Origin of the sequence: Gilliamella sp. Occ3-1, assembly GCF_001690655.1 — a bacterium.
Classification (GTDB): Bacteria; Pseudomonadota; Gammaproteobacteria; order Enterobacterales; family Orbaceae; genus Gilliamella; species Gilliamella apicola_P.
The window spans coordinates 1-97653 of record NZ_LZHQ01000015.1; the positions used below are offsets into that span (position 1 = coordinate 1).

Genomic DNA, 97653 nt, shown 5'->3' on the forward strand with positions numbered 1-97653 from the left:
GCCTTCGCCACCGGTATTCCTCCACATCTCTACGCATTTCACCGCTACACGTGGAATTCTACCTTCCTCTACAATACTCTAGTTAACCAGTTTTAAGTGCAATTCCTAGGTTGAGCCCAGGGCTTTCACACCTAACTTAATTATCCGCCTACATGCCCTTTACGCCCAGTCATTCCGATTAACGCTCGCACCCTCCGTATTACCGCGGCTGCTGGCACGGAGTTAGCCGGTGCTTCTTCTGTGATTAACGTCAATTAATGCACCTGTTAGATACATCACCTTCCTCATCACCGAAAGTACTTTACAACCCGAAGGCCTTCTTCATACACGCGGCATGGCTGCATCAGGGTTCCCCCCATTGTGCAATATTCCCCACTGCTGCCTCCCGTAGGAGTCTGGACCGTGTCTCAGTTCCAGTGTGGCTGGTCATCCTCTCAGACCAGCTAGAGATCGTCGCCTTGGTGAGCCTTTACCCCACCAACTAGCTAATCCCATATGGGTTCATCAAATGGCGCATGGCCCGTAGGTCCCACGCTTTGGTCTCTCAACTTTATGCGGTATTAGCAGTCGTTTCCAACTGTTGTCCCCCTCCATTCGGCAGATCCCCATACCTTACTCACCCGTCCGCCACTCGTCATCAAGTGCAAGCACTCATGTTACCGTTCGACTTGCATGTGTTAAGCCTGCCGCCAGCGTTCAATCTGAGCCATGATCAAACTCTTCAATTTAAAGTTTGATGCTCAATAACTGTCTCTGACATATTCAAATGAATCTTCAGTGTCACTTATCAAGACTTAATTTTTTAGTCCGTAGACTTTAATCTTTTGTCTCGCAAGTGCCCACACAGATTGTCTGTTTCTTCTTTTTAAAGAGCTGACAGCTTATATTCCTCATCAACTTTTCGTTGACTTAGTTCTCTGTCTCAAGGGTTGCGTATACTACTGACTTCACTTGTGAACGTCAACCCCTATTTTTAGATTTTTTTATTTTTTTGTATTGATTGGCTGCTTTTTACGCAAATTTAGGCGTTATAGGGTTATTTTTAGTTGTTTTGTCACATTAATTGCTTTATTAGTAGCCTCTTTAACTGTCGATGCTCTAGCTAACGCAACACCCATTCTTCTTGTTCCTTTTACTTCTGGTTTACCAAATAAACGTAAATCAGTTTGCGGTTCGCTTAATGCTTTATCAATATTAGCAAAAGTTATTTGTTTGGAGTTACCTTCTATTAATAAGACAGATGATGCACAGGCACCATATTGTTCTATAATTGGAATTGGCAATCCTAATATTGCCCTAGCATGTAATGCAAACTCAGATAGGTTTTGTGAAATTAATGTCACCATACCGGTATCATGGGGGCGAGGTGATACTTCACTAAACCATACTTGCTCCCCTTTAACAAATAATTCAACACCAAATACCCCTCGCCCACCTAATGCTTCTGTTATTTTAGTTGCAATATTTTTCGCTTGTTTCAATGCTTTTTCAGGCATCTGCTGAGGTTGCCAAGATTCTCGATAATCACCTTTTTCTTGACGATGGCCAATTGGTTCGCAGAATGAAACTCCGTTAATATGCCGAACAGTCAGCAAAGTAATCTCGTAATCAAAATCAACAAAACCTTCTATGATTACTTTACCCCCACCAGAGCGCCCTCCCTCTTGAGCATATATCCATGAAGATTTAATATCTGCTTCACTACGCAATAAAGATTGACCTTTACCCGAAGAGCTCATAACTGGCTTAACCAAACATGGAAAACCTATCTCTTTTACCATTTGTTCATATTCAAATTCGTTTTCGGCGAAACGATAAGATGAAGTGGGTAGTTTTAATTCTTCTGCAGCAAGACGGCGAATCCCCTCACGATTCATTGTTAATTGCGTTGCTTTTGCTGTTGGAATAACAGTAAATCCTTCTTTTTCCAACTCAACTAGTGTAGATGTGGCAATAGCTTCAATTTCTGGAACAATATAATCGGGATTTTCCATTTCAATGACTTTTCTTAGAGCATCCCCATCAAGCATATTAACAGTACGATACCGATGAGCTACTTGCATTGCTGGCGCATTAGCATAGCGATCAACTGCAATAACTTCACAGCCAAAACGTTGTAATTCAATCGCCACTTCTTTAGCTAACTCTCCTGCACCACAAAGTAATACTTTAGTTGCAGTCGGTGATAAAGGAGTACCTAATTTAGCCATAATTCCCTCATACACAGTTAATCGTTATATCTCAAAAAATAAAAAATCGGGAAAATTATCCCGATTTTCTAATCAATATTATGCTTGATAAGGATCACGTAAAATAATGGTTTCATTGCGATCCGGACCTGTTGAAATAATATCAATTGGTGTTTCGGTTAACTCTTTAATTCTTTTGATATAAGCTTTTGCTGCTTGTGGCAGTGCATCATAGCTTTTAATACCAAAAGTTGATTCGCTCCAACCTGGCATAGTTTCATAAACAGGTTTAACTAAGCTCCACTCTTCAGCGGCAGCTGGAGCATTTTTGATAATATCACCATTTGGTAATTGGTAACCGACACAAATTTTTACTTCTTTAAGCCCATCTAACACATCAAGTTTAGTTAAACAAAATCCTGAAACAGAATTAAGTTGTACCGCTTTACGCACAGCAACAGCATCAAGCCATCCAGTGCGACGACGACGACCAGTTGTTGCACCAAATTCATTACCTTGTTTGCAAAGATATTCACCAACTTCGTCAAATAGCTCGGTAGGGAATGGGCCTGCACCAACACGCGTAGAGTAAGCTTTAACAATACCTAACACATAGCCAACGTAACGTGGACCAAAACCAGATCCCGTTGCCACACCACCAGCAGTAGTATTAGAAGAAGTTACAAAAGGATAAGTACCATGATCGATATCAAGTAATGTACCTTGTGCACCTTCGAACATAATTCTTTCGCCTTTTCTTCGTGCATCTTCTAAAAGCGCAGGAATATCGGCAATCATAGCAACTAAAATATCAGCTATAGCTAATGTAGCATCTAAAACTTTTTGATAATCTACAGCTTCGGTTTTGTAATAATTGATTAATTGGAAATTATGATATTCCATCACATCTTTTAGTTTTTCAGCAAAAGCTTGACGATCACGTAAATCACCAACTCGAAGTCCACGGCGAGCAACTTTATCCTCATAAGCAGGACCAATACCACGCCCTGTTGTTCCAATAGCTTTATTGCCACGAGCTTTTTCTCGAGCTTGATCTAATGCAATATGGTAAGGCAAAATTAGAGGACATGATTCAGAGATAAGGAGTCTTTCCCTAACAGGAATACCACTATTTTCTAACTCTTTCATCTCTTTCATCAAAGCATCAGGACAAAGTACTACACCATTAGCAATAATGCTAATAACATCATTACGTAAAATTCCTGATGGAATTAAGTGTAATACTGTTTTTTCACCATTAATAACTAATGTATGACCTGCATTATGCCCGCCTTGATAACGAACAACATACTTTGCTTTTTCCGTGAGTAAATCAACAACTTTACCTTTGCCTTCATCACCCCATTGTGTACCTAGCACAACAACATTATTACTCATAAACTATTTACTCATTCAGCTAATTATTAGATTTTAATTTCATATATTTAAAAAATTCGCTTTCAGGACTAATAACTATAACATCATTTCCTATAAAGCTTCTTTCATAAGTTTTTAGCCTACGTATAAAGCTAAAAAACTCTATATCTTTACCAAAAGCATCGACATAAAGTTTGATTGCATTTGCATCACCCTCACCACGGATAGAGCGAGACTGACTTTCAGCTTCAGACAATATTTTGGTTACTTCTAGAATAGTCTCTGCTCGTATTTCATCAACTCTTTTAATACCTTGAACATGTTGATTTTGGACAACATTTTTTCGGTCTGTTTTCATTTTGCTATAAATAGAATTAAACATTTCTTGAGGAAAATTAACTTTCTTTAAGCGGACATCAATAATTTCAATACCGAACGACCTCATACTCGCTTGATTATCCTCTAAAGCTTTTTCATCTCTATTAACGTGCTTTTCAATCGAATCACTTTTAACCAATTCCTGAGATGTACTATTTAAAGCGTTCTTTACACGCGTCACTATAGAATTATGAGAGCTATTATTTGGATCATTAACAATATCAATGATATTTAATTTTTCAATTTCTGCTCTCAAACAGCCATTTAATCGAGCAATCAGCAAGTTATCAATACTATTACCACCAGCAATAGTTTCATAGTATCGATCAAAATCAACAATCTTCCATTGTACGAAATAATCAACAACTAAATCTTTATTTTCACGTGTTCTATATTCTTGTTCTTGACCGACATTATTAGAACTATTTGTTGTTTTGATTTTAGCATCAACAATTTTTACATTATCCATTCCTGGAAATTTAAAATGTAATCCAGGTTCAGATAATCCTATAATTTTATTAAACCGTAAAACTATTCCACGAGTACCTTCTTCAATAACATAAGCGCTAGAAAAAAATACACCAATCAAAATCAATACTATAGGAATCAATAATTTGCGCATGCTTTTCTCCTTATCTTCCCATAAACCGTGGAGTCCGCGTAGTCTCGCCAACTTTAATGGTGTTATTAGTGGTATTAGTGTTTTTGTTATTTTCTTTTAATAATTCCGGTATTGGTTGAGGCTGCTCTTTTACTGTTTCAGACGAGCTCAGCATATTAGAATTATATTCACTATTTTGGTTTGATAACGTCATTATTTGAGAATTTTTTTCACTCTTATTTTTTAATAGTGCTTCTAACGGTAACACCATCAAATTTCCACTTTTATCATTCACTATAATCTTATTGTTTTTGGTTAATACTCTTTCCATAGTTTCAATATATAAATGTTCTTTAGTAATTTCTGGTGCTACTTTATATTGTGGTAAGATTTTTTCAAAACTAGCCACATCACCAGCAGCTTCAAGTTCTACTCTAACCTTATAAGCATTAGCATCAGCTAAAATTCCTGCTGAACGTTCTTCTGCCTGCTGAATTTTCTTCACCTTATCAGCTTCAGCTTGTTTAATTTCTCGCTCACTATCGTCTTGAACATGAAGCGTATCATTGTAAGCGCCTTTCACTTCATCTGGTAGACGAGCAACTTGAAAATTCAAATTAATAACATTAATACCCATATCATAGGGACTAATGATATTGACTAACTCATCTTTAGTGCTACGTTCTAGAGCTGAACGTTCATCAGAGATTATCGCATCAATATTTGAACTTGCCACTACCGTTCTAAGGGCGCTATCGGCAGCTTGGCGCAAACTATCTTCTACATTAGTGACATTAAATAAATATTTTAAAGGATCGCTGACACTATATTGCACATTTATATCAACAAAAACCAAATTTTCACCAGCTGTAACAATAAGTCCCTTTTCGTTAAAATTTCGAATACCCTGTGTATCAACAATATACACTTTATCGATTAAAGTTGGCTTCCAATTTAGTCCTGGTTGAATGATTTCAGATTGAACTTGACCGAAGCGAGTAATTACACCACGTTGATTTTGGTTAATGGTATAAAATCCACTTCCTGCCCAAACTAGAACAAGTAAAGCAATTATAGATATGATAATTTTAGTTGTACTCATCGGCAATTTAATTCCAGAGGAACCATTATTATTACCGAAATTATTTTTTTTTAATAATTTTTTAACTTTATCAAATAAACCATCAGATGAATGATTAGTTGGCTTTTTTTTATTATTCCCCCATGGGTCGTTATCTTGTCCGTTATTGCCGGGCTGATTCCACGCCATATTGTATATGCTCCATTTGATAATTAGTTGTTATTTTGCTTATTGATCAAGTATAACAGATCTGGTTCTTGTTTACAGAGGCGATTCCATTCTATAGAGGGAATTCTCACATCTAGATGAAAACTACCATCCTCATTAATAAATTCATTTTCTACCGCATTTAACTGATATAAACGACTTCTTAATCTTGCTAAATAAGCAGGTAAGTTTAAGTGGCAAACTTGTATTTGCTTAGCTAGCCTTTCTTTTAAAGCGATAAATAATTGATCTAATCCTAAACTATTTTGCGCTGAAATCCAAACACGAATTGGTATACCGTTTTCATCTCTATCAATACTTGGTTGTTTGCCTTCTATCAAGTCGATTTTATTCATAACAAGTAATGTTGGAAGTTCGTGCGCATCAATTTCGTGCAAAACTTCATCAACAGCATGCATATTATCTAATAAATTAGGATCTGCTGCATCAACAACATGTAATAACAATGCAGCTTGTTGAGTTTCTAATAACGTTGCTTTAAAAGCCGCGATTAAATCATGTGGCAAATGGCGAATAAAACCAACCGTGTCAGCTAAAACAACTTCACCTACATCATCAACAATAATTCGACGAAGTGTTGGATCGAGTGTAGCAAATAACTGATTAGCAGCATATACATCAGCATTTGTTAACGCATTAAATAATGTTGATTTACCTGCATTCGTGTAGCCAACAAAAGAGACTGTTGATAGATCTGCTTTATTTCGTGATTGACGATTTTGATTTCGCTGTTTTTCAACTTTAGCAAGTCTTGATAAAATTAATTGAATCCGTTGACGAATCAACCTTCTATCAGTTTCTAATTGAGTTTCACCTGGACCACGTAAACCTATCCCACCTTTTTGACGTTCTAAATGCGTCCAACCTCTAACTAAACGAGTCGAAAGATGTTTTAACTGTGCTAACTCGACCTGTAATTTACCTTCATGTGTTCTGGCTCTTTGAGCAAAAATATCAAGAATCAATCCGGTTCTATCAACAACACGACATTTGCACAATTGCTCTAGATTACGTTCTTGGGAGGGAGTTAATGAATGATTTACTAAAATAACAGAAGCATTGAGCTGTTTAACTTTTTCTGCTATTTCTTGAGCCTTACCTTCACCTACAAAATATTTGGTTTGAGGTGCTTTTCTTGAGGTTGTTACAATATCGAGAATATCTATTTGAGCCGAAGAAACCAAAATTTCAAACTCTTTAAGATCCTCGATATTGCTCTCTTGAGGGAAAAATACATGGACTAATAAGGCAGATTCACCGCCTTTATATCTCTCAAACAATCAGATTCTCCACTGAAATTCAGCTTTCGCTTTCCTCTTCGGCTTGAGATACCAATCCAGAAATAGGTCTAGATGGTACGACTGTCGAGATGGCATGTTTATATACCATTTGGCTTACAGTATTTTTTAACAAAATCACAAATTGATCAAATGATTCAATTTGCCCTTGTAACTTAATACCATTAACTAAATAGATTGAGACAGGAATGTGCTCTCGACGAAGCAAATTTAAATAAGGATCTTGTAATGACTGCCCTTTTGACATGAGTTTATCCTTTAAAAAAATAATTATATTAAGATAAAATAAATACATTTATAAATAATTAATGTATTTTTACATACTATTTTCAGATACATCTTTAGTATCTACCAAAATAACACAAAAAGCGATTCTCTTGAACCAATCAACTATAATTAATGCACAAATAACTAAATTTTTAATAAATTTAAACTAAAAAGGTAAACAAAATACTAAATACTGACAATAATACACATAATTTTAACTACTAAAGAACTTATAATTGTATATTATTAGACCACTATAAAAATTATCGCTTAGAATACGTTTCGGAAAATTGTATCCATATTATCATTGTTTAACCATGTTATAGGTTGCTTCCAACCACGAAGCCATGTTATTTGTCGTTTAGCTAATTGACGAGTAGCGCAAATTCCTTTAAAAACCATTTCATCATAACTTGTATTGCCATTTAAATACTCCCACATTTGACGATATCCAACACAACGCATAGAAGGTAAATTTAAATGTAAATCCGATCGCTGCATAAGTGCTCTAACTTCATTTTCAAATCCTTGATCCAACATTTGTAAAAATCGTTGTTCAATACGTTCATGTAATTGCGACCTATCTTGCGGCATAATAGCAAATTGCATAACATCGTATGGTAATACTTGGCCACTTTCTTGTATAAGTTCAGTTAGACTTTTTCCTGAAATTAAATAAACCTCTAAAGCACGATTAAGCCGCTGAGGATCGTTAGGATGAATTCGTTCAGCTGAAATTGGATCGACTTTTTTTAGATCTTCGTAAATCGCTTGCCAACCTAATTTATTGGCTTTTTCCTCTATTTGCTCACGAATTTCTCTATTAGCAGCAGGAAGCGGTGAAAGTCCTTCAATTAAAGCCTTAAAATAGAGCATTGTCCCACCAACCAACAATGGAATTCGTCCTTTTTTTAGTGTTTTTTCAATTTCCACAATAGCATCATGTCTAAAATTAGCTGCCGAATAACTTTTTGCAGGATCACAAATATCAATCAATTTATGTGGATACTTTTGTTGCTCTTCTTTAGTCGGTTTTGCAGTACCAATGTCCATACCACGATAAATTAGAGCTGAATCGACACTAATAATATCAATAGGATAACGATCATAAAGCGCCATAGCAAATGCTGTTTTACCAGATGCTGTTGGCCCCATTAACGAAATAATTTTTGGTTTATTCATGATAAATCGATTGAGTTAAAGATTGCATGTCAATTGGGTATAAAAATGAATCTTGTTGTAACAGATTAATATCCACTTGTTCTAATTGAGCTAGTAACTGAATGGCTTTTACTACACTCCAGTTCATCGTAACACTATCATCATATTGATTAGCTAGCCAAGCCGCTATTTGTGTTGGATCTAAAACTTCATTTTTTGACTCAGAAATAAAAGCAATTAAAGCCGGCAATAATTGTTGCCAATTGATAGTGCGCAACATTTTAGGAACATTTTGCAAATACAACTTTGCTTTATCAACATAAAAATCAAAACCTAAAAAATTTAGCTGCGGCTGATAAGAAGAAAGAACTTGCTGCTCTTTATTATTAACTGAAATTGTTAATGGGATAAGCAATTTTTCAGAATCTTGTGACAATAATTTAATCGCAACGACTTTTTGCTGAGCAATAGGCAACTTCATCAACATTAATTTTTGTTGATTATCTTCATTTTTTTCAAGCAATGCAATATCAGGTTGAATAATAGTTAACACCCGTCCAAATGTCACTAATGATGAATTGTCAATCTGCTGTTGTAGTGATTGCAATGGTGAATATCGTTTAGGAAATAATGATTCAATAACCGCTTTTTGTGGTTCAGTTATTTCATTTTCTTCTACCGATAAAAATGGCTTTTTAGGCTCAAGTTGTGCAATATTTTGAGAAGGAGAGTCAACGCAAACTAACTGACCATACAACGCATTTTCTTTAGCATAATTACTAGGTTTTTGAGGTAATTGGTTACTAGCTTGATAAGGCTTAGAAATCGTCTTTTGATTAAATATATTTTCTCCAGCTGCTTGCCGATTAGGTGTTATTGTTACTTTTTCATCTATTGCAGATAAATCCGATTCAAGAGCCATAACTATAGCTTGATAAACGAAATCATGAACCAATCTTGCCCCATGAAAACGGACTTCATGTTTAGCAGGGTGAACATTAACATCAACTTGTTTTGGATCAATTTGTAAAAACACCACATAACTTTGCTGTTCATTCGCACGTCTTATATAGGCTTGTCGCAATGCATGATTAAGTAATTTATCTTTGATAACTCGACCATTAACATAAAAATATTGCAAATTACTAACTTCACTACTTGTTACCCAACCTTGAATGAACAAATCATCATGTTGCCAATCTAATTTGACTGCTTTTTGCATAAATACTCGTCCACATACCAATTCTACCCTTTTTTCAAGGGTAGATGAACGGTACTGCTTAACAAGTTTACCATTATGCTGCAAATTAAAAGTAACATCAGGACGTGCAAGCGCAATACGCCGAACAAATTCCTCAATATGCATAAATTCGGTTTTTTCTGTTTTTAAAAAACGGCGTCTTGCAGGAGTATTGTAAAACAAATCAAGTACTTCAACAGTCGAGCCAACAGGATGTGCAGCAGGTTTAATCACCGGTTCCATATCTCGCCCTTCAGCATAAACTTGCCAAGCTTCAGTTTGTTCTGCTGTGCGTGAAGTTAATGTCAATCTTGCAACTGAACTTATACTCGCCAGCGCCTCACCACGAAATCCAAGGCTAATAATAGAATCTAAATCATCTAACTTGCTGATTTTACTTGTCGCATGACGAGCAAGCGCCAGTGCTAATTCATCTTTAGCAATACCGCAACCATTATCTCTAATACGAATTAATTTACAGCCGCCTTGCTCAAGATCAATATCAATTTGACTACTGCCCGCATCAAGGCTATTTTCAACCAACTCTTTAATGACTGATGCTGGTCGTTCTACCACCTCACCAGCAGCAATTTGATTTGCTAATTGAGGAGAAAGAATATGAATTGCCATTAATGCTGTTCTCCAAACTTTGGATTTTGTTTAACGTAATTTTTTATACCTTGATAGATAGCTTTAGCAATCTTATTTTGATGAGCATTACTACTTAGTAAGCGTTCTTCACCTTCGTTAGAGATAAAACCAACTTCAACTAAAATTGATGGAATATCTGGTGAACGTAATACCCCTAAGCTTGCATGTTCTGGAGCAGATTTATGTAGCTTTGTTATCCCTTTCATTTCTTTTAATACTTGTTTTGCTAACTCATACCCCACTCGTTGAGAATAAGAAAATTGGAGATCTAATACAGCTTGACTTAAATGAGGATCATGATCATCACTAAGCGCATCACCCGCCCCGCCAAGTAATTGTGACTGTTTTTCATCTTGTTCAAGCCAACGACCAAGTTCTGTGTCAGCTCGCTTAGTTGACAATACCCAGATCGAGGCACCCGTTGCATTCCGATTTGGCGCAGCATCAGCGTGAATGGAAACTAACAAATTAGCTTTATTTTTTCTAGCTATTTCAGAACGTTGCGAAACAGAAATAAAATTATCACTGCTACGGGTTAATACCCCTTTAAAATTAGGATCTTTATTTAGTAACTTGGTAAGTTTTTTAGCAATAGAAAGAGTAACTGTTTTTTCATATAACTTATTTTTCCCTATTGCGCCGGAATCTTTACCACCATGCCCCGCATCAACGGCAATCACAACTTTAGCTGCATAGGCAGAACTACAAAGTATTAATAAGATAAAAAAAGTGAATAGTTTTTTCATTGTCTTTATATTGTTTATTTCAATTATGATAGATTAATAATCTCGTGACCTTTTTCGCTTATAGCCTGAACGCAAGCAGTACGTTCAAGCGCCAAATAAGTCAAATTAACTTCAAGATCAGCACTTGGCAAAATCCCATTTGCTTGCTGTGGCCACTCAATCAAACAAATTGATCGTGAAGAAAAATATTCACGAATCCCCATAAACTCTAACTCTTCTGGATCACAAAGCCTATATAAATCAAAATGATAAACTAAAAAATTAGCAAATTGGTAGGGTTCAACTAATGTATAAGTTGGACTTTTTACGTTACCTACATGACCTAATTGTTGCAAAAAACCACGACTAAAAGTTGTTTTACCTGCACCAAGATCGCCAATTAAATAGATAACAATTGTATCATCATGCTTGGACAAATAGTTTAAACATAGTTTGGCAAGTTTACTACCAAACAAAATCGTTTGTTGCTCATTGCTTAAAATAACTGGTTTCATGATGAATTCTTTGCTCAATAAATAGTTCTTATTATATACTAATAACATCAAAGATGTACTAACTAAAATGAGCTTGATTTTGTAAAAAAGTTTCAGGTAACTCTACGTTTCAGTATAAAAAGTGAAAATAATGCTACATACTATATCAACAGCAAACCAATCAGCCATAAATCTACAATTAATATCAGATCAAGATGTTGTATTGTTCTGGCAAAATGGCGTTATTCTGGCTATACAAAATAATCCATTATTAAATGATATTATAAAAAAAACTAAACACTGTTACGTCATCAACAGCGATATAGAAGCCCGAGGAATAAGCAAAATTATTGATTCAAGGCTTAAAATTATCAATATGCAACAAGTTGTTGAACTTACAACTAACCATTTTCCACAAATAAACTGGGAATGACCATAGGCATAATGCTAAAACTACCCAGTTTTATAAAAAGCATGAATCATGCAAATTTGCAAAACTTAAAACCTAAGTTTAATATAAATCTCAATTGTACTCAGCTCGTATTCAAATTTATGGCTAATTTATTAACGCTATCGGAAATCAATAATTATTTAAAAAATGGTGAAGTGATTGCTTACCCTACCGAGGCCGTTTTCGGTCTAGGGTGTGATCCTGATTGTGAATCAGCCGTATTAAAATTGTTACAACTAAAACAGCGTTCAGTAGATAAAGGCTTAATTTTAATTGCCAGCCATTACCAACAATTGATCCCCTATATAGATGAATTAGCTATTACCAATGAACAAAAACAGTTAGCATTTACTAACTGGCCCGGTCCTATTACTTGGATTTTTCCTAAAAATAAAAAAACACCTTATTTTTTGACCGGCAAATTCAACACTGTAGCAGTACGAGTCACCAATCACCCTTTAGCTCGTAAACTATGTGATCTTTATGGCAAACCGATAGTTTCAACCAGTGCTAATTTATCGAGTTATTCTCCTTGTAAAACAGCCATCGAAGTAGCCAAACAATTTGGCCAAAATTTTCCGATTTTAGCAGGCGAAACAGGTAATAGATTACAGCCATCTCAAATCAGAGATATTCAAACAGGTAACATTATTCGACAAGGATAGATATATGCAAAATTTATATATTGGTGTGATGTCGGGAACCAGCATGGATGGAATTGATATTGCTATAGTTAATATTACCGCAAAAAATGTCACATCAATAGCTAGTAGTTGCTACCCAATGCCCACCAACTTAAAACAGCAACTATTAACATTATGTGAAACAAAGCAAACCACATTACAAAATTTGGGTGAATTAGACCATCAACTTGGTGAATTATTTGCCGATAGTATTAATCAATTTTTAAAAGACAATAAAATTGATAAACAACAAATAAAAGCAATTGGTTGCCACGGACAAACTATTTACCATGCACCAAACGGTAAAAATCCATTCACCTTACAAATTGCCGATGCCAATATTATCGCAGCAAAAACAAGCATAACCACCATAGCTGATTTTCGTCGAAAAGATATGGCTTATGGCGGGCAAGGAGCACCACTGGTACCCGCTTTTCATAAAGCGGTGCTACAAGATCCACAAATTAATCGTGTAGTATTGAATATAGGAGGAATTAGTAACATTTCAGTATTAATTCCTAACCATACTGTTATTGGTTACGATACAGGTCCAGGAAACGTACTGCTTGATTGCTGGATAAATCAAAACCTAGGTAAAAGCTATGATAAAAATGGACTGTGGGCAAAAACAGGAAAAGTTAATCAAGACTTATTGAATAAATTATTTGATGAAGATTATTTCAAAATACCAGCACCTAAAAGTACAGGGAGAGAGTTATTTAATTTACCATGGTTACATAAAAAATTAATAGGGACGGATTTTAAAGCAGAAGATATTCAAGCAACGCTCGTTGAATTAACCTCTTTATCAATTGCAAATGAGATCAACAAATTATCTATATTAAAAAAATTACCTTGCGAGCTTTTAGTCTGTGGCGGAGGTGCTAAAAATCCACTTATTATGCAAAGATTATCAGCATTATTACCATCATGGTCAGTATTAACAACCGATACAAAAGGTATAAATGGGGACGATATGGAGGCAATAGCCTTTGCTTGGCTTGCTTATTGCCGAATCAACAATATTCCATCAAATATTCCAGAGGTAACTGGCGCAAGCCAAGCTGTGTGTTTGGGGGTTATTTATCAATAAAGTATCTAATCAAATAACCTTATTTACTTGTTAAAACTAATAATCTCTGAAATTTTTTCTGCAGATTTGTTCAACTCACTGATGTATCAGAAATAAACAGTCTAAGTAGTATATCCCCGTTAATTACAACCGCATTTTTTATGGCATAGTTCGTAAAATGTGGCTTTAAACAACTCTTTGTAATTGCAATATTAATCGTAATATTGTCAGTAATTGGTTATATAGGCGTATATTACTTTAATATGCCTAATGTTACTTCGTTCGTTATTGGTATAACCATTTGGTTTGGGTTAGAAACAGGTAGAATTTACTATATCCCTTGGCGTGTATATACCTTTTTGGCTGATATCGACGAAGTATTAACCGGAAGACGCCGTGAAGGTATTTATGCTGGGGCCATAACAATGGAGGGAAAATTAATACGTGCAACTATTGTATTCATTTTAGGTATTGTTCTTAAATTCTCAGATTTTGTATCAGGTATAAATACCGTACAACCGAAAGTGCGGTCACAGTAATTAACTCAGTCATAATTTTTGGAGTATGTAAAATGGCTGTTTTAGGAATATTTTTTACCTACCGAATGAAATTAAATAAAACAGCTCATGCTTAAATCATTCAAGAACTTGATTGCTTAAAAAATGGTCGCGAAAAAGAAAGAATAACATCTGAAATGATAATTTTATTAAAATAATCAAAAATTTATAAATATGGTAACTACTTTAGTAACAACAATGTAGGATTCAAACACCATTAATTGCTAATAAATAAAAATACATTATTACTAAGAGTTTTGGCGACTAAATTATAAAGAAAAATAACCGTCACCGATTTGGTTAAACGTTTTATGATCAGTCGTCTAATCTGTTGAAAAACACCTGCTAATTTATACTTATTGATTAAAATAATTTTCTGAATTTTATAATATTTTCTGATTATTCTACATATCCATTATAATTATTAATTTTATTTAACCTTTTAATTCTTTTTACGTTAATATTTACCTATTAAATAATAAATATTTAATCAAACTAACCTACAAACCATTAACAATGGTTAACATAGTTAACAACCTACAAATAAAGCTAGCAATCTTATACTATTTATGGTATAAAACGCGCGCTACATATCACATTATTTTTTGCAAAAGTAATGATGGATAAAAGCATTAAATTTAATGATTAATTAACGTTATAACACACACATATCATTACACTTTTCCGGGGTGCCTTTTACTTTATGTATAGGTCGGATAGAGCGGATATGTGGAGGCATAACCCCAACGTCAAAATGAGGAAATCATGACTACAGTATCAATGCGCGATATGTTACAAGCGGGTGTACACTTTGGACACCAAACTCGTTATTGGAACCCAAAAATGAAACCATTTATTTTTGGTGCACGCAATAAAGTTCATATTATCAATCTTGAAAAAACAGTACCGCTGTTCAACGAAGCATTAGCTGAATTAAACAAGATTGCCGCTCGTAAAGGTAAAATTTTATTTGTTGGTACAAAACGTGCAGCTAGCGAAGCAATTAAACAAGCTGCTGAAAGCTGTGGACAATACTACGTTAATCACCGTTGGTTAGGTGGTATGTTGACTAACTGGAAAACAGTACGTCAATCAATCAAACGTCTAAAAGATTTAGAAACACAAGCTAGTGATGGTACATTCGATAAATTAACCAAAAAAGAAGCACTAATGCGTGCTCGTGAAATGGCTAAATTAGAAAATAGTTTGGGTGGAATTAAAAATATGGGTGGCTTACCCGATGTGATCTTTGTTATTGGTGCAGACCACGAACATATCGCTATCAAAGAAGCTAACAATTTAGGTATTCCAGTCATTGCTATTGTTGATACTAACTCAGATCCTGATGGTATTGATTACATTGTTCCAGGTAATGATGATGCGATTCGTGCAATTCAATTATATGCAAATGCAGTTGCTGAAGCAGTACGTTCTGGTCGTGAACAAAACCAATCTCCAGTATCTGAAGAAAGCTTCGTAGAAGAAGCACCAGCAGCAGAGTAATAAACTCAAATATTTTCAGGGTCGATAATAATATCGACCCATTCTAATGAAAATCATCACAATGGTTAAATAGAGGATTAAAAAATGGCTGAAGTTACCGCTTCTATGGTAAAAGAACTGCGCGAAAGAACTGGCGCAGGTATGATGGAATGTAAAAAAGCATTAGTTGAAGCAAACGGTGATATCGAACTTGCAATTGACAACATGCGTAAATCAGGTCAAGCAAAAGCAGCTAAAAAAGCAGGTCGTGTTGCAGCTGAAGGTGTTATTATTTCTAAAATCTCTGCGGATAAAAAATTTGGTGTAATCTTAGAAGTAAACTGCGAAACAGACTTTGTTGCCAAAGATGCAGGATTCTTAGCATTTAGTGATAAAGTTGCAGAGGCGGCATTAACAGAGCGCATTAGCGATATCGCTGCACTACAAGCTAAATTTGAAGAAGAGCGCACAGCTTTAGTTGCTAAAATTGGTGAAAACATCGGTATTCGTCGTGTTGCTGAAATTGCTGGTGACGTAGTAGGTAGTTACCAACACGGTGCTCGTATTGGTGTATTAGTTGCTGCAAACGGTGCTGACGATGAATTAGTTAAACATATTGCAATGCACATTGCTGCAAGCAAACCAGAGTACGTTGATCCAAGTGACGTACCTGCTGATGTAGTTGAACATGAACGTAACATTCAAATTGATATCGCAATGCAATCAGGTAAACCGCGTGAAATAGCTGAAAAAATGGTTGAAGGTCGTATGCGTAAATTCACTGGTGAAGTATCACTAACTGGTCAACCATTTGTAATGGAACCTTCAAAAACTGTTGGCGATTTATTAAAAGAAAAGAGCGCAGCAGTTGCTTCATTCATTCGTTTTGAAGTGGGTGAAGGTATTGAAAAAGTCGAAGTCGACTTCGCAGCAGAAGTTGCAGCAATATCGAAACAATCTTAATTGTTTTATAAAACCGCCGTTAAGGCGGTTTTGTTTATCTACAAAATATTTTAAAATTACTGCTAGATAGGAGCCATAGCTCCTTATTTTATTAAATAACGAAACAGTGAGACATCATATGGTAACCCCTTTTTATAAACGTATTCTTCTTAAACTCAGTGGTGAAGCACTACAAGGTGACGAAGGTTTTGGTATTGATGCAACCGTTCTTGATCGTATGGCTCAAGAAATAAAAGAGCTTATTGAAATGAATGTTGAAGTTGCTGTTGTTATTGGGGGTGGTAATCTATTTCGTGGCGCAGGGCTTGCTAAAGCGGGAATGAACCGAGTAGTTGGTGATCACATGGGCATGCTTGCAACTGTCATGAATGGACTTGCGATGCGAGATGCATTGCACCGAATAGAAGTAAACGCTCGCTTAATGTCAGCCATTCCATTAAATGGCGTATGCGATGACTATCGTTGGACCGAAGCAATTAGCTTGCTTCGTCATGGTAAAGTCGTTATCCTTTCTGCAGGAACAGGTAATCCTTTTTTCACAACCGATTCAGCAGCATGCTTACGAGGTATTGAAATTGGTGCAGATGTTGTTTTAAAAGCGACCAAAGTAGATGGTGTTTTCTCTGCCGATCCTGTTAAAGATCCAACAGCAACACTTTATAAAACACTAAGCTATGAAAAAGTGCTTACAGATGAGCTTAAAGTAATGGATTTAGCAGCATTCACATTAGCAAGGGATCATAATCTACCAATTTGTGTCTTTAATATGAATAAACCTGGAGCGTTGCGTCGTGTTATATTAGGCGAACAAGAAGGAACATTAATTAATAACAAAGCAAATGTAACCAGTTAATCATCTTTATTTTAAATAAGGCTTTTATTATGTTAAACGAGATTCAAAAAGAAGCGCAAACGCGCATGGAAAAAAGTATTGATGCGTTTCAAAATCATATTTCTAAAGTAAGAACGGGGCGCGCATCACCAAGCTTATTAGATGGTATTATGGTTGAATATTATGGTAGTCCAACACCATTACGCCAACTAGCTAACATCGTTGCTGAAGATGCAAGAACGCTAGCGATTACTGTATTTGACAAATCACTTACACCACTAATTGAAAAAGCAATCTTAACATCAGATTTAGGACTTAACCCAGCATCAGCAGGTACTGTTATTCGCGTACCACTTCCACCATTAACCGAAGAACGCCGTCGAGACTTAACCAAAATTGTTCGTAACGAAGCAGAACAAGGCCGAGTATCGATCCGTAATATTCGCCGTGATGCCAACGACCAAATCAAAACATTACTAAAAGATAAAGAAATATCTGAAGATGATGAACGTAAAGCACAAGATTTAATCCAAAAAACGACAGACGCCGCAATTAAAAAATTAGATACAGTGCTTGCCGATAAAGAAAAAGAACTAATGGAATTCTAATTTTCCCTCCCTTTTCTTAACAAGTGCTCTGCTTTACCAAACAGAGCGCTTTTCCTAAAAAAACAGTCTAATTTTCTTATCAATAACTGGCAAAAAATTATTATATAAAACAACAAACCATGCTTTTAAAGCATGTTTATCTATAAAATATAAGTATTTTACATGGTTAATTAAATTACCTATACTTTTTTAAACTTGCCATTTGAACTAGTTAAATAAAAGGTACTTTATGTAATGAAAACACCATTATCCTATCACACAGAAGAAAAAACCTCCCATTGGTCTGCTGTTTTTTCATTATTTATGGGGGTAACTAGTCTTATTTCAGCTGAATTTATTCCTATCAGTTTGTTAACACCTATTGCACAAACTTTGCATATTACTGAAGGAATGGCAGGGCAAACAGTTACCGCAGTTGGTATTTTTGCAGTTATTGCAAGCTTGATACTAGCACCACTAAAAATAAATAGACGCTTGGTACTATTAATTCTCTCGATGTTATTGGTGATAGCCAATATATTAGTCGCATTTACACCTAATTATATTATTTTATTAATAGGAAGAAGCATATTGGGGATATGTGTTGGTGGTTTTTGGTCTCTAGCATCAGCAGTAACACTACAACTTGTACCGATAAAAGATCTGCCTCGAGCATTAAGTATTATCTATGCTGGCGTTTCAGTAGCAACAATTATTTCACTACCATTAGCAAGCTATCTAGGTGATCTTATTGGTTGGCGAAAGATCTTTTTACTATCGACATTACTAGGTGTGATTGCTTTTATTTGGCAATTTATTACGTTACCTACTTTACCTGCACAGCAAGGTAATAGTTTTAAAAGCATGCTTTTTCTCTTAAAGCAATGCTGGATAACGGTAGGAATAGTAGCAACAATATTTAGTTATGGTGGATATCATGTTTTTTTTACTTATTTAAGACCATTTTTAGAGCATAATCTTGCCTTGCAAACAAATTCCATATCCACGATTTTACTTCTATTTGGAATAGCTAACTGCATTGGCACCGTTATTGCGGGTTTTGTTATGGGAAAACAATTTAAAATAACGATGATAGCAGTTCATTTTATTTTATTGATGCTTGCTATTACTTTAATGTTCAGCCATAAAAATATAACATTCAATATGCTACTAGTTATTGCTTGGGGATTGGTGTTTGGTTTTATTCCAGTAGGTTGGTCTACTTGGATTATACGTACACTTGCTGATAAAGCCGAAATGATGGGAGGATTATCTGTTGCTTCGATTCAATTTTCCATTGGGTTAGTAGCAGCAATGGGAGGTCTCATCTTTGATCATAAAGGGATACTAGGCATATTTTTTAGTGCTGCACTTATTTTTTTATTTGCCTTGATATTAATTCAACTCAGTTTTCAATTATTTACTCGTGTAACAGGACATCCTATTGCATAGAAATCTTTTTTCAATTTATTGATAATATTAAATAAAAGTTACTTATTAAAAGGATCACATCAATGAAAAAGGTTTTATTTTATTTCAAAGATAGTACTGCTTTAATCGTTTTTTTAAGTTTTTTAGGGTTATTTTTATCACCATCAGTAATGGGAGCCGATATGTCTAGCAATGCAAATAATTTTTATCAAAGTAATAATGTCACTATGCAAAAAGTTAGTTTTCTAAATCAATATAAAATGAGTGTGGTTGGAAATTTATTTATGCCTAAAACGCTTGATGCCAAAAACAAATATCCAGCAATTATTGTTGGACATCCAATGGGCGCAGTTAAAGAACAAAGTGCGAATTTATATGCTACTAAAATGGCTGAACAAGGCTTTATTGCATTAGCCATTGACCTATCTTTTTGGGGCGAAAGTGAGGGGCAGCCTCGTAATGTTGTATTACCCGATATGTATGCAGAAGATTTCAGCGCTGCAGTTGATTATTTAGGTACTCAAACTTTTGTGGATCGTAACAATATTGGCGTAATTGGTGTTTGTGGTAGTGGTAGTTTTGTTATTAGTGCCGCTAAAATTGATCCTCGTTTAAAAGCCATTGCGACGGTTAGTATGTACGATATGGGTTCAGCCAATCGCAATGCACTTCACCATTCGTTAACACTTGAACAGCGAAAACAGATCATAAAACAGGCGTCAGAACAACGTTATGTTGAATTTACCGGCGGTCAGACATTATATACAAGTGGCACGGTTAATAAGGGCCAACTTAGACCTGAAGATGGTCCTATTGCTCATGAATTTTATGATTTTTATCGTACGCCTCGTGGTGAATATACACCTGTAAGTTCAACGCCAGAACTAACGACTCACCCAACATTAACTAGTAATGTAAAATTTATGAACTTCTATCCATTTAACGATATTGAAACCATTTCACCACGACCAATATTATTTATCACAGGTGATCAGGCTCATTCTAAAGAGTTCAGTGAAGATGCTTATAACCGTGCGATAGAACCCAAGGAACTCTATTATGTGAAAGGAGCCGAGCATGTTGATCTTTATGATCGAATCGATTTAATCCCTTTTGATAAATTAACAATTTTTTTTAAAACGTATTTAAAATAACCATTAATTTTTAATGAAATGTTATCCGACCGCAAAGGGAGTATGAATTTATGATGCTTCCTTTCTTTTACTCATCATTATAAAATGATAGATGAATATCAAAAATGTTCTTTTAGCTGTTTTAAGAGCAGTTCAGCAGCTTTAGAAAATACATGATATTTTTTCCAAACAATATTTACATCTACTTTTAATTTTGGATATAAGGGTTTAAAACAAAGCGAATTATCGCCTGCTGTATTAATGAGTTTATCTAAACACAAGGCATATCCGATATGTTGTTCAACCATTAACGCTGCATTAAATATTAAGTTATATGTTGCAATAATATTTAGTTTTTCGTAGTTCCGTTTAAACCATTTTTCAATGCTATCACTAACATATTTTTGTTGGGATACAATCAGTGGTAATGACCATAAATCAGATGGAGAAATAACCTCAAGGTTTGCCAGCGCGCAATCTTTTCTCATTAATACCCCCCATGTATCTTGTTGAGGAAGGCACAATGATTCATATTTTGTTAGATGAGTTGGCTCAATTAACACACCAAAATCAAGTAATCCCTTATCAATACGTTCGGTGACATCATTTGCATTACCACTATAAATATGAATGCGGATGCGAGGGTAAACTTCTTGCATTGATTTGATAACATTTACCACTAACTTCATTGCATCGGTTTCACCACAACCAATATAAATATCACCACAAATACTTTCGTTTGGTGCTTGAAATTCTTCTACTGTTTTATGCACAAGTTCCAGTATTTCCTCCGCACGTTTACGTAATCGTATTCCTTCATCGGTCAAGGTAATTCGCCTACTACCGCGAATAAATAGGGTTTTGCCAAGTGTTTGTTCAAGTTCAATCAACTGACGAGATAAGGTGGGTTGAGTTAGATGTAAATAGTTAGCGGCAGAGGTAATACTTTCTTCTTTAGCAAGAGCAAGAAAATAACGTAAAATTTTAATATCTATCATTTTCCTTTCCCATCATTCTTGTTTAACAACTCTTCTTTTTTTATATTTAAAAGATTTTGTGTAAAAAATGAGGATGTTTATATCTCATTATTAACATAATATAAAAACTTCAGATGTTTTACCATAAATTGCTTAAGTTTTACTGAGAAAGCTCATCGGCATTAGAAGATTTAGTAGGATGTTAAATAAAACTTAATACACAGATGTACACTCCAAGGTTAATCATTCAAACATATTAAAAAATACTCAGAAAAATTTATTGATTTTATCTAAGTTTTTTTTGTTAACATTTAAAGAAAAACAAAACTCAATATCCGCCTATTTTTATCTGTACTATTTTTTACAATTACCCATAATGTTATTATAATAACATTATCACCTTATATCTGTTATTAAAATAACATTTTACACCTAACAAATTTATTAAATTAGACATCAAAACTAAAAAAATTAAGGATATCACTATGAATTATGCAAAGTATATCGATCATACTTTACTTGCGATGAACGCAACAAAAGACCAAATAACTAAACTCTGTGAAGAAGCTAAACAATATCATTTTTATTCAGTTTGTGTTAATTCAGGCTATGTTCCTTTAGTGGCTAGTTTACTAAAAGGTAGCGATGTAAAAGTGTGTTCAGTAGTTGGCTTTCCTTTAGGTGCAATGCTAACTAGCGCTAAAGCCTTTGAAACCGAAATGACGGTTAAAGCAGGTGCGCAAGAAATCGATATGGTTATCAATGTGGGTTGGTTAAAAAGCAATGATTGGGATGCGGTTAAACAAGATATTGAGGCGGTATTTAACGCTTGTGGCGCTGTGCCATTAAAAGTGATTTTAGAAACTTGTTTATTAACTAAAGACGAAATTGCTAAAGTCTGTGAAATTTGTAAGCAAATCGGTGTTGCTTTTGTTAAAACCTCGACTGGGTTTAGTGTATCTGGCGCAACGGTTGAGGATGTTAAGTTGATGCGTGATACCGTTGGCAATGAGATGGGCGTTAAGGCATCGGGTGGTATTCGTGATCGTCAAACGGCTGAAAAAATGGTTCAAGCGGGGGCTTCGCGTTTAGGGGCTAGTGCTGGTATTGCGATTGTTTCTGGTAATGTAACTTCGACCAGTGATTATTAATCAATGATATCAATTAATAAGCTACTTATGTAGCTTGTTATTATTGATTTATAGGATCAGCATGGAAACACAACCACAAAAAAGAGTGAATGATCTTATTCAACTTTTAAAAAAAACAGATAAGATTCATTTAAAAGAAGCCGCTAAGTTGTTGGCTGTTTCAGAAATGACCATTCGCCGAGATTTGAGCAATGTTGGTTGTTCCCTAAGTGTTTTGGGTGGCTATGTTGTTAGTGATGCTCGTCATCAAATTACCCCGTATTTTTTGTCAGACCAACAAGATAAACAGGTTTATGAAAAACAATATATTGCCAATATAGCTAGTAAATGCATTGTAGAAAACGATACCGTCTTTTTTGATTGCGGTACGACTATTCCTTTTATTATTGATGCCATTGATGATGAAATAACTTTTACTGCTATCTGTTATTCATTAAACGCATTTTTAGCATTACAAAATAAATCTAATTGTAAGACAATTTTATGTGGAGGTCATTATCAGGCTAATAATGCGATTTTTAGCGCTATTGGACAGCATAGTGGATTAAATTCGATTTGCCCAAATAAAGCATTTATTTCGGCCGCAGGGATTGATATTGAACAAGGTGCAACTTGTTATCATTTTGATGAACTTGATATGAAATTGCAGGCTATAAAAAAATCAGGTCAAAATATTTTGATTGCCGATCATACTAAATTTAATCAAGTTAAACCGGCTTTTATTGGTGAGTTAACTCTGTTTAATCAAATTATTACAGATAAAATGCCAACCAAGGAATTTATTAATTTTTTAGCTAATCATAATATAGATTTAATGTATTAATATGAAAAATATCACAATTTTAGGTTCGACAGGTTCAATTGGTTGCAGTACGCTAGCGGTTATTGCTCAAAATCCACATCTATTTAAAGCTTATGCTTTAGTAGGAGGTAATAATGTTGCCAAAATGACTGAGCAATGTCTGGCTTTTAAGCCTAAATACGTTGCCATGGCAACAGCGCAAGCTGAGATGGCATTAAGAGCAAATCTTGCCAATCTAAAATTGGATATTGAAGTGTTAAGTGGTGAACAAGCCATTTGCGAATTAACGCAGTTGTCCGAGGTCGATCAAGTGATGGCCGCAATCGTTGGAGCCGCAGGATTAAAACCAACTCTTGCTGCGATTAAAAAAGGTAAGCGTATTTTGTTGGCCAATAAAGAATCGCTAGTAACCTGTGGACATTTATTTATGCAAGCGGTTAAAGAGTATGGTGCTGAGTTGTTGCCGGTAGATAGCGAACATAACGCTATTTTTCAAAGTTTACCAACGACGGTACAGCATGATTTAGGTTTTGCTAACCTTGCTGAGCATGGTATTACTAAAATCGTGTTAACAGGTTCTGGCGGACCATTTCGTGATTGGGATTTAGCTAAACTGGCACATGTCACCCCCGAGCAAGCGGTTGCTCACCCTAATTGGTCGATGGGTAAAAAAATATCTGTTGATTCAGCAACGATGATGAATAAAGGGCTGGAATATATTGAAGCTCGTTGGCTATTTAATGCTAGTGCCAACGAAATGGAAATTATTATTCATCCGCAATCAATTATCCATTCAATGGTACGTTATCAAGATGGTAGTGTGATAGCTGAACTTGGTGTGCCTGATATGTGCACGCCAATTGCTTATGCCATGTCTTACCCCGATCGTGTTCCTTCAAGCGTACCACCTTTAGATTTTACGCAAATTTCGTCGTTAACATTTAAACAACCTGACTTTGACCGTTATCCATGTTTAAAATTGGCAATCGATGCCTTTAATCAAGGGCAAGCGGCTACCACGGCGCTCAATGCCGCCAATGAAGTTGCGGTTGAAGCATTTTTGCAACATAAAATTGGTTTTATGGATATAGCTAAAAATGTATCAAAAGTATTAGATCAATTGGCTTTCCCTGAGCCATCGACAATTGATGATGTTTTTATGATAGATCAATGGGCAAGATCACAATGCAGTCGGTGTTAAATGCTATTTTATTTTATAAACAGTAATTTAACTAAATAGTTAAGTTATTGAGTGGTAAAGGGCAGTCAATAACAATTATATTTTGAAACTATTGTGCTCAATCTTGCTGCCCTATTAGTAAGTTTTTACTATTTTTATTATGCCATTTGTTTTGCTGTTAATGTTGGATTATCGCTAATAAATGATTGTAAAAATGTACTATCAGGTAGTGCAGTTAATGCGCCTTTTTTGGTTGTAGCTAAGGCTCCACAAGCACTGGCAATGGTCATCATGCTTTCTAACATCAGTTTATCATCAGGCATGCCTGATGATGCAATACTGCTGAGTAATCCTGCGACAAAAGCATCACCTGCACCGGTTGTATCAACACTATTTACATGGTACGAATCAAACGAAAATGTTTTGCCTTGCCATAATACAATGCTGCCATCTTTACCTTTGGTAATTAATTTTAATGATGCTTCATAGTGTTGTTGTAGTTTATTTAATGCTTCACTCCAATCATTGCTTTGAGTTAACCAAAATAGTTCTTCGTCTGATAGTTTGAGGATATCAGCATCATGACAAAATTGGGTAATGGTGGTGCGCATTTCGTCTTTATTGACCCACATCTGTTCGCGCAAGTTAACATCAAAGCTGATTAGGCCATTTTTAGCGGTAAGCTGTTCAATCGCAATTTTAAGTGTTTGACGGCAGGTGTGGCCAACTAGCGCCAAAGAGCAAAAGTGTAAAATATCTTGGTTAAAATTAGGAATTGCTTGCTGAGATAAAAATTGATCAGCTGAAGGTGAAACCAAAAAAGTAAAACTACGTTCACCGTTTTTTCCTAAATCAACAACCACAGTACTTGTTCGATGATGTTCATCTTTTTCAAGGCTTTGACAATCAACGTTATATTGGCGGAATGTGGTTTCCATAAAATCACCAAAAGGGTCATTACCAACACGACCAATAAACGCTGAAGGCAACCCTAATTTTGCAACACCAATTGCAACATTTGCAGGTGCGCCACCAGCACATGCTTTATAATTCATATCACCAAATGGCAATAAATCAATAACGGCATCCCCAAGGGACCAAACTTTAGTATTATTCATTTTTTAACTCGATTATAGTTAGTTACTGCGGTAATCTAGTATAGTGACAGATTACTTGAGTTTTTTGAAATATGTCATCTTTTTACTTTTTAGTAAAGTCATTAATAGTTAATCTGTTGTTGAATTTATAATAGTCATTTTTTAAAAGTCCGCCATAGACTAAATCATTTGACAAAAAATTCATTGTTAACGTTAAAAATATGTGACTATCATCACATATTTTATCGCTAATTTCATTAACAGTTAACGTTAACAATTAAATTAAGATACTATTAAATAAAGGTATCTAATATTGGATAAAAAAGGGGTTTTTATGTCTACTGCTATTGATAAAGCCAATCTAGCTGTTAAAAATTTAGAAAAAGCAATGAATAAACAATATTATCCACATTTTCATTTAGCTCCACCAGCTGGTTGGATGAATGATCCTAACGGTTTGATTTATTTTAAAGGTCAATATCATGCCTTTTATCAGCATCATCCTTATGATGAAAATTGGGGACCAATGCATTGGGGACATGCTGTTAGTGATGATTTAATCACATGGCGAAGGTTGCCAATAGCTATTGCTCCCGATCAAGAATTTGATAAGTCAGGCTGTTTTTCTGGATCGGCCGTAGATAATAATGGTGAGTTATGCTTAATTTATACTGGTCATATATGGTTGAGTGGCCAAGGTTATGATGAACAGATTCGACAAAGCCAATGTCTTGCAACTAGTAAAGATGGCATTCATTTTGAAAAGCAAGGCACAGTACTTATACCCCAAGACGGAGTAATGCACTTTCGCGATCCTAAAGTGTGGCAACAAGATGGTAAATGGTGGATGGTTGTTGGTCAAAGAACGCCAAATAATGTTGGTCAAGTTTTACTATTTAGATCTGATGATTTAAATGAATGGCAATTGGATCATGTTGTAGTGAGTGATATCGATCCTGATGTTTATATGCTTGAATGCCCTGACTTTTTTCCACTTGGTGATAAATGGGTTTTGATGTTTTCACCACAAGGGTTGAAAGCAAAAGGTTATCAGTATCGTAATCAATTCCAATCAGGCTATATAGTAGGTAATTGGCAACCTGGGCAGCAATTTTCAATAGTTAAAACCTTTCAAGAAATGGATTTTGGACACGATTTTTATGCACCGCAATCATTTCTTGCCGCTGATGGACGTCGTATTATTTTTGCTTGGATGGATATGTGGCAGTCAGCCATGCCAAGCAAAAAAGATAAATGGGCAGGCGCATTTACACTTCCTCGTGAACTGATTTTAGATCAAGATAATAAAGTCAGAAATCGCCCAATAAAGGAACTTGAAGCATTGCGCGAAAAGCCAAAATCATTTGATGAAATAATGATCAATAGTGAGCTTAAAAATACCAATATTGAGTCAATTTGTTGTGAACTTTGTGTTGAATTTGATCTAAAAGAAAGTGATGCTGAGCGTTTTGGTTTGCAACTTGCTGCCACTGAAAATGGTAAACAAGCAACATTACTATATGTTGATTTACAATCTAATCGTATTGTTCTTGATCGTAGTTTATCTGGTCTTGAATTAACTGGTTATCGTAGCGTACCATTACCAGAGAGCCAAAAATTAACTTTACATGTGTATGTTGATGCTTCATCTGTAGAAGTATTTGTTAATGGTGATTTATATAGCCTTTCAAGCCGTATCTATCCAAAATTACCAGCAGAGCGAGTAGTTAATTTATTTGCTGAAAATGGTAGCGCCAAAATAACCAAAGTAGATAGCTGGCAGTTAAAATCTATTTATGCGTAATTGAAGATTGAATTGATCGCCATTTGGCGGTCAATTTAAGTAAGCTATAATGAATTCCTTTCTAAATAAGGTGATGCTACCTGTATTATCTGTTTTTGGTTTTTGTTATTAATTATATGTAAAGCTGCTTGTTCTCCAATCTCATAATGAGGCAATTGCACTGTTGTCAGGGGGGGATAAAATAGTTCTCCAGTACCTACCATGTTATCGTAACCTAATACAGCCACATCAGAAGGAATATGAAGCCCTTGACCAAGTAAATATTGATAAGCAACAAAAGCTATTCGATCATTACCACAAATTAATACATCAAAATCAGGTTTTTTATTACAATGCTGTTTGAGTATATCAACCGTCATCATATATTCTTGAGCAAGATCATCTGATAAAGTTGAGGTATGGTAACTAGTAATCTTATTTAAATTGTAACCCGCATCTAACCACGCTTGCTCAACAGCTTTACGTCTAGTTTTCCCTGCTAATGTGGTTTCTGATAAATAGATGCATAATGGTTTTTTATAGCCTTTCTTTATTACCTGTTGCATGGCTTGATATTGACCCAAATAGTCATTTGGAATGTAGCAAGCTAGTTGTTTTGAATCACTTATACAGTTGGCTAATACAACATTTTTATCTAATAACTTTTCAGGAAGTTCAACTTTTCTTAATCCCATCGTGGTATAGATAATACCGTTAGGGCGATATGATAGCAGGGTGTTTATTGCATGATCGGGATCTTTATCATCAAATAAATTAACTATAAAGGTATTCCAGCCATGATCTTGTGCAGTCTTTTCTATGGCTTGTAGTAATTCTACCGAAAATGGCGTCATTGCTGTTTCTAATGCCAAAACACCAATTGCTCTTGGTCCTGAATTATCACCACGAATCTTCCTTGCCGATAAGTCAGGTACGTAATTAAGGTGCTCAATAGCTTGTTTAACGCGTTTGTAAGTTTCTTTATTTAATTTTTCAGGGTTATTTATTGCGCGTGAAACCGTCATCAATGAAACAGATGCTAGCTTTGCAACATCCTTAAGTGAAGCCATAGTTAAATCCTTTTGTTTAACAAGATAAAAATGATTATCAGCCATTACTATGCATGATGATACCACAAATAGAAATGATAAAAAGTGTGAGGTAAGTAACATTTATGACAATTGGTTCTATCTATTTAGTATCAAATATGACAATAATGTTAACGTTAAACTTCATCGATTTTCAACAATATAAGAGTAATAAACATGAATATGATAAAAAATAGAAACTATTGGTTCTCGTCTGGTTACCTTATTACTTTTTATGCTGCGTGGTCGCTGTGGTGGTCTTTTTACGCAATTTGGCTAAAAAGTAAAATTGACTTATCCGGTGAGCAGTTAGGTATTGTTTATTCGGCTAATTCTGCCGCAGCCATGTTTTTCATGATTTTCTATGGCATTATCCAAGATAAATTACAAATAGGTAAAGCCGTAGTGACCTTCCAAAGTATTATCATGGTTCTTATTGGCCCTTTTTTAATTTATGTGTATGAACCTTTATTAAAAAATGATTTTATTTGGGGTGTTTGTATCGGTGCACCAGTTTTAAGTGCCAGCTTTATTTCGGGCAGTGCTTTGATTGACTCTTTTATTGAACGTATTAGTCGATTATTTGGCTTTGAATTTGGTCCTGCTCGTTTTTGGGGATCATTTGGTTATGCTGCTGCAACGTTTGTTGCGGGTATTTTATTTGGCATTGATCCTCATATTAACTTTTGGATGGCGTCGGGTGTTGCGGTTATCTTTTTCACCATTAATATGATATTTAAGCCAAAACAATATCAAGCATCACCAACTGAAAATAACGATACTACTTTAGTAGAAAAAACAACGACTATACCAACAATTGGCGAAATCTTATCGCTATTTGGTTTGCAAAAATTTTGGTTGTTTGTGTTGTTTGTTATTGGTACTTATAGTTTTTATACTATCTATGATCAACAGTTATTTCCTAATTTTTATACTGGTTTTTTTGAAAAACCAGAAGATGGCTATCAAGTTTACGGTTATTTAAATTCCTTCCAAGTCTTTTTAGAAGCAACTTGTATGATTATTGCTCCTTATTTTATTAACAAAATGGGAGCTAAAAAATCGCTATTAGTTGCTGCACTAGTTATGATTTGCCGAATTGCATTATCTGCAACGTTAGATAATATTTATCTGATATCATTCGTTAAGTTATTTCATGCAATTGAAATTCCATTATTTATTTTGGCGATGTTTAAATATATTGTAGGTAATTTTGATGCTCGGTTATCTGCTACACTTTATTTAGTTGGTTTTAATATTTCATCAAATCTTGGCGTTATTGGGTTGTCATGGTTTGTGGGTAAATTATTTGATAATACAGGATATGCGACAACATTTTATGTGCTCGCAGGTGTTGTTTTGATTACTTCGATAATAGCTATATTTACTTTAAGTGACGAAAAAAAAGCAAAACAACAATAATTTTAAATTAGCTCTAATAATTATAAAAATGGGGACATATTGTTTCCATTTTTCTTTTTATTGATGTCAAATCAATACAACCCTTGCTTCTAAGGAAAGTTTGCGAAACAATATTAGCAATTTAGATAATATGTATAGGGACTTGTAGTGAACGATGTAAAAGTAGTTGTTAAACCCGAGATGTTATGGCAAACCATTCGACAAGAAGCTTCTGAATTAGTTGAAAGCGAGCCGATGTTAGCTAGTTATTTCCATGCAACATTACTCAATCATGAAGATCTGGGGAGTGCTTTAAGCTATATTTTAGCTAATAAGCTTGTTTCTCAGGTTATGCCCGCTATTGAAATTCGTGAAATTGCCCGTCAGGCTTATCAAGCAGACCAAAATATTATTCAGTCAGCTATATGCGATATCATGGCTGTTTATATTCGCGATCCAGCCACTAATTACTATTCAACACCACTTCTTTATTACAAAGGATTTTTATCCTTGCAAGCTTATCGAATTGCACATTGGCTTTGGAAGCAAAATCGTAAGTCATTGGCTATTTTTTTACAAAGCCAAATTGCGATTGTATTTGGCGTTGATATTCACCCTGCGGCAAAAATTGGCTGTGGAGTAATGTTTGATCACGCAACAGGTATTGTTATTGGAGAAACAGTGGTAATTGAAAATGATGTTTCTATTTTACAATCGGTTACATTAGGCGGAACGGGTAAAGAAAATGGTGATCGCCATCCAAAAATTCGTGAAGGGGTGATGATAGGAGCTCATTCAACGATTTTAGGTAATATTGAAATAGGAAAAGGTGCTAAAATTGGAGCTGGCTCTGTTGTGTTAGATCCCGTACCTCAGCATACAACCGTTGCAGGTGTACCAGCCAAAGTGGTGGGTTGCCCTGATTGCGAAAAACCAGCTCTAAATATGGATCAAGATATTTAATTGTTATTAGATAATAAAAAACTCCGTTGATAAAACAGACGGAGTTTTTAATAATTGATTGGCTACTTATTGTTAAGATTTACATCCATTGTTGGATATGGAATATTAATATTATTTTCAGTTAATCCATTTTTGATATTTTCAAGCAGCTCACCTTTTACCGTGCCATAATTTTCGTTTAATGTCCAAACTAAAACATTAAAATTCATCGAGGACGCATCTAAAACATCTAATCGAATGGTAGGCTCTTTGGATGTTAATATATTATTCGTTTTATCAACTGCTTGCTTTAACACTTGATAGACTTTTTGAATATCTGAATCATAACCAACATTAACCACCAAATCTAAACGTCTTTCTGGTAAGCGAGTATAGTTGATAATATTAGCACTTACTACTTGGCTGTTAGGAATTATAACTAGTTCGTTGGTTGGTGTAACAATAGATGTTGAGAAAATTTGTATAGAATCAATAATACCTTGCTGACTATTGATTATTACCGTTTCACCGACTTTAAATGGGCGAAAAATAATTAAAATAACTCCAGCCGCAAAGTTAGATAGTGAACCTTGTAACGCTAAACCAACAGCTAAGCCAGCGGCACCAATCACTGCAACAATGGATGCTGTTTGAACTCCTAATTGACCTAAAACGGCAACCAATGTCATTACAATAGTTGCATAGTATGCTAATGCACTGACAAATTTAACAACAGTTGGATCAACGTGTCGATTTGATAATATTCTTTTTAATTGGTTGCTAATAAATCTAGCGATAGTTCTACCAATAACAAAAATTATAATGGCAAAGCAGAAATGAGCAATATAGCTAAATACAACTCCATCATATTTTTCGATAAATAAAAGAATATAATTGAAAAAACCTTCAAAATTCATATTATTATCCTCATTAATAGGTAATAGAAATTTCTGTTAAAGTGTTTTAGTACGAAATCGGCTAGACCAGTTGTTTAGTTAATAAAGTCCAACGTACCTCAAAATTAGTTGTTGGTAGATATTTAAAACCTGAACGAGAATAACGTGTCATCATACCTTCACAAAAAGCTAATAATTGACTAGATAAAATACGTTCATCAGTTATGAAAGCAACGCCTTCACGAATTTTTCGTTCACGTAAAACTTGTTTAATTTGAGTTTCAATCCGTTCAAACAGCTGGCTAATACGTTCTTGTAACTGCTCTTGTTCAAACATTAATGCGTGCCCAGTCATAATTCTGGTTAATCCTGGGTTCTTTTCAGAAAACCCTAATATCAAAGCAAGAATAAGTTGTAACCGAGTAAATGTATTTGGCTCTTCATGCATGATCACATTTATACGGGATAACAAGATATCTTCAATATAGACAATTAAACTTTCAAACATTTTTGTTTTACTCGGAAAATGTCGATATAAAGCTGCTTCAGAAACACCTACTGTTGCAGCTAATTTAGCCGTAGTTATTCTTTGAGTGCCTTCATTAGATTCAAGCATTTTTGCCAATGCTTGTAAGATATCTTCTTTGCGATTTCTATTTTTGCTACTCACGATCATTTTTTACCCGAATGTCCAAAACCACCTTCGCCTCGTGCTGATTCAACAAATTCATCAACAATGTTAAATTCGGCTTGTACAACCGGAACAATGATTAGTTGAGCAATTCGATCGCCTGCTTCAATCACAAAAGGAGTTTGGCTTCGATTCCAAACAGGAACAAATAGTTGTCCTTGATAATCTGAATCAATCAAACCCACCAAATTACCAAGTACAATACCATTTTTTGAACCAAGCCCTGAACGCGGTAACACTAATGCCGCTAAACTAGGATCAGCAATATGCATTGATAAACCAGTCGGCGTTAGGATAGTTTCTCCTGGTTTTATTTCGGTTGTTTTATCAAACATTGCTCTTAAATCAATGCCTGCAGATCCTTCAGTTGCATAAGTAGGTAGAGGAAATTCGTTACCTAAACGTTTGTCTAATACTTTTATATCAATTTTTCTTTTCATCATGACTCGCTTTATATCGTGTTATAACAGTTTGAAGTAACTGTGTTGCTAATTGATTTTTACTGCTTAATGGTAACGTTTGCTCACCATTTTGCCAATACAGTGTTAATGCATTTTGATCGGAATTAAAGCCAATGGTTTTATCAGAAACATCATTAGCACAAATTAAATCTAAGTTTTTTGCGGTTAATTTTTTTAGTGCATAAGCTTTAACATCATTAGTTTCAGCGGCAAATCCTACCACAAAAGGGCGATGTGTTTTTAGCGCTGCGACACTAGCTACGATATCGGGATTTTTAACTAATTCAATCACAAGTTCATCGTTATCGCCCGTTTTTTTAATTTTTTGTGTCGCAATTGTTTTAGCATGATAGTCGGCAACAGCGGCACAAGAAATAAAAATATTTGATTTTTTAGCGTGATTCATTGCTTCATCGTACATCTGTTTAGCGCTTTTAACGTCAATTCGGTTGACATTATTCGGCGTATGTAAATGAACTGGTCCACTAATTAATGTGACATTGGCACCCATTTGAGCAGCGGCGTTTGCAATTGCAAATCCCATTTTTCCTGAGCTGTAATTACTAATATAACGAACGGGATCGATTTCTTCGATTGTTGGTCCTGCCGTAATGGTAATTGATATATCTGAAAGCACTGAGGTTGATTTAAAATAGTGGGTTATTTCTTCAACAATAGTGAGCGGCTCAAGCATACGTCCTGGTCCAACATCACCGCAAGCTTGAAAACCACTGTCTGGACCTAAAATTAAGGTATTTCTTGACGCTAATACAGATAAATTATGTTGAGTTGCAGCGGCTTTATACATTTGTTGATTCATCGCCGGAGCAATAGCAATTGGCGAAGATGTTGCTAAACAAATTGTTGATAACAAATCATCGGCAATACCATTTGCCATTTTAGCAATAATATTGGCGGTTGCAGGCGCAATTAATACTAAATCTGCCCATTTGGCAAGTTCAATATGGCTCATAGAAAGCTCGGCCGATGGATCAAAGAGATCGCTAGAAACCTGATTGCCAGAAACAGCTTGAAGCGTCATTTTAGTGACAAAATGGCTAGCAGAATCAGTCAAAACAACACGCACTTGTGCGCCAGATTTTTTTAAATGGCGAACAAGATCAGGACATTTATAAGCGGCAATGCCGCCAGTAATTCCTAATAAGATACGTTTACCTGTTAGACTCATAAGCCAGCTTCCTTCCTACCAAAATGAAAGCGTTATATTACCACAATTAAGTTAGATAATAAGTAGCTCTTTCGCATTGGCTAATGTTGCGTCTGTAATTTTATCGCCGCCTAATAATCTCGCTAACTCGTTTAATCGCCCATTTTCGTTTAATTTTTGCATATCTGTAGTGGTTTTTTTACCATTAGTTTGTTTACTAACAAAATAGTGTTGATTAGCTTGTCCTGCAACTTGTGGTAAATGAGTAACGGTAATTACTTGAGTTGATTGTCCAAGCTGCCTTAATAGTTGCCCCACTTTTGCGGCAGTTGGACCGCTGATCCCAACATCGATTTCATCAAAGATTAAAGCTGGCGTATCCATTTTTTGCGCAGTTAAAACTTGAATTGCCAAAGCAATACGCGATAATTCCCCACCCGAAGCAACTTTAGCCAGAGGTTGGGGACTTTGTCCTACATTAGTACTAACTAAAAAAGTGACTTGATCAGCACCATCTTCATTTAATCGATTTTCGTCAAAAGAAATATCGATACTAAATTGTCCATTAGGCATAGATAATTCATGCATAATAGTGGTTACTTTTTTAGCTAATGTTTTGCTTATCGTTAACCTTTTTTGATGCAATTTTGTAGCAATTTCAACGGCGATTTGATGGTATTTATTAATATCATTTTTAAGTTGTTCACTTTGTTCATCTTGCTGATTAATTTGTTTAAATTCAGCTAACAAAGTTTGATGTAAATCTGGCAATTCTTCGGGCAAGACATGATGTTTACGCGCCAAAGCAATCTGTTTAGATAACCGCTGTTCTAGTTGCATGACTCGAGCAGGATCGAGTTCTAAACGTTCACTATAATGACGAAGCTCATCACTTGCTTCTTTAATTTGAATAGATGCCTCTTCCAACATGTTATAAACATTATTTAACGCTGGATCGAGCGAGGTTAGTTCTTGAACACTATTTTTCACACTGCTTAGTAAATTACTGACGTTATAGTCGTCTGCCTCGTCTAACAACATGACAGATTGCTGGCTTAGATTAATTAACTGTTCGCTATTAGATAACCGTTTGTACTCTTCATCAATTTGTTGAAACTCCCCTTCAATGGGCGAAAATTCATTAAGTTCTTTTAATTGATATTGCAAAAGTTGCATATGTGCATCACGCTCTTGCCTTGTTGTTTCGTATTGCTGGTAAGCCCGTGTTGCTTCTTTCCATTTCTTATAGGCTTGATGCATTTGAGCAAGTAGTGTTGGTTCATTCATATAATGATTTAACAACAACTGCTGATAATCACTGCGTAACAGGCGTTGATGCTCATGTTGCCCATGAATTTGAATCAACATTTGCCCCAAATCTTTTAATTGCGAAATAGGAACAGCTCGACCATTAATAAATGCTTTAGAACGCCCATCTTGATTAATCACTCGTCGCAAAATGCACTCATTGCCCTCATCAAGTTGATTTTCGCGTAACCAAGCAAAAGCCGCTGGCGTATCATCAAGCACAAAACAAGCCGAAATATCAACACGATCAGCCCCATGCCGAATAGATGAAGCATCAGAACGATTACCTAAACATAATCCCAATGCATCAATAGCAATCGACTTCCCTGCTCCTGTTTCCCCCGTAATAGCGGTCATCCCAGTAGTAAAGTCGACAAGAAGTTGATCTACAATAGCAAAATTATTAATAGTTAGTTGAGTTATCATAATAAATTAATACATAAGGCTAGTTATAATATTGGCAGTATAGCAGTAAAAATACTGTAAATAAATACAGGTTTGTGGTTTTTTGTTTTTTTGAGGGGGTTGTGTTGTAGATAAATGGTAAATAATTGACGGTTAATGGTAAAAAAACAATTTATGATTGAAAATTAAATCAATAGCTAATATTAAACCTTATAAAGGTTCTAATTTGATCAGCTAACTTACTATGATATATAAAGATATATTGAATAAATATTTAATATTAGTTTTTTTCTTCTTGGCGGCGTAACTCCTCAATGAGTAAATGTAAGTTTGAACTAGGATTAGTGCTTTTTCTATCTTTTGCTGTTTTCATAGATAGTTCTGCATTTCGTAATGCTATATCTAATTTACTTATAAGTCCAATAATAATTTTGCTGTTATTTTTTGTATATTTAGGCTCATATTTTTTAAAATCGCTTATTACACACTTAGCTCTACTTTTATGTGATTTACTATTATAAGGTTTATCGGTATAGACATAATGCAATAAAAACCAATATTCAATACAAGGATCGGATAAAAACAGTTTAAATTTTTTGTTCTGTAATTTTTAGTTTAGACTATTTATTTTATTTTTGGCTTGATTGTACGTTGGATGACTATCTCGATCAATAACACAAAAAACATGATCGTATTCATTATTTTCATTATATTTTTTATCTTCCTCATATTTTTGTTCAGCATAATTGATAATAGAAATAGGTGATGAGTCATTATCCTCAGGAATAATAATTTCATTTGTTACCCCTAATTTAAATTCATTTTTAATACCATTCAAATAAATTCGTTCAGTTTTTCCTTCACAAACAATCAGGATTCTCTTATTTATAGCGCGGATACTTTTTTTTCGTGCTAGTTCTTTTTTTGTCTTAGGTTTTCTTTTTGCCATTTATTAGTTTTCTTCTTTATCACTATACTCAAAAGATATATTAGGTACTGCTCTAAATCGGCCTGACAAATAAGCTTTTTCAAATTTCATATCTTTACGCATACGAAATTCTGCTAATGGATATAATTCACTTTCTTGTTTTTCATTTTTGTTAACAAACCAAACTTGATCTCGTCTTATTTCTGACAGCAATGAAACATCATGCGTTGTAAAAATAAGTTGAGCATTTGCTGTATTAATTTTAGAAGAATTAAACTGTTGAAGAATAAAATGCATAATTTGAGGATGTAAGCTACAATCTAATTCATCAATAAATATTACTCCGCCCTGTTTAAATGAACGTAAAAACATAGCTGATAACGAAAACATTCTTTGAGTTCCCTCTGATTCATCTTTTTCTAAATCGAAACAAACATTGTTTCCTGAATCAGTTTGATGTACTGTCAATATTTTATTGTTTTGGTCCCATGAAATTAACTCTTTCAATTCAGCGGGCATATCATCAGGGAAACTTATAGTTGATTTTCCTTTTTCTAAAGATGTAACTATCCCCTAAAATAGTACAGCAAAAAAGTAGAAAATTCTCTATGATAAAAGAAAAGGGGATTTAATTATGAAAAAAATGACTGAACATCAAATCGTCGCTATTTCAAAAGAAGCTAAAGCGGGTATTCCTGTCAAGGAACTGTGCCGTAAATAGGGCATGATAATTCAACTTTTTATAAATGGAGGGAAAAATACGGCGGAATGGAAACTTCGGATATCAAACGCTTAAAGGAGCTGGAGGCTGAAAACCGCAAGCTTAAGCAGATGTTTGCCGAACTGAGCATAAAATCCCAGCTTCAGGAAGAAATCATAAAAAAGCTTTAGTGCCAACAAAGGCACGTGAAACGTGGGCACAGCAATTACAACAAAATCATTCAGTTACTATTGCTATGAGTTGTGCCATTGTTGGCTTAAGCCGTTGTGCTTACTATTATCAACCTAAGTTACTGGATGATTCAGTGATTATTTCGGTGTTGAATGCTATCACAGACCGGCATTTACGCTGGGGCTTTCCTAAATGTTTTTATCGTATCAGAAAGCTCGGCTATAAATGGAATCATAAACGGGTATATCGGGTGTATTGTGAATTAAAGCTTAATCTCAGGATAAAGCGTAAACAGCGCATTCCTCCACGAAGCCCAGAAAGGCTATCAGCACCCAATAAACAAGGTGAATGTTTATGAGTGACAGTAGTCGTAATCAGCGTCGCTTTAGGACATTCAATGTGATAAATGACTTTAATCGTGAGGCGTTAGGTATTGATATTGCAGTAAGCTTACCAGCAGGAAGGATTACCCGTTACTTAGATAAACTGGCCGAATATCATGGGTATCCATTAAAAATACGGGTCGATAATGGGCCAGAATTTACCGGAAAAACCTTTATAAACTGGGCTAAATCACATGATATAACCATTGATTATATCCAGCCCGGTAGCCCTTATCAAAATGGCTATATTGAACGATTTAATCGTACCTATCGTACTGAAGTACTCGATTTATATCTTTTTAACAACTTAGCACAAGCAAGGAGAATAACCGAAGAATGGTTAACGATTTATAATACCGAAAGACCGCATGAGGCATTAAATAACATGACACCGATTGAGTATAAAACACTAAAACAGGCAGCATGATTTTCTACGTGAGTTGTGTACTAAGTCTGGGATATTTACACCACCAACCCCACTTATTCCTCTTTTATCCCAAATTACACAGGAGTATAATTTATACACCTATTATTATAATTATGGAAAACCCAGTATGTTTGGAAATAAAACAAATCGTCAAGTCATTATTTGGACAACAATCATTGGTGGTTTTATTAGTGCTTTAGTTAAGTGGGGATCCGAGGTTAATATGCCTCCTCGTGTCCCGGGTGAAATTTCGCCTCCAGCGGCACATATTGATGCATGGCTTGGTTGGTTAGGGATTGATTCTCATTCACTTGATTATATTTATCAAACAGCAACTGTTTCTGGTGCGGTAACGCTTTATCACTGGTTATTCAGTTTTGCTTTCGCCTTTGTTTATGTGGCTGGTGCATATTATTGCAACAAAATCCGACTATGGTATGGCGCAGTTTATGGCACGATTATTACTATCTCTATGCATGGTTTTTTAATTCCATTACTTGGATTTCGTCATCCTGCTTATGATGCCGAAGGTACTGTTGGTTGGTTATGGAATTTAAATGGCTATGAACTTTGGAGCGAAATTTTGGGTCATATCTATTGGGGCGTTTCAATTGAAATTTGTATGATTGCCGTTCTTGCTCATTTTTCAAGACCTATTCGTGGCGAGTGGCGTCAATAATTTAAGTTAAATCACTTAATACTAAATCCTACTATTTAACTATAGTGGGATTTTTTATTTTATCGGTTATAGTTAAAAACTATATTAACCAATAAAAAACTAGAATTATTCAATATCTGTTTTTTTTGTTATCTTCTTTATCACTAAAGAAAGTCGATAAAAAGGAAATAAAAATGAATACTGCTGTTATTGGATATCCTCGAGTTGGTAAGCTTCGTGAACTTAAATTTGCAACAGAAGCCTATTTTAAAGGTAATAAAACACAAGCTGAATTATTAAACGAAGCTAAAGCGCTACGAGCTGAGCATTTAAAACAACAAGCGGCTCAAAAAATTGCCTTTATTTCATCTAATGATTTTTCATTCTATGATGCGGTGTTAGATACAGCGTGTTTACTTAATGTTATTCCAAAACGTTACCAAGATTTAGGTTTACCTGAACTTGACCGTTATTTTGCGATGGCACGTGGTTATCAGGGTGAAAAAGGCGATGTGCGAGCACTCGCTATGAAAAAATGGTTTAACACCAATTACCACTATTTAGTACCTGAAATTGAAGATTCAGTACAAATTAAGTTAACAGGCACTAAACCTTTTGATGAATATCAAGAAGCGAAAGCGCTAGGTGTGCAAACCAAACCGGTTGTGGTTGGGCCGTTAACTTTTTTTAAATTAGCGCAGTATTTAGGTAAAAAACAGCTTGGTGATTTTAAAGCCGATATTATTAAAGCTTATCAAGAAATCATCCAAAAATTCACAACGCTTGGTGCTGAGTGGATCCAAATTGATGAACCCATTTTAGTCACTGACCTAAATAAAGACGATATCGCTTTATTTACCGAACTTTATCAAGCGATTTTATCGGTAAAAGGACAAACTAAGATTGTTTTACAAACTTATTTTGGTGATGTACGTGATTGTTATAAAGAACTTGTCGCTTTACCTTTTGATGGTATTGGTCTTGATTTTGTTGAAGGTAAACAATCATTAGCTTTACTTGAAAACAATGGTTTCCCTGCCGATAAAGTCTTATTTGCTGGTGTGGTAAATGGAAAAAATATCTGGAAAAACAATTACCAAAAAACCTTAGCATTACTTGGTAAAATCAAACAAAAAGCCGCAAATATTGTAATCAATACTTCTTGTTCATTACTGCATGTTCCTTATACATTGCAAAATGAGACCAAATTAACTATTCAACAACGTGCTTATTTTGCTTTTGCACAAGAAAAGCTACAAGAGCTTGCTGAACTTGGTCAATTATTTAAGGATGCAAACGCTGAAAATAATGCCGCTTATAAAGCTAACCAAACATTATTTACTCGTGAGCGTGAAGGCGCAAATCAAGCTGTACGCCAAAAAGTGGCCGCATTAAAAGATTCGGACTTTACTCGTTTACCTGAATTTTCAGTGCGTGAAGCAGCACAGAAAAAGGCCTTTAATTTGCCACTATTACCAACAACCACTATTGGATCATTCCCACAAACGCCTGATGTACGTTTAAATCGTGCTAAATTCAAAAAAGGTGAAATTTGCCTGAACGAATATACTGAGTTTAATCAACAAAAAATTGCGCAGTGTATTAAATTACAAGAAGAAATTGGCATTGATGTGTTGGTTCATGGTGAATTTGAACGTAATGACATGGTCGAATATTTTGGTGAAAGCTTAAATGGCTTTGTGTTTACTGAAAAAGCATGGGTGCAATCTTATGGTACTCGTTGCGTTAAGCCACCAATTGTTTGGGGTGATATTTCACGCTCAAAACCGATTACTGTTGCATATTCAAAATATGCACAAAGCCTGACAGACAAACCAGTTAAAGGTATGTTAACAGGACCTGTGACTATTCTAAATTGGTCGTTCCCACGAGAAGATATTTCTCAAAAAGAATCGGTATTCCAAATAGCATTAGCAATTGGTGATGAAGTATTAGATCTTGAAGCAGCGGGTATTAAGATCATTCAAATTGACGAAGCGGCATTAAAAGAAAAATTACCACTGCGTAAAGCAGATTGGAACAGTGAATACCTTGATTGGGCGATCCCTGCGTTTAGATTGGTACATAGCAAAGTGCAAGCAGATACGCAAATTCATACTCATATGTGTTATAGCGAATTTGCTGACATTATTAAAGATATTGATGCAATGGACGCTGATGTTATTTCGTTCGAGGCTTCTCGCTCTAATTTGCAGTTGATTGACGTACTTAATGCAAACAACTTCAAAACTGAAGTGGGACCAGGGGTTTATGACATCCATTCACCACGTGTACCACCAGTAGCCGAAATCAAAGCAACGATTGAAAAGTTACTAGCGAAGATTGATAACCAAAAATTGTGGATCAACCCAGATTGCGGTTTAAAAACTCGTGGCGAAAAAGAAGTGGTTGAAAGCTTACAACATTTAGTACAAGCCACTTTAGAAGTAAGAAAAACACTGAACTAAGTACTATTTTTACAAAGTCGTTGAGTTTTTTATTAACAAATCAGGCTTTGTTTAGCCTTACGTTTCCGCCGCCTATTTGGGCGGCGGAAGTGTCAATAAAGGAAATGAGTGACATAACCAATGGATGAAACAAATGAAAACAAATCTACTATTTAATAAAAAAACCGTATTCTCCTTTGAGGTTTTTCCCCCTAAAAAAACCTCACCTCTAGAAACAATTTATAGTACATTGCGTGAACTTGGTTATTTTAAACCTGATTTTATCAGTGTCACTTATGGTGCAGGTGGTAGCTTAAATGGTCAAACCACCATTGATATTGCCCACTCAGTCAAACACACTTATGGCATTGAAAGCGTCGCTCACTTGCCGGGGATCAATTTTGATAAAGCTGAAATGCAAAAAATCCTACACGATCTTAAATGTGCAGGAATTGATAATGTGCTCGCTTTGCGTGGTGACATTAGCCCGAATGTGCAACCTAAAGATGACTTTCGCTTTGCCAGCGAACTGGTGACATTCATTAAAGAAAACGGTGATTTTAACGTGATTGGTGCATGTTACCCAGAAGGACATCTTGAAGCAGCAACACTAAAACAAGATCTTATCCATTTAAAAGAAAAGGTCAATGCAGGTACCGATCAACTTATTTCACAGCTATTTTTTGATAATGACTATTTTTATACATTTTTAGATAAAGCTCGCGATATTGGCATTAATGTTCCAATAGAAGCAGGCATCATGCCAGTGACCAATAAAAACCAAATTGAGCGTATGGTATCGATGTGTGGGGTGAATTTACCTAAAAAATTCAAACAAATGATGGAAAAATACGAACACCATCCAGAAGCATTTCGTGATGCCGGTATTGCTTATGCAATTGATCAGATTGTTGATTTAGTTTCGCAAGATGTCGATGGCATTCACTTATACACCATGAACAATAGCTACATAGCAAGGCGCATTAGCGAAGCAGTATCAACATTGCTAGCAGTGCCAAAATCGCAATAGCGGTGGTATAAAAATAGTAATGGTATAAAGATAAAGTGTGATGTTTGGAGTACTGTGGAGTTGTTACGGACTAGCTAAAATTGGTTGCGGGGGCTGGATTTGAACCAACGACCTTCGGGTTATGAGCCCGACGAGCTACCAAGCTGCTCCACCCCGCGTCAAAGGAGTGGCTATATTATAGCATTAAAATAATAAAGCAATACCTATTTAGCTTAAACGCCACATTTTTAAACATTCTTGATTGAATATATATTATTTTCTTACATAAATAATAGTTACATGATATTTTTTGCTAGTTATTATGAATAAGATGATTATTTCTGCAATGAAAAGTTTAGTCATTGAATTTTTCATCTGCTCTTATTTTGAACGGATAGTTTTATTTTTATATTATTCCATTACAGTTAATTTATTTGCTTACTGTAAATAACACGAGAAATTTTGACATAATAGGTAGAGTTAGTTTTGAAGGGGATAAGATTGTTCTGTAAGCTAATACTTACAGAACAATGATAGTAAAAACTAGCTAAACAATTTATGGAATTGTAAGCTTATCCAATCCCAGATACTTCCAAAGAATCCTGTTTCTTCAACATTTTGTAAAGCGACAAGAGGTTGTTCGCTAATTACTTTACCATCTAATAGAAACTGCATTTTACCTACGGCAGTACCTTTTGTTATTGGTGCATAAATATAATCGTCAATTTTATATTCAACTTGTACATCAGCTGAGCGTCCTTTTGGTACAGTGATGTAAGACCCATTAATTGCACCTAGTTGAATTTTATTTTCATCTCCATACCAAATCGTTTTTGTCGCTAATGGCGTATCTGCTTTTACAGGATTTGCGGTTTCAAAAAAGCGGAATCCCCATACTAATAGTTTTTTGCTCTCTTCTTCACGGCCTTTATATGTTCGTCCACCTAGTACCGCTGAAATCAATCGGGTATTGCCATCAACCGCTGAAGCAACTAAGTTATAACCAGCAGCATTGGTATGCCCTGTTTTAATTCCATCAACGTTTAATGTGGTATCCCAAAGTAGTCCATTTCGATTAAGTTGTGGTTTTGATAAAGTATAGGTAAATTCTTTTTGTTTATAAATAGAATATTCTTCAGGTAAATCTCGAATCAATGCTTGCCCTAAAAAAGCCATATCTTTGGCTGTTGTATATTGCCCTGGTGCATCAAGCCCATGAACTGTTTCAAAATGAGTATGCGCTAATCCAATTTTTTTTGCATAATCATTCATTAGGTTAACAAAAGCCCCTTGGCTTCCTGCTACATGTTCTGCCATTGCAATACAAGCATCATTACCAGATTGGATGATAATACCTTTATTAAGATCAGAAACTGATACTGTTTTACCCACTTCTAAAAACATCAATGATGACCCTTTTAAAACAGGGTTACCCGTTGCCCATGCATCTTTACTTACTACAACCATATCATCATTTTTTATGCGTCCTGAGTGTAGTGCTTGACCAACCACATAGCTGGTCATCATTTTGGTTAGACTAGCAGGATCACGCTGTTGTTCAGCGTTATATTGCGCTAAAATTTCGCCCGATTTTGCATCGATTAATATATAAGATTCAGCATCTAGTTGCGGAATAGCTGGGATAGGAAAAGCCATTTCAGCCGATACTGATGAACAAAGTGCAAGCGCAAACAACGCAAAAGATAATTTAAATTTCTTTTTCATTTATTTCAATTCCGTTAAATATTTTTAGACAACATATATCGATGTGTGTGGATAGACATTATAATGCCAAAACTTGCCATTAATACGACTAAAGATGAGCCACCATAACTTATTAATGGTAATGGTACACCAACTACTGGTAAGATTCCACTAACCATGCCAATATTAATAAAAGCATAAATAAAAAATACTAAAATTAGTCCACCCGATAAAATTCGTCCAAATGTTGTTTGTGCTTGAGCTGCAATAATAAGTCCTCGCACAATCAAACATAAAAATAAAATTAATAAAATAATGGAACCAATAAAACCAAATTCTTCAGCTATGACTGAAAAGATAAAATCGGTGTGCCGCTCAGGTAAAAATTCAAGTTGCGATTGTGTGCCTTGAAGCCAGCCTTTACCCCATATACCGCCTGATCCAATTGCTGTTTTGGATTGAATAATATGATAACCAGCACCGCTTGGATCAAGCTCAGGATTGATCAGCATTAATACTCTTTTTTGCTGATAATCGTGCATTAAAAAGAACCACATAATTGGTAAAAATATAGCAATTAAAATTAATGCAATAAGAATATAGCGCCAATTAATGCCTGCTAAAAAAATAATAAAAATTCCTGACATAATAATCAATATTGCTGTGCCAAGATCCGGTTGCATAGCAACAAGTAATGTCGGTACTCCAATTATACCAAGTGTTTGTAATGTTGTTTTTAATGGCGGTGGGCATCCATCACGATGAATAAATTTTGCAACCATTAATGGCACGGCTATTTTGGCTATTTCAGAAGGTTGGAATCGTAAAATACCTAAATCTAACCAGCGCTGTGCACCTTTACTAGTATAACCAAAAATATCAACTAATAATAAAATAATAATACAAGCGATATATAGATATGGTGCCAATTTTTCATAGGTTCTAGGTGAAAACTGAGCCAGTAAAATCATTACAGCAAAGCCAAGTAAAATTTGTATTACTCGCTTTTGCATCATATCAATATTTTGTCCACTTGCACTCCACAGTATATAAAGACTATAACCAAGTAATAAAGTAATAAATAAAAAAAACAGAGGATCAATATGTATTTTTTGCCAAAAAGATTTTTTACTACTATTCATTATTAGTCTTCAGCTCCTGTATTTGGTGATGGTTCATCTAGCTCTGTTGAGTTATTGCCAAGAAGATAAAAATCCAATATTTTACGAGCGACTGCACCACCGTTCGAACTACCACCACCGCCATTTTCTAAAACAATGGCTAAAGCAATTTTTGGTTTATCGTAAGGAGCATAGGCTATAAATAATGCGTGATCACGTAAATGCTCAGGGATCTTATGAGCGTTATAAACTTCATCTTGCTTTAAACCATAAACTTGTGCAGTCCCTGATTTGCCAGCAGCTTGATATTTTGCATCAGTATAAAGCTTACGTGCTGTTCCTCGAGATCCAAACATAACACGGCGCATACCTTCTTTAGCTACATTCCAATAAGTTGATTTAACATTAACTAAACTATTATCCTCTAAATATTTTTCAGGCTTAACCAAGGGTTGAAGTTCATTTGAATTTAAAATATCGCTCTTTTTGTATAATAGAAAATGTGGAGTATAAGTTTTACCATTATTAATCAAAGTTGTTAATGCTTTTGCCATTTGAATAGGCGTTGCAGTCCAATATCCTTGACCGATACCAACTGGAATAGTATCGCCCTGTAACCAAGACTTTTTATGGCGTTTTATTTTCCATTCACGACTAGGCATAACAGCTCGTGTTTCTTCGTTTGGCGAAATATCTATACCTGTTCGTTGACCATAACCAAATTTAGTCATCCACGAATTTAAGCGGTCAATTCCCATATCATAAGCAACTTGATAAAAGTAGGTATCAACTGATTCTTCAATCGCTCTTAATATATCAACTCGACCGTGCCCCCATTTTAACCAATCACGATAACGCCGTTCAGTACCAGGTAATTGCCACCAACCAGGATCATTAACCACGCTTTTTGGGGTGATCACTCCTTCACTTAAGGCCGCAATGGAAATAAAAGGCTTAACAGTCGAAGCTGGTGGATAAGCTCCTAGTAAAGCTCGATTGAAAAGTGGCTTACTAGGATCTTTGAGTAATTCTCTATATTTAGTACTCGATATGCCACCAACAAAAGAGTTAGAATCATAACTTGGGCTAGAAACTAAGGCTAAAATTTCACCATTGTTAGGATCGATAGCTACCACAGCCGCTTTACGTCCAGCCAGTAATTGTTCTATATAAAGCTGTAATTTTAAATTAATAGATAAATAGATATCCTCACCCGCTTGTGGTGGATGTTGATTTAGTTGGCGTACAATTCTACCTCGGCTGTTAACTTCAACTTTTTCATAACCTGGAGTTCCGTGTAATACATCTTCGTAATACTTTTCTATCCCCATTTTTCCAATATTAAAAGTTGCCACATAATCGCTAGTTTTATTTTCATCTGCTAAACGCTGCTTATCTTGACTATTAATTTTAGAAATGTAGCCAAGAATATGCGTCAATGATGATCCATAAGGATAATAACGATGCTGTATACCAACAATGGAAACAAACGGAAAACGATGTTGATCCACAACGAAACGAGCTATTTGTTTTTCGGTCAAATCATCTTTTAGCGGTACTGGACGATGGGCTTTATAATTGCGTCGCTCTTTTTGAAAAGTTTCAATATCTTCATCGGTCAAATCAACAATTTTTTTTAATTCGTCAAATTGTTTATTAAGATTTTTAGTTTTATCTGGAATGATATTTAATTGATAAGTAATATTGTTAATCGCTAATGGCATACCATTACGATCATAAATCATACCTCGATTAGGTGAAATAGGAATAATTTCAATACGATTATCATTGGATTTCGTACTGTAATAACTATAATTCAAAATCTGTAAACCAGCTAAGTTTACAATCAACACGATAATTAAAATAATAATTGCAATAAAAGAAAACAGCGCTCGGCGCAAAAACAAGCTTGCTTCTGCAGAATGATCTCGAATTCTAGTTTTCTTTCTTTTACTTGAAATAGAGATAATATTCCTCCTCTACATACTTTTTTCTATATGCTGCAACTTATATTCCTGTTCATCCCATTTTTCATAAGCATTAACAATTCTTGCAACTACTGGATGACGCACGACATCTTCACTATTAAAAAAATTAAAACTAATTTCTTCAACTTGGCTTAATACTTCTATAGCATGACGTAATCCAGATTTTTGATTACGCGGTAAATCAATTTGAGTAATATCACCTGTTATTACCGCTTTTGAATTAAAACCAATTCGAGTTAAAAACATTTTCATTTGTTCAATCGTTGTATTTTGGCTTTCATCAAGAATAATAAATGCATCATTTAATGTTCGTCCACGCATATAGGCAAGTGGCGCCACTTCAATTACACTTTTTTCAATCAGTTTTTCTACTTTTTCAAAACCTAACATTTCAAATAAAGCATCATAAAGTGGACGTAAGTAAGGATCCACTTTTTGGCTTAAATTACCTGGTAAAAAGCCAAGTTTTTCACCAGCTTCGACTGCTGGTCGAGTTAGTACAATACGACGAATCTGTTGCTTTTCCAACGCATCAACTGCAGCTGCTACCGCTAAATAAGTTTTACCTGTTCCAGCAGGACCAATACCAAAAGAAATATCGTAATCCAAAACATGAGCAATATATTGTGCTTGATTCGTCGTTCGGGGTTTGATAATGCCTCGTTTAGTTTTAATTGCTACTAACTTTCCACCTTGGTGCTTGATATAAGCAGGTAAGTGTTCACTTACTTTTTCAAGTACACCTGTTTCTTTGATTGCTAAATGAATTTGCTCAGGTTCAATATCAATTATTTTATTTTTGATTTTGGTTTGTTTATAAAGAGATTGCAAAATATCAATAGCAGATCGAACAAAAATATCATCTCCGGTTATTGAAAATAAATTACTCCGTTGATTAATTTCAATACCTAGTCGACACTCTAGCTTTTTTATATTATCATTATAAGGACCACAAAGACTATTAAGCCGTTGATTATCGGCTGGTTCAAGCATGGTTTCTTGTGTTGTAATATTCAAATGTAAGCCCTCAAATAATTATTTTAACTCTTTTAAGGTTGATAAATCCCAACTCCTAAATCATTTTCTTTTCGTGTACGTGAAATAATGGATATTGGAGATTCACTCACACGTAACTTCATTTCATCTTCGGTTCTAACGACTTTACCGCGCAATGAATTTGGATAAACATCGGTAATTTCAACATCAACAAATTTACCAATCATTTCAGGACGACCTTCAAAGTTAACAATTCGATTATTTTCAGTTCGACCAGTTAATTCCATAAGGTCTTTTTTGGATGGACCTTCAACCAAAATACGTTGCACGGTATTTAACATACGGCGGCTAAATTGCATGGCTTGTTGATTAATTCGTTCTTGAAGTATGTAAAGTCGTTGTTTTTTATCTTCTTCAGAAACATTATCTTCCATTTCAGCAGCAGGAGTACCTGGACGTGCTGAATAAACAAAGCTGTAACTCAAATCAAAATTGACATCAACAATTAGCTTCATTGTTTGCTCAAAATCTTCTTGAGTTTCACCGGGGAAACCAACAATAAAATCAGAGCTAATTTGGATATCTGGGCGTACTTTACGTAGTTTTCGAATAATTGATTTATATTCAAGCGCAGTATGCGTACGTTTCATTAAGTTTAATACGCGATCTGAGCCACTTTGTACTGGCAAATGTAAAAAATTTACTAGTTCTGGTGTGTCACGATAAACATCAATAATATCATCAGTAAATTCTATTGGATGGCTAGTTGTAAAACGAATGCGATCTATACCATCAATGGCTGCAACTAAACGTAATAACTCTGCGAAGGAACAAATATCACCATCGAATGTTGGTCCACGATATGCATTTACATTTTGACCTAATAGGTTGACTTCACGTACACCTTGCTCGGCAAGTTGAGCTATTTCATAGATGACATCATCACAAGGTCGACTAACTTCTTCACCTCGGGTATAAGGAACTACACAATAAGTACAATATTTATTACATCCTTCCATAATCGAAACAAACGCAGTTGGGCCTTCGCTACGAGGCTCTGGTAGGCGATCAAATTTTTCAATTTCAGGAAAACTTACATCAACCACATGATTGCCTTTACCACTTTTAACTTGCTCAATCATTTCTGGTAAGCGGTGAAAGGTTTGAGGTCCAAAAATAATATCCACAAATGGCGCTCGTTTACGAATATGGGCACCTTCTTGCGAAGCAACACAACCTCCCACACCAATAATGATATCTGGATTATTTTTTTTAAGGTTCTTCCAACGTCCTAATTGATGAAAGACTTTTTCTTGGGCTTTTTCTCGAATAGAGCAAGTATTGAGTAATAAAATATCAGCTTCTTCAGCATTATCTATTAATGTTAAACCATGGGTGGATTCAAGGAGATCTGCCATTTTTGTTGAGTCATACTCATTCATTTGGCAGCCCCAAGTTTTGATATGTAATTTTTTGCTCATCAATAACTCAGTTATATTTAATTGTTAAAATGAAAACGGGTTTAAATCCGTGATTTTAGCGTACTATATTGTAATCCTTTGTGATTGTAGGGTCTAGAATAAAATAAAAAAATCAAAACAAAGCTTATTTTTAACATTTAAAGACAATCTTTTTTATAATAAAAATTGGTGGATAATTAAAAAAATTTATTTATCAATAATAACAGACAATTATGATAATCATTCTTTTTTAAAGTCCTTTCTTTTTATGCTATTATTTGCGACTAATTTTGATAATAAATAAAGTATTTAATATATGAAAAAAACATTTAGCCCAACAAAACGCCTATTAGTTAAAGGTATTATTGCTACATGTTTATTATCCTTTACTCGAGTTGGTTTTGCAGCAACCAAAGCACAAATTGTTGCTGTACGAGTTTGGCCTTCATCTACCTATACACGAATCACTTTGGAATCAAATATTAAACTCAACTATAAAAGCGCTTCGTTATTTAATCCGAATAGAATAGTGATTGACATTGATAATCTCAATTTAAATCCAACTTTAAAAACAATATCATCAAAAGTTTTAAGTCATGATCCTTATATTAAGTCGATACAAGTTTTGCAAATAGATTCTAAAATTGTAAGAATTATGATTGAATTAAAACAAAATGTTAATCCTAATACTTTTACTCTATCACCAATTGCAGAATTTAAACATCGTTTAGTGATGGATCTTTATCCTTACAGAACAACTTCAACAAGTGATGATGATCCTTTACTTGTACTATTAGAAGAATATAAAACCGGTGATCTTAGTAAAAAACAAGCAGAGATCAAAACCCAGACTAATAAAAAGAAAAATGCACCAATTATTGTCGTACTCGATCCTGGTCACGGTGGCGAAGATCCGGGAGCTATTGGCTATAATAGAACACGCGAAAAAGATATCGTTTTGCAAATAGCGCGTCGAACTTATAATTTACTTAAGAAAGAGGCAAATATTAAAGTTTATATGACTCGTAATGAAGATGTCTTTATTCCATTAAAAGTCCGCGTAGCTAAAGCACGATCGTTGCGTGCTGATCTTTTTATTTCTATTCATGCTGATGCCTTTACTAACCGTTCTGTTGGTGGGTCATCTGTTTTTGCTTTATCAACACGTGGAGCAAGTAGTTCAGCTGCTAGTTATTTAGCTCAAACTCAAAATGAAGCAGATCAAATAGGCGGTGTTAGCCGCAGTGGCGATAAATATTTAGATAATACTATTTTAGATTTGGTTCAAAAAACAACGTTAAATAATGGTGTGTTACTTGGTAATGCTATTTTGAATCGAATGAAAAAAATAAATAAGTTACATAAACAATCACTTGAAAAAGCTGGTTTTGCGGTGTTAAAAGCACCCGATATTCCATCGGTTTTGGTTGAAACAGCCTTTATTAGTAATATTACCGAAGAAAAAAAATTAAAGACTGCTTCGTTCCAAAATCAAGTATCTAAATCAATTATTGATGGTATTAAAGATTATCTGAAAAGGCGAAAAAATTAAATTTGTAAAAAGTTTAATAAAATCATTTAATTAATCACAAAAATTATTGAATAATAATTAAACACCTTTCAGCATCTAACCCAGGTATAATCAATTTTATATTTTGTTTAAGCGTAAAACCATCTGTAATAGGATCTATGTCACTTCCTTTTAGAGCATAAAAAGCTCCTTGTTCATTAGGAAGATGTTTACACCAACTAAGCATGTCTTGCAATGAAGCAAATGCTCGGCTAATAACTCCATCAAACTTTTTATCATTATATTCTTCTATTCGGCTTTGTATTGGGTTTATATTAGTTAGCTTTAATTCAAACTGTACTTGTTTTAAAAATCGAATACGCTTACCTAAACTATCCACCAAATCAAATTGTTTATCTGGGTTAATAATTGCTAGTGGAACGCCTGGTAAACCAGGACCGGTTCCAACATCAATAAAAGTTTTGCCAGTTAAATAGGGCGATACAACTAAACTATCCATGATATGTTTGATTAACATTTCATTAGGATCTCGTACAGCTGTTAAGTTGTAAGTCTTATTCCATTTGTTGAGAATTTCAACATAATGGATCAATTGATCTATTTGTGATTCTGAGATCAAAAGATCCGTTTGATCTATTAGATTAATGAGTTTCTTTTTTAACATAATTTTTCTTTTTTAAATAAACTAGCAACATTGAAATCGCAGCAGGAGTAATTCCTGATATACGCGAAGCTTGTCCTATTGAAACAGGTTTATGTTGTTTTAATTTAGCCACAACTTCGTTCGATAAACCCGATATTTCAGCATAATCAATATGCTCAGGAATAAGCGTTTCTTCATTGCGTTTTTGACGTTCAATTTCTTCTATTTGCAGTTTTATATATCCATCATATTTAACCTGAATTTCAACCTGTTCCGCAGCCTGTGCGTCAGACAATCCAGGCGCAAATAATGAAAGCGATTTCAATGTGTTATAACTCATTTCAGGTCGCTTAAGTAACTCTTCTCCATTGGCTTCTTTAGTCAAATTAGCACTTAACACGGCATTTACTTCGTCAATGCTTTCAATATGAGGATGTACCCATATATCACGTAATCTTGCTCTTTCTTGTTCAATAGCTTCAAATTTTTCGTTAAAACGTTGCCAGCGATAATCATCAACCATGCCTAGCTTGCGACCAATCTCAGTTAAGCGAATATCAGCATTGTCTTCACGTAACATTAAACGATATTCTGCACGCGAGGTAAACATGCGATAAGGTTCGTTAGTGCCAAGAGTACAAAGATCATCAACTAACACCCCTAAATAAGCTTGATCACGGGTTGGATACCATAGATCTTGATCATATACAAAACGTGCTGCATTTAAACCAGCAAGCATTCCTTGAGCTGCGGCTTCTTCATAACCAGTTGTACCATTGATCTGTCCTGCTAAAAATAGACCTTTGATAACTTTACTTTCAAGTGTTGGCTTAAGATCCCTTGGATCAAAATAATCATATTCGATCGCATAACCTGGTCTGACAATATTAGCATTTTCTAATCCTTTCATACTGCGTACAAATGCTAATTGTGTATCGAATGGTAAACTTGTTGAGATCCCATTTGGATATATTTCGTTGCTATCTAATCCTTCAGGCTCTAAATAGATCTGATGAGAATTACGATCCGCAAAACGCATAATTTTGTCTTCAATTGATGGACAATATCTTGGGCCAACTCCTTCTATTACACCAGTGTACATAGGACTACGATCTAAGCTATTTCGAATGATCTCGTGTGTTGTTTCGTTAGTACTTGTTATATAGCAAGGAATTTGTTTAGGATGTTCGCTTGTATTACCTAAAAATGAGAATACAGGAACAGGATCATCACCATATTGTGTGCCTAATTTTGAAAAATCAATTGTTCTAGCATCAATTCGTGGTGGGGTACCGGTTTTTAATCGTCCCATTCTAAATGGATATTGATGAAGTGATTTTGATAAACTGATCGAGGCTGGATCTCCTGTTCGTCCACCACTATAATTATTAAGTCCTATATGGATCTTCCCATCTAAAAAGGTACCTGTTGTTAACACAACAGCTTTAGCTTTAAAGGATACTCCCATTTGGGTTTTTACACCTATGATCTGATCGTTTTCGATGATCACATCTTCAACAGATTGCTGAAATAGCATTAAGTTTTCTTGGTTTTCAAGTGTTTTTCGTATCACTTTGCAATATAGTGATCTATCTGCTTGTGCTCTTGTAGCCCTTACTGCTGATCCTTTACTACTATTTAAGATCCTAAATTGGATCCCAGCATGATCAATAGCTCTTGCCATTAAACCACCCATTGCATCGATTTCTTTTACCAAGTGGCCTTTACCTATTCCACCAATGGCGGGATTACAAGACATTTGTCCTAATGTATTGATATTATGGGTTAAAAATAGTGTTTTTCGCCCCATTCTTGCTGATGCCATTGCTGCTTCTGTTCCTGCATGACCGCCACCAACGATGATGACATCAAAAAGATCTGGATAAAACATAAAAAACCTCATATTTATTTTGTGTACAGATGATCGCTAATTTAGATCGGGAGATTTGGTTTATTTAGGGTTGGAGATTTTACTCATCTTTTCGGTTACGTCAAATGATCTATTTCGATCGTGATTTAAATAAAATAAGATCTTTTATATGATCTTTTTGTTTTTATTATTATTAGATCGGATCTTTTTTGTTGATAAATCTTTTTTATAATTATTTTATAGGATCTTATCGATCGGTTTATTCTGTTAATTGATCGGATCTTTTTTTGTTTAAACTTGTGTTTAACTATTCTTTTTATCCACAAGTGTTTTCTATTTTGAAGTTGTTAATGCGATCATAACAGCTTGTTATCCTAATTTTTAACAGATTTATCCACAAAAATTAAGTTTGATTGCTTGAATTTTAACTTTTTATTGTTCTTATTTTAAACAGAATGTTTTGATCATTTTGTTGTTTTTTGTTTTATTTTTGAATTAGCAGTTATCTATTTGTCTTTTTATATAAAAGTGATTGATTTTTATAAAAGCAAATTTATACTTAATATGATTTTATTTGTATTGTGAGGTTACTTTATTACTCTTTCACAGCTACCTTTGCCTTTTCCGTTATCTAATAATGAAACTTTTGATAGTTTTTATGTAGGTAATAATCGGTTATTGTTTGATTCGTTGCAAACCTTATTAGGTAAAGAGGGTTTTAATGTCTTTTATATATGGGCGGCTAGCGTTGCAGGCCGAACTCACCTTTTACATGCGTCAAGCCAAAATAAATTAGCTAGTTATATACCATTAAAACAGCATTATCATTTGGTACCTGAAATTTTACAGGGATTAGAAAATTATGATTTAGTCTGTTTAGATGATATTGATGCAATAGCTGGTCATAGAGATTGGGAAGAGGCTATTTTCGATTTATTTAATCGTTTGACAGAAAAAAATGTGAGTAAGTTATTGATAACTGCAAATGCTCCACCTAAACAAATTTCTTTTATATTGCCTGATTTAGTTTCTAGGTTGTCTTGGGGGCAGGTTTATCAATTAAAAGAACTTAGCGATGATGACAAGCTTAAAGCTCTGCAATTGAGAGCGCAATTAAGTGGGTTTGAACTATCAACAGATGTTGGGTTATTTTTATTAAAACGTGTTAATCGTGATATGCGTACATTGTTTTCTTTATTAGAAAAGTTTGAAGTAGCAACGTTAGCACAACAACGAAAGTTAACTATTCCTTTTATTAAAAATATTTTGGATTTGTAATATGAGTCATAAACCTGAAGCTATTGTTTTTTTTGATTTAGATGGGACACTATTTAATAGCCAAATTGATGTATTGTCTAGCTCCCTTGAAGCTATAGAGAAATTAAAACAAAATAATATTATTCCAATGATTGCAACCGGTCGAACACCTTGTGAAGTTGTTGATTTAATGCAAAAAACTAAAATTGATTCAATTATTGGTATGAATGGGCAAGTTGTTTTGTACAAAGGCGAAAAGGTTTTTACTAATAATATTGATAAAGATGTGATAACAAGGATATATCAGTATTCTAAGCAGGAAACGAATATTCCTTTATCTTTTTATAATGATGAAATGATGTGTATATCAGAGTATAGTCAACCAGCCGAGAAGTTTTATCATTATCTTAAGCAACCAGTTCCTTCCGTTGATGATCAGGTTTATTTAAAATCACCTATTCAGATGCTTTTATTACTTTGTGAAACTGGAGAGGATCTTTATCGAGATATTTTTCCTGAGCTAACCTTTATTCGTAATACCCCTTACTGTGTTGATGTTTTTAATCATGGTGGCTCTAAAGGTTATGGTATTACTCAGTTATTACAAAATAAAGAGTTCACTGATGTGCCAACTTATGCATTTGGTGATGGTATGAATGATTTTGAAATGTTTCTAACCGTTGATCATCCTATTGCTATGGGTAATGCAGTTGATGAATTAAAAGCAAAAGCTGAATTTGTTACAGATACTAATAATAATGATGGTATTGCTAAAGCATTACAAAAATTTGGATTGATCTAATGAGCCTCGGCTAAAAAGTAAAGAAAATTATACTTTTTAAAAAGGTTAATTTATCAGTATTTCGTGGTGGAATATGTTGTTTTATGTTTTAATTTGATATTTGACTTTAACTCATAATATATCAGATATATACTTTTATTATTTCATTAATAGCCGAGCTCTATTATGAGATGAAAGCATTTGGAAAAGGTTTTGCGTAAATGTCTTTTATTTATATTTCTTAATGTCAAAATAATGATTGAATTATCTAGTTATTTAGATTAATTATGGCTATCGTAATAGGATGAGTGTAGTTACACTACCAATGTTTTATCTAATTTTATAATTTTAGTTGTGTTTTTTTATATCAAAAATTTTTTATTTTTTTAATACCTGTCTAACTTTTCCTTCTCGTAAGGCTGATATAAAAATACCTAACGAGCTATATATTACTCCTAGTAAAAGTATCATAAATATATTTAGCCAGTTATCCGATAAGCTTAACCCCATTTGATTCACTCCTGCAATCATATTGGTTGCCCAAGTTGAAGGTAGAGAATAAGAAACACATTGTACCCATAATGGCATTGCATCAATAGGCCAAATGGTTCCTGAAAGATAGAAAACAGGTGTGGTTAAAAATGCTAATGTAAGATATATCATCTCAGTACGGCGTAAACATTCTGTTAGTAATTTGCTCAAACCTAGCGCCCCAAGTAATAGTGGAAATGTCATGATTAATATTTCGGGAATGCTAGCCAATTGCCGATAACCAAGTATCCAAGGCCATAAACCAAATAATACAATAGATAAAAATAACCAGATAGGTAATAACCCACATAAACTGCCAAAGACAACAATTTTAGGCGGTTTGCCTTGGGGTAGCGAATTTAGGGTGATATTAGTACGAGTTGAAGCAATTAAAAAAGAGTGTTGTAACAACATGACTAACAAACCTGGAAAGGTAATGGCGGCAAAACTGATTCCTGCATTATAAAGTGGTTCGGTTTGGCCTTTTATAGGTGATAAAATAATATTGATCTGTTTATCTGAAAATCCGTTATTACGCATTATTTTAATATTATATTCAGTCAATATCTGCTGATATATCCCTTTTATATCAACTTGAATTAAACCATTAGCTAAACGACTTGAAGCATCACCATATGCAGGTATTGTAACTTCTTCACCATTTATTAGGCGCTTTTCAAAATCTCTTGGAATTGTGATCACAGCAAAAAGTTTACGATTATTGATATCATCATAAGCCTGAAGAGAGCTTTCATAAATAATTGTATCAATTTTAGAACTTGTTTCTAATGAGCGAATTAAACCACGGCTTGTTGGAGTATGATCTTGATCAACAATTGCTATCGGTAAATTAGTGATAGTTCCATTAATATAAACAAGGCTCATTAATGATACTGACAATAGTAGCAATAACCACATTGGTCGTCCTAACAGATAAAAGAATATTCTTATAAATGAAGACCAAAATATTTTAATCATCTAAATTTATCCTCTTACTGTGAATGTAAACGCCTTACTAGACGCTTTCTAACTAACACGGTAATAATAATTGGATAGATCATTAAAATTCCGCATGTTTTTAACACCGACAAATAACTAGAATGACGCAAAAACAGATCGAACAGTTTATTTAGTGCATAAGTTAATGGTTCAAGCGAAGAGATAAATCTAGCAATCCATGGCATGGATAGTTCAGGTACAACAACACCAGAATAAGTTAATGCAAGTCCAACTAAAATACCTATATAAGTATAGGCATCAATAGGAGTTTTAGTAAAAGTGTATAGCAAAATACCAATGCTTTGTGCAGCAATAACATAGAAAAATACCACAATCATCATGGCAAAAGGAGAACCCGATACACGCGCATTAGAAAACAAAACGAGCATAGCAATTTCAAAAATAAGCAGCATGGTAAACCAAATTGTATAAGGCGCTAATTTCCCTAAAACAAAAGGATAGCTAGGACGAGTTCGCTTTGGCAACTGTGCTAGAATGTGAATTGTTGTGGTTACAACAAATAGCTGCAATAAATGCACTACTGCGGAAAATTGTTGGAAGTACATTGAGTTACCACTAGCATTAAATAAACCATCATAATTAAAGTTAACTTTTGCCAATGGGGGAACTGGTAAGCCAATACTGGTAGCCAAAGTGGTTCGATATTGGGTATTCATTGTTGCTATCAACCCAGAATAATCCATGATCGAATATAAGCCAGCACTATAGTATAACGCATTATAGTAAAGCATTGGTGTAGGTTGGCGACCCGATAATACATCCGCTTCAAAATTAGGTGGAATATAAAGTAGTGCATAAATTTTTGCTTTTTGCAGATCACGCTCAGCATCAAAAAGTTGGCTATCATAATTGATAAGATCTGCATGTGCTGCAGCATTAAGATTACGCACGAGTTCGCGTGATAAAGTACTCTTATCTTGATCAATATAACCTACTGGTAAATCATATAATACACCTCGATAAAAAATACTACTAATTAACACAAAAATAATTAGTGGCATAATCCACATTAACCAGTGAAAGGTAAATCGCCTAAAAATTTGTGGTATTTCGGCGTTAAACGCCTCTTTAAAACGATGCCAGAAATCTAACATTATTTGTCTAGCTTCCATAATGTGCTCATACCTGCACGTAAACCTTCAACAGGTTCAATAGGATAAAGTCTGACTTCAAAGGTTTTCAAATCAAAATCTCCTGTTGCTCTTGTTGCACGTTTAGTTGCATAATCGCCCATCGGTGCTATATAACTAATTTCGGCTTCAATCTCTTTGTGATTGAGTGCAGGTACTTCAAGTATAATATGATCGCCTTTGCGAATATTAGACATAATATCTTCACGCAAGTTAAATACAAAATAAGCTTGAGGTAGTTGAATCACTGTTAACAATGGGCTGTTAGCATTAAACAATTCGCCGACTTCAGCAGGAATAGAACCAATTTCACCTGCTACTTGCGCTTTAACTTGTAAATCATCATATTGTATTTGTAGCTGTTTAAGTTGCTCTTCGGCTTCTTCCAATTTGGCTGCATAAATTTCACGTTGCTCAATACGATCTCCATTTTTAGCTTGGTCTAAATTAGCTTGTGCTGATTGAACTTGTTGAAAAGCTGAATCGCGTGTTTTTAATGCGCTATCTAAGATAGATTGAGAAACATAACCTTTGGCCGAAATAGTTTTGTTACGCTCATATTCTTTGGAAGCATTATCATATGTTACCTTTGCTTGCTTAAGAATTGCTTCATAATAACGGATGCTTTCTTCACGAGTTCCATGCTCCGAAAGTGCTAATTGAGCTTTTGCTTGGTCTCGCGCAGCTTCAGCCGCTTTGACTTGAGCTAAAAGCTCAGGGCTATCGAGAGTAATAACAATATCACCAGGTTTAACGTCATCACCTCGATGAACATGAATAAATTGCACTCTACCTTTGGCTTTAGACGCAACGTTAACATTCGGTGCATCAACTTCACCTTGTAGGATAAACTGACTATTGTGTGAGCGAATTAAAATCGTCATTGATATTAAAATAACGATTAACGCAATAATAGTAAAAACTTTTTTGTTCATAAAACTTTGTATAGAGTGGTATTAAAGAGATAAGAAATAGAGAATTAAAATTATTATATACTTTGTAAAATAAGCATATGTAAAATTTACTCTCTCCCATTATACGAAAATTGCTTTATTTACACAGAGCATATCAATTTAATTTAAAAATGAATTAATATCAATACTAAGTTATTATAGTGGTAACTGATTTTTTATATTTATTTAAAATAAATTTTATTAATTATAAAATAATACTTTAATAGGTTTTATTTATAAGTGATATTAGTCAAAAGAAATAGATAAAAACCTACTTATTTAGTAAACTATTAAAAAATAAAAATTTAAGGTATTTAATATGGTTAAAATAATTATTATTGGTGGTGGCGCAGGAGGATTAGAATTAGCAACTGATCTTGGCGACAAATTAGGGAAGAATGATCAAGCCGAGGTTACACTAATAGATAAAAATACTTATCATATTTGGAAACCTTTATTACATGAAGTTGCTACCGGTATTCTAAATGAGCAAGCTGATAAAATTGATTATGCTGAACAAGGACAACAACACCATTTTCAATTTATTCAAGGCACGTTTACTAATCTTAATCGTGAAGAAAAGCATGTTATTATTGAGAATTCAAATAGTGAATCTATTTCTGTACCATATGATACATTAGTTGTGGCAATAGGAAGTACTTCAAACGATTTTGGCACACCAGGAGTTAAAGAACATTGTATCTTTTTAGATGACCAAAACGCTGCAATTCGTCTACGTGAAACACTGATTACAAAATTTGCTAGTTTTTGTTCAATTATTGATGAACATGAAACGACGATTGAAGATAAAATTCGTATTGCTATTGTTGGTGGTGGCGCAACAGGTGTTGAGTTAGCTTCTGAGTTACCTCATATGGTTGAAACATTTGGTAACTGTGGACGCAATAAAATGTGTTCTGATTTGCTTGATGTATCTATTATTGAAGCAACTGACCGTATTTTACCTGCTTTACCTGAAAAAACGGCATTAAATATTACCGATACCCTTCAAAAACGTGGTATTCATGTATTAACAAAAACCATGATAACCAAGGCGGAAAGTGACGGCTTTTATCCAAAGGAAGGCGATATTATTAGCGCTGATATTATGATTTGGACTGCAGGCGTAAAAGCGCCTGATTATTTAAAAGATATTGCGGGTTTAGAATCAAGCCGTTCGAATCAACTGGTGGTTAAACCAACATTACAAACAACGCGCGATGATAATATTTTTGTTATTGGTGACTGTGCTTATGCTATGCAAAACAGCGGGCGAGCCTCGCCAGCTACTGCACAAGCCGCACATCAAATGGCAAAAATATGTTATGAAAATATCAATAACATGTTAAATAATAAACCAATGAAATCATTTAATTATGTTGATAATGGAACGATTATTTCTCTGCATGATACAGCACAAGGTGTAGTTAAAATTGCAGGTAAACGCGAAATGAATGTTAAAGGATTTTTTGCTTTAAGTATTCATCGCCTGTTATACCGTATGCATCAAGCAAGTTTATTGGGTATTTTTAAAACAATTTGCTTTGCTAAAACTAGCAAAGAGATGTATAAAAATAAATTTGCATCTCTCTTTACCCATCAAGATTAATTTTTCTCTTTCTTCGATAGTTACTTATAAAAGTATTTCTATAAGTAACTATTTTTTATAATTCGCAACGTTATGAGTTTTTGTGGGTAACTTAATGCGTTTTATTATATGCCTATGCTGTCTTTAGTTAGCTTTCACTCGTATTGCTAGTTATAAACATCAAAATGGTGATATTATTTTCAATCCTTACAATCAAAACAAAGTCTAGTAGTTAAACAAGCTACAAACTATCCATATGTTTTTGAAACTACTAATAAAGTAGTTTATACGCTACTACATAGTTGGATTGCACGTGGTAAAAAATAAAAAGCTACATCATAAGACATTTAAAAAATTACAATTTATCCAATAACGAAATTGCTAAATTAAAGTAAGTCGCAAGTAGTTTGGAAAGAAAACCTTATGATATCTGGTTTGGTTGGGACAATCGTTATATCTATTGTTCTGAGCTAGTCTGGAAAATTTATGATAAGGCACTTAATTTGAAAATAGGTCAATTGCAAACTATCAATGATTTTAATCTTTCATCGCCTACAGTAAAACAAAAATTAAAAGAACGTTATGGCGACAATATTCCTTATCAAGAAACGGTTATTTCTCCCGTTGCTATTTTTAATTCGCCATTGCTAACAACCGTTGATAAAAAATGGTAAATTAAAGTCATGTTAAACGCTTAACGGGTGCAAAGCTTTTACGATACAAATGGTTAACACCATGCTGCTCAATTGCAGCTAAATGTGCTTTGGTTGGATAGCCTTTATGTTTAGCAAGACCGTATTGTGGATATAATTTATCAAGCTCAACCATTTCACGATCACGAGTAACTTTAGCTAGAATTGAAGCAGCACTAATTTCTGCAACCAACAAATCTCCTTTAATAACTGCTTGAGCTTGAATGCCAAAATCAGGACAACGGTTGCCATCGACTAATACAAAATTGGGTTTTATGGGTAATCCTGATACCGCCCGTTGCATAGCAAGCATGGTGGCATGTAATATATTTAATTTATCAATTTCATCAACCGATGCTCTTGCAATACACCAAGCTAATGCCTCTTGTTTAATAATATCAAATAGATGTTCTCGTTTTTTTTCGGTTAGTTTTTTAGAATCAGTTAAGCCTTTAATGGGCTTGTTAGGATCTAAAATAACTGCAGCGGTAACAACATCGCCACAAAGCGGACCTCGCCCAACTTCATCAACCCCTGCGATTAAGGTGGCATCTGGATAGATAAACTCTAGCAATGTGGCTCCTTTAATACATCGAGCACAGCTTTAGCAGCTTGTTCATCAGCATTACAACGAATTTGATTATGCAAAGATAAAAATGTCTGTTTTAGCTCTACATTATCACCTTCTAAAAAAGGGATAATGCGCTTAACAATATTTTCAGGAGTGCAATCTTGTTGTAATAATTCTGGTACAATCTCTTTACTCGCTAAAATATTCGGTAATGAAACATAAGGTGTTTTAATCAATTTTTTAGCAAGCCAAAAGGTAAATGGCTTCATTTTGTAGCCAACAACCATTGGACATTTAGCTAGCATGCATTCTAATGCCACAGTACCCGAAGCCAAGATTGACGCATTACTTGCAATCATTGCTTTGCGGGCATGACCATCTAATAACTTCATTTCAAGTTGGGGAGCAATGTCTGTTTTAATCTGCTCAAATTCTTGTCGTCTTTTTGCGTTAACTAAAGGTACTAAAATATGCAAATCTGGGTAGCGTTGGCGTAATAACAGTGCTGCTTTTAAAAAGGGCGCAGATAATAATGTTACTTCAGCATGACGGCTACCTGGCAATAAAGTTAAGCAACGACAATCTAGTGGAATACCTAATTGTTTGCGCATTGCTGTTTGATCTGGATTAAGTGGGATATCATCTGCCATTTTATGGCCAATAAAACGACAAGGAACATCAAACTTATCATAAAAGGCTTTTTCAAAAGGTAAAAAAGCTAAAATAAGATTAGTATTACGCTTAATTTTGAAAACGCGTTTTTGTTTCCAAGCCCAAACCGATGGACTCACATAATGGATTGTTTTAATGCCTGCTTGTTTTAGCTTACCTTCTAAAGAAAGATTAAAGTCAGGTGCGTCAATGCCAATAAATATATCAGGCTTAAGTGCAATTAAACGTCTAGTAATATCTTTGCGAATTGCTAAAATTCGGCGTAATCGCCCCAAAACTTCAACAATGCCCATCACTGATAACTCATCCATTTCATACCAAGCTTCACAGCCTTCGGCTTGCATTTTAGGACCTGCAATACCAACAAAATGAATATTAGGATGATGATGTTTGAGTGAACGAATTAGACCTGCTCCAAGAATGTCGCCAGAGGTTTCTCCAGCGACTAAAGCTACAGTTAATGGTTTATTGGTCATTAACGGATGATGCCACGCGTTGAACGGGCAAAAAAGTCAATAAATAATTGGATTTCAGGGTGTTGTTTGGCAATGGTTTCAATTTCAACTTTTGCCTCTTCCAACGTTAAGCCATTTCGATAAAGGATTTTATAACTACTGCGAATCGCCTGCAAAGCATCTTTGCTAAACCCTCTACGTTTTAAGCCTTCATAATTTACGCCATGGGGGGTTGCATGATTCCCTTGTGCAATAACATAAGGTGGAACATCCTGAGCAACACCTGAACAACCACCGACCATAACATGTGATCCGATCACACAAAATTGATGAACGGCTGTCATTCCACCAATAATTACATAATCATCTAATTGAACATGCCCACCTAAAGTGGCGTTATTTGCTAAAATACAGTGATCACCAATATGACAATCGTGTGCAACATGTGCATTAATCATCAATAAATTATCGCTACCAATACGCGTTAATTCACCACCTTGAACAGTGCCACGGTGAATAGTTACGCTTTCACGAATCATATTGCGATCGCCAATTTCAGTGCGTGTTGGCTCTCCACGGTATTTTAAATCTTGGTTTACCTCACCAATCGAGACAAATTGATAAATTTGATTATCTTTACCGATTTTTGTATGCCCATTGATGACAACATGTGATTTTAAAAAAGTCCCGTCACCAATTTCTACATTCTCACCAATAAAACAAAAAGGGCCGATTTTGACGTTATCGCCAATTTTTGCTCCCTTTTCAATCACTGAGCTTGGATGTATCTCCATTGCCATAGTTATTCCTTAATACTATTTTTAGGGAAATGCTAAAAAACAAGCAATTATTTACGAGCACACATCATTTCAGCTTCGCAAACTAACTTACCATCGACAGTTGCAACACCATGGAATAATGCAATACCACGGCGCTCTTTAATATATTCAACATCGAGCATAAGTTGGTCTCCCGGCACTACAGGGCGTTTAAAACGTGCTTTATCAATGGAAGCAAAATAATAAAGTTGACCTGGTGATAGCTCTTCAATACTTTTGAAAGCCAATATTCCTGTAGCTTGAGCCATTGCCTCTAAAATCAAAACTCCTGGGAAAATAGGTTTATTTGGAAAGTGCCCCTGAAAGAATGGCTCATTCACAGTAACATTTTTTATTGCTTTTAATGTTTTACCTTTTTCGTAACTAAGAACTCGGTCTACCATTAAAAATGGATAACGATGAGGTAACAGGCTGATGATTTCTTCAACATCAAGGGTATTAAGTTCGGTAGTCAAAATAGCTATCCTTATACATTATTTACTATAAATTTTTCACATTATAACTGAGGATACTGCTTTCACTCAAGGATGATTTAAATTGCGAAATATTACTTGCCTTAATATATTATCAATGTATTAATATAAAATTATAAAATAAAAGATTTGTAAACACTTATTATCTTATATCAAATCAGATATAATAACTAAAATAATCACATTAAAAGTTTATAACTTGGAGAGGTAGAATGAAATCATTGATAAAAATGACTTTAGTAAGCAGCGCAATTGTATTAGCATTAACTGGTTGTGATGATAAAAATTCATCAAATAAAATAACAATTTCAACTGATGCACAAAAAGAAGCCTATGCATTAGGTTCATCATTTGCAACATACATGAAGTCTAATTTAGAACAAAATGAAATTAAACCAGATCAGAAATATTTAATTAGTGGTTTTAATGAGACATTCCTTGATGCATCTCAACTTTCAAAAGATGAAGTTAAAACCATATTAGATGCGTTTGGTAAACGAATTCAAGAAGAAAGCAAAGCACGTTTTGAAAAAGAAAAAGCTGAAAATACAACATCTGGTGATAAATTCCGTACAGAATTTGCTAAACAAGATGGTGTAAAACAAACAAAATCAGGATTACTTTATCAAATCATTCAAGAAGGCTCAGACCGTCATCCAACAGCTCAAGATACGGTCATTGTTCATTATACAGGAACACTAATTGATGGACGTAAATTCGATAGTTCTTATGATCGTAGTGAACCAGCTACATTCCCTCTTAATGGTGTTATTAAAGGTTGGACTGAAGGGATTCAATTAATTGGTGTTGGCGGTAAAATCAAACTTGTTGTACCACCCGATTTAGCTTATGGTGACCAAAGTCTTCCTGGTCAAAAAGATACAGCGGGAATCCAACCTGCATCAACATTAGTTTTTGAAGTTGAATTGCTTGGTATTGATGGCGATAAAAATGATAAAACTCAAGAGATAGAACCAGCTCAAACTCAAGAACAAGAACAATCGGCTAACTAATTTGATTAATTCATTAAGTTATACTCTTGTTGTTATGGGTCCTGTTTATGGGACCCAATCTGCTTATTGTGCATATCAATTTGCACAAGTTTTACTATCGCATACTCCTCATACTATAAAAAATGTCTTTTTTTATTCTGATGGTGTTTATAATGGAAACGGTTATACTGATCCCGCTAATGATGAATTTGATTTAATCTCTGCATGGCAGGAATTAGCAAAAACATATCCTTTAACTTTAACTGTTTGTGTTGCTGCCGCTCAGAGGCGTGGCGTTATTAAAAATAATCTCGCGGATTATTTTCATTTAACTGGCCTTGGAGAACTAAGTGAATCAATTGCAACAACAGATCGAACTATTCAGTTTTAACTTAAGATACTGAAATGAAAAAATTAGCAATTATTATTAGCTCACCACCTCACGGAAATGCCAAAGGCCGAGAAGCTCTTGATATAGCATTGGCTACATCAGCTATTAACCATATTTCTGTTTTTTTTATTGATGATGGTGTATTCCATTTATTACCAGAACAACAACCCCATAAAATTTTAATGCGTGATTATATTGCAACTTTTAATATGCTTGAGCTTTATGATATTGATGATGTGTACGTATGTGAATCTTCACTCAAATCGAGAAATCTAATTCAAATACCTCATACTATTCCTAGTAAAGTCATTAATAATCAGTTATTAACTCAATTATTAACTCTTCAAGATGTAATTTTTCGGTTCTAATTCTAGACTAAAATACAACATATTACACCGCAATAATAGGCATTATACCTAAACAAAAATCGTTCAATAAGACTATTTGTTTTATTTGATTTTTCTGATTATTTATAAATACTACTAATAGTATTTTGTATATGATTAAATCAAATAAATAATCCACTCTATTTTTTCACTATACTTAAATAGGAGTGGATTATGGTTTAATTTGATTTAACTCTTATTTTAATTAACTAGCTTTTTCATTTGATCTGCAATCTTTTCTGCTTGCTGACCAACCACAATTTGTACCCCTGTTTTGCCTAATTTTATTACTGCCATTGCACCAAGTGCTTTAGTAGCTTGTTCATCAATAAGCTCCGAATCATTAACACCTAAACGCAAACGTGTAATACAAGAATCAATATTGGTTAGGTTTTCTTTACCTCCAACAACTGCTAAATATTGCTCTGCAAGTTTTGTTGTATCTGTATTTCCTTGCGTTGATTTTTCCGCTTCACTTTGGGTTGTTTCTACTTCATCTTCACGACCCGGTGTTTTAAGGTTGAATTTTACAATTACAAAACGGAATACTAAATAGTAGACCGCAAAGAATACTAAACCTTGAAAGATTAACATATACCAATGGACAGCAAGGGGATTAACTGATTGAAGTACCATATCAATCAGACCTGCACTAAAACCAAATCCACATATCCATTGCATTGCGGCTGCAATATAAAGTGAGATACCCGTTAAAACCGCATGTAAAAAATAAAGTACTGGCGCAACAAACATAAAGGCAAATTCTAGTGGTTCAGTAATACCAGTAAAAAATGCAGCAATAGAAGCCGCAAACATGATTGATGCAGTTTTATCTTTGTTGCTTTTTTTAGCCGTATGGTACATAGCTAGTGCGGCACCAGGCAGACCAAACATCATAACAGGGAAAAATCCAGCCTGATAACGTCCAGTAACACCTACAACGGCATTACCCGCATTAATAGAGGTTTGTCCACCTATGAAATAAGGAATATCGTTGATACCAGCCACGTCAAACCAGAATACTGAGTTTAAAGCATGATGTAAACCAACAGGAATTAATAGACGATTGAAGAACCCATAAATACCAGCACCCACTGAACCTAAATCTTTAATATATTTACCAAAAGCGACTAATGCATCATAAATAGATGGCCAGATAAAATATAAAACAGCAGAAACCAATAACATAACTATCGATACGATAATAGGTACTAGCCTTTTACCGCTAAAAAATGCTAATGCTTTATGTAATTCAGCCTGACTAAAACGATTGTAAAGCTCGGCTGAAATAATACCAACAAGAATACCAATAAATTGGTTGTTGATGCTATTAAATGCCGGCGGCACTAGTTTTTGCCAATCTTTAACGACCTCTGTGTCTATTCCCTGAAAGAAAGCAATAGATTTCGGTGATAATAAGGTAGTTATAATTAAAAAACCTACTAAACCAGAAAGTGCAGCTGCACCATCTTTATCTTTAGACATACCATAAGCCACACCAATAGCAAACAGTATTGGCATATTACTAAGAATCGCACTACCAGATGTCATTAAAAATTTAGCAACAATGCTAGCATCCCATTCCATAAGTCCAAACAAGTTTACATGACTAACCCACTCCATATGACTAATCCACTGACCAATCCCTAGTAATATTGCAGCAGCAGGTAGGACGGCCACTGGCACCATAAGCGAACGCCCAATACGTTGCATATAAGCTAAAATTCCCATAAGTTTAACCTCATATAGTTATTAGGGGTATATAATAAAAAGTAATAAAATTTTACATCTTTAAGTGATGATAATTAAGTATTATTATTCCACTTTATATTATTTATTTTACTTCACAAATTAATTGTTCTTTTTTTGTGATTCAAATCACCATTTTTTTTGATTAATTAGTTTAATATAGTAAAATAAAGACAACATATTTTATTTCAAGAAAAAAGTTTTTAATTATATCACAAGAGGTAACAGCACATGAGACTTATTCCCTTAGAAAATGCACAAGAAGTCGGTGCCTGGGTTGCACAGCGTATTGTTAATAAAATTAATGAGTTTAAGCCTACCGCAGATCGTCCATTTTTATTGGGGCTGCCAACAGGTAGTTCACCATTAGTTATGTATCAACAATTAATTAAACAATATAAAGCAGGTAACGTCAGCTTTAAACATGTTGTAACCTTTAATATGGATGAATATGTTGGTATTCCAGAAGAGCATCCACAAAGCTACCACACATTTATGTACGAAAACTTTTTCAATCATATTGATATTGATAAGAACAATATCCATATATTAAATGGTAATGCGCCAGATATTGAGCAAGAGTGCCGTCAATATGAAGCGAAGATCAAAGCTTACGGTAAAATTAATATCTTTGTTGGGGGGGTAGGTCAAGATGGACATATCGCTTTTAATGAACCGGGATCTTCACTTTGTTCACGTACACGCATCAAAACATTAACTGAAGATACACGCATTGCTAATTCTCGCTTTTTTGATAATGATGTGAATCAAGTACCAAAACATGCGTTAACCATTGGTGTTGCAACTTTAATGGATGCACAGGAAGTTATTTTATTAGTTTGTGGTCATAATAAAAGTTTAGCATTACAAGCTGGTGTTGAAGGGTCTGTTAATCACCTTTGGACTGTCACTGCACTACAAATGCATCCTGCATCAATTATTGTTTGTGATGAACCAAGTACTGATGATCTGAAAGTGAAAACACTAAAATATTTTAAACAAATGGAAGCTGATAATCTTAAAGTGACCGTTTTATAAAGGATAATTCAATGTATGCATTAACAAATTGCCGTTTTTATACAGGTTATGAGATCCTTGATAACCACGCTGTTATTATTGATGGTGATAAAATTACAAAAGTCTGTAAACAAAACGAATTACCTACAGATTTCAAAATTGAAAATTTACAAGGTGCACTTGTTGCACCTGGATTTATCGATATCCAAGTTAATGGTTGTGGTGGTGTGCAATTTAATGAAACGCTTGATGCACTGAGCGTTGAAACATTAGAAGCCATGCAGGCCACAAATCTTATTTCTGGCTGTACTAGCTATTTGCCTACATTAATTACATCAACTGATGAATTTATGATAAAGGCAGTTGAAGTGATGCGTGAATATTTGACCTTGCATCCTAACCAAGCACTAGGTTTACACCTTGAAGGTCCTTACATCAATCCTGAAAAGAAAGGCATTCATGACGAAAATATTATCCGCCAACCATCGCAAAAAATGATTGATTTTCTATGCGAAAATGCTGATGTGATTAAAATTATAACTTTAGCACCAGAAAAAGTTGAAAGTTATTTCATTAAACAATTGGTTAACGCAGGTATTCATGTATCTGTTGGGCATTCGAATGGTCACTACGATGATTGTCGTCGTGGATTTAACGATGGCATTCGTTTAGGTACCCACCTATTTAATGCCATGCCTTATATTTCTGGGCGCGAACCTGGCGTAGTTGGCGCAATTTATGATGAACCTGAAGTTTATGTAGGCATTATTGCTGATGGTCAACATGTCAGTTGGGCAAATATTCGCAATAGTCACAAAATAAAACAAAATCATTTAATTTTAGTTACTGATGCAATGTTACTTGCAGGTTCTAATTTAGAATCAGGCGTATTTGCAGGCAAAACCATTTATTATAAAGATGGCCGCTGTATTGATGAAAATGGCACACTTGGTGGTTCAGCATTAACTATGATTGATGCAATAAAAAATGCTGTTCAATATGTAGGTATTGCATTAGATGAAGCATTAAGAATGGCAACACTTTATCCTGCCAAAGCAATCGGAGTGGATAAAAATCTTGGTAGTATTAGTGAGGGTAAAATTGCGAACCTTGTTGTATTTAATCGTGACTTTACAATAATTAAAACTGTTGTTAATGGAGAAGTGAGTCGCTAGAATATCAGTTAATTAATGAAAAACATTGAGTAATATATGGAATTCAATTATCTGAACTTAGTTGGCAATGCTGAATTAATCAAACAGCTAAATTATGCAATGATTTACCGTTTGATTGTTCAGCAAGCACCTGTTTCTCGTATTCAATTGGCCGAAATCAGCCAATTAGCCCCTGCAAGCATTACCAAAATAACCCGTCAACTTCTTAAAAAAAAATTAATTAAAGAAGTTGATGCACAACAATCAACGGGGGGACGGCCTGCAGTTTCAATCGAAGCTAAGTTTGGGCATTACCAAGCAATTTCCGTACAATTAAGTCGATCCCACGTCACAATAGAGCTTTTTGATTTAGGGGCTAAATGCCTTACATCAAAAAGATGCTCACTTATCAATTTTACTCAACAACAAGTTCAAGAATATTTAATTGCATTGATTAAAGAATTTATTCAGGTAAACAGCAAAAAAATAAAATATTTAGTTGCAATATCTATTGTACTCCCTGGCTTGATTGACTCAGTTAATGGCATTGTCCGATACACTCCACATATTCAAGTAAAAGAGTGGGCTTTAGGCGAAATACTACAAAAGGAATTCAATGTATCTATTTTTCTAGGAAATGATATTCAAAGTCTAGCATTAGCCGAAAGTTATTTTGGTTCAACACAACATGTTGATGATTCTATTTTAATCCGAGTACATCGCGGGGTAGGCTCTGGTGTTATCGTTAATCAACAGTTGCTTACTAACCACAATCAAAGCGCTTGTGAAGTTGGGCACATTCAAGTAGATACATTAGGTGAACGTTGCCATTGTGGTAACTTCGGTTGCTTGGAAAACCGAGTTGTAAATAAAGCAATTGAATACCGAGCTAAACAGATGATTGAGCAAGGTTATATATCGAAGTTAACATTAGAACACTGTGATATATATCATATCTGTCAGTATGCTAATCAAGGCGATGAACTAGCTACTAAGTTAGTTAAGGATGCAGGTGAAAATCTTGGTAGAGCAGTTGCAATTATGGTTAACATCTTTAACCCACAGCGAATTGTGTTAGCAGGAGAACTTACCAAGTCGCCCGAAATACTATTAACTGCTGTTAATAGTGCATTAAATACTCAAAGCTTAGAGGGATTACGGAAAAACCTAACTATCACTTGTTCTTCCCTTAACGACAGCTCAGCAATTGGCGCATTTGCATTAGTGCAGCAAGCTTTATTTAATGGATCACTATTAGTGACGTTATTGAATGAAAAAGAACCATAATCTATTGTTATAAAAAACCCGATAAATCGGGTTTTTCTATTTTATTTCTAATTAGGCTAAAATGCGTAACATTCTACGTAATGGTTCAGCCGCACCCCATAATAATTGGTCACCAACCGTAAAAGCAGAAAGGTAATCTTTGCCCATATTCAATTTACGTAAGCGCCCAACAGGTGTTGTTAAAGTGCCTGTTACTGCTGCTGGGGTAAGTTCACGCATCGAAACATCACGATCATTCGGCACGACTTTTACCCAATCATTGTGTGCAGCAAGAAGCTTTTCAATTTCTGGCACACTAATATCTTTTTTCAATTTAATCGTAAACGATTGACTATGACAACGCAAAGCTCCAATACGAACACAAAGTCCATCAACAGGAATAATCTGACTTGTTCCCAAAATTTTATTGGTTTCGGCTTGCCCTTTCCACTCTTCTTTACTTTGTCCATTATCTAACGCTTTATCGATCCAAGGAATTAAACTTCCTGCTAATGGCACACCAAAATTATCAGTAGGTAAACTACCATCACGCATTTTTTGTGTCACTTTACGCTCAATATCCAAAATAGAGGAATGCGGATCTTGTAACTCTTTTGCTACTTCGGCATTTAGCATACCCATTTGAGTTAATAGCTCACGCATATGGCGAGCACCACCACCAGATGCCGCTTGATAAGTCGAAACAGAAACCCAATCTATAAGATTTTCAGCAAATAACCCACCTAATGACATTAACATCAAACTAACCGTACAGTTACCGCCTACAAAAGTTTTAATACCTCTATTTAAAGCAGCATGAATATTAGCTTTGTTTACAGGATCAAGAACAATAATTGCATCATCTTCCATGCGTAACGTTGAAGCTGCATCAATCCAATAACCCTGCCAACCTGTTGCACGTAATTTTGCGTAAATCTCTGAGGTATAATCACCACCTTGGCAAGTGACAATAATATCTAATGCCTTTAAAGCATCAATATTATTTGCGCTTTGTAATATACCTGTTTTTCCACCAAAAGTTGGGGCTGCTTGACCTGCTTGAGAAGTAGAAAAGAAAACAGGATTGATATAATCAAAATCATGCTCTTCAACCATACGTTGCATAAGCACAGAGCCCACCATTCCACGCCATCCGACAAAACCAACATTTTTCATAATTTATTTCCTATAAGTAGAGGTTATATAAAGAAATATTTTTATCTATTAAAACAAAATATCGCCATAAAACAAGTCCGATAAGAATTATTTTTGTAGGCAACGAATTGATAACGTGGTGTTATATGCGTTTATATTATTTTTGATTAGAATGAAAGTTTAAGTAAGCTAAACGTAGATATTTATTTCTGTTGTTTGTATTATTATAAACAAATATTATTGTGATAATTATTGTAAATACCCCATTTTTAGTACACAACTGACGTAGAAAATTCTCTATGATAAAAGTAAAAGAGGATTGACACATGAAAAAATAGCAGAGCACCAAATCGTATCGATATTAAAAGAAGCTGAATTTGTTATTCGCATTAAAGAACTTTGCCGTAAATATGGCATGGGCAACTCCACTTTTTATAAATGGCGAGAAAAATACGGCGGTATAGAAAGTTCAGATATCAAACACTTAGCAGCTTCAAGAAGAAATCATAAAAAAGCCGTAGTAACCACCAAGGAACGAAAAATATGGGCAAAAGAGCTATAAGCCACTAAATCAAACTTAGTTGACAAGAGCTGTGCTATTGTGAGATTAAATAGTTGTGCCTACTATTATCAACCTAAATTACCCGATGATTCAATGATTACTTTTATATAAGCGATATAGCTAAAAAACATATTCCCCTCAGAACCCCTGAAAAGTTATCGCGTCCTAATAAATAGGATAAATATTGGTCAATGGATTTTATGAGTGACAGTAGCCAAAAATCAACGCCGTTTTAAAAGATTCAACGTTATTGATGACTTGAATCGAGAAGCATTAGATATTAATATTGCGGTCAGTTTACCTGCCGATAGAGTGGTTCTCTATTTGGACAAGTTGGCTGAATGTTATGGGTATCCGTTAAAAATACGAGTCGATAATAGTTCAGAATTTACGGGGGGAAACGTTTATCAATTGGGCAAAATCACACGGTATCACCATTGATTATATTGGGCTTGGTAGCCCATATTAAAACGGTTATATTGAAAAATTTAACCGAACTTATTGAATCGAAGTGTTAGATTTATATCTTTTTAATAATCTAGAGCAAGCAAGGAGAGTATCTGAAGAATGGCTAACCATTTATAATACTTAAAGACTGCATAAGGCATTAAATAACATGATGCCCATTGAATATAACATCCTAAAAAAGTAGCATAATTCCCTACGTTAGTTTTATAATAAAAATTAGGTTTTTACAATGCCACTATAAATTGTATCAATCTTCAAGCACCAGTTAACTGTTTATAAGATAATAAAAAAGCTCACTCAACAAGCAGGCTTTTTATTGAAAATTGGTCGGCGAGAGAGGATTCGAACCTCCGACCCACTGGTCCCAAACCAGTTGCGCTACCAAGCTGCGCTACTCGCCGTTAGATATTTTTTCATTCTATAAAATGGGGTGGCTAATGGGATTCGAACCCACGACAACTGGAATCACAATCCAGGGCTCTACCAACTGAGCTATAGCCACCATATAAACAGGACGAAATATTACGCATAAAAAATAAAATTGTCCAGTATAATTTTTAAAAAATACGCCAATTGGTCACATATGAATCGATAATGGTATAAATTTAATGTATTTTCAATAAAACCATTTATATAATATGATGATATTCAGTATAAATACTGTCTTTGTACAAGTTAAATTAAGTAAACTTAGAAACTCACAAAATTTATTCTTACCAGATCACTTGTTGTTTCATTTTTTATCTCTATATTTTATTTATAAAGTATAAATTATATGAATAAAAAATTTAAAAATCATATAAATATTATTTTATTATATCTTATTGAGACTTGAATTATGTGATTGTATGATCAACGCTCAATTACTTATATTTTTAGGTTAAAATTTATGTTACATAGTATAAGTAACATAATTCTTTTCTACATTATTAAAATAGTAAATTAAAGCATCAGGAATAGTTCAAAATATGTAATATTTTAGTAAAATAGCCTGACTTTTTTTTAATTATTGCAATAATATAAATAACTATAATTGGATAACGATGGCGATTATGATAAATATTTTATTAATAGATGATGATATAGAATTATCACAAATGCTTAGCGAATATTTGACTAATGAAGGTTTTAATATCAAAAGTGTCTATTTAGGCAAAGATGGTATTGATGAAGCGCTATCAGGTAAATATCGTGCAACAATTTTAGACGTTATGTTACCAGATATTAATGGTATTGATGTCCTTAAAAGCATCCGTCAACAATGTAATATGCCTGTTATTATGTTAACTGCTAAAGGTGATAATATTGATCGCGTTTTGGGTTTGGAATTAGGTGCTGATGATTACATTCCAAAACCATGTTATCCGCGTGAGTTATTAGCAAGATTACGTGCAGTTTTGCGACGTTTTGATGAACGTTCGGTCGAAATGGTTGATGATAAAAAATACCATTTTAATGGTTTAATGTTAGATCTACCACAACGACTTTGTACTTGGAATGGACAAGTGATTGATCTGACATCAACCGAGTTTAATTTATTAGTTTTATTAGTAAAACATAGCGAGCGTGTAGTAACTAAAGAAGAATTATCTGAAATTGGGCTTGGGAGAGCAAGAGAACTTTACGATCGTAGTGTTGATGTTCATATTAGCAATATTCGCCAAAAATTACATCAAGTTGCACAAAATGATGTGACAATAGAAACGATTAGAGCTGTCGGTTATCGTATTCGTTAATGAATTAATAGGCTTGATATGAATCATCGATTATTTTGGAAAATACTCATCATGTTTGAGGTCATTTTTTGTCTTACCTTCGAATTGACTTGGATTGCGTTTTCTATTTATGTAGAAAATAAAAATCAAAGATTCCTCAATCATTTACCCACAAAAGTCGATATGATCGCTCAGCTATTACATGTGGCAGGTGAGGATGAAACACTTAATTTTATAGCACATTTACCCGAACGAGAGAGAAATTTGTTGTCAATAAAATTAGTTTCCCCTCTGAATGATCAAGTTAATATTTTAACCGATGAATTAGAAACACCTACATATGCTTATCAGCGTATGACAGTCGCCCCTGATGGAACTCTTTATTCTGTTTCATTTAAAGAGGATAAAGAGGATCATGTTAAAAAGGCATTGTTTAACATGCCATTGCCAATTGTATTAGTTGGCATATGCGTTGGACTTGTTTTTAGTCTTTTTCTAGCATGGAATTTAACTAGACCAATGAGATTATTAAGGCAAGGCTTTTTTAAGGTATCTCAAGGAGATCTTTCTGTCAGATTATTCAATAAACTAAAACCTAGACGTGACGAACTTAGTGAATTAGGAAAAGATTTTGATATGATGGTTGAGCAACTTAATATCTTGCTTTCTGATCGTCAGTCTCTCCTTCATGATGTTTCTCACGAACTTAGAACTCCTCTTGCTCGATTGCAGTTAGCAATTGGACTTGCTCAACAAAATAAACAAAATATTGATACATCTTTAGCTAGAATAGAGTTAGAGTCAGAACGTTTAGATCAGTTAATTGGAGAAATTCTAAATTATTCCCGTGCTGAAATGAATAATCGTACTGATGAATATTTTGATTTAAAAGACTTAATAAGTGTAGTAATCAATGATGCTAATTATGAAGCTAATCACCAGTTAATTGAAGTACATTTTACTTTATCATCTATTTCTCATCCAATTGTTAAAGGTAACTCAGAACAAATACGTCGTGCTGTTGAAAATATTATCCGCAATGCTATTCGTTTTTCAAAAGCTGAGCAAGCCGTAGAAGTTTCACTAAAAGAAACAGGTAAGTATTTACAAATTGAGGTTAAAGATCGAGGTCCTGGTGTTGAAGAAAATAAGTTATCCAGTATTTTTGAACCATTTGTCCGAATTCAGTCTCCACAATTAGGTAAAGGTTATGGTTTAGGACTAGCAATTGCTAGAAAGACTGTCATTATGCATAACGGTACTATCCAAGCAACTAATCGTGATGGTGGTGGTCTTGTTGTAACAATATGTTTGCCTTATTGGAGAAAACTTTAATAATAAAAATATATTAATAACAATCGGGATTAACAGTTAATACATACTCTTTAACAAGGCTTTCCAGACTGATTTTATCGTGCCCTATAAAACTTAAAGCTTTTATAATAACTTCTGGCTCACTTTTCAATATAGTTTTGTATTGGTCAATATATTGGCTAGCGATAGGTTTATATGACCAGTGCCATTCTTCAGGTTGATACCCACCTTTGCGTCCCTCATTAAAAGCTTGGCAAAATCCATATTTAGATAGATTTTTTTGAAGCCATTTATATAGAATGATGCCTTTTTTATCATCTTTAAAATATGTTGATGAAACACTGGTAATATCAATATCTGTTCCCCAATGATGTCTTGAGGTGCCAGGCATTGACGAAAATTTTAGAATTTTTTCAGCAATTTTTTCTGGATCATTTATTTTAGTTGATAAAGCATCCCATTTCCGTTGCCAAATACCGTTTTGGTAAGTGTAATTTCGCGTTGCGCTTACTATGATAAAAGGAATATCTGGGTGAACTTTTTGAAAGTCATTGTAGGCTTTTATAAGTTGTTCGGTTGGTTCTTTTTGTAGATACATTCCTTTTTTATTAACAGGTAGTATAGTCGAGTCTAAAGCGATGAAACCATTATCTTTTTTTTCGTCAAACTGTCCAATCAATTTATTTAATGTGATCTGTTGTGCCATGGTAAAATTAGGAAATAGAAGTAAAGATAAGTTTAAAGTCAATCCACCTATCTTTTTTAATATCGTTGATTTTTTCATCTTTCAAACATTGCCAATATTCTATTAGCCAGATTAAGTTAAAAACAGTATAATCCTTTTCCTAAAAAATGAAATAGCCACAATGTGTAAAAACGAGGCCTTATGTTAACAACATCTACATCTAATGCGTCTGAAAATTATTTAGACGCTGCCAATACAATGAATCTTAATAAAACTAATTCTATAAACGAAAGAATAAATTTACTAAACTTCACACGCCAACAATTAAGAGAGTTTTTTATATCACTTGGTGAAAAACCGTTTCGAGCTGATCAAGTAATGAAATGGATCTATCATTTTGGTATAGATAATTTCGATCAAATGACGGATATCAATAAAAAACTACGTGAACAACTAAAGACTTTAGCAGAAATTAAAGCTCCTAAGATTGCCATAGAACAGCGTTCTTCTGATGGCACAATAAAATGGGCACTTGATGTTGGTAATAACCAACTTATTGAGTCTGTTTATATTCCTGAACGTGATCGAGCAACATTATGTGTTTCATCACAAGTAGGTTGCGCATTAGAGTGTAAATTTTGTTCTACTGCTCAGCAAGGATTTAATCGTAATTTAACCGTTTCTGAAATTATTGGCCAAGTATGGCGTGCTTCAAATGCAATTGGAGTCACAGGAAAATTAGCAGATAGACCCATTACTAATGTAGTTATGATGGGTATGGGTGAGCCGCTACTGAATTTATCTAATGTTGCACCAGCTATGGAAATTATGTTAGATGATTTTGGCTATGGTTTATCAAAAAGGCGTGTAACTTTATCGACATCAGGGGTTGTTCCCGCTTTAGATAAGCTAGCCGGTATGATTGATGTGGCGCTAGCGATATCGCTTCATGCCCCTAATGATACTATTCGTAGTGAAATTATGCCAATTAACCAAAAGTACAATATGTCTATGCTACGTGATTCAATTTTGCGTTATCTTTCTTCTTCAAACGCAAATCACGGAAAAGTAACTATTGAATATGTATTACTTAATCAAATTAACGATGGCATTGAACATGCCCATGAGCTTGCTCAATTCTTAAAAAATGTACCTAGCAAAATTAATTTAATTCCTTGGAATCCGTTTCCTGGTGCGCCTTATTCAAGATGTTCAAATACTCGAATTGATCGCTTTATGAAAACATTAATGAGATATGGATTTACCGTAATAGTTCGTAAAACACGGGGGGATGATATCGACGCTGCTTGTGGCCAGTTAGCTGGTGAAGTTGTTGACCGCACTAAAAGAACTCTTTATAAAAAGCAGAACCTTATTAAGCAAACAGCATAAGGATAAATCTTTATAAAAAGGAGAGATAGATGAAGAAATTGTTAATTATATCTAGCTATTTTTTGATGATAGTATTAGCGGGTTGCCAAATGAAAACCAACAATGAATTTGATCCAGAAAAAGCCGCTTTGGCTAGGATGCGACTTGGATTAGGATATCTTGCTAAAGCAAATGAGTCAGAAGAAAATATTAAAGTAGCACATTATAATCTAAAATTAGCTGCACAATACTCTCCAAATAATCCCCAAGTTATGTTAGCCATGGCAATGTTTGATCAACATGTTGGTGAATACAACGAAGCAGAGATGATTTACAAACGTATTACTCTAATGCAACCAAGTAATGGATTATATCATGTCCATTATGGTTCTTTTTTATGTGGTCGAGATCGTTATCAAGAAGCAAAAAAACAATTTGAACAGAGTATTGAGTTCGATCGTCATCGTTGGAAAGCTGATGCTTATGAACAATATGGTTATTGTGCAATCCAAAATAATGATAAAAAAATAGCTGACTTAATGTTTAAGCAACTTTTTCAATATGATGCTAATCGTCGAGACAACGTTATAAAAACAGCTGAACTTTATAAAAACAAAGGTGATAAAAAAATAGCAAATTATCTATTTTCAGTAACAAATAAATAAATCATCAGCCATTATTATAATAGTAATAAATTTTTAATAATTATAAGCAAGAATATATGTCATGAATTTTTGGGCTATTTTATTATTAGCACTAGCAATGTCAACCGACGCTTTTGCTGTCGCCGTTTGTCGTGGGATTTCACTTAAATCAACACCAATTTTAGGCGCATTAAAAATTGGTATTCTATTTGGTGTTGTTGAGACTATTACCCCCTTGCTTGGTTGGTTAGTTGGTTATATTGCGTTGCAATATATTGAACAATGGGAGCATTGGGTTGTATTTATTGTCATGCTATTTTTAGGCATTAATATGATATATAACAGCCAGAAACAGTCAGATGGAAATTGCCGTGAATTAACATCATCAAAAAAATCTTTTCTAATGTTAATTTTCACAGCAATTTCAACCAGTATAGATGCATTTGCTGTTGGGATTGGACTAGCATTAGCAAACGTCAATATCTTTTTTGCTGCAACAATGATTGGGATAGCAACCTGTTTAATGGTTACTATTGGATTATTATTGGGTAATAAAATTGGCTGTTTAATTGGTAAACGGGCTGAGCTTTTGGGCGGGTTAGTACTTATTTCTATTGGAGTAATAACTCTTTATCAACATCTTTCTATTTAATGTTTCAAATAAAAATACTTTTTGTACTGTTAGGTTTCGAACGTTTTATTGATTGGTATATTTTATCCAAATTTAAATAACGCCCGAAACCAATCACTTTCCTTAATAAAGGTTATAGAGAACTAACTCTATCTTATCTCTCTTTAATTTTTATAAAATTCCATATCAAAACTGTGTGTATGCTGATTATAAATTGCTTTAAACACTCCTTGATCATGAGGATTCTGCAAAATATGATTAACAATAAATGGTCTAACATTGGTTTTTATATAACCTGGCAATCCTCGGGCACCACGAATGATATCATAATGATCGTGACAGAATGTACTGATACAAGAATCTTTTATTTCGATAGTGTAGCCACGATGACTATATGATTGATTTAATTTGTCAATTTCTCGACGAATAATCCGTTCAATAACTTCCATTGGTAGGCGTTTAAAATGAAGAATATTTTCACGTCCATTAAAACGATTAAGCATTTCTGAACGATAAGTATTATTCAGTTCATTTGTCGCTAATTCACATGCAGCATCGTCAGAAAGATTAGGATCCAAATAGTAAGATTGTCCAATATTTGAGGTCATAATAATCATGATATCAAAAAAAATCGACAGTTCGACCGACATTATCGGTTAATCGTCGGTCCGATAAGATCTGTAAAAAGATATTAAAGACATCAGGATGTGCTTTTTCAATCTCATCAAATAAATAGATTCCAACCGGTTTTGTTCTAACTAAGTTTGTTAAAATTCCCCCTGCTTCAAATCCTTCATATCCTGGAGGTGCACCAATTAATTTTGCAACAGCATGTTTTTATATATTCTGACATATCAAAGCGAACCAACGATTTTTCATCACCGTAAACATATTCCGCTAAAGCTTTGGCCATTTCAGTTCTACCTACACCAGATGGGCCTAAAAATAGGTAAGACATTGCAGGGCCTGATTCTTCAAGCGTGTCAACTTTAGCAACCTTCACCGAATTGGCGACATGTTTAACAATGTTATCTTGACCAAAAATTCGCGATAATAAATTTGCCTCCAAATTAATCATGTTTTCCACTTCATTCTCATCTAATTTGTTTGCTGATATACCTGAAACTTTGCTAAATTCAGCAATTACTTCTTGGCGATTTAGTCGCAAATCTTTATTGGCTAGCATCACCAATTTTTGATGTTGTTCATTATTTTGTACAATTTCTGCATCAATTTGTCGAATTTTTTCCTTTAATTTAGAAACTGCTAGTGAGTCAAAACCTCCAGCTGTTAACTGTGCAAATGTCTTTATAGTAACTGATTCTGAATTTTTATTATTGTCCTCTTCTTCTTGTAACTGGGTGATTTCATCTTGCAGTTTGAAGCGTAACGTTTCAGCATCACGTTGATATTGATATGTTTTGCTAATTTCAGACTTTAAATTCTGCCAATTTTGCTGCCATTGTTCAAGCTGCTGTCGCAAATCATGTTGTTCTGTTTCACTAGTAATTTTCTCGATCTTACCCATTAACTCAGCAATTTTTGGATGTTGTTTATGTGTAAGTTGACGATAACTAGCAAGTGCACGATCAAGTAATGAAATAGCACGTTGAGGCTGTGCCCAACCTAAATCTAAACTATCACGATATTTACAGGTTAAATGTATCGCTTCATCAATAGCATCTTTATCCACTTCAATTTTGTGGTATGCAGATAACTCCTTTGCAACAGTAGTAACAATGGAATTTAAATTATCCCCAGTAGATTCTTTGACATCGTAAAGAGTGTAAAGTTCAGGCATATTCGTGCTAGCCTTTAGCGCACTACTAAGTTTCTCATCACGAACTTCGAGGATAACTTGAAAATTATTTGATTTATCGGCGTTGTTAAGAGCATTTATAAAATGAGCATTACCTGTATTATGTGCTGTTTCTAAAAAATTAGCCGTATCAGTAATAATCAGCACTGACTCAGGAGTTTGCATTAGCTTTTTTAAAATACTTTGAAATTCATTATTTATCTTAGTACTATCGCCGCTAGAAAAAAGAGCATCACCATTTAACCAAAATAATTTTTTACAATCAAATCAAATGGTGTATCTGGGTTATTTTTAGCCGCCTATAAACCAAGGGTAAGCATTGAAACACCTCTGCGGGCCTGTCAACAAAAGAGAATTTGATGATTTTCGTATGAGAATAGACGATATTCTCTCTAAATCATATTCCCTTCCTACTAAAGTAAAATTAGGGTATTGCCCTAAATATTCACGCCCTCTAACTAAATACATTGTGCATTCCTTTGTTATAGTTTAAAGGGTGAACTAGTATGTGAGCTACCTTTTGGGGTTTCAAATTTTTCTGATAAAACATCACCTGTCACCGCAATAAATTCTCGTGTATCACTTTGAACATCTTTGGACATTTTTTCAATTTCTTCCAAATTTGCTCGCATTGTTTCTAGTGCCACACGGCTGATTTCAGTCGCTTCTTTTTGGGTATCACCAAATTCCGCTAAATTTTGTAGCATTGCTCTTGCACTTTCAACTTGTTTTTTGGTTGCTGCTTGCATATTACGAATTTTAATAGCTTCAGTTGTTAATTCACCATAGGTTTGCATAGTATCGACAGTTGCTGTGGATACAGTATCAATGTGTTCATCCAAATTACGGCGTGTTTCATCAAGCTTCATTGACTCTAACAAATTATCACCAACATCTTTATACTCAAGCTCTTGTCTACGTTCACGATGGACTTTCTCTACTTTTTTGGTCACTTCGTTCATAATGGCATAAATTTGTATCATATTGCCATTATCGTCACTAAGTCCTTCAAACTGTTTAACAATTTTTTCAAGATGATTACGAATTGCACCAAAACGCTCTTTACCTTGATTCACAAATTTTAATGCCGATTCAACCATATCAGCTTGACGTAATGTATGCTGTTCTGAAGTTAAATTTAGTAACTCTTTTAATTTCTCAACATCGATTGATTCAGAGCGTTGCTCGTGACGCTTTGTAATTTCTATCTGAATATCATCTAATTCTTTATTTTTATTTTTTATTTGTTGATTTAATTGAGCTATTTTTTCTTCATTTAGTCACAATTTTAGCTTTTGATGCAGCTTTAATTTTCCCTAGGTCAAAAAACTTTTTATCCTGTTGTAATAACTCTATTTCTTTTTTTAATTCAGATATTTTTTTTTCAATATTAACAATTTCACTTTGCACATTTGCTTTTTGCGTTACTTTTTTTCGTACCATTCTTGATCGGCTTTAATTTGAGCTAATGCATTTCGGGTTTCACCATTTTGGCGTAAGTTATATAAAGCATCGGTGAGTTCGGTAAGTGGTTTTATTTTTTTCGATAAAATCATTAAGGTCATTATTAAAGTCAGCATACACACGTTGTAATTCAGCAAATACTTCGGTATCAGTCATCTCAATACGATGTTTAGACATCTCTTTAGAAATTGATTGAAGATATTCTTTAAATCTATCAAATTTTTGAATTTTTTCCCGATCAATTTCCTTATTGCTTATTTATATATTCACTTATTATTTAATTACTTTAAATTCTATTTCAAATAAAAAATAAAGTTTAGATCAATAATTTGATCTTATAGAAAAGATAAATTTCATCTTTTCATCATGTTATTATCTATTTAACATCTGATTTTGACAAGTAAAACAGTCATCCAAAATTGGAGAATTAAAAAATAAATGATAATCATCGATTATAGAGCAAGCTTTTTGCTGGTATAACAAATTATTATTTATACTTTATTTAATCGATTAAAAATTTAAATTATTATTGGTATTTTTAATTAATTGTATATTTTTATTTTGCAGTTATTTGATAAAGAGAAAATATAACTAAAGAAAAAATCCATAAAAAAACCACTCGCATAAACGAGTGGTCTGTATTGATAAGATTATTTCGTACTGACGAAGAGAATTACATCATTCCGCCCATACCACCCATGCCACCCATACCACCAGCGGCACCTAAGTCAGCCTTATCATCTTTAGGTAAATCAGTTACCATACATTCAGTTGTAATCATAAGACCAGCAACAGATGCAGCATATTGTAATGCACTACGAGTTACTTTAGTTGGGTCTAAAATACCCATTGCAATCATATCGCCATATTCTTCAGTTGCGGCATTGTAACCATAGTTACCTTTACCACCTTTAACAGCATTAACAACAACAGATGCTTCTTCACCGCAGTTAGTAACGATTTGACGTAATGGAGCTTCCATCGCACGAAGTGCAACTTTGATACCAACGTTTTGATCTTCATTTGCACCCTTAAGTTCTGAAATAGTAGTTGCGGCACGAACAAGAGCAACACCACCACCGGCTACAACACCTTCTTCAACAGCTGCACGAGTTGCATGTAATGCGTCTTCAACACGGGCTTTTTTCTCTTTCATTTCAACTTCAGTTGCCGCACCAACTTTAATTACAGCAACACCACCAGCAAGTTTCGCAACGCGTTCTTGAAGTTTTTCTTTATCATAGTCAGAAGTTGATTCTTCGATTTGTTTACGAATTTGTTCAACGCGAGCATTGATTAATGACTCTTCACCAATACCATCAATGATAGTTGTGTTGTCTTTATTGATTACAACACGTTTTGCTTGACCTAAATCTTCAAGAGTTGTTTTTTCAAGTTCTAAACCAATTTCTTCTGAAATTACAGTACCCGCGGTTAAGATTGCAATATCTTGTAACATTGCTTTACGACGATCGCCAAAGCCAGGAGCTTTAACAGCTGCAACTTTAACAATGCCACGCATAGTATTCACAACTAATGTTGCAAGTGCTTCGCCTTCAACATCTTCTGCGATAATCAATAAAGATTTACCTGCTTTAGCTACAGCTTCAAGTAATGGTAATAATTCGCGGATGTTAGAGATTTTTTTATCGGCTAATAAAATATATGGGCTATCTAATTCTACAGTTGCAGTTTCAGGTTTATTGATAAAGTATGGTGATAGGTAACCACGATCAAACTGCATACCCTCAACAACATCAAGCTCATCTTGTAAACCAGTGCCATCTTCAACTGTAATAACACCTTCTTTACCTACTTTTTCCATTGCCTGAGCAATTAAAGTACCAACAGTTTCATCAGAGTTAGCTGAAATTGTACCTACTTGAGCAATGGCTTTAGAATCAGCACATGGTGCAGATAAATTTTTAAGCTCTTCAACAGCTGCAACAACTGCTTTATCAATACCACGTTTTAAATCCATTGGATTCATACCAGCAGCAACAGCTTTTAAACCTTCATTAACAATCGCTTGAGCAAGAACAGTTGCAGTAGTTGTACCATCACCTGCTGCATCATTTGCTTTAGATGCGACCTCTTTAACCATTTGCGCACCCATATTTTCGAATTTATCTTCTAATTCGATTTCACGAGCAACAGAAACACCATCTTTAGTAATGGTTGGTGCGCCAAAAGATTTATCTAATACTACATTACGTCCTTTTGGACCTAATGTTACTTTAACTGCATCGGCTAATACATTAACGCCTTTAAGCATTTTGGCGCGAGCGTCATTACCAAATTTCACATCTTTAGCTGCCATCTTCGTATTTCTCCTAAATTCTGTATATAAATTAAATTAGTTGTCAGTTATGCTTGTACAATCGCTAAAATATCGCTTTCAGATAAGATAAGCACTTCTTCATTATCGATTTTTTCTGTTTTAACGCCGTATCCTTCATTAAAAATTACGATATCTCCCACTTTAACATCTAGCGGCTGTACTTGACCATTTTCTAAAATGCGACCATTACCAACAGCTAAAACTTCTCCGCGAGTTGATTTACCTGCTGCCGAACCAGTTAAAACAATACCACCAGCTGATTTTGATTCTACTTCTTTACGTTTAATGATCACACGATCATGCAATGGACGAATTTTCATTAGTTATCTCCTAGCACTAATTTTTTAATTAAGATAATTATTAACAGAAATCATAGAATTATGATTTTTTAATGTAGTGCACAATATATGGGGATTATTTTAAATTCTTCAAGAGAACAAATTTAAAAAAAAGTCCAACTGATTATTTATTCATCATTCTTCTGTTTGAATTCACCTTCAATAATATCACCCTCTTGATAGTGCATTTGTGATGAAGAAAATTTTGATCTTATTGGTATTTTTCGAACAATAAATTCCACGATATGATTTTGTACATGGGGTATTAATAAGATTGCACCTAAAATATCAGTTAAAAACCCTGGAATAAGCAAGAAAAAACCGGCAAAAAGCAAAGCTACACTTCTAATTACTTCATTTTTATAGCTTTCATTGTTAGCTATTTTTTGTTGCATAATACTAAGGTTTTTCAAACCCCGAGTTTTAACTAACGAGAAACCAAGAATAGATGTTGCAATAATACAAATTAAAGCAAGAAAAATACCAATTGAATTGGCAACAGCTATGAAAAAGATGAGTTCAAAATAAACATAAATAAAAAAGATAATAAAACCAACAAATCGCATATATAATTCCTATAAGGATAAAAACATATTATTAGAAATTATTTTTTAATATGAAGATGATTAGCTATTTTTCAACCAAACAATATATATTTTAAAAAAATATTACAAAAGGGATTGACTGATAATCACAAATCGTGTTTAATGTGCATCCATTGTTGCCCGGATAGCTCAGTCGGTAGAGCAGGGGATTGAAAATCCCCGTGTCCGTGGTTCGATTCCGCGTCCGGGCACCAATCACCAAATTCTAAGACCTGCTTCTAGCAGGTTTACTCCTAAAGCCTTTCTTTTTGTTTCATCTACACTAATTATAATAGACTGCAAAAAATCAATTATTAAACAAAAAAATATTTATGTATTTTTTCATTATTTTCTTTAATATAGACTTTTTTGAATAAAAAGTGGCATTATCTTTGCAAATTTTATTTGTTGCATAGCACTTAACTACCATTATGTTCATGTTGAAAGCTATTTTCAACCAAAAGTCGTAATCTTAATTATGGTTCAATTTGCACCATATATGTGCAAGTGGTAGGAAAGTACTAATTTAAACAAAGTAAAAATTAATTGATATAAAAATCAAATTTAGAGTGTTTTTCTAAATCTATATTTAAAAAATATTAAAAATACGACATTCTTGCCTTTGTTTAAGTGTTACAAAATCGGTTTACAGTTAAATAATTGGAGTGATTTTATGAGTAATCTAAGGAAATATAAACATAAATTCTTATTGAGTGCAGGACTAATAACAATGCTTGCGAGTGCACAACTTCATGCTGCTGAAACATTGGTTTATTGTTCAGAGGCTTCGCCTGAAACATTTAATCCACAATTAGCAACAAGTGGTGTATCAATGGATGCAAGTGCAGTTCCTGTTTATAATCGTTTGGTAGAATTTAAATTAGGTACTACCGAAATTGAACCTTCTTTAGCCAAATCTTGGGATATCAGCCAAGATGGTTTAACCTATACTTTTCATTTACGCAATGATGTTAAGTGGCATAGCAATAAAGAATTCAAACCAACACGAAACCTAAATGCTGATGATGTTATTTTTACATTTATGCGACAAAAAGATAAAAATCATCCTTATAACAAAGTTTCTGGTGGACAATATGAATACTTTGAAAGTATGGGATTCCTAGATTTAATCAAAGAAATTAAAAAGATTGATGACCATACTGTTGTATTTGAATTAAACCATCCAGAAGCCCCTTTTTTAGCAGATTTAGCAATGTCATTTGCATCAATTTTATCAGCTGAATATGCTGATGCTATGCTTAAGAAAAAAACACCAGAAAAATTAGACTTAGTTCCTGTTGGTACAGGCCCATTTACTTTTGTACAATACCAAAAAGACTCCAGAATTCTTTATAAAGCAAATCCCGATTATTTTGGTCCAAAAGCCAAACTTGATCGCTTAGTGTTTTCTATTACACCAGATGCCGCAATTCGTTATGCTAAGTTACAAAAAGGCGAGTGTCATGCTATGCCATACCCAAATGTAGCCGATGTTGAACGAATGAAATCAGACAAAAATATTGTTGTTAAAGAAATGGCTGGCGTTAACATTGGCTATTTAGCCTACAATATGGATAAGCCGCCACTTAATAATTTAAAAGTCCGCCAAGCATTAAATATGGCCGTGAACAAAGATGCGATTATAAAAGCTGTTTTTCAAGGTGCAGCTGAACCAGCTAAAAACTTTATTCCTCCATCAATGTGGAGTTATAACGATGAAGTGAAAGATTATCCTTATGATCCAGCGCAAGCAAAAGAATTATTAAAATCAGCGGGATTAGAAAAAGGCTTTACTATCAATTTATGGGCAATGCCAGTACAACGTCCATATAACCCAAATGCACGCCGTATGGCCGAAATGATTCAAGCAGATTGGGCTAAAATTGGCGTAACAGCTAAAATTGTTAGTTATGAATGGGGAGAATATCTATCTCGTATTCGTGATGGTGAACATGATGCTGTATTAATGGGCTGGACTGGAGATAATGGCGACCCTGATAACTTTTATTCTGTCTTGATGAGCTGTGATGCGGTTAAAGCGGGTCCAAACTATTCACGCTGGTGTTACAAACCATTTGATGATTTATTGCAACAAGCACGTATTGAGTCAAATCACGAAAAAAGAGTTGAGCTATATAAACAAGCACAAGTTGAAATGCATAATCAAGCACCTGCATTGATGATTGCGCATTCAATGGTTTATATGCCATTACGCAAAGAAGTTAAAGGCTATATTATGGCGCCTCTGTCATTACATGACTTTAACCAAGTTACGCTTGAAAAATAGTGTTCCTAACGATTAACCACCAATGTGTGGTTAATCACTACGTTGGGTTTTGCTAAATTTAGAGCTATAAATCTATTTTTTAATAATAATAAAAATTTTATCTATTTTATAAACGATAGTTTAAAAGCAATATTTAAGAGCTACTACATGTTTCAATTTATTCTAAAGCGGTTAGGTGTACTTATTCCAACGTTTATTTGCATCACTCTGCTTACTTTTATTTTTGTTCACCTTATTCCGGGTGATCCCATTATGGTGCTTGCAGGAGAGCGAGGGTTAACCCCTGAACGCCATGCTGAATTAATGACTCAACTGGGTTTAGATAAACCACTGTATCAACAATATTTTCAATATATTATAAACATGCTTCATGGCGATTTAGGAACCTCTTTTAAAAGCCAAATTCCGGTATGGGATGAATTTGTACCCCGATTTAAAGCAACATTTGAACTTGGATTTTGTGCAATGTTGTTTGCTGTTAGTTTTGGAATCCCAATCGGTGTTCTTGCCGCAGTGAAACGTGGTTCAATATTTGATCACACAGCAATAGGACTATCTTTAACGGGTTACTCCATGCCAATTTTTTGGTGGGGGATGATGCTGATAATGTTAGTCTCAGTACACTTAAATTTAACCCCAGTATCTGGTCGTGTTAGTGACATGCTTTTCTTAGATGAAAGTAATCCTTTAACCGGATTTATGTTGATAGATACTTTATTATGGGGTGAAACAGAAGATTTTATCGATGCAGTTACTCACTTAATTTTACCTGCAATTGTGTTAGGAACCATTCCATTAGCAGTAATTGTCCGCATGACTCGTTCTTCTATGTTAGAAGTATTGAGTGAAGATTATATTCGAACAGCACGAGCTAAAGGCGTTAGTAGAATGCGAATCGTCCTTGTTCATGCATTGCGTAATGCAATGATCCCTGTTGTAACTGTTATCGGCTTACAAGTTGGTACAATGCTTGCCGGCGCCATATTGACCGAAACTGTCTTTTCATGGCCAGGAATTGGTCGTTGGTTAATTGAAGCGCTACAGCGTCGAGATTACCCCGTTGTACAAAGTGGCGTTTTAATTGTTGCGGTCATAATTATTTTAGTGAATTTATTAGTTGATATGTTGTACGGGGTTATTAACCCGCGTATTAGACATAAATAAGAGTGTTTTTACAGATGAATAAACAGGTTATTACTGAACCAACCAATACGCAAGACACCAGTTTAGCCGTACCTAAACCATTAACGCCTATGCGTGAGTTCTGGTTCTATTTTTCAAAAAATAAAGGTGCAGTCGTTGGACTAGTCTTTATTATTATTGTTGTATTACTAGCTATCTTTGCCAATTTTGTTGCACCACATTCCCCTTCTGAACAATTTAGAGATGCATTACTAACACCACCCGTTTGGATGAAAGATGGCAGTTGGCAATTTATTTTAGGAACTGATGATGTGGGACGAGATATCCTATCCAGACTCATTTATGGTGCCCGTTTATCCTTATTAGTCGGTTGCTTAGTAGTCATTATCTCATTGATTTTAGGGATTACATTAGGATTAATTGCTGGTTATGTAGGTGGTTTTTTAGACAATGTAATTATGCGTGCAGTGGATATCATGCTTGCATTACCAAGTTTACTACTTGCACTTGTATTAGTTGCAATATTTGGTCCATCAATTATTAACGCTTCAATAGCATTAGCTTTTGTTGCATTACCACATTATGTTCGCTTAACACGCGGAGCAACGATTGCTGAAATTAATAAAGATTATGTGATCGCCTCACGAGTTGCTGGGGCGGGACCCTTACGACAAATGTTTATCAACATCCTACCAAACTGCTTAGCACCATTAATTGTACAAGCTTCATTAGGATTTTCTAACGCAATTTTAGACATGGCTGCATTAGGTTTTTTAGGCATGGGCGCACAACCACCAACACCAGAATGGGGAACAATGCTTGCTGACGTATTGCAATTTGCACAATCAGCATGGTGGGTCGTTACCTTTCCTGGTTTAGTAATTTTAATGACAGTGTTAGCTTTCAACTTAATGGGAGATGGTTTGCGAGACGCACTTGATCCTAAATTGAAACAGTAATGGAGATACAGTCATGGCACTATTAGAAGTAAAAGAATTATCTGTTCAATTTGGTGGATTTAAAGCAGTAGATCACATTAGTTATGACGTTGAGCAAGGGCAAGTTGTTGGTATTGTTGGTGAATCAGGTTCAGGAAAATCAGTTAGTTTACTCGCCATAATGGGATTAATTGATTTTCCCGGTAAAGTCAATGCAAATGCATTACACTTTGATGGCAAAGATCTTCAACAAATCTCAACTAAAATGCGCCGTAAAATTGTAGGTGCAGATGTGGCAATGATCTTTCAAGATCCGATGACTAGCTTAAACCCATGTTTTACCATAGGTTACCAAATCATTGAAACATTAAAAATCCACCAAGGTGGCAGTAAAAAAGAGCTCAAAACAAGAGCGATTGAATTGCTTAAATTAGTAGGAATTCCTGATGCTGAAAATCGATTAAAGGTTTATCCGCACCAGTTATCTGGCGGAATGAGCCAACGAGTAATGATTGCAATAGCCATTGCATGCAATCCAAAACTCTTAATTGCTGATGAACCAACAACAGCACTAGATGTCACAATTCAAGGGCAAATTATTGAGTTATTACTTGAGTTGCAACGCAAAAATAATATGGCATTAATTCTTATTACTCATGACTTAGCGTTAGTTTCTGAGGCTGCACAAAAAATTATTGTAATGTATGCTGGACAGGTGGTTGAAATAGGAGATGCTGAAATTATCTTTAAAAAACCATTACACCCTTACACACAGGCACTATTACGCTCTCTCCCTGAATTTACTCAAGATAAAGAACGATTAGCATCATTATCAGGCGTTGTACCAGGAAAATATGATCGACCAACAGGCTGTTTACTCAACCCTCGTTGTCCTTATGCTACTGAACATTGTTATACCCAAGAACCAACACTAGTTAGCTATGGTGAAACTAGAAAAGTAAAATGTCATTATCCACTATCAAGCGAAGGGATACCACAATATGAACAATAACATGGAAAATAACGAATTACTGCTTGATGCCCGAAACTTGACAAAATATTATCATGTTAAAACGGGACTTTTTTCTGAAACCAAGCAAGTTAAAGCCGTTGACGGTGTATCTTTTACATTAGATAAAGCTAAAACACTTGCGATTGTCGGTGAATCAGGTTGTGGTAAATCCTCATTAGCAAGATTACTAACAATGATTGAAAAACCCACATCAGGAGAAATTTATTTTAAAAATCAGAATTTGTTGGATAATGATGAACAAGCTCAAAAATTGCGTCGCCAAAAGATCCAAATCGTTTTCCAGAATCCATACTCATCATTGAACCCCCGCAAAAAAATCGGTTCCATATTAGAAGAACCACTAATTATTAATACTGATCTAACAGCAAATGATCGTAAAGCAAAAGTACTATCAATGATGCAAAAAGTTGGATTAAAAGAAGAGTTTTATAACCGTTATCCCCATATGTTTTCCGGAGGACAACGTCAACGCATTGCTATCGCAAGAGGTTTAATGCTTGATCCCGAAATAGTAGTTGCTGATGAACCTGTTTCAGCATTAGACGTTTCTGTACGAGCACAAGTGCTAAATTTGATGATGGATCTACAGCAAGACCTAGGTTTATCTTATATTTTTATTTCTCATGACCTTTCCGTCGTTGAACACATTGCTGATGATGTAATGGTAATGTATTTGGGTTGTTGCGTTGAACAAGGACGAAAAGATGAAATCTATCGTAACCCTAAACATCCATATACTCAGGCATTATTATCAGCAACCCCAAGATTAAATCCTGATCTTAGGCGAGATAGAATTAAATTAGAAGGGGAATTACCAAGCCCTCTTAATCCACCTATGGGTTGTGCGTTTAATGCTCGATGCCGTTTAGCATTTTCACGTTGTACAACAGAACAACCACAGCTTATTAATTATAATGAACATAAAATTGCGTGTTTCTATATAGAGGACAATAATAAAGGTGACAGTTAATTCTGTCACTAAATTAGATACTAAAGCTATCCATTGCATTTTTCTTTTCTTAGAAGATAACAAATTGTCATATTAATAGTTTTGTGCTAGTTTCGTACTCATTATTAACTTACAACCGCGATAGCCCTAAGATTACTTATGTCCAATTCATCAGCTAAAAAAGTCGCTTTTGCCGCTTTTATTGGTACGACCATTGAATGGTATGATTTTTATATCTATGCCTTGGCATCAGTATTAATATTTGGTCAGCTTTTTTTTCCTGATGATAATCAATTTGTGCAAATCTTAGGATCTTTTGCCACCTTTGCCGTGGGATTTTTATCACGTCCTTTAGGAGCATTACTATTTGGTCATATTGGTGATCGTTTGGGGCGTAAAAAATCGTTAATTACTACGTTGGTTTTAATGGGGTGTGCCACCACCTGTGTTGGTTTATTACCCTCTTATCAACAAGCAGGCATTTTATCACCAATTTTATTGGTTACATTACGCATCTTACAAGGGATTGCGGTTGGTGGTGAATGGGGCGGTGCCGTGCTTATGACCAATGAACATGCCCCCAAAGGGTTGAAAAACTTCTTTTCCTCCTTTGCACAGTGGGGAAGCCCAGCAGGAAATATTTTAGCATTATTGGTCTTTTCTTATATTATCCGTTCACCTATAGCTGAGCTTATTAATAGTGGCTATTGGCGTATTCCATTTTTAGCCAGTTCTATTTTATTAATTATTGGCATTATTGCTAGAGTCACCTTAACTGAGTCACCTGTCTTTATCGAATCATGCAAAAAGCAAGCAAACTTAAAGCAAGAATCAACCCCGATTATTGAAGTTTTAAAAAAATCAACACCGCTATTAATTTTAAGCATTGGCGCTAATGTATTGTCATTTAGTGGAATATTTTCTAATACATTAATGATTGGCTATACCACTATTGCACTAGGTATTGAAGACAAGATAATTGTTGATGCCCTGTTTTGGATTGCGATTGTGCATTTTGTTGTGCAACCTTTTATTGCCTATTTTTCAGAAAAATACTCGGCAACACGATTTTTAATTTGTTCGGCAATCTTAGCAATGGGATCGGTATTTTTATTATTCCCAATCATTCAGATAGGCACAAAAAATAGCTTTATTATTGGTATTTCGCTCAACGTAATTTGCTACAGTGGCTTTTATGGCGTAATAGCGGGCTATTTAAGTCGAGTTTTTCCTACCAGAATACGTTACACAGGGTTATCTATCAGCTATCAAGGTTGCGCTGCCATTTTTGGTAGCCTAATTCCGATGATAGGGGCATATATTATTTATACTTACAAAACTTTTTGGATACCATTAGCCTTGTTTTATTGTTGTTTAGCATTGATATCTATTATCTGTATCTATCTCCTAAACCGCTATCATTACTATGACGAATAATAAGGCAAACATATGAAAACAGTATTATCAATTCAATCAAATGTTGTTTATGGTTATGCCGGTAACAAGGTATCGACATTAGCCATGCAGCTACAAGGTGTTGAAGTTATGCCGATCCATACCGTGCAATTATCCAGTAATACAGTTTATCCTCATTATGATGGCATAGTGCTTGGTACTAAACAAATCACACGAATAGTTAATAGTTTAGAAAAAATTGGGGTTTTAAAGTCTATTGACGCCATTATTTCGGGCTATATTGGTCTTGCTGAACAAGGCGAAGAAATCTTAGAAGCAGTCAACAAAATTAAATACTATAATCCTAATGCTATCTATGTTTGTGATCCTGTTATGGGGGGCGATATTAATAAAGGTAGTTCACTGCCACAAGGTATTATTGATTTCTTCACTAAGCAAGCGGTTAAACAAGCCGACTATATCACACCAAATTTATTAGAATTACAAATACTTTCTGATATCGAAATTAAAACATTTAACGATGTACTAAATGCAATAAAAACACTACAAAAACAGTCTATTAAAGCTATATTAGTAAAAAATTTGGTGCACGCTGGCAAAACAACCGACCTATTTGAAATGGTGTTAGCAACGCCAACCCAAAACTATCATCTTGCCCGCCCACTATATGACTTTCCACATCGTCCATTAGGTGTGGGTGATTTAATTTGTAGCTTGTTCACTGCGCATCTAATTAATGGACAATCCCAATTAATGGCATTTGAATTAGCCGCCAATGCCGCTAATCACGTACTGGAAATGACCAAACAAAAAGAGGCTCGAGAATTGGCAATTATTGATGCTCAAGCGTGGATTAAAAAGCCAGATTTGCGGTATCGGGGGATGGAATTGATGTTATAAAAGAATATCATTGTAAATACCCCAAACTTAGTACACAACTCACTGATCCTCGCCAAAAAACTGGACATAAGTCGCCTCTATGATATAAACAAAAATCATAGGAGACAAATATCTGGTCGAAAAATTTAGTATTGAATTCAAACAACAATCAGTGGATTATGCGTTATCTAATGCACACCTTTCTATCAGCGAACTTGCCAACCATCTAGGTGTGGGTAAATCAACCCTAGATAAATGGATTAGGCAACTTTCCCCGAATAAAACTAGCCGTCGAGAGTTAACCGCTGAGCAACAGCGGATTATGGCGTTAGAAAAAGAGATTAAAGAACAGAAAATGGCCAATGATATACTAAAAAAGGCGCATGTGCATATCATCAACAATCCAAGTCGATGAAGTACGCTTATATGAAAAATCATTTAACCTGCTATCCCGTTACTAGGATATGCTCATTACTTGGTGTCAGTTCATCGGGTTATAATGCTTGGTTAAAAAGAGCAAACAAATCAGCTAAACTCAGCGAGTATATCCAAAAAAGCAGTATTGGCAACATAAAACCCGTTTGGGTGCGCCAAGCCTGCTTCATGATGCAAGGGAAGCGGGCTATCAAGTTTCAGAAAGGACAGCTTGCCGTGTTTTGCAACAATGGGGATTACTTAGTTTAAGATTGCATAGTAAAGCCGCACGTAAATTCAAGTATAAAAACAGATATGGCTCATCGCAATATTGCGCCCAACAAGTTAGATAGGCAATTTAACATTGATAAGCCGAATACGACATGGGTAACCGATATTACTGGAAGGTTGGTTATATTTATCGGTGATTATCGATTTATATGGACGAAAAGTGATTGCTAGGCAAACCAGTCGCTACATAGACCGTCATTTAGTGTGTAATACATTAAAACAAGCCTTATTTCGGCGTCACCTTCCTAAAAATGTACTCATTCATAGTGACCAAGGAAGCCAATATTGCAGTGCTGATTTCAAGCAATTATTGTTACAATATGAACTAAGGCAAAGCATGAGTCGAAGAGGAAACTGCTTTGATAATGCGGTTATTGAAAGTTTTTTTCATACACTTGTAAATACCCCAAACTTAATACACAACTCACGTAGAAAATTAAGCTGCCTGTTTTAATGTTTTATATTCGATCGGCGTCATATTATTTAGTGCTTCATGAGGCCTTTCGGTGTTATAAATCGTTAACCATTCTTCGGTTATTCTCCTTGCTTGCGCTAGGTTGTTAAAAAGATATAAATCTAACACTTCAGTTCGATAAGTCCGATTAAATCGTTCAATGTAACCATTTTGATAAGGGCTACCGGGTTTGATGTAATCTATAGTTATACCATGTGTTTTTGCCCAATTAGTAAACGTGTTTCCGGTGAATTCTGGTCCATTATCGACTCGTATTTTTAATGGATACCCATTATATTCGGCCAGTTTATCTAAGTAACGGGTAATCCTTCCTGCTGGTAAGCTTATTGCAATATCAATCCCTAACGCCTCACGATTAAAGTCATCAATGACATTGAATGTCCTAAAGCGACGTTGATTACGGCTACTGTCACTCATAAAATCCATTGACCAACATTCACCTTGTTTATTAGGAGCCAATAGCTTTTCTGGAGTTCGTGGGGGGATACGTTTTTTACGCTTTACCCTGAGATTAAGTTTCAACTCACAATAC

Annotated in this window: 90 protein-coding genes, 4 tRNA genes, 1 rRNA gene and 4 pseudogenes; 49 read left to right on the forward strand and 50 right to left on the reverse strand. The window is 34.6% G+C overall.

Annotation, left to right across the window (positions count from 1 at the left end; all coding sequences use genetic code 11):
• The 11 genes and pseudogenes from A9G43_RS04410 to tsaE all read right to left on the reverse strand — a co-directional run.
• A 16S ribosomal RNA gene (locus A9G43_RS04410) occupies nt 1-728 on the reverse strand; the annotation flags it as partial.
• A 300-nt stretch (nt 729-1028) separates the two neighbouring features.
• Nucleotides 1029-2210, reverse strand: a complete 1182-nt coding sequence (gene purT / locus A9G43_RS04415) for a formate-dependent phosphoribosylglycinamide formyltransferase (protein WP_065606988.1) — start codon at nt 2208-2210, stop codon at nt 1029-1031.
• A gap of 78 nt (nt 2211-2288) precedes the next feature.
• Entirely contained in the window at nt 2289-3587 is a 1299-nt protein-coding gene (locus A9G43_RS04420) for an adenylosuccinate synthase (protein WP_065606991.1), read from the reverse strand.
• A 19-nt stretch (nt 3588-3606) separates the two neighbouring features.
• A complete protein-coding gene (hflC, locus tag A9G43_RS04425) occupies nt 3607-4566 on the reverse strand; it encodes a protease modulator HflC (RefSeq protein WP_065606993.1) in 960 nt (319 codons plus the stop codon).
• Between the two features lie 10 nt (nt 4567-4576).
• Nucleotides 4577-5815, reverse strand: coding sequence for an FtsH protease activity modulator HflK (hflK, locus tag A9G43_RS04430; RefSeq protein WP_065606995.1), 1239 nt, complete (start codon nt 5813-5815; stop codon nt 4577-4579).
• A 23-nt stretch (nt 5816-5838) separates the two neighbouring features.
• Nucleotides 5839-7134: a ribosome rescue GTPase HflX gene (hflX, locus tag A9G43_RS04435; protein WP_065606997.1), complete on the reverse strand. Its 1296-nt coding sequence runs from the start codon at nt 7132-7134 to the stop codon at nt 5839-5841.
• A gap of 19 nt (nt 7135-7153) precedes the next feature.
• A complete protein-coding gene (gene hfq / locus A9G43_RS04440) occupies nt 7154-7399 on the reverse strand; it encodes an RNA chaperone Hfq (protein ID WP_034911910.1) in 246 nt (81 codons plus the stop codon).
• A gap of 290 nt (nt 7400-7689) precedes the next feature.
• Nucleotides 7690-8601 (reverse strand): tRNA (adenosine(37)-N6)-dimethylallyltransferase MiaA, encoded by a 912-nt coding sequence (miaA, locus tag A9G43_RS04445; protein ID WP_065606999.1) that lies wholly within the window; start codon nt 8599-8601, stop codon nt 7690-7692.
• The gene (gene mutL / locus A9G43_RS04450) at nt 8594-10450 is read right to left on the reverse strand and encodes a DNA mismatch repair endonuclease MutL (protein WP_065607001.1); all 1857 of its coding nucleotides are present in this window, start codon (nt 10448-10450) and stop codon (nt 8594-8596) included. The genes miaA and mutL overlap by 8 nt, the downstream gene beginning before the upstream one ends.
• 20 nt (nt 10451-10470) lie before the next feature.
• Nucleotides 10471-11175: pseudogene (locus A9G43_RS04455) on the reverse strand (N-acetylmuramoyl-L-alanine amidase); the annotation flags it as partial.
• A 65-nt stretch (nt 11176-11240) separates the two neighbouring features.
• Nucleotides 11241-11714 (reverse strand): tRNA (adenosine(37)-N6)-threonylcarbamoyltransferase complex ATPase subunit type 1 TsaE, encoded by a 474-nt coding sequence (gene tsaE, locus A9G43_RS04460; protein WP_065607116.1) that lies wholly within the window; start codon nt 11712-11714, stop codon nt 11241-11243.
• Between the two features lie 127 nt (nt 11715-11841).
• Here tsaE and tusB point away from each other — a divergent pair, with 127 nt between their 5' ends.
• The 10 genes from tusB (at nt 11842) to A9G43_RS04510 (ending at nt 20902) form a co-directional block, all read left to right on the forward strand.
• Nucleotides 11842-12123: a sulfurtransferase complex subunit TusB gene (gene tusB / locus A9G43_RS04465; RefSeq protein WP_065607005.1), complete on the forward strand. Its 282-nt coding sequence runs from the start codon at nt 11842-11844 to the stop codon at nt 12121-12123.
• Nucleotides 12124-12242: 119 nt separating this feature from the next.
• The gene (locus tag A9G43_RS04470; RefSeq protein ID WP_065607118.1) at nt 12243-12806 is read left to right on the forward strand and encodes a Sua5/YciO/YrdC/YwlC family protein; all 564 of its coding nucleotides are present in this window, start codon (nt 12243-12245) and stop codon (nt 12804-12806) included.
• A 4-nt stretch (nt 12807-12810) separates the two neighbouring features.
• Entirely contained in the window at nt 12811-13917 is a 1107-nt protein-coding gene (locus A9G43_RS04475; protein WP_065607007.1) for an anhydro-N-acetylmuramic acid kinase, read from the forward strand.
• Between the two features lie 203 nt (nt 13918-14120).
• Nucleotides 14121-14435 (forward strand): MFS transporter, encoded by a 315-nt coding sequence (locus A9G43_RS11135; protein WP_218058610.1) that lies wholly within the window; start codon nt 14121-14123, stop codon nt 14433-14435.
• 783 nt (nt 14436-15218) lie between these two features.
• A complete protein-coding gene (gene rpsB, locus A9G43_RS04485; RefSeq protein ID WP_065560530.1) occupies nt 15219-15956 on the forward strand; it encodes a 30S ribosomal protein S2 in 738 nt (245 codons plus the stop codon).
• 84 nt (nt 15957-16040) lie between these two features.
• Nucleotides 16041-16898, forward strand: coding sequence for a translation elongation factor Ts (gene tsf / locus A9G43_RS04490; RefSeq protein WP_065607011.1), 858 nt, complete (start codon nt 16041-16043; stop codon nt 16896-16898).
• A 118-nt stretch (nt 16899-17016) separates the two neighbouring features.
• On the forward strand, nt 17017-17751 hold the full coding sequence (gene pyrH / locus A9G43_RS04495; protein WP_065607120.1) for a UMP kinase: 735 nt from the start codon (nt 17017-17019) through the stop codon (nt 17749-17751).
• Between the two features lie 29 nt (nt 17752-17780).
• Nucleotides 17781-18338, forward strand: a complete 558-nt coding sequence (frr, locus tag A9G43_RS04500) for a ribosome recycling factor (RefSeq protein ID WP_065607013.1) — start codon at nt 17781-17783, stop codon at nt 18336-18338.
• 234 nt (nt 18339-18572) lie between these two features.
• A complete protein-coding gene (locus tag A9G43_RS04505) occupies nt 18573-19769 on the forward strand; it encodes an MFS transporter (RefSeq protein WP_065607015.1) in 1197 nt (398 codons plus the stop codon).
• A 62-nt stretch (nt 19770-19831) separates the two neighbouring features.
• Entirely contained in the window at nt 19832-20902 is a 1071-nt protein-coding gene (locus A9G43_RS04510; protein WP_065607017.1) for an alpha/beta hydrolase, read from the forward strand.
• 98 nt (nt 20903-21000) lie between these two features.
• Here the strand turns inward: A9G43_RS04510 and A9G43_RS04515 are convergent, their stop codons facing one another.
• Nucleotides 21001-21876, reverse strand: coding sequence for a LysR family transcriptional regulator (locus A9G43_RS04515; RefSeq protein WP_065568931.1), 876 nt, complete (start codon nt 21874-21876; stop codon nt 21001-21003).
• Between the two features lie 461 nt (nt 21877-22337).
• Between A9G43_RS04515 and deoC the strand changes: the two genes are divergently transcribed.
• The 3 genes from deoC to ispC all read left to right on the forward strand — a co-directional run bounded on the left by deoC (nt 22338) and on the right by ispC (nt 25012).
• Nucleotides 22338-23009 carry a deoxyribose-phosphate aldolase gene (gene deoC, locus A9G43_RS04520; RefSeq protein WP_065568913.1) on the forward strand — a complete coding sequence of 224 codons (672 nt, stop codon included), beginning with the start codon at nt 22338-22340 and terminating at the stop codon, nt 23007-23009.
• A gap of 61 nt (nt 23010-23070) precedes the next feature.
• Nucleotides 23071-23832 (forward strand): DNA-binding transcriptional repressor DeoR, encoded by a 762-nt coding sequence (deoR, locus tag A9G43_RS04525; protein WP_065607019.1) that lies wholly within the window; start codon nt 23071-23073, stop codon nt 23830-23832.
• Between the two features lies 1 nt (nt 23833).
• Nucleotides 23834-25012 (forward strand): 1-deoxy-D-xylulose-5-phosphate reductoisomerase, encoded by a 1179-nt coding sequence (gene ispC, locus A9G43_RS04530; protein WP_065607021.1) that lies wholly within the window; start codon nt 23834-23836, stop codon nt 25010-25012.
• Nucleotides 25013-25149: 137 nt separating this feature from the next.
• On the opposite strand, the gene A9G43_RS04535 is transcribed toward ispC, so the two are convergent.
• A complete protein-coding gene (locus tag A9G43_RS04535) occupies nt 25150-26109 on the reverse strand; it encodes an aminoimidazole riboside kinase (protein WP_065607023.1) in 960 nt (319 codons plus the stop codon).
• 313 nt (nt 26110-26422) lie between these two features.
• Between A9G43_RS04535 and A9G43_RS04540 the strand changes: the two genes are divergently transcribed.
• Entirely contained in the window at nt 26423-27892 is a 1470-nt protein-coding gene (locus tag A9G43_RS04540; protein ID WP_065607025.1) for a glycoside hydrolase family 32 protein, read from the forward strand.
• A 44-nt stretch (nt 27893-27936) separates the two neighbouring features.
• On the opposite strand, the gene A9G43_RS04545 is transcribed toward A9G43_RS04540, so the two are convergent.
• Nucleotides 27937-28941, reverse strand: coding sequence for a LacI family DNA-binding transcriptional regulator (locus tag A9G43_RS04545; RefSeq protein ID WP_065607123.1), 1005 nt, complete (start codon nt 28939-28941; stop codon nt 27937-27939).
• A 195-nt stretch (nt 28942-29136) separates the two neighbouring features.
• Here A9G43_RS04545 and A9G43_RS04550 point away from each other — a divergent pair, with 195 nt between their 5' ends.
• On the forward strand, nt 29137-30381 hold the full coding sequence (locus A9G43_RS04550; protein WP_065607027.1) for an oligosaccharide MFS transporter: 1245 nt from the start codon (nt 29137-29139) through the stop codon (nt 30379-30381).
• Between the two features lie 180 nt (nt 30382-30561).
• Nucleotides 30562-31323 (forward strand): serine O-acetyltransferase, encoded by a 762-nt coding sequence (cysE, locus tag A9G43_RS04555; RefSeq protein WP_065561301.1) that lies wholly within the window; start codon nt 30562-30564, stop codon nt 31321-31323.
• Nucleotides 31324-31385: 62 nt separating this feature from the next.
• Here the strand turns inward: cysE and A9G43_RS04560 are convergent, their stop codons facing one another.
• From A9G43_RS04560 to A9G43_RS04595, 7 genes and pseudogenes are all read right to left on the reverse strand, one after another.
• On the reverse strand, nt 31386-32219 hold the full coding sequence (locus A9G43_RS04560; RefSeq protein ID WP_065607029.1) for a mechanosensitive ion channel domain-containing protein: 834 nt from the start codon (nt 32217-32219) through the stop codon (nt 31386-31388).
• 61 nt (nt 32220-32280) lie between these two features.
• Nucleotides 32281-32874 (reverse strand): nucleoid occlusion factor SlmA, encoded by a 594-nt coding sequence (slmA, locus tag A9G43_RS04565; RefSeq protein ID WP_065607031.1) that lies wholly within the window; start codon nt 32872-32874, stop codon nt 32281-32283.
• Nucleotides 32871-33329, reverse strand: coding sequence for a dUTP diphosphatase (dut, locus tag A9G43_RS04570; RefSeq protein ID WP_034909576.1), 459 nt, complete (start codon nt 33327-33329; stop codon nt 32871-32873). Before dut ends, slmA begins: the two co-directional genes overlap by 4 nt.
• Nucleotides 33313-34539, reverse strand: coding sequence for a bifunctional phosphopantothenoylcysteine decarboxylase/phosphopantothenate--cysteine ligase CoaBC (coaBC, locus tag A9G43_RS04575; RefSeq protein ID WP_065607033.1), 1227 nt, complete (start codon nt 34537-34539; stop codon nt 33313-33315). The genes dut and coaBC overlap by 17 nt, the downstream gene beginning before the upstream one ends.
• 51 nt (nt 34540-34590) lie before the next feature.
• Nucleotides 34591-36252, reverse strand: a complete 1662-nt coding sequence (gene recN, locus A9G43_RS04580; protein ID WP_065607035.1) for a DNA repair protein RecN — start codon at nt 36250-36252, stop codon at nt 34591-34593.
• Nucleotides 36253-36511: 259 nt separating this feature from the next.
• A pseudogene (locus tag A9G43_RS11240) lies at nt 36512-37180 on the reverse strand (RloB family protein).
• Nucleotides 37181-37183: 3 nt separating this feature from the next.
• On the reverse strand, nt 37184-37678 hold the full coding sequence (locus tag A9G43_RS04595; RefSeq protein ID WP_065607041.1) for an AAA family ATPase: 495 nt from the start codon (nt 37676-37678) through the stop codon (nt 37184-37186).
• 115 nt (nt 37679-37793) lie between these two features.
• Here A9G43_RS04595 and A9G43_RS04605 point away from each other — a divergent pair.
• The 4 genes and pseudogenes from A9G43_RS04605 to metF form a co-directional block, all read left to right on the forward strand.
• Nucleotides 37794-38837: pseudogene (locus tag A9G43_RS04605) on the forward strand (IS3 family transposase); the annotation flags it as partial.
• 151 nt (nt 38838-38988) lie between these two features.
• Nucleotides 38989-39540, forward strand: coding sequence for a YagU family protein (locus A9G43_RS04610; RefSeq protein WP_065561279.1), 552 nt, complete (start codon nt 38989-38991; stop codon nt 39538-39540).
• Between the two features lie 173 nt (nt 39541-39713).
• Nucleotides 39714-41987, forward strand: coding sequence for a 5-methyltetrahydropteroyltriglutamate--homocysteine S-methyltransferase (metE, locus tag A9G43_RS04615; protein WP_065607043.1), 2274 nt, complete (start codon nt 39714-39716; stop codon nt 41985-41987).
• A gap of 133 nt (nt 41988-42120) precedes the next feature.
• The gene (gene metF, locus A9G43_RS04620; protein ID WP_065561300.1) at nt 42121-42996 is read left to right on the forward strand and encodes a methylenetetrahydrofolate reductase [NAD(P)H]; all 876 of its coding nucleotides are present in this window, start codon (nt 42121-42123) and stop codon (nt 42994-42996) included.
• Between the two features lie 81 nt (nt 42997-43077).
• Here the strand turns inward: metF and A9G43_RS04625 are convergent.
• The 6 genes from A9G43_RS04625 to miaB form a co-directional block, all read right to left on the reverse strand.
• A tRNA-Met gene (locus tag A9G43_RS04625) sits at nt 43078-43154 on the reverse strand.
• A gap of 364 nt (nt 43155-43518) precedes the next feature.
• The gene (locus tag A9G43_RS04630; RefSeq protein WP_065607046.1) at nt 43519-44700 is read right to left on the reverse strand and encodes a serine hydrolase; all 1182 of its coding nucleotides are present in this window, start codon (nt 44698-44700) and stop codon (nt 43519-43521) included.
• 14 nt (nt 44701-44714) lie between these two features.
• Nucleotides 44715-45821, reverse strand: a complete 1107-nt coding sequence (gene mrdB / locus A9G43_RS04635; protein ID WP_065607048.1) for a peptidoglycan glycosyltransferase MrdB — start codon at nt 45819-45821, stop codon at nt 44715-44717.
• A 2-nt stretch (nt 45822-45823) separates the two neighbouring features.
• A complete protein-coding gene (gene mrdA / locus A9G43_RS04640; RefSeq protein ID WP_065607050.1) occupies nt 45824-47761 on the reverse strand; it encodes a penicillin-binding protein 2 in 1938 nt (645 codons plus the stop codon).
• 18 nt (nt 47762-47779) lie between these two features.
• Nucleotides 47780-48805, reverse strand: coding sequence for a PhoH family protein (locus A9G43_RS04645; protein WP_065607052.1), 1026 nt, complete (start codon nt 48803-48805; stop codon nt 47780-47782).
• A gap of 32 nt (nt 48806-48837) precedes the next feature.
• On the reverse strand, nt 48838-50265 hold the full coding sequence (miaB, locus tag A9G43_RS04650) for a tRNA (N6-isopentenyl adenosine(37)-C2)-methylthiotransferase MiaB (protein ID WP_065607054.1): 1428 nt from the start codon (nt 50263-50265) through the stop codon (nt 48838-48840).
• Nucleotides 50266-50560: 295 nt separating this feature from the next.
• On the opposite strand from miaB, the gene A9G43_RS04655 reads away from it, so the two are divergent.
• Complete coding sequence (locus tag A9G43_RS04655; RefSeq protein ID WP_065607056.1) at nt 50561-51796, forward strand: N-acetylmuramoyl-L-alanine amidase; 1236 nt, start codon at nt 50561-50563, stop codon at nt 51794-51796.
• A 43-nt stretch (nt 51797-51839) separates the two neighbouring features.
• On the opposite strand, the gene rsmG is transcribed toward A9G43_RS04655, so the two are convergent.
• Both rsmG and mnmG read right to left on the reverse strand, forming a co-directional pair.
• Nucleotides 51840-52439, reverse strand: coding sequence for a 16S rRNA (guanine(527)-N(7))-methyltransferase RsmG (rsmG, locus tag A9G43_RS04660; protein ID WP_065607058.1), 600 nt, complete (start codon nt 52437-52439; stop codon nt 51840-51842).
• Nucleotides 52417-54309, reverse strand: a complete 1893-nt coding sequence (mnmG, locus tag A9G43_RS04665; RefSeq protein WP_065607060.1) for a tRNA uridine-5-carboxymethylaminomethyl(34) synthesis enzyme MnmG — start codon at nt 54307-54309, stop codon at nt 52417-52419. The genes rsmG and mnmG overlap by 23 nt, the downstream gene beginning before the upstream one ends.
• A 573-nt stretch (nt 54310-54882) precedes the next feature.
• Between mnmG and hda the strand changes: the two genes are divergently transcribed.
• Both hda and A9G43_RS04675 read left to right on the forward strand, forming a co-directional pair.
• Complete coding sequence (gene hda, locus A9G43_RS04670) at nt 54883-55566, forward strand: DnaA inactivator Hda (protein ID WP_080702332.1); 684 nt, start codon at nt 54883-54885, stop codon at nt 55564-55566.
• 1 nt (nt 55567) lies between these two features.
• The gene (locus A9G43_RS04675) at nt 55568-56347 is read left to right on the forward strand and encodes a Cof-type HAD-IIB family hydrolase (protein ID WP_065607062.1); all 780 of its coding nucleotides are present in this window, start codon (nt 55568-55570) and stop codon (nt 56345-56347) included.
• 357 nt (nt 56348-56704) lie between these two features.
• Here the strand turns inward: A9G43_RS04675 and A9G43_RS04680 are convergent, their stop codons facing one another.
• From A9G43_RS04680 to A9G43_RS04690, 3 genes are read right to left on the reverse strand one after another with little or no spacing between them, the layout of a single operon-like run.
• Nucleotides 56705-57832 carry an ABC transporter permease gene (locus A9G43_RS04680; protein WP_065607125.1) on the reverse strand — a complete coding sequence of 376 codons (1128 nt, stop codon included), beginning with the start codon at nt 57830-57832 and terminating at the stop codon, nt 56705-56707.
• 17 nt (nt 57833-57849) lie between these two features.
• Nucleotides 57850-58989 (reverse strand): ABC transporter permease, encoded by a 1140-nt coding sequence (locus tag A9G43_RS04685; RefSeq protein ID WP_218058613.1) that lies wholly within the window; start codon nt 58987-58989, stop codon nt 57850-57852.
• Nucleotides 58971-59942 carry an HlyD family secretion protein gene (locus tag A9G43_RS04690; RefSeq protein ID WP_065607064.1) on the reverse strand — a complete coding sequence of 324 codons (972 nt, stop codon included), beginning with the start codon at nt 59940-59942 and terminating at the stop codon, nt 58971-58973. The genes A9G43_RS04685 and A9G43_RS04690 overlap by 19 nt, the downstream gene beginning before the upstream one ends.
• A gap of 337 nt (nt 59943-60279) precedes the next feature.
• On the opposite strand from A9G43_RS04690, the gene A9G43_RS04695 reads away from it, so the two are divergent.
• Together A9G43_RS04695 and A9G43_RS04700 are read left to right on the forward strand one after the other, a co-directional pair.
• Nucleotides 60280-61569, forward strand: a complete 1290-nt coding sequence (locus A9G43_RS04695) for an NAD(P)/FAD-dependent oxidoreductase (RefSeq protein WP_065607066.1) — start codon at nt 60280-60282, stop codon at nt 61567-61569.
• A 386-nt stretch (nt 61570-61955) separates the two neighbouring features.
• Nucleotides 61956-62222 (forward strand): YiiX/YebB-like N1pC/P60 family cysteine hydrolase, encoded by a 267-nt coding sequence (locus A9G43_RS04700; protein ID WP_141674023.1) that lies wholly within the window; start codon nt 61956-61958, stop codon nt 62220-62222.
• 7 nt (nt 62223-62229) lie between these two features.
• Here A9G43_RS04700 and rnhB read toward each other — a convergent pair whose 3' ends face one another.
• From rnhB to fabZ, 4 genes are read right to left on the reverse strand one after another with little or no spacing between them, the layout of a single operon-like run.
• Nucleotides 62230-62814: a ribonuclease HII gene (gene rnhB / locus A9G43_RS04705; protein ID WP_065561635.1), complete on the reverse strand. Its 585-nt coding sequence runs from the start codon at nt 62812-62814 to the stop codon at nt 62230-62232.
• On the reverse strand, nt 62808-63959 hold the full coding sequence (gene lpxB, locus A9G43_RS04710) for a lipid-A-disaccharide synthase (RefSeq protein WP_065561634.1): 1152 nt from the start codon (nt 63957-63959) through the stop codon (nt 62808-62810). Before lpxB ends, rnhB begins: the two co-directional genes overlap by 7 nt.
• Nucleotides 63959-64738: an acyl-ACP--UDP-N-acetylglucosamine O-acyltransferase gene (lpxA, locus tag A9G43_RS04715; protein ID WP_065561633.1), complete on the reverse strand. Its 780-nt coding sequence runs from the start codon at nt 64736-64738 to the stop codon at nt 63959-63961. The genes lpxB and lpxA overlap by 1 nt, the downstream gene beginning before the upstream one ends.
• 47 nt (nt 64739-64785) lie before the next feature.
• Entirely contained in the window at nt 64786-65232 is a 447-nt protein-coding gene (gene fabZ, locus A9G43_RS04720) for a 3-hydroxyacyl-ACP dehydratase FabZ (RefSeq protein WP_034910827.1), read from the reverse strand.
• Between the two features lie 230 nt (nt 65233-65462).
• On the opposite strand from fabZ, the gene fkpA reads away from it, so the two are divergent.
• The 3 genes from fkpA to tusC are packed head-to-tail and all read left to right on the forward strand — an operon-like array spanning nt 65463 to nt 67001.
• On the forward strand, nt 65463-66263 hold the full coding sequence (gene fkpA, locus A9G43_RS04725) for an FKBP-type peptidyl-prolyl cis-trans isomerase (protein ID WP_065607068.1): 801 nt from the start codon (nt 65463-65465) through the stop codon (nt 66261-66263).
• A gap of 4 nt (nt 66264-66267) precedes the next feature.
• Entirely contained in the window at nt 66268-66633 is a 366-nt protein-coding gene (tusD, locus tag A9G43_RS04730; RefSeq protein ID WP_081298026.1) for a sulfurtransferase complex subunit TusD, read from the forward strand.
• A gap of 14 nt (nt 66634-66647) precedes the next feature.
• Nucleotides 66648-67001: a sulfurtransferase complex subunit TusC gene (gene tusC, locus A9G43_RS04735; protein ID WP_065607070.1), complete on the forward strand. Its 354-nt coding sequence runs from the start codon at nt 66648-66650 to the stop codon at nt 66999-67001.
• 219 nt (nt 67002-67220) lie between these two features.
• On the opposite strand, the gene nagE is transcribed toward tusC, so the two are convergent.
• The gene (gene nagE / locus A9G43_RS04740) at nt 67221-68750 is read right to left on the reverse strand and encodes an N-acetylglucosamine-specific PTS transporter subunit IIBC (RefSeq protein ID WP_065607072.1); all 1530 of its coding nucleotides are present in this window, start codon (nt 68748-68750) and stop codon (nt 67221-67223) included.
• 249 nt (nt 68751-68999) lie between these two features.
• Here nagE and nagB point away from each other — a divergent pair, with 249 nt between their 5' ends.
• Genes nagB through A9G43_RS04755 form a run of 3 tightly spaced genes read left to right on the forward strand, consistent with a single transcriptional unit; the run spans nt 69000 to nt 72226 of the window.
• Nucleotides 69000-69806, forward strand: coding sequence for a glucosamine-6-phosphate deaminase (gene nagB / locus A9G43_RS04745; protein ID WP_065607074.1), 807 nt, complete (start codon nt 69000-69002; stop codon nt 69804-69806).
• 11 nt (nt 69807-69817) lie between these two features.
• A complete protein-coding gene (nagA, locus tag A9G43_RS04750) occupies nt 69818-70960 on the forward strand; it encodes an N-acetylglucosamine-6-phosphate deacetylase (RefSeq protein ID WP_065607076.1) in 1143 nt (380 codons plus the stop codon).
• Between the two features lie 36 nt (nt 70961-70996).
• Nucleotides 70997-72226 carry an ROK family protein gene (locus tag A9G43_RS04755; RefSeq protein WP_065607078.1) on the forward strand — a complete coding sequence of 410 codons (1230 nt, stop codon included), beginning with the start codon at nt 70997-70999 and terminating at the stop codon, nt 72224-72226.
• Between the two features lie 51 nt (nt 72227-72277).
• Here the strand turns inward: A9G43_RS04755 and asd are convergent, their stop codons facing one another.
• Nucleotides 72278-73381 (reverse strand): aspartate-semialdehyde dehydrogenase, encoded by a 1104-nt coding sequence (gene asd, locus A9G43_RS04760; protein ID WP_065607080.1) that lies wholly within the window; start codon nt 73379-73381, stop codon nt 72278-72280.
• Between the two features lie 298 nt (nt 73382-73679).
• Between asd and A9G43_RS04765 the strand changes: the two genes are divergently transcribed.
• Entirely contained in the window at nt 73680-73922 is a 243-nt protein-coding gene (locus A9G43_RS04765; RefSeq protein ID WP_065607082.1) for a transposase, read from the forward strand.
• 204 nt (nt 73923-74126) lie between these two features.
• Complete coding sequence (locus A9G43_RS04770) at nt 74127-74363, forward strand: hypothetical protein (RefSeq protein ID WP_081298023.1); 237 nt, start codon at nt 74127-74129, stop codon at nt 74361-74363.
• A gap of 351 nt (nt 74364-74714) precedes the next feature.
• On the opposite strand, the gene A9G43_RS04775 is transcribed toward A9G43_RS04770, so the two are convergent.
• Together A9G43_RS04775 and A9G43_RS04780 are read right to left on the reverse strand one after the other, a co-directional pair.
• Nucleotides 74715-74791: transfer RNA gene (locus tag A9G43_RS04775), tRNA-Pro, on the reverse strand.
• 25 nt (nt 74792-74816) lie between these two features.
• Nucleotides 74817-74892 (reverse strand) — tRNA-His (locus A9G43_RS04780).
• 553 nt (nt 74893-75445) lie between these two features.
• Between A9G43_RS04780 and A9G43_RS04785 the strand changes: the two genes are divergently transcribed.
• Both A9G43_RS04785 and A9G43_RS04790 read left to right on the forward strand, forming a co-directional pair.
• Entirely contained in the window at nt 75446-76126 is a 681-nt protein-coding gene (locus A9G43_RS04785) for a response regulator transcription factor (RefSeq protein ID WP_065607129.1), read from the forward strand.
• Between the two features lie 51 nt (nt 76127-76177).
• Nucleotides 76178-77440, forward strand: coding sequence for an ATP-binding protein (locus A9G43_RS04790; protein ID WP_218058615.1), 1263 nt, complete (start codon nt 76178-76180; stop codon nt 77438-77440).
• Between the two features lie 13 nt (nt 77441-77453).
• On the opposite strand, the gene A9G43_RS04795 is transcribed toward A9G43_RS04790, so the two are convergent.
• Nucleotides 77454-78203, reverse strand: a complete 750-nt coding sequence (locus tag A9G43_RS04795) for a M15 family metallopeptidase (RefSeq protein ID WP_065607086.1) — start codon at nt 78201-78203, stop codon at nt 77454-77456.
• Nucleotides 78204-78362: 159 nt separating this feature from the next.
• Here A9G43_RS04795 and A9G43_RS04800 point away from each other — a divergent pair, with 159 nt between their 5' ends.
• The 3 genes from A9G43_RS04800 to A9G43_RS04810 all read left to right on the forward strand — a co-directional run bounded on the left by A9G43_RS04800 (nt 78363) and on the right by A9G43_RS04810 (nt 80771).
• Complete coding sequence (locus A9G43_RS04800; RefSeq protein ID WP_304363218.1) at nt 78363-79496, forward strand: bifunctional tRNA (adenosine(37)-C2)-methyltransferase TrmG/ribosomal RNA large subunit methyltransferase RlmN; 1134 nt, start codon at nt 78363-78365, stop codon at nt 79494-79496.
• 29 nt (nt 79497-79525) lie between these two features.
• The gene (locus A9G43_RS04805; protein WP_065607090.1) at nt 79526-80140 is read left to right on the forward strand and encodes a hypothetical protein; all 615 of its coding nucleotides are present in this window, start codon (nt 79526-79528) and stop codon (nt 80138-80140) included.
• A 61-nt stretch (nt 80141-80201) separates the two neighbouring features.
• Nucleotides 80202-80771, forward strand: a complete 570-nt coding sequence (locus tag A9G43_RS04810; protein WP_065607092.1) for a manganese efflux pump MntP — start codon at nt 80202-80204, stop codon at nt 80769-80771.
• A gap of 143 nt (nt 80772-80914) precedes the next feature.
• On the opposite strand, the gene A9G43_RS04815 is transcribed toward A9G43_RS04810, so the two are convergent.
• From A9G43_RS04815 to A9G43_RS04840, 8 genes and pseudogenes are all read right to left on the reverse strand, one after another.
• Nucleotides 80915-81400, reverse strand: coding sequence for an ATP-dependent Clp protease ATP-binding subunit (locus tag A9G43_RS04815; RefSeq protein ID WP_065607094.1), 486 nt, complete (start codon nt 81398-81400; stop codon nt 80915-80917).
• A pseudogene (locus tag A9G43_RS04820) lies at nt 81372-82734 on the reverse strand (AAA family ATPase). Before A9G43_RS04820 ends, A9G43_RS04815 begins: the two are co-directional and overlap by 29 nt.
• Nucleotides 82735-83051: 317 nt before the next feature.
• On the reverse strand, nt 83052-83669 hold the full coding sequence (locus A9G43_RS04825; RefSeq protein ID WP_065607098.1) for a hypothetical protein: 618 nt from the start codon (nt 83667-83669) through the stop codon (nt 83052-83054).
• Between the two features lie 172 nt (nt 83670-83841).
• A complete protein-coding gene (locus tag A9G43_RS11015; RefSeq protein WP_176701696.1) occupies nt 83842-84012 on the reverse strand; it encodes a hypothetical protein in 171 nt (56 codons plus the stop codon).
• Nucleotides 83994-84149 carry a hypothetical protein gene (locus A9G43_RS11020; protein ID WP_176701697.1) on the reverse strand — a complete coding sequence of 52 codons (156 nt, stop codon included), beginning with the start codon at nt 84147-84149 and terminating at the stop codon, nt 83994-83996. The genes A9G43_RS11015 and A9G43_RS11020 overlap by 19 nt, the downstream gene beginning before the upstream one ends.
• 557 nt (nt 84150-84706) lie before the next feature.
• A complete protein-coding gene (groL, locus tag A9G43_RS04830; RefSeq protein ID WP_065607100.1) occupies nt 84707-86353 on the reverse strand; it encodes a chaperonin GroEL in 1647 nt (548 codons plus the stop codon).
• A 47-nt stretch (nt 86354-86400) separates the two neighbouring features.
• Nucleotides 86401-86694, reverse strand: a complete 294-nt coding sequence (locus tag A9G43_RS04835) for a co-chaperone GroES (RefSeq protein ID WP_034915350.1) — start codon at nt 86692-86694, stop codon at nt 86401-86403.
• A gap of 146 nt (nt 86695-86840) precedes the next feature.
• A complete protein-coding gene (locus tag A9G43_RS04840; protein WP_065607102.1) occupies nt 86841-87278 on the reverse strand; it encodes an FxsA family protein in 438 nt (145 codons plus the stop codon).
• A gap of 157 nt (nt 87279-87435) precedes the next feature.
• Between A9G43_RS04840 and A9G43_RS04845 the strand changes: the two genes are divergently transcribed.
• The 11 genes from A9G43_RS04845 to A9G43_RS10705 all read left to right on the forward strand — a co-directional run bounded on the left by A9G43_RS04845 (nt 87436) and on the right by A9G43_RS10705 (nt 97100).
• Nucleotides 87436-87511, forward strand: a tRNA-Phe gene (locus tag A9G43_RS04845).
• A 458-nt stretch (nt 87512-87969) separates the two neighbouring features.
• Nucleotides 87970-89583 (forward strand): ABC transporter substrate-binding protein, encoded by a 1614-nt coding sequence (locus tag A9G43_RS04850; protein ID WP_065607104.1) that lies wholly within the window; start codon nt 87970-87972, stop codon nt 89581-89583.
• 147 nt (nt 89584-89730) lie between these two features.
• On the forward strand, nt 89731-90747 hold the full coding sequence (gene dppB / locus A9G43_RS04855) for a dipeptide ABC transporter permease DppB (RefSeq protein WP_034914661.1): 1017 nt from the start codon (nt 89731-89733) through the stop codon (nt 90745-90747).
• Between the two features lie 14 nt (nt 90748-90761).
• Nucleotides 90762-91685, forward strand: a complete 924-nt coding sequence (gene dppC / locus A9G43_RS04860; RefSeq protein ID WP_065561597.1) for a dipeptide ABC transporter permease DppC — start codon at nt 90762-90764, stop codon at nt 91683-91685.
• A gap of 13 nt (nt 91686-91698) precedes the next feature.
• Complete coding sequence (dppD, locus tag A9G43_RS04865) at nt 91699-92676, forward strand: dipeptide ABC transporter ATP-binding protein (protein ID WP_065607105.1); 978 nt, start codon at nt 91699-91701, stop codon at nt 92674-92676.
• Nucleotides 92666-93667 (forward strand): peptide ABC transporter ATP-binding protein, encoded by a 1002-nt coding sequence (locus tag A9G43_RS04870; protein WP_065607107.1) that lies wholly within the window; start codon nt 92666-92668, stop codon nt 93665-93667. Before dppD ends, A9G43_RS04870 begins: the two co-directional genes overlap by 11 nt.
• 138 nt (nt 93668-93805) lie before the next feature.
• Entirely contained in the window at nt 93806-95083 is a 1278-nt protein-coding gene (locus A9G43_RS04875; protein WP_065574664.1) for an MFS transporter, read from the forward strand.
• A 12-nt stretch (nt 95084-95095) separates the two neighbouring features.
• A complete protein-coding gene (gene pdxY / locus A9G43_RS04880) occupies nt 95096-95962 on the forward strand; it encodes a pyridoxal kinase PdxY (protein WP_065607109.1) in 867 nt (288 codons plus the stop codon).
• 130 nt (nt 95963-96092) lie between these two features.
• Nucleotides 96093-96356 (forward strand): transposase, encoded by a 264-nt coding sequence (locus A9G43_RS04885; protein ID WP_255308726.1) that lies wholly within the window; start codon nt 96093-96095, stop codon nt 96354-96356.
• Nucleotides 96357-96367: 11 nt separating this feature from the next.
• Nucleotides 96368-96625, forward strand: a complete 258-nt coding sequence (locus A9G43_RS04890; protein ID WP_141674024.1) for a hypothetical protein — start codon at nt 96368-96370, stop codon at nt 96623-96625.
• A gap of 130 nt (nt 96626-96755) precedes the next feature.
• Entirely contained in the window at nt 96756-97100 is a 345-nt protein-coding gene (locus A9G43_RS10705) for a DDE-type integrase/transposase/recombinase (protein WP_255308727.1), read from the forward strand.
• Here A9G43_RS10705 and A9G43_RS04895 read toward each other — a convergent pair.
• Nucleotides 97083-97653 (reverse strand): IS3 family transposase (locus tag A9G43_RS04895; RefSeq protein ID WP_141674025.1); only part of this gene is annotated, 571 nt, incomplete at its 5' end. The genes A9G43_RS10705 and A9G43_RS04895 overlap by 18 nt on opposite strands.

Coding starts and splice junctions, on each gene's coding strand:
- tusC (WP_065607070.1), top strand. CDS start 66,648: ATGAAAAAATTAGCAATTATTATTAGCTCACCACCTCACGGAAATGCC.
- A9G43_RS04510 (WP_065607017.1), top strand. CDS start 19,832: ATGAAAAAGGTTTTATTTTATTTCAAAGATAGTACTGCTTTAATCGTT.
- mrdB (WP_065607048.1), bottom strand. CDS start 45,821: ATGAATAGTAGTAAAAAATCTTTTTGGCAAAAAATACATATTGATCCT.
- miaB (WP_065607054.1), bottom strand. CDS start 50,265: ATGAGCAAAAAATTACATATCAAAACTTGGGGCTGCCAAATGAATGAG.
- slmA (WP_065607031.1), bottom strand. CDS start 32,874: ATGATCGTGAGTAGCAAAAATAGAAATCGCAAAGAAGATATCTTACAA.
- A9G43_RS04850 (WP_065607104.1), top strand. CDS start 87,970: ATGAGTAATCTAAGGAAATATAAACATAAATTCTTATTGAGTGCAGGA.
- groL (WP_065607100.1), bottom strand. CDS start 86,353: ATGGCAGCTAAAGATGTGAAATTTGGTAATGACGCTCGCGCCAAAATG.
- A9G43_RS04795 (WP_065607086.1), bottom strand. CDS start 78,203: ATGAAAAAATCAACGATATTAAAAAAGATAGGTGGATTGACTTTAAAC.
- nagE (WP_065607072.1), bottom strand. CDS start 68,750: ATGGGAATTTTAGCTTATATGCAACGTATTGGGCGTTCGCTTATGGTG.
- A9G43_RS04870 (WP_065607107.1), top strand. CDS start 92,666: ATGAACAATAACATGGAAAATAACGAATTACTGCTTGATGCCCGAAAC.
- A9G43_RS04630 (WP_065607046.1), bottom strand. CDS start 44,700: ATGAAAAAGAAATTTAAATTATCTTTTGCGTTGTTTGCGCTTGCACTT.
- A9G43_RS04685 (WP_218058613.1), bottom strand. CDS start 58,989: ATGGAAGCTAGACAAATAATGTTAGATTTCTGGCATCGTTTTAAAGAG.
- A9G43_RS04840 (WP_065607102.1), bottom strand. CDS start 87,278: ATGCGATTTGTTGGTTTTATTATCTTTTTTATTTATGTTTATTTTGAA.
- A9G43_RS04420 (WP_065606991.1), bottom strand. CDS start 3,587: ATGAGTAATAATGTTGTTGTGCTAGGTACACAATGGGGTGATGAAGGC.
- nagA (WP_065607076.1), top strand. CDS start 69,818: ATGTATGCATTAACAAATTGCCGTTTTTATACAGGTTATGAGATCCTT.
- recN (WP_065607035.1), bottom strand. CDS start 36,252: ATGATAACTCAACTAACTATTAATAATTTTGCTATTGTAGATCAACTT.
- A9G43_RS04800 (WP_304363218.1), top strand. CDS start 78,363: ATGAATCTTAATAAAACTAATTCTATAAACGAAAGAATAAATTTACTA.
- A9G43_RS04695 (WP_065607066.1), top strand. CDS start 60,280: ATGGTTAAAATAATTATTATTGGTGGTGGCGCAGGAGGATTAGAATTA.
- coaBC (WP_065607033.1), bottom strand. CDS start 34,539: ATGAGTCTAACAGGTAAACGTATCTTATTAGGAATTACTGGCGGCATT.
- hflC (WP_065606993.1), bottom strand. CDS start 4,566: ATGCGCAAATTATTGATTCCTATAGTATTGATTTTGATTGGTGTATTT.
- ispC (WP_065607021.1), top strand. CDS start 23,834: ATGAAAAATATCACAATTTTAGGTTCGACAGGTTCAATTGGTTGCAGT.
- A9G43_RS04535 (WP_065607023.1), bottom strand. CDS start 26,109: ATGAATAATACTAAAGTTTGGTCCCTTGGGGATGCCGTTATTGATTTA.
- A9G43_RS04475 (WP_065607007.1), top strand. CDS start 12,811: ATGCAAAATTTATATATTGGTGTGATGTCGGGAACCAGCATGGATGGA.
- hfq (WP_034911910.1), bottom strand. CDS start 7,399: ATGTCAAAAGGGCAGTCATTACAAGATCCTTATTTAAATTTGCTTCGT.
- metE (WP_065607043.1), top strand. CDS start 39,714: ATGAATACTGCTGTTATTGGATATCCTCGAGTTGGTAAGCTTCGTGAA.
- A9G43_RS04890 (WP_141674024.1), top strand. CDS start 96,368: ATGAAAAATCATTTAACCTGCTATCCCGTTACTAGGATATGCTCATTA.
- mnmG (WP_065607060.1), bottom strand. CDS start 54,309: ATGTTTTATCCAGATCTTTTTGATGTCATCATCGTTGGTGGCGGTCAT.
- A9G43_RS04825 (WP_065607098.1), bottom strand. CDS start 83,669: ATGGTTGAATCGGCATTAAAATTTGTGAATCAAGGTAAAGAGCGTTTT.
- A9G43_RS04805 (WP_065607090.1), top strand. CDS start 79,526: ATGAAGAAATTGTTAATTATATCTAGCTATTTTTTGATGATAGTATTA.
- lpxB (WP_065561634.1), bottom strand. CDS start 63,959: ATGACCAATAAACCATTAACTGTAGCTTTAGTCGCTGGAGAAACCTCT.
- A9G43_RS04755 (WP_065607078.1), top strand. CDS start 70,997: ATGGAATTCAATTATCTGAACTTAGTTGGCAATGCTGAATTAATCAAA.
- A9G43_RS04540 (WP_065607025.1), top strand. CDS start 26,423: ATGTCTACTGCTATTGATAAAGCCAATCTAGCTGTTAAAAATTTAGAA.
- A9G43_RS11020 (WP_176701697.1), bottom strand. CDS start 84,149: ATGCTGACTTTAATAATGACCTTAATGATTTTATCGAAAAAAATAAAA.
- rsmG (WP_065607058.1), bottom strand. CDS start 52,439: ATGTTAAAAAAGAAACTCATTAATCTAATAGATCAAACGGATCTTTTG.
- A9G43_RS04690 (WP_065607064.1), bottom strand. CDS start 59,942: ATGAACAAAAAAGTTTTTACTATTATTGCGTTAATCGTTATTTTAATA.
- A9G43_RS04655 (WP_065607056.1), top strand. CDS start 50,561: ATGAAAAAAACATTTAGCCCAACAAAACGCCTATTAGTTAAAGGTATT.
- A9G43_RS11015 (WP_176701696.1), bottom strand. CDS start 84,012: ATGGTACGAAAAAAAGTAACGCAAAAAGCAAATGTGCAAAGTGAAATT.
- hflK (WP_065606995.1), bottom strand. CDS start 5,815: ATGGCGTGGAATCAGCCCGGCAATAACGGACAAGATAACGACCCATGG.
- A9G43_RS04875 (WP_065574664.1), top strand. CDS start 93,806: ATGTCCAATTCATCAGCTAAAAAAGTCGCTTTTGCCGCTTTTATTGGT.
- nagB (WP_065607074.1), top strand. CDS start 69,000: ATGAGACTTATTCCCTTAGAAAATGCACAAGAAGTCGGTGCCTGGGTT.
- A9G43_RS04560 (WP_065607029.1), bottom strand. CDS start 32,219: ATGAATTTTGAAGGTTTTTTCAATTATATTCTTTTATTTATCGAAAAA.
- A9G43_RS04470 (WP_065607118.1), top strand. CDS start 12,243: ATGGCTAATTTATTAACGCTATCGGAAATCAATAATTATTTAAAAAAT.
- purT (WP_065606988.1), bottom strand. CDS start 2,210: ATGGCTAAATTAGGTACTCCTTTATCACCGACTGCAACTAAAGTATTA.
- tusB (WP_065607005.1), top strand. CDS start 11,842: ATGCTACATACTATATCAACAGCAAACCAATCAGCCATAAATCTACAA.
- pdxY (WP_065607109.1), top strand. CDS start 95,096: ATGAAAACAGTATTATCAATTCAATCAAATGTTGTTTATGGTTATGCC.
- pyrH (WP_065607120.1), top strand. CDS start 17,017: ATGGTAACCCCTTTTTATAAACGTATTCTTCTTAAACTCAGTGGTGAA.
- A9G43_RS04835 (WP_034915350.1), bottom strand. CDS start 86,694: ATGAAAATTCGTCCATTGCATGATCGTGTGATCATTAAACGTAAAGAA.
- asd (WP_065607080.1), bottom strand. CDS start 73,381: ATGAAAAATGTTGGTTTTGTCGGATGGCGTGGAATGGTGGGCTCTGTG.
- mutL (WP_065607001.1), bottom strand. CDS start 10,450: ATGGCAATTCATATTCTTTCTCCTCAATTAGCAAATCAAATTGCTGCT.
- deoR (WP_065607019.1), top strand. CDS start 23,071: ATGGAAACACAACCACAAAAAAGAGTGAATGATCTTATTCAACTTTTA.
- dppD (WP_065607105.1), top strand. CDS start 91,699: ATGGCACTATTAGAAGTAAAAGAATTATCTGTTCAATTTGGTGGATTT.
- A9G43_RS04505 (WP_065607015.1), top strand. CDS start 18,573: ATGAAAACACCATTATCCTATCACACAGAAGAAAAAACCTCCCATTGG.
- rpsB (WP_065560530.1), top strand. CDS start 15,219: ATGACTACAGTATCAATGCGCGATATGTTACAAGCGGGTGTACACTTT.
- A9G43_RS04810 (WP_065607092.1), top strand. CDS start 80,202: ATGAATTTTTGGGCTATTTTATTATTAGCACTAGCAATGTCAACCGAC.
- A9G43_RS04545 (WP_065607123.1), bottom strand. CDS start 28,941: ATGGCTTCACTTAAGGATGTTGCAAAGCTAGCATCTGTTTCATTGATG.
- miaA (WP_065606999.1), bottom strand. CDS start 8,601: ATGAATAAACCAAAAATTATTTCGTTAATGGGGCCAACAGCATCTGGT.
- A9G43_RS04550 (WP_065607027.1), top strand. CDS start 29,137: ATGAATATGATAAAAAATAGAAACTATTGGTTCTCGTCTGGTTACCTT.
- metF (WP_065561300.1), top strand. CDS start 42,121: ATGAAAACAAATCTACTATTTAATAAAAAAACCGTATTCTCCTTTGAG.
- cysE (WP_065561301.1), top strand. CDS start 30,562: ATGTTATGGCAAACCATTCGACAAGAAGCTTCTGAATTAGTTGAAAGC.
- fkpA (WP_065607068.1), top strand. CDS start 65,463: ATGAAATCATTGATAAAAATGACTTTAGTAAGCAGCGCAATTGTATTA.
- A9G43_RS04790 (WP_218058615.1), top strand. CDS start 76,178: ATGTTTGAGGTCATTTTTTGTCTTACCTTCGAATTGACTTGGATTGCG.
- A9G43_RS04815 (WP_065607094.1), bottom strand. CDS start 81,400: ATGTCGGTCGAACTGTCGATTTTTTTTGATATCATGATTATTATGACC.
- tsf (WP_065607011.1), top strand. CDS start 16,041: ATGGCTGAAGTTACCGCTTCTATGGTAAAAGAACTGCGCGAAAGAACT.
- A9G43_RS04675 (WP_065607062.1), top strand. CDS start 55,568: ATGAGTCATAAACCTGAAGCTATTGTTTTTTTTGATTTAGATGGGACA.
- lpxA (WP_065561633.1), bottom strand. CDS start 64,738: ATGGCAATGGAGATACATCCAAGCTCAGTGATTGAAAAGGGAGCAAAA.
- A9G43_RS04610 (WP_065561279.1), top strand. CDS start 38,989: ATGTTTGGAAATAAAACAAATCGTCAAGTCATTATTTGGACAACAATC.
- dppB (WP_034914661.1), top strand. CDS start 89,731: ATGTTTCAATTTATTCTAAAGCGGTTAGGTGTACTTATTCCAACGTTT.
- A9G43_RS04595 (WP_065607041.1), bottom strand. CDS start 37,678: ATGCCCGCTGAATTGAAAGAGTTAATTTCATGGGACCAAAACAATAAA.
- frr (WP_065607013.1), top strand. CDS start 17,781: ATGTTAAACGAGATTCAAAAAGAAGCGCAAACGCGCATGGAAAAAAGT.
- dppC (WP_065561597.1), top strand. CDS start 90,762: ATGAATAAACAGGTTATTACTGAACCAACCAATACGCAAGACACCAGT.
- dut (WP_034909576.1), bottom strand. CDS start 33,329: ATGAAAAGAAAAATTGATATAAAAGTATTAGACAAACGTTTAGGTAAC.